Annotated in this window: 100 protein-coding genes and 12 pseudogenes (2 of these 112 running past the window's edge); 58 read left to right on the top strand and 54 right to left on the bottom strand. The window is 70.1% G+C overall.

Features of this window, described 5'->3' with window-relative positions; translation table 11 throughout:
* Positions 1-199, bottom strand: partial view of an N-acetylglucosamine kinase gene (locus tag OG747_RS02330; RefSeq protein WP_405877284.1) — the start only. It extends 701 nt beyond the left edge of the window; 199 of the gene's 900 nt are visible here — the first part of the coding sequence; it begins with the start codon at positions 197-199; its stop codon lies off the left edge, out of view.
* A 234-nt stretch (positions 200-433) separates the two neighbouring features.
* Between OG747_RS02330 and OG747_RS02325 the strand changes: the two genes are divergently transcribed.
* The 5 genes from OG747_RS02325 to OG747_RS02305 all read left to right on the top strand — a co-directional run bounded on the left by OG747_RS02325 (position 434) and on the right by OG747_RS02305 (position 6,979).
* Positions 434-1,582: an ROK family transcriptional regulator gene (locus OG747_RS02325; protein ID WP_405877282.1), complete on the top strand. Its 1,149-nt coding sequence runs from the start codon at positions 434-436 to the stop codon at positions 1,580-1,582.
* A 274-nt stretch (positions 1,583-1,856) separates the two neighbouring features.
* Positions 1,857-3,188, top strand: coding sequence for an ABC transporter substrate-binding protein (locus tag OG747_RS02320; RefSeq protein WP_405877280.1), 1,332 nt, complete (start codon positions 1,857-1,859; stop codon positions 3,186-3,188).
* 70 nt (positions 3,189-3,258) lie between these two features.
* Entirely contained in the window at positions 3,259-4,236 is a 978-nt protein-coding gene (locus OG747_RS02315) for a carbohydrate ABC transporter permease (RefSeq protein ID WP_405877278.1), read from the top strand.
* A 25-nt stretch (positions 4,237-4,261) separates the two neighbouring features.
* Positions 4,262-5,140, top strand: coding sequence for a carbohydrate ABC transporter permease (locus OG747_RS02310; RefSeq protein WP_405877276.1), 879 nt, complete (start codon positions 4,262-4,264; stop codon positions 5,138-5,140).
* A 6-nt stretch (positions 5,141-5,146) separates the two neighbouring features.
* Positions 5,147-6,979, top strand: a complete 1,833-nt coding sequence (locus OG747_RS02305; RefSeq protein WP_405877274.1) for a hypothetical protein — start codon at positions 5,147-5,149, stop codon at positions 6,977-6,979.
* Here the strand turns inward: OG747_RS02305 and OG747_RS02300 are convergent.
* On the bottom strand, positions 6,909-7,610 hold the full coding sequence (locus tag OG747_RS02300) for a nucleoside/nucleotide kinase family protein (protein WP_405877272.1): 702 nt from the start codon (positions 7,608-7,610) through the stop codon (positions 6,909-6,911). The two genes, OG747_RS02305 and OG747_RS02300, sit on opposite strands and share 71 nt — an antisense overlap.
* A 263-nt stretch (positions 7,611-7,873) precedes the next feature.
* Between OG747_RS02300 and OG747_RS02295 the strand changes: the two genes are divergently transcribed.
* Positions 7,874-8,023, top strand: a complete 150-nt coding sequence (locus OG747_RS02295) for a hypothetical protein (RefSeq protein WP_405877270.1) — start codon at positions 7,874-7,876, stop codon at positions 8,021-8,023.
* A 67-nt stretch (positions 8,024-8,090) separates the two neighbouring features.
* Here OG747_RS02295 and OG747_RS02290 read toward each other — a convergent pair whose 3' ends face one another.
* The 7 genes from OG747_RS02290 to OG747_RS02260 form a co-directional block, all read right to left on the bottom strand.
* Positions 8,091-9,314, bottom strand: coding sequence for a serine hydrolase domain-containing protein (locus OG747_RS02290; RefSeq protein WP_405877268.1), 1,224 nt, complete (start codon positions 9,312-9,314; stop codon positions 8,091-8,093).
* A 121-nt stretch (positions 9,315-9,435) separates the two neighbouring features.
* Positions 9,436-10,728 carry a CAP domain-containing protein gene (locus tag OG747_RS02285; protein ID WP_405877266.1) on the bottom strand — a complete coding sequence of 431 codons (1,293 nt, stop codon included), beginning with the start codon at positions 10,726-10,728 and terminating at the stop codon, positions 9,436-9,438.
* Between the two features lie 80 nt (positions 10,729-10,808).
* The gene (locus OG747_RS02280; RefSeq protein ID WP_405877264.1) at positions 10,809-11,129 is read right to left on the bottom strand and encodes a DUF1232 domain-containing protein; all 321 of its coding nucleotides are present in this window, start codon (positions 11,127-11,129) and stop codon (positions 10,809-10,811) included.
* Between the two features lie 87 nt (positions 11,130-11,216).
* Complete coding sequence (locus OG747_RS02275; RefSeq protein ID WP_405877262.1) at positions 11,217-11,651, bottom strand: VOC family protein; 435 nt, start codon at positions 11,649-11,651, stop codon at positions 11,217-11,219.
* 69 nt (positions 11,652-11,720) lie between these two features.
* The gene (locus OG747_RS02270) at positions 11,721-12,623 is read right to left on the bottom strand and encodes an MBL fold metallo-hydrolase (protein WP_405877260.1); all 903 of its coding nucleotides are present in this window, start codon (positions 12,621-12,623) and stop codon (positions 11,721-11,723) included.
* Positions 12,624-12,674: 51 nt separating this feature from the next.
* Positions 12,675-13,055 carry a hypothetical protein gene (locus OG747_RS02265; protein ID WP_405885418.1) on the bottom strand — a complete coding sequence of 127 codons (381 nt, stop codon included), beginning with the start codon at positions 13,053-13,055 and terminating at the stop codon, positions 12,675-12,677.
* Positions 13,056-13,361: 306 nt separating this feature from the next.
* A complete protein-coding gene (locus OG747_RS02260) occupies positions 13,362-14,285 on the bottom strand; it encodes a MurR/RpiR family transcriptional regulator (RefSeq protein ID WP_405877258.1) in 924 nt (307 codons plus the stop codon).
* 289 nt (positions 14,286-14,574) lie between these two features.
* Between OG747_RS02260 and OG747_RS02255 the strand changes: the two genes are divergently transcribed.
* The gene (locus OG747_RS02255) at positions 14,575-15,735 is read left to right on the top strand and encodes a glycoside hydrolase family 88 protein (protein ID WP_405877256.1); all 1,161 of its coding nucleotides are present in this window, start codon (positions 14,575-14,577) and stop codon (positions 15,733-15,735) included.
* A 53-nt stretch (positions 15,736-15,788) separates the two neighbouring features.
* Here the strand turns inward: OG747_RS02255 and OG747_RS02250 are convergent, their stop codons facing one another.
* The 5 genes and pseudogenes from OG747_RS02250 to OG747_RS02230 all read right to left on the bottom strand — a co-directional run.
* A complete protein-coding gene (locus OG747_RS02250) occupies positions 15,789-17,081 on the bottom strand; it encodes a ThuA domain-containing protein (RefSeq protein WP_405877254.1) in 1,293 nt (430 codons plus the stop codon).
* 26 nt (positions 17,082-17,107) lie between these two features.
* Complete coding sequence (locus tag OG747_RS02245; RefSeq protein ID WP_405885417.1) at positions 17,108-19,330, bottom strand: RICIN domain-containing protein; 2,223 nt, start codon at positions 19,328-19,330, stop codon at positions 17,108-17,110.
* Between the two features lie 58 nt (positions 19,331-19,388).
* Positions 19,389-20,777 carry a ricin-type beta-trefoil lectin domain protein gene (locus OG747_RS02240; RefSeq protein WP_405877252.1) on the bottom strand — a complete coding sequence of 463 codons (1,389 nt, stop codon included), beginning with the start codon at positions 20,775-20,777 and terminating at the stop codon, positions 19,389-19,391.
* Between the two features lie 271 nt (positions 20,778-21,048).
* Positions 21,049-21,567: a DUF2231 domain-containing protein gene (locus OG747_RS02235; RefSeq protein WP_405877250.1), complete on the bottom strand. Its 519-nt coding sequence runs from the start codon at positions 21,565-21,567 to the stop codon at positions 21,049-21,051.
* Between the two features lie 248 nt (positions 21,568-21,815).
* Positions 21,816-22,687 (bottom strand): annotated as a pseudogene (locus OG747_RS02230) (FAD-binding protein); the annotation flags it as partial.
* Between the two features lie 215 nt (positions 22,688-22,902).
* On the opposite strand from OG747_RS02230, the gene OG747_RS02225 reads away from it, so the two are divergent.
* Both OG747_RS02225 and OG747_RS02220 read left to right on the top strand, forming a co-directional pair.
* Positions 22,903-23,886 carry an aldo/keto reductase gene (locus tag OG747_RS02225; RefSeq protein WP_405877248.1) on the top strand — a complete coding sequence of 328 codons (984 nt, stop codon included), beginning with the start codon at positions 22,903-22,905 and terminating at the stop codon, positions 23,884-23,886.
* A 79-nt stretch (positions 23,887-23,965) separates the two neighbouring features.
* A pseudogene (locus tag OG747_RS02220) lies at positions 23,966-24,571 on the top strand (glycoside hydrolase domain-containing protein); the annotation flags it as partial.
* 52 nt (positions 24,572-24,623) lie between these two features.
* Here OG747_RS02220 and OG747_RS02215 read toward each other — a convergent pair.
* Positions 24,624-25,652, bottom strand: a complete 1,029-nt coding sequence (locus OG747_RS02215) for a hypothetical protein (RefSeq protein WP_405877246.1) — start codon at positions 25,650-25,652, stop codon at positions 24,624-24,626.
* A 237-nt stretch (positions 25,653-25,889) separates the two neighbouring features.
* Here OG747_RS02215 and tgmA point away from each other — a divergent pair, with 237 nt between their 5' ends.
* From tgmA to OG747_RS02200, 3 genes are all read left to right on the top strand, one after another.
* Entirely contained in the window at positions 25,890-26,081 is a 192-nt protein-coding gene (gene tgmA, locus OG747_RS02210; protein ID WP_060896220.1) for a putative ATP-grasp-modified RiPP, read from the top strand.
* A 15-nt stretch (positions 26,082-26,096) separates the two neighbouring features.
* A complete protein-coding gene (gene tgmB / locus OG747_RS02205) occupies positions 26,097-27,038 on the top strand; it encodes an ATP-grasp ribosomal peptide maturase (RefSeq protein ID WP_405877244.1) in 942 nt (313 codons plus the stop codon).
* A 173-nt stretch (positions 27,039-27,211) separates the two neighbouring features.
* Positions 27,212-27,475 carry a twin-arginine translocation signal domain-containing protein gene (locus OG747_RS02200; protein ID WP_405877242.1) on the top strand — a complete coding sequence of 88 codons (264 nt, stop codon included), beginning with the start codon at positions 27,212-27,214 and terminating at the stop codon, positions 27,473-27,475.
* A gap of 114 nt (positions 27,476-27,589) precedes the next feature.
* Here the strand turns inward: OG747_RS02200 and OG747_RS02195 are convergent, their stop codons facing one another.
* Together OG747_RS02195 and OG747_RS02190 are read right to left on the bottom strand one after the other, a co-directional pair.
* A complete protein-coding gene (locus OG747_RS02195) occupies positions 27,590-29,245 on the bottom strand; it encodes a protein kinase domain-containing protein (RefSeq protein WP_405877240.1) in 1,656 nt (551 codons plus the stop codon).
* Between the two features lie 181 nt (positions 29,246-29,426).
* On the bottom strand, positions 29,427-30,584 hold the full coding sequence (locus OG747_RS02190; RefSeq protein ID WP_405877238.1) for an RNA-guided endonuclease InsQ/TnpB family protein: 1,158 nt from the start codon (positions 30,582-30,584) through the stop codon (positions 29,427-29,429).
* Positions 30,585-30,610: 26 nt separating this feature from the next.
* Here OG747_RS02190 and tnpA point away from each other — a divergent pair.
* The 5 genes and pseudogenes from tnpA (at position 30,611) to OG747_RS02165 (ending at position 34,095) form a co-directional block, all read left to right on the top strand.
* Positions 30,611-31,038, top strand: a pseudogene (gene tnpA, locus OG747_RS02185) (IS200/IS605 family transposase).
* Positions 31,039-31,144: 106 nt separating this feature from the next.
* Positions 31,145-31,909 (top strand): hypothetical protein, encoded by a 765-nt coding sequence (locus tag OG747_RS02180; protein WP_405877236.1) that lies wholly within the window; start codon positions 31,145-31,147, stop codon positions 31,907-31,909.
* A gap of 208 nt (positions 31,910-32,117) precedes the next feature.
* Complete coding sequence (locus OG747_RS02175; protein ID WP_405877234.1) at positions 32,118-33,143, top strand: alcohol dehydrogenase; 1,026 nt, start codon at positions 32,118-32,120, stop codon at positions 33,141-33,143.
* Between the two features lie 118 nt (positions 33,144-33,261).
* Positions 33,262-33,555, top strand: a complete 294-nt coding sequence (locus OG747_RS02170; RefSeq protein ID WP_405877232.1) for a hypothetical protein — start codon at positions 33,262-33,264, stop codon at positions 33,553-33,555.
* A gap of 39 nt (positions 33,556-33,594) precedes the next feature.
* Entirely contained in the window at positions 33,595-34,095 is a 501-nt protein-coding gene (locus OG747_RS02165; RefSeq protein WP_405877230.1) for a VOC family protein, read from the top strand.
* 17 nt (positions 34,096-34,112) lie between these two features.
* On the opposite strand, the gene OG747_RS02160 is transcribed toward OG747_RS02165, so the two are convergent.
* The 7 genes from OG747_RS02160 to OG747_RS02130 all read right to left on the bottom strand — a co-directional run bounded on the left by OG747_RS02160 (position 34,113) and on the right by OG747_RS02130 (position 43,429).
* On the bottom strand, positions 34,113-34,463 hold the full coding sequence (locus OG747_RS02160) for a UBP-type zinc finger domain-containing protein (RefSeq protein WP_405877228.1): 351 nt from the start codon (positions 34,461-34,463) through the stop codon (positions 34,113-34,115).
* Entirely contained in the window at positions 34,460-35,920 is a 1,461-nt protein-coding gene (locus OG747_RS02155; RefSeq protein ID WP_405877226.1) for an ATP-binding protein, read from the bottom strand. The genes OG747_RS02160 and OG747_RS02155 overlap by 4 nt, the downstream gene beginning before the upstream one ends.
* Positions 35,917-37,593, bottom strand: a complete 1,677-nt coding sequence (locus tag OG747_RS02150; RefSeq protein ID WP_405877224.1) for an FAD-dependent oxidoreductase — start codon at positions 37,591-37,593, stop codon at positions 35,917-35,919. The genes OG747_RS02155 and OG747_RS02150 overlap by 4 nt, the downstream gene beginning before the upstream one ends.
* Before the next feature lie 100 nt (positions 37,594-37,693).
* A complete protein-coding gene (locus OG747_RS02145; RefSeq protein ID WP_405877222.1) occupies positions 37,694-38,944 on the bottom strand; it encodes a DUF4032 domain-containing protein in 1,251 nt (416 codons plus the stop codon).
* A 234-nt stretch (positions 38,945-39,178) separates the two neighbouring features.
* Positions 39,179-40,003 (bottom strand): N-formylglutamate amidohydrolase, encoded by an 825-nt coding sequence (locus OG747_RS02140; protein WP_405877220.1) that lies wholly within the window; start codon positions 40,001-40,003, stop codon positions 39,179-39,181.
* A gap of 38 nt (positions 40,004-40,041) precedes the next feature.
* Positions 40,042-40,500: a cyclic nucleotide-binding domain-containing protein gene (locus OG747_RS02135; protein WP_405877218.1), complete on the bottom strand. Its 459-nt coding sequence runs from the start codon at positions 40,498-40,500 to the stop codon at positions 40,042-40,044.
* A gap of 223 nt (positions 40,501-40,723) precedes the next feature.
* The gene (locus OG747_RS02130; protein WP_405877216.1) at positions 40,724-43,429 is read right to left on the bottom strand and encodes a SpoIIE family protein phosphatase; all 2,706 of its coding nucleotides are present in this window, start codon (positions 43,427-43,429) and stop codon (positions 40,724-40,726) included.
* Positions 43,430-43,637: 208 nt separating this feature from the next.
* Between OG747_RS02130 and OG747_RS02125 the strand changes: the two genes are divergently transcribed.
* Positions 43,638-43,874, top strand: a complete 237-nt coding sequence (locus OG747_RS02125) for a DUF6296 family protein (protein WP_405877214.1) — start codon at positions 43,638-43,640, stop codon at positions 43,872-43,874.
* 122 nt (positions 43,875-43,996) lie between these two features.
* Positions 43,997-44,179 (top strand): annotated as a pseudogene (locus OG747_RS02120) (ArsR/SmtB family transcription factor); the annotation flags it as partial.
* Position 44,180: 1 nt separating this feature from the next.
* Here OG747_RS02120 and OG747_RS02115 read toward each other — a convergent pair.
* The 3 genes and pseudogenes from OG747_RS02115 to OG747_RS02105 all read right to left on the bottom strand — a co-directional run.
* Complete coding sequence (locus OG747_RS02115; RefSeq protein WP_405877212.1) at positions 44,181-44,978, bottom strand: VOC family protein; 798 nt, start codon at positions 44,976-44,978, stop codon at positions 44,181-44,183.
* Between the two features lie 234 nt (positions 44,979-45,212).
* Positions 45,213-45,428 (bottom strand): DUF4177 domain-containing protein, encoded by a 216-nt coding sequence (locus OG747_RS02110; RefSeq protein WP_363297899.1) that lies wholly within the window; start codon positions 45,426-45,428, stop codon positions 45,213-45,215.
* Between the two features lie 386 nt (positions 45,429-45,814).
* Positions 45,815-46,018 (bottom strand): annotated as a pseudogene (locus tag OG747_RS02105) (acyltransferase); the annotation flags it as partial.
* Positions 46,019-46,095: 77 nt separating this feature from the next.
* Here OG747_RS02105 and OG747_RS02100 point away from each other — a divergent pair.
* Positions 46,096-46,746: a DUF6629 family protein gene (locus OG747_RS02100; protein WP_405877210.1), complete on the top strand. Its 651-nt coding sequence runs from the start codon at positions 46,096-46,098 to the stop codon at positions 46,744-46,746.
* 315 nt (positions 46,747-47,061) lie between these two features.
* Here the strand turns inward: OG747_RS02100 and OG747_RS02095 are convergent, their stop codons facing one another.
* From OG747_RS02095 to OG747_RS02080, 4 genes are all read right to left on the bottom strand, one after another.
* On the bottom strand, positions 47,062-49,122 hold the full coding sequence (locus tag OG747_RS02095; protein ID WP_405885416.1) for a beta-galactosidase: 2,061 nt from the start codon (positions 49,120-49,122) through the stop codon (positions 47,062-47,064).
* Positions 49,123-49,277: 155 nt separating this feature from the next.
* On the bottom strand, positions 49,278-50,615 hold the full coding sequence (locus tag OG747_RS02090) for an ABC transporter substrate-binding protein (protein ID WP_405877208.1): 1,338 nt from the start codon (positions 50,613-50,615) through the stop codon (positions 49,278-49,280).
* 97 nt (positions 50,616-50,712) lie between these two features.
* The gene (locus tag OG747_RS02085; protein WP_405877206.1) at positions 50,713-51,669 is read right to left on the bottom strand and encodes a carbohydrate ABC transporter permease; all 957 of its coding nucleotides are present in this window, start codon (positions 51,667-51,669) and stop codon (positions 50,713-50,715) included.
* Positions 51,670-51,673: 4 nt separating this feature from the next.
* Positions 51,674-52,600, bottom strand: a complete 927-nt coding sequence (locus OG747_RS02080) for a carbohydrate ABC transporter permease (RefSeq protein WP_405877204.1) — start codon at positions 52,598-52,600, stop codon at positions 51,674-51,676.
* A 193-nt stretch (positions 52,601-52,793) separates the two neighbouring features.
* Between OG747_RS02080 and OG747_RS02075 the strand changes: the two genes are divergently transcribed.
* From OG747_RS02075 to OG747_RS02065, 3 genes are all read left to right on the top strand, one after another.
* Entirely contained in the window at positions 52,794-53,882 is a 1,089-nt protein-coding gene (locus tag OG747_RS02075) for a LacI family DNA-binding transcriptional regulator (RefSeq protein ID WP_405877202.1), read from the top strand.
* A 143-nt stretch (positions 53,883-54,025) separates the two neighbouring features.
* On the top strand, positions 54,026-54,307 hold the full coding sequence (locus OG747_RS02070; protein ID WP_405877200.1) for a hypothetical protein: 282 nt from the start codon (positions 54,026-54,028) through the stop codon (positions 54,305-54,307).
* A 641-nt stretch (positions 54,308-54,948) separates the two neighbouring features.
* The gene (locus OG747_RS02065; RefSeq protein ID WP_405886071.1) at positions 54,949-55,350 is read left to right on the top strand and encodes a hypothetical protein; all 402 of its coding nucleotides are present in this window, start codon (positions 54,949-54,951) and stop codon (positions 55,348-55,350) included.
* 14 nt (positions 55,351-55,364) lie between these two features.
* Here OG747_RS02065 and OG747_RS02060 read toward each other — a convergent pair whose 3' ends face one another.
* The gene (locus OG747_RS02060) at positions 55,365-57,755 is read right to left on the bottom strand and encodes an ATP-binding cassette domain-containing protein (RefSeq protein ID WP_405877198.1); all 2,391 of its coding nucleotides are present in this window, start codon (positions 57,753-57,755) and stop codon (positions 55,365-55,367) included.
* Between the two features lie 503 nt (positions 57,756-58,258).
* Here OG747_RS02060 and OG747_RS02055 point away from each other — a divergent pair.
* Together OG747_RS02055 and OG747_RS02050 are read left to right on the top strand one after the other, a co-directional pair.
* The gene (locus tag OG747_RS02055) at positions 58,259-58,951 is read left to right on the top strand and encodes a response regulator (RefSeq protein ID WP_405877196.1); all 693 of its coding nucleotides are present in this window, start codon (positions 58,259-58,261) and stop codon (positions 58,949-58,951) included.
* Positions 58,948-60,816 (top strand): sensor histidine kinase, encoded by a 1,869-nt coding sequence (locus tag OG747_RS02050; protein WP_405877194.1) that lies wholly within the window; start codon positions 58,948-58,950, stop codon positions 60,814-60,816. Before OG747_RS02055 ends, OG747_RS02050 begins: the two co-directional genes overlap by 4 nt.
* Before the next feature lie 212 nt (positions 60,817-61,028).
* On the opposite strand, the pseudogene OG747_RS02045 reads toward OG747_RS02050, so the two are convergent.
* The 3 genes and pseudogenes from OG747_RS02045 to OG747_RS02035 form a co-directional block, all read right to left on the bottom strand.
* Positions 61,029-61,333: pseudogene (locus tag OG747_RS02045) on the bottom strand (hypothetical protein); the annotation flags it as partial.
* A gap of 76 nt (positions 61,334-61,409) precedes the next feature.
* The gene (locus tag OG747_RS02040) at positions 61,410-63,311 is read right to left on the bottom strand and encodes an AMP-dependent synthetase/ligase (RefSeq protein ID WP_405877192.1); all 1,902 of its coding nucleotides are present in this window, start codon (positions 63,309-63,311) and stop codon (positions 61,410-61,412) included.
* A gap of 269 nt (positions 63,312-63,580) precedes the next feature.
* Positions 63,581-64,456: a carbohydrate kinase family protein gene (locus OG747_RS02035; protein WP_405885415.1), complete on the bottom strand. Its 876-nt coding sequence runs from the start codon at positions 64,454-64,456 to the stop codon at positions 63,581-63,583.
* Between the two features lie 288 nt (positions 64,457-64,744).
* Here OG747_RS02035 and OG747_RS02030 point away from each other — a divergent pair.
* The 9 genes and pseudogenes from OG747_RS02030 to OG747_RS01990 all read left to right on the top strand — a co-directional run.
* A pseudogene (locus tag OG747_RS02030) lies at positions 64,745-65,039 on the top strand (FAD-dependent oxidoreductase); the annotation flags it as partial.
* Positions 64,990-65,103 (top strand): annotated as a pseudogene (locus tag OG747_RS02025) (FAD-binding protein); the annotation flags it as partial. The pseudogenes OG747_RS02030 and OG747_RS02025, both read left to right, overlap by 50 nt.
* Before the next feature lie 488 nt (positions 65,104-65,591).
* On the top strand, positions 65,592-66,203 hold the full coding sequence (locus OG747_RS02020) for a hypothetical protein (RefSeq protein ID WP_405877190.1): 612 nt from the start codon (positions 65,592-65,594) through the stop codon (positions 66,201-66,203).
* Positions 66,200-66,808: a toxin gene (locus OG747_RS02015; protein ID WP_405877188.1), complete on the top strand. Its 609-nt coding sequence runs from the start codon at positions 66,200-66,202 to the stop codon at positions 66,806-66,808. Before OG747_RS02020 ends, OG747_RS02015 begins: the two co-directional genes overlap by 4 nt.
* Positions 66,805-67,998, top strand: coding sequence for an MAB_1171c family putative transporter (locus OG747_RS02010; RefSeq protein WP_405877186.1), 1,194 nt, complete (start codon positions 66,805-66,807; stop codon positions 67,996-67,998). The genes OG747_RS02015 and OG747_RS02010 overlap by 4 nt, the downstream gene beginning before the upstream one ends.
* On the top strand, positions 67,991-69,391 hold the full coding sequence (locus OG747_RS02005) for an FAD-dependent monooxygenase (RefSeq protein WP_405877184.1): 1,401 nt from the start codon (positions 67,991-67,993) through the stop codon (positions 69,389-69,391). The genes OG747_RS02010 and OG747_RS02005 overlap by 8 nt, the downstream gene beginning before the upstream one ends.
* Positions 69,388-69,525, top strand: coding sequence for a hypothetical protein (locus OG747_RS02000; protein WP_405877182.1), 138 nt, complete (start codon positions 69,388-69,390; stop codon positions 69,523-69,525). The genes OG747_RS02005 and OG747_RS02000 overlap by 4 nt, the downstream gene beginning before the upstream one ends.
* Before the next feature lie 246 nt (positions 69,526-69,771).
* Positions 69,772-70,671: a DMT family transporter gene (locus OG747_RS01995; RefSeq protein WP_405877180.1), complete on the top strand. Its 900-nt coding sequence runs from the start codon at positions 69,772-69,774 to the stop codon at positions 70,669-70,671.
* Between the two features lie 222 nt (positions 70,672-70,893).
* Complete coding sequence (locus tag OG747_RS01990; RefSeq protein WP_405885414.1) at positions 70,894-72,750, top strand: glycoside hydrolase family 15 protein; 1,857 nt, start codon at positions 70,894-70,896, stop codon at positions 72,748-72,750.
* Positions 72,751-72,787: 37 nt separating this feature from the next.
* Here the strand turns inward: OG747_RS01990 and OG747_RS01985 are convergent, their stop codons facing one another.
* A complete protein-coding gene (locus OG747_RS01985) occupies positions 72,788-73,609 on the bottom strand; it encodes a maleylpyruvate isomerase family mycothiol-dependent enzyme (RefSeq protein ID WP_405877178.1) in 822 nt (273 codons plus the stop codon).
* Positions 73,610-73,729: 120 nt separating this feature from the next.
* Entirely contained in the window at positions 73,730-74,197 is a 468-nt protein-coding gene (locus OG747_RS01980) for a hypothetical protein (RefSeq protein ID WP_405877176.1), read from the bottom strand.
* Between OG747_RS01980 and OG747_RS01975 the strand changes: the two are divergent.
* Positions 74,198-74,899, top strand: a pseudogene (locus tag OG747_RS01975) (response regulator transcription factor); the annotation flags it as partial. It abuts the gene before it with no gap.
* An 81-nt stretch (positions 74,900-74,980) separates the two neighbouring features.
* Here the strand turns inward: OG747_RS01975 and OG747_RS01970 are convergent.
* The gene (locus tag OG747_RS01970; RefSeq protein WP_405877174.1) at positions 74,981-75,628 is read right to left on the bottom strand and encodes a TetR/AcrR family transcriptional regulator; all 648 of its coding nucleotides are present in this window, start codon (positions 75,626-75,628) and stop codon (positions 74,981-74,983) included.
* A 151-nt stretch (positions 75,629-75,779) separates the two neighbouring features.
* On the opposite strand from OG747_RS01970, the gene OG747_RS01965 reads away from it, so the two are divergent.
* Both OG747_RS01965 and OG747_RS01960 read left to right on the top strand, forming a co-directional pair.
* Entirely contained in the window at positions 75,780-76,811 is a 1,032-nt protein-coding gene (locus tag OG747_RS01965) for a medium chain dehydrogenase/reductase family protein (protein WP_405877172.1), read from the top strand.
* A gap of 94 nt (positions 76,812-76,905) precedes the next feature.
* Positions 76,906-77,484 (top strand): ester cyclase, encoded by a 579-nt coding sequence (locus OG747_RS01960; protein WP_405877170.1) that lies wholly within the window; start codon positions 76,906-76,908, stop codon positions 77,482-77,484.
* A 199-nt stretch (positions 77,485-77,683) separates the two neighbouring features.
* Here OG747_RS01960 and OG747_RS01955 read toward each other — a convergent pair whose 3' ends face one another.
* Positions 77,684-78,100, bottom strand: a complete 417-nt coding sequence (locus OG747_RS01955; RefSeq protein WP_405877168.1) for a Fur family transcriptional regulator — start codon at positions 78,098-78,100, stop codon at positions 77,684-77,686.
* Between the two features lie 157 nt (positions 78,101-78,257).
* Between OG747_RS01955 and OG747_RS01950 the strand changes: the two are divergent.
* Together OG747_RS01950 and katG are read left to right on the top strand one after the other, a co-directional pair.
* Positions 78,258-78,350: pseudogene (locus OG747_RS01950) on the top strand (catalase); the annotation flags it as partial.
* Positions 78,351-78,563: 213 nt separating this feature from the next.
* Entirely contained in the window at positions 78,564-80,792 is a 2,229-nt protein-coding gene (gene katG / locus OG747_RS01945; protein ID WP_405877166.1) for a catalase/peroxidase HPI, read from the top strand.
* Positions 80,793-81,007: 215 nt separating this feature from the next.
* Here katG and paaE read toward each other — a convergent pair whose 3' ends face one another.
* The 6 genes from paaE to OG747_RS01915 form a co-directional block, all read right to left on the bottom strand.
* Entirely contained in the window at positions 81,008-82,126 is a 1,119-nt protein-coding gene (paaE, locus tag OG747_RS01940; protein WP_405877164.1) for a 1,2-phenylacetyl-CoA epoxidase subunit PaaE, read from the bottom strand.
* Complete coding sequence (gene paaD, locus OG747_RS01935; RefSeq protein WP_405877162.1) at positions 82,126-82,701, bottom strand: 1,2-phenylacetyl-CoA epoxidase subunit PaaD; 576 nt, start codon at positions 82,699-82,701, stop codon at positions 82,126-82,128. Before paaD ends, paaE begins: the two co-directional genes overlap by 1 nt.
* The gene (gene paaC, locus OG747_RS01930; protein WP_405877160.1) at positions 82,695-83,522 is read right to left on the bottom strand and encodes a 1,2-phenylacetyl-CoA epoxidase subunit PaaC; all 828 of its coding nucleotides are present in this window, start codon (positions 83,520-83,522) and stop codon (positions 82,695-82,697) included. Before paaC ends, paaD begins: the two co-directional genes overlap by 7 nt.
* A gap of 10 nt (positions 83,523-83,532) precedes the next feature.
* Positions 83,533-83,835, bottom strand: a complete 303-nt coding sequence (gene paaB, locus OG747_RS01925) for a 1,2-phenylacetyl-CoA epoxidase subunit PaaB (RefSeq protein ID WP_405877158.1) — start codon at positions 83,833-83,835, stop codon at positions 83,533-83,535.
* Positions 83,832-84,830 (bottom strand): 1,2-phenylacetyl-CoA epoxidase subunit PaaA, encoded by a 999-nt coding sequence (paaA, locus tag OG747_RS01920; RefSeq protein ID WP_405877156.1) that lies wholly within the window; start codon positions 84,828-84,830, stop codon positions 83,832-83,834. The genes paaB and paaA overlap by 4 nt, the downstream gene beginning before the upstream one ends.
* A 117-nt stretch (positions 84,831-84,947) precedes the next feature.
* Complete coding sequence (locus tag OG747_RS01915; protein ID WP_405877154.1) at positions 84,948-85,301, bottom strand: 3-hydroxyacyl-CoA dehydrogenase family protein; 354 nt, start codon at positions 85,299-85,301, stop codon at positions 84,948-84,950.
* A 147-nt stretch (positions 85,302-85,448) separates the two neighbouring features.
* On the opposite strand from OG747_RS01915, the gene paaI reads away from it, so the two are divergent.
* Together paaI and paaK are read left to right on the top strand one after the other, a co-directional pair.
* Positions 85,449-85,838, top strand: a complete 390-nt coding sequence (paaI, locus tag OG747_RS01910) for a hydroxyphenylacetyl-CoA thioesterase PaaI (RefSeq protein WP_405885413.1) — start codon at positions 85,449-85,451, stop codon at positions 85,836-85,838.
* Positions 85,835-87,181: a phenylacetate--CoA ligase PaaK gene (paaK, locus tag OG747_RS01905; protein WP_405877152.1), complete on the top strand. Its 1,347-nt coding sequence runs from the start codon at positions 85,835-85,837 to the stop codon at positions 87,179-87,181. Before paaI ends, paaK begins: the two co-directional genes overlap by 4 nt.
* Positions 87,182-87,264: 83 nt before the next feature.
* Here paaK and OG747_RS01900 read toward each other — a convergent pair whose 3' ends face one another.
* Complete coding sequence (locus OG747_RS01900; protein WP_405877150.1) at positions 87,265-87,444, bottom strand: hypothetical protein; 180 nt, start codon at positions 87,442-87,444, stop codon at positions 87,265-87,267.
* Between the two features lie 272 nt (positions 87,445-87,716).
* Here OG747_RS01900 and OG747_RS01895 point away from each other — a divergent pair, with 272 nt between their 5' ends.
* From OG747_RS01895 to OG747_RS01865, 7 genes and pseudogenes are all read left to right on the top strand, one after another.
* Complete coding sequence (locus tag OG747_RS01895) at positions 87,717-88,058, top strand: ArsR/SmtB family transcription factor (RefSeq protein WP_405877148.1); 342 nt, start codon at positions 87,717-87,719, stop codon at positions 88,056-88,058.
* 68 nt (positions 88,059-88,126) lie between these two features.
* Complete coding sequence (locus OG747_RS01890) at positions 88,127-89,767, top strand: SulP family inorganic anion transporter (protein ID WP_405885412.1); 1,641 nt, start codon at positions 88,127-88,129, stop codon at positions 89,765-89,767.
* Positions 89,764-90,177, top strand: coding sequence for a pyridoxamine 5'-phosphate oxidase family protein (locus tag OG747_RS01885; RefSeq protein WP_405877146.1), 414 nt, complete (start codon positions 89,764-89,766; stop codon positions 90,175-90,177). Before OG747_RS01890 ends, OG747_RS01885 begins: the two co-directional genes overlap by 4 nt.
* Positions 90,177-90,602 (top strand): ATP-binding protein, encoded by a 426-nt coding sequence (locus OG747_RS01880; protein ID WP_405877144.1) that lies wholly within the window; start codon positions 90,177-90,179, stop codon positions 90,600-90,602. Before OG747_RS01885 ends, OG747_RS01880 begins: the two co-directional genes overlap by 1 nt.
* Positions 90,603-90,788: 186 nt before the next feature.
* The gene (locus OG747_RS01875; RefSeq protein WP_405877142.1) at positions 90,789-91,010 is read left to right on the top strand and encodes an alkylphosphonate utilization protein; all 222 of its coding nucleotides are present in this window, start codon (positions 90,789-90,791) and stop codon (positions 91,008-91,010) included.
* Between the two features lie 269 nt (positions 91,011-91,279).
* Positions 91,280-92,038 carry an IclR family transcriptional regulator gene (locus tag OG747_RS01870; RefSeq protein WP_405877140.1) on the top strand — a complete coding sequence of 253 codons (759 nt, stop codon included), beginning with the start codon at positions 91,280-91,282 and terminating at the stop codon, positions 92,036-92,038.
* Between the two features lie 99 nt (positions 92,039-92,137).
* Positions 92,138-92,707: pseudogene (locus OG747_RS01865) on the top strand (serine/threonine-protein phosphatase); the annotation flags it as partial.
* Positions 92,708-92,820: 113 nt separating this feature from the next.
* Here the strand turns inward: OG747_RS01865 and OG747_RS01860 are convergent.
* The gene (locus OG747_RS01860) at positions 92,821-93,246 is read right to left on the bottom strand and encodes an ATP-binding protein (protein ID WP_405877138.1); all 426 of its coding nucleotides are present in this window, start codon (positions 93,244-93,246) and stop codon (positions 92,821-92,823) included.
* Between the two features lie 197 nt (positions 93,247-93,443).
* Between OG747_RS01860 and OG747_RS01855 the strand changes: the two genes are divergently transcribed.
* Positions 93,444-94,211: an IclR family transcriptional regulator gene (locus OG747_RS01855; RefSeq protein ID WP_405877136.1), complete on the top strand. Its 768-nt coding sequence runs from the start codon at positions 93,444-93,446 to the stop codon at positions 94,209-94,211.
* 39 nt (positions 94,212-94,250) lie between these two features.
* Positions 94,251-95,762 carry a glycerol kinase GlpK gene (gene glpK / locus OG747_RS01850; protein WP_405877134.1) on the top strand — a complete coding sequence of 504 codons (1,512 nt, stop codon included), beginning with the start codon at positions 94,251-94,253 and terminating at the stop codon, positions 95,760-95,762.
* 185 nt (positions 95,763-95,947) lie between these two features.
* Here glpK and OG747_RS01845 read toward each other — a convergent pair whose 3' ends face one another.
* The 4 genes and pseudogenes from OG747_RS01845 to OG747_RS01830 form a co-directional block, all read right to left on the bottom strand.
* Positions 95,948-97,276 (bottom strand): MFS transporter, encoded by a 1,329-nt coding sequence (locus OG747_RS01845; RefSeq protein WP_405877132.1) that lies wholly within the window; start codon positions 97,274-97,276, stop codon positions 95,948-95,950.
* Positions 97,273-98,466, bottom strand: coding sequence for a type III PLP-dependent enzyme (locus OG747_RS01840; protein WP_405877130.1), 1,194 nt, complete (start codon positions 98,464-98,466; stop codon positions 97,273-97,275). The genes OG747_RS01845 and OG747_RS01840 overlap by 4 nt, the downstream gene beginning before the upstream one ends.
* A pseudogene (locus OG747_RS01835) lies at positions 98,463-100,136 on the bottom strand (IucA/IucC family protein). The gene OG747_RS01840 and the pseudogene OG747_RS01835 overlap by 4 nt, the downstream one beginning before the upstream one ends.
* 57 nt (positions 100,137-100,193) lie before the next feature.
* Positions 100,194-101,777, bottom strand: coding sequence for an IucA/IucC family protein (locus OG747_RS01830; RefSeq protein ID WP_405877128.1), 1,584 nt, complete (start codon positions 101,775-101,777; stop codon positions 100,194-100,196).
* A 462-nt stretch (positions 101,778-102,239) separates the two neighbouring features.
* On the opposite strand from OG747_RS01830, the gene OG747_RS01825 reads away from it, so the two are divergent.
* The 3 genes from OG747_RS01825 (at position 102,240) to OG747_RS01815 (ending at position 105,864) form a co-directional block, all read left to right on the top strand.
* Positions 102,240-102,983, top strand: coding sequence for a response regulator transcription factor (locus tag OG747_RS01825; protein WP_405877126.1), 744 nt, complete (start codon positions 102,240-102,242; stop codon positions 102,981-102,983).
* A complete protein-coding gene (locus OG747_RS01820) occupies positions 102,980-104,374 on the top strand; it encodes a sensor histidine kinase (protein ID WP_405877124.1) in 1,395 nt (464 codons plus the stop codon). Before OG747_RS01825 ends, OG747_RS01820 begins: the two co-directional genes overlap by 4 nt.
* 263 nt (positions 104,375-104,637) lie before the next feature.
* Entirely contained in the window at positions 104,638-105,864 is a 1,227-nt protein-coding gene (locus OG747_RS01815) for an FAD-dependent oxidoreductase (RefSeq protein ID WP_405877122.1), read from the top strand.
* Between the two features lie 191 nt (positions 105,865-106,055).
* On the opposite strand, the gene OG747_RS01810 is transcribed toward OG747_RS01815, so the two are convergent.
* Positions 106,056-106,466: a DUF302 domain-containing protein gene (locus OG747_RS01810; RefSeq protein WP_405877120.1), complete on the bottom strand. Its 411-nt coding sequence runs from the start codon at positions 106,464-106,466 to the stop codon at positions 106,056-106,058.
* 175 nt (positions 106,467-106,641) lie between these two features.
* Between OG747_RS01810 and OG747_RS01805 the strand changes: the two genes are divergently transcribed.
* The 3 genes from OG747_RS01805 to OG747_RS01795 all read left to right on the top strand — a co-directional run bounded on the left by OG747_RS01805 (position 106,642) and on the right by OG747_RS01795 (position 109,273).
* Positions 106,642-108,024, top strand: a complete 1,383-nt coding sequence (locus OG747_RS01805; RefSeq protein WP_405877118.1) for a rhodanese-like domain-containing protein — start codon at positions 106,642-106,644, stop codon at positions 108,022-108,024.
* Positions 108,025-108,146: 122 nt separating this feature from the next.
* Positions 108,147-108,533: a rhodanese-like domain-containing protein gene (locus OG747_RS01800; protein WP_405877116.1), complete on the top strand. Its 387-nt coding sequence runs from the start codon at positions 108,147-108,149 to the stop codon at positions 108,531-108,533.
* On the top strand, positions 108,530-109,273 hold the full coding sequence (locus tag OG747_RS01795; RefSeq protein ID WP_405877114.1) for a sulfite exporter TauE/SafE family protein: 744 nt from the start codon (positions 108,530-108,532) through the stop codon (positions 109,271-109,273). The genes OG747_RS01800 and OG747_RS01795 overlap by 4 nt, the downstream gene beginning before the upstream one ends.
* Before the next feature lie 133 nt (positions 109,274-109,406).
* Here the strand turns inward: OG747_RS01795 and OG747_RS01790 are convergent, their stop codons facing one another.
* A complete protein-coding gene (locus OG747_RS01790) occupies positions 109,407-109,694 on the bottom strand; it encodes a metal-sensitive transcriptional regulator (RefSeq protein WP_405877112.1) in 288 nt (95 codons plus the stop codon).
* Between the two features lie 81 nt (positions 109,695-109,775).
* On the opposite strand from OG747_RS01790, the gene OG747_RS01785 reads away from it, so the two are divergent.
* On the top strand, positions 109,776-110,366 hold the full coding sequence (locus OG747_RS01785; protein WP_405877110.1) for a rhodanese-like domain-containing protein: 591 nt from the start codon (positions 109,776-109,778) through the stop codon (positions 110,364-110,366).
* 203 nt (positions 110,367-110,569) lie between these two features.
* Positions 110,570-111,073 carry a CGNR zinc finger domain-containing protein gene (locus OG747_RS01780; RefSeq protein WP_405877108.1) on the top strand — a complete coding sequence of 168 codons (504 nt, stop codon included), beginning with the start codon at positions 110,570-110,572 and terminating at the stop codon, positions 111,071-111,073.
* A 260-nt stretch (positions 111,074-111,333) separates the two neighbouring features.
* On the opposite strand, the gene OG747_RS01775 is transcribed toward OG747_RS01780, so the two are convergent.
* Positions 111,334-112,897: the 3' portion of an MOSC domain-containing protein gene (locus OG747_RS01775; protein WP_405877106.1), read on the bottom strand. It continues 167 nt past the right edge of the window; 1,564 of the gene's 1,731 nt are visible here — the last part of the coding sequence; its start codon lies beyond the right edge, outside the window; the stop codon is at positions 111,334-111,336.

The following is a 112,897-nucleotide window of genomic DNA, read 5'->3' as shown; positions in this document are numbered from 1 at the left end:
CGGCCGCGGCCGTGTCGGGCGGGAGCGCTTCGCGCAGCAGCGCGGCGAGCCACGCGGCGGCGGCCGCAGGTTCGTGCGGCCGCCAACCACTGCTCGTACGGACATGATCGGCGACGGAACTCCGTCCCGCGCGGGCACGGAGATGGGTCTTGGTGCCGCCCACGTCGATACCGACCACGAGGGGCGTGGAGTCCTGCACGGAACCTCTTTCGTCGCTGTACTGAGATCGCTGTACGGAGATGCGAAGTACTGAGCTGCGAACGGTGGGCGAACCGTGCCTGGATCAAAGGGAGTTGAAGAAATCGGGAAGCCCCGGGACGGGCCTCTGACGGACCACGGCAGGCGAGTACCGTGAAGTTCGTTAGGAAATTAACTAACGAAGTAGGGTGCGTCAAGAGGCATGGACGCGGTCCGTCGAACCAATGGGGGAGCTGTGGCACACGACCAGGAGGACGGCCCGCGGCTGAGCGAGAGCGCGGGCGCCGTGTTCGCCGTGCTGGCCGCGGCGGGCAGCGCCACGCGGCCCCAGCTCGCCGCCCTCGCGGGCCTGTCCAAGCCGACGGTGTCCGCCGCCGTCGCCGAACTGGAGACGGCCTCGCTCGCCGCGCGCTCCGGCACCGCCCACGGCACCACCGGCCGTTCGGCCGCCGTCTACCGCCTCGGCCCCGCCGCCGGCTGTGTCCTCGCCGTCGACCTCGGCTCCACCCACACCGAGGTCCGCGGCTGCGCCCTGGACGGCACCGTCCTCACCGCCCGCACCACCGACGCCCGTACGAGACCCGCAGACGCCCTGCGCCACGTACTCGACGCACTCGACGGGCTGCCTGCGGGCTCGCCGCGAGCCGTCGTGATCGCCGTCCCCGACGTGGCGACCGATCACGACGGCTCCGGTCCCCGCCCGGCAACTCCCGCCATAGCGGCGGAAGTCGACGCCCTCTCCCTCCCGCCCCGCATCCCCGTCCACATCGAGAACAACGTCAACTGCGCCGCCCTCGCCGAACTCCACGAGGGCGCCGCCCGGGGCCGCCACACCTTCGGCTACCTCCAGGTCGGCTACGGCATCGGCCTCGGCATCGTGGTCGGCGGCCAGGTGCTGCGTGGCAGCAACGGCGCGGCCGGCGAGATAGCGCGGCTGCCCTACCCCTGGGCCGAGGACGAGGAGTCCGTGCACGAAGGCATGGAGCGGTACGCCGGCGCGGGCGCCCTGCTGCGCCGGGTCGCCGCGGCCTGGCGCGCGCCGCAGGACGGCCCCGAGCCGTACGACGCGGCCCGGCTCTTCGCCCTCGCCGCCGAAGGGCACCCCAAGGCCCGCCACTTCGTCGACGGACACGCCCGCGAGGTGGGCCGGCTCGCCGCCGCGGCCACCGCGGTCCTCGACCCCGGCCTGATCGTCCTGGGCGGCGGCATCGGCGCGAACCCGCAGCTCCTGCCCGGGGTGCGGGCCGAACTCGCCCGGCTCAGCTGGCCCACCGAGGTGGTCAGCAGCGAGGTCGGCGACAGCGGCACGGTCGCGGGCGCGGCCCGGCTGGCCGTAGCGCGCGGAATTCAAACCGTGACCGACGGTGTCCCGGCCAAGCATTGACGGACTCCGTCCGCTTCTGCCAATGTCCGGACAAGCGCTTTCTAGGTCGGCGGGAACCCGACTCCGGAGGGGGCGTCCCGCCGTACGCGATCCGTACGGCAGCCGTACGAGGGCGTGCTCGTAAGGTCGCGGCCGGAGCAACGGCCGGGGACTCCCACCCGACAGGGCGGTGCGGCCGGGCGAGGCCGCACGCCGGGAGCGCGACTCCAGGGAAGAGACCCTCGCCGCCTTGACCGGCCGGGGGATCCGTCACGCATATCCAGGGGAGGACCCGGTGGGTCACCAGATCTCGCGCAGAACCCTGTTCCGCACCGCGAGCGGTATCGCCGCGGCGGCCGCGACAGGCGGTTCGCTGAGCGCCTGCGGCGGAGGCACCGGCGCAGGCACCACCAGCGGCAAGATCACCATGACGTGGTGGGGCAGCGACGACCGCCACAACGCCTACAAGAAAGCGCTCGCGACCTTCCAGAAGAGCAACCCGAAGATCAAGATCGAAGAGCGTTACTCGGGCTACGACGGCTACTTCGACAAGTTCAACACCCAGGTCGCCGGCGGCAGCGCCCCCGACCTGTTGCAGATGGACACCGCGCTGGTCGCCCAGTACGCCCGCAAGGGTGTCATCGCCCCGATCGACGAGTACGTCGGCAAGTCCCTGGACCTGACCGGCTTCTCGAAGACGCTGCTCGCGGCCGGCACGGTCGACGGCAAGCTGTACGGCGTCCCGTCCGGCATCGGCGTCAACATCCTCACGGTCAATGTCACCGGCCTGAAGAAGCTGGGCCTGGAGCTGCCGGACCGCGAGTGGACCTGGGCCGACCTGAAGAAGATCGCGGTCGAGGTCAACAAGAAGAGCGGCGGCAAGCAGTTCGGCGTCGACGACGGCGGCGGCGGCACCCTCCAGGCCTTCGAGGTGTTCGCCCGCGAGAAGGGCCAGACCTTCTTCGCCACGGACGGCAAGAAGCTCGGCTTCACCGCGGACACCCTCCAGGAGTGGTGGGAGTTCTGGGCCGAGATGCGCAAGGACAAGGCGTCCCCGGCCGCCGCGATCACCTCCGCCGCGCACAACGACCTCACCAAGAACGGCGTGGTCATCGGCAAGACGCTGTTCACCTTCGACTCCGGCGTCTACGGCGCGGGCGGCGCGATCACCGACGCGGTGCTGGACTTCCTGCCCACCCCGCAGGGCCAGTGGTCGGGCGCCCACGAGGGCAACTTCGTCAACGGCGGCGTCCTGCTCAGCGCCACCAAGGCGAGCAAGCACATCGCCGACTCGGTGAAGATCATGAGCTTCTTCGCCCAGGACGCGACGGCGATCAAGGACATGCAGCTGCTGCGCGGCATCCCGCCGACCGAGAAGGCCCGCTCCCTCATCTCCGCCGGCCTGTCGGACACCGACAAGAAGTCCATGGACATCGCCGACTACATCTCCAAGCGGGTCGGCAAGGCGACCAACGCGCTGCCCGCCCCCCAGCCGCCGCCGAACGGCGCCGACCAGATCTGGGACCTGCTGTTCCAGTCCAACCTCGCCGTCGCCTTCGGCAAGAAGACGATCAAGGCGCAGCTCAGCGAGTTCTTCGACCAGGCGCAGTCGATCCTCTCGCAGTAGACACCCGCGCGGGCCGCGGGCCGCGGGCCGCAGTGCACGGCAGGACCGGGAAAGGGCCAGGGAGATGAGCATGACCACCACCGAGACCGACGAGGTCGTCAAGGAGCCGACGGCTCCCGCGACCCCGGCCGACCAGCGCGAGCGTGAACGCATGCGTCGCCGCGCCGCCAGACGGCGCGGTGGAGGCTGGTGGCCGTACCTCTTCCTGGCCCCCTGGTTCGTCGGCCTGTTCGGGCTGACGATCTACCCGATGCTCGACTCGCTCTACCTCTCCTTCACCGACTTCGACCTGCTGACGCCCGCCAAGTGGGTCGGCGCGGACAACTACACCCGGATGTTCACCGACGACCCCAACTTCTGGGACTCGGTGCACGCCACCCTCGTCTACGTGGCGGTCTCGGTGCCGCTCAAGCTCGCCCTCGCACTGTCCGTCGCGATGCTCCTCAACCGCCCGCTGCGCGGCATCGGCTTCTACCGCGCCGCCTTCTACCTGCCCTCGCTGCTCGGCGGGGCGGTGGCCATCGCCATCATGTGGCGGCAGATCTTCGGCGGCGACGGCCTGTTCAACGACTTCCTCGGCTGGTTCGGCATCAAGGGCCAGGACTGGATCTCCAGCCCCGACACCTCGATCTACACGCTGGTCCTGCTGGCCGTCTGGCAGTTCGGCACCCCGATGGTCATCTTCCTCGCCGGACTGAAGCAACTGCCCAAGGACGTGTACGAGGCGGCGGCGATCGACGGCGCGGGAGCCGTGACCCGGTTCTTCAGGATCACCCTGCCGCTGCTCACCCCGATCGTCTTCTTCAACGTGGTCCTGCAGATCATCGACGCGTTCAAGAGCTTCACGCCCGCCTACGTGGTCAGCAACGGCACCGGCGGACCGCTCAACTCGACCATGCTGTACTCGCTCTACCTCTACAAGAAGGGCTTCACCGACCTCCAGATGGGGTACGCCTCGGCGCTGGCCTGGGTGCTGTTCCTGGTCATCGCCGGCTTCACGGCGGTCAACTTCATCGCCAGCCGTTACTGGGTCCACTACGACGACTGAGCGTCGGTGAGGAGAGTACGTACCCATGTCTGCCATCACCCCGGCCGTGTCACCGCTCAAGCGGCTGCGCGACCTCACCGGCTCCCGCCGGATCCTGGTCCACACCCTGCTCATCGGCGTGGCGCTGGTCATGCTGTATCCGCTGCTGTGGATGCTGAGCAGCTCGGTGAAGCCCGACACCGAGATCTTCACCCACCCAGGGCTGATCCCGAACAAGTTGCACACCCAGAACTACTCCGAGGGCTGGAGCGGTTCGGGCAACTCCTTCTCGCTCTACATCACCAACTCGCTGATCGTCACCATCGGCGCGGTGATCGGGAACGTGGTCTCCTGCTCGCTGGCGGCCTACGCCTTCGCCCGCTTCGAGTTCCGCGGCAAGAAGATCTGGTTCGGCCTGATGCTCGGCACGCTGATGCTGCCGATGCAGGCCACGCTGATCCCGCAGTACACGCTGTTCTACAACCTGACCTGGATCAACACCTTCCTGCCGCTGATCGTGCCGAAGTTCCTCGCGGTGGACGCCTTCTTCATCTTCCTGATGGTCCAGTTCATCCGCTCCATCCCGCGCGAACTCGACCAGGCCGCCATGATGGACGGCGCCAACCCCTTCCAGATCTACTGGAAGATCATCCTGCCGCTGATGCGTCCGGCCCTGGTCACCACCACCATCTTCACCTTCATCTGGACCTACGACGACTTCTTCAGCCAGCTCGTCTACCTCCAGCAGAACGACCGCTTCACCGTCCCCCTCGGCCTGACCCTGTTCCTGGACAAGACCAGCGGCTCCTCGTACGGCGCGATGTTCGCCATGTCGACACTCGCCCTCCTGCCCACGCTCATCTGCTTCCTCATCTTCCAGAAGAGGCTGGTGGAGGGACTGGCGACCTCCGGCATGAAGGGCTGACCTCCGGTGCACCTGCCTCACCAGCGCGGCCACTTGCACGACCTCCCGGACGACCCGGCCGCGTACGACGCCGTCCTCGCCGCCGTCACCGAGGCCGCCCTCGCGCGCATGACCGCCGAGGGCAACCTCGAACACCCCGCCACGATCGACGACATCGGCGACACCTCCCTCGGCATCACCTCTCTGCTGGCACTCGCCCGACAGCGCACGAAGGACCCGCGACTGGGCCAGGCCGTGCGCCGCAGCCTGGCCTTCCATCTGCGCGAGCGGGTCTACTCGCAGGACAACCCCGGTTACCCGAACCTGAGGACACGCGGCTCCGGACTGCCGTACGCCCGTTACGTGCTGGAGGCGGGCGCGCACCCCGTCGGCGACTGGCCGAGCACGGTGTGGGCGCTGCTCCAGGCGGTCAATGTGCTGGAGACGGCCGACTCGATCATCCCGGACGAAGAGCGACACGAACTGATCGAGTTGGCGCACGGCTACTGGCGTTGGCTGACCGAGGCGACCTTCTTCAACCCGCAGGAGGCCGGCAACCAGGCCATCGGCTGCGTCGTCGGCGGACTGATGCTCGCCCGCCACCTCCCCGTGGAGGAAGGGGAGTCGGTCCGTTCGCGCGCGATGAGTCTGTACGTCGACGAAATCCGCGCCCGCCGTGTCCGCGACCGGGGTGCCCTGCTGCCCCCGGAGCACGGCGGCGCGTACGACAACAACTACGGGCCGATCTCCCTCTCCTTCCTCGCCCAGGCCCACAAGGTCAGCGGCGATCCGGTCTTCGCCGAGGACGGCGACGCGCTCGCCCGCTACCTCGACGCACGGCTGACCGTCGGCGGCTTCGACCTCGGCGGCCCGCGCTACAGCGAACAGCACTCCGGCTTCGAGGCCGTGCTCGGCCTGCGCTACTTCGGCCACCGGATCGGCGCCGACCTCGGCCGCTACCGGGGCGACACCCGCTGGGGCCGGCACGCCGTCGGGCCGGACGGCGGGATCGACGGCCACTTCGCGTTCATGCTCGTCTGGCAGATCCAGGACGCCACGCGCTGGTACCGCACCCCGTCGAAGGACCCCGTACGGCATCAACTGCGCGCGGGCACGGTCTCGGTGGCCTTCGACGACCGGATGACGCCTGCGCTCGTCGAGGCGGCGGGTACGTACTACCTGCCCGCCGCGGTCAACCGCCAGCACGGCTTCGGCCCGGTCGTCGACGGCTTCCTGCTGAGCCGCCCCATGGGCGATGTGCGGGTACGCGACCTCGCGAGCGACGGCCTGACGGCCAAGCTCGTCACCAAGCCGGTCGTCGGCCGCGACCACGTCCTGCGCCATGTCCGGTCGTTGTACGTCACGGACGGCACGAGCCTGTGGACGACGGTGGCCGTCGAACGGCTCGACGGGACGCCGTATCTGCTCGCCGGACTGCCGTACGCCACCGACGACGGCGACCGGGTACGCAGGACCGCGGAGGCCGCTGTGACGTCGGCGGGCCCGCTGCGGCTGACGCACCCGCAGGCGGAGGGGATGGCCTTCTTCGACGCCCGTGCGAAGGCGACCCAGGAGCAGGCGGCCTTCGCCCTGGCCGCCGATCCGCGCGGCTACGGCAACCCGGACGAGGGCTGGCGCCACCTCGTGGCCTCCACCGCCCTCGAGGCGGACCCGGCGCCCGGCGCCCCCGAGGGCCTGAACGTCTTCGCGGTCCGCTACGGCGCTTTTGGTCCCTTCGCCCCGGCTTTCGACCAGGGACCGGCAGGCCTGACGATCCGCACCGAGGCGTTCACCGCGCTGATCGGGACTCCCGCGGGCGATGCGCGAGGGGAACCCGAGCTGGAGCTCCGCAGGCGGTGATCGCCGCGCCGACGACCAGGTCGGCACGGTCCCGCGTCGCGGCCACGAGCTCGGCGTTGCGCTGGTCCGTGCCGAGCACCCAGGCCACCGCCGTGTCGTGGTCCTTGCCGAACTCCTCGTGGCGGGCGACCAGACGACGTACGCGCTCGGCCTCGTCGAGTTCGCAGAACCACACCTCGTCCAGCTGCGAACGTACGCGCGCCCACGCCCCCTCCCGCAGCAGGAGGTAGTTGCCCTCGGTGATGATCAGACGGGCGGCGCGGGAAACCGGGACGGCGCCCGCGATCGGCTGCTCCAGGGTCCGTTCGAAGCCCGGCGCGTAGACGATGTCGTCGTCCTCTCCTTCGTCGCGCAGTCGGCGCAGCAGCGCCGCGTAACCCGCCGCGTCGAAGGTGTCGGGGGCGCCCTTGCGGTCGCGGCGGCCCAGGCGGTCCAACTCGACGTCCGCGAGATGGAACCCGTCCATCGGCACCTGCGTGACCCAGTCGGGCCCGTCGCCGTTCAGCCCCCGGACCAGACGCTCGGCCAGGGTCGTCTTGCCCGCCCCGGGGCTGCCGGTGATGCCGAGGACCGCGCGCCGCCCGGGACGCACGAGTGCCGCGGCCCGCTCCAGGAGATCGTCGAAGGTCATGCGCGAGGCCCACGGACGACCGCCGTACCGGCGCGTAGCGGGAACCGGTCGGTGAAGGCCGCTAGGGTCAGCAGGATGACCAGTCCCGGCAGGGTCATGAAGACGGCGAATCCCATGCCACCAGTATCGGGGTGGAAGAGTGGAATTCGGTCGGCCTCTGACGACCTCGGGTCTGGGGCGGGTCATTCCGCCTATGCTCATCAGGCTGTTGAATATTGGTCAATAACTGGCCCGGCAGCCGCCGTCGACGGGGGAGAACGTTCATGTCGCAGCAGAGCCCTACGCGTGCGCCGCACAGCTACCGGGCGTACTTCGATCACCTGCTCGCCTGCCAGAAGTGCAGCGCGCCCCCGAGGCGATGCGACGACGGTACGGTCCTCTACCGGACCTACCGGGCCGACTTGAAGAAGTGACGAGCCGGGACCGGTGTGACGTCGATGAGTGCGGCCGGGCTCTTGGGCCCGGCCGCAGCTCGGTGCGTCAGTGGCGTGCGATGCCCGGTGCGATGTCCTCGTAGCGCTCCACGGAGGCGCTGGAGGAGGCCGTGCTGCGCAGGGCGGCCTTCGTCGTCGGCTTGCCGCAGAACGCGGATTCCAGGGTGTTGGCCATCGTCGTCAGCACGCTCGCGTTGTTCGAGGTGTTGGCGAGCGCGGTGACGCTGCGCTTGCCGTCCTTCGAGGTGAAGGCGTACGTGTAGTAGCCCTGCACGGTGCCCGTGTGCCCGTACACGGACACACCGCAGGACAGGTCACGGCGGCGCAGGCCGAGACCGTACCCCTGGGTGCTGTTGACCGTCGTCCACTGCTGCATCTGCGCGAGCTGTGCGGCGGACATGAGCTGCCCGCTCATCAGCGCGGAGAAGAACGTGTTCAGGTCCTGCGTGCTGGAGATGATCGCACCCGCGCTCTGCGCCCAGGACACCGTCTGCTCGGTGGAGTCGACCAGGGCCCCACCGGCCTCGTCGGGCGTGAGGTAGCCGTTGGCGTGGGTGCCCGGGATGGCGGTGTCGGGGTGGACGTAGAAGGTGTCGGTCAGATTCAGCGGCTTGAAGATGCGGTTCTGGTACTCCGTGGCCACGGGGTTCCCGGTGAGCTTCTCGATGAGCATGCCGGCGACGACGAAGTTGGTGTTGGAGTACGAATAGGCCGCGCCCGGGGCGTTGGTGAGCGCGTGCTTCAGAGACAGGTTCACCAGATCCTGGTAGCTGAAGACCTTGTTGCGGACGGACTCGAAGCCCGGGACCGTCTGCGCGAACATGTCGTTGGTGTAGTCGTACAGCCCGCTGCGGTGGCTCAGCACATGGCGCACGGTGATCCGGTCGTCGGGCAGCAGCCCGGGCAGATAGGTGTTCACCGAGGTGTCGAGGTTCAGCTTGCCCTCGTCGACCAGTTGCAGCAGAACCACGGCGGAGAAGCTCTTGCTGACGCTGCCGACGCGGAACCGGTCGGTCGTGCTGATGGCCCGCCCGGTGGCCCGGTCGGCGACCCCCTCGGACAACTGGTGGACCGTGCCGTTGTCGTCGACCCGCACCATCGCGCCGGGGGCTCCCTGGGACAGGGCCGTGTGCAGTACCGCCTGCAGCCCGGCGTCGTCCGGCGCCGCCAGATCCGCGGCCGCGGCGGTGCCGGCCTGGGCGGGGACTGCGAGGAGGGCCAACAGCACCGCGCCCAGCGCCGTACCCTTGCCCAGCGTTCCTGAGACCATCTGATTTTTCTCCCGAGTTCCTTCTGGGTACCGCGCCACGGATACGGGCGTCGGCACCATCTCTACGCGCTGGAGAGGCCGTTGGGTTGCAGGGCCCGCGAAGAAGATCGGAAAATATTCGTCAGTGGCCGAAAAGCTGCGTCCAATACGTGCCCGCTTTGCCGCCGCCCGCGAGGCCGATGCCTATGTGGGTGAAGTCGGGCTTGAGGATGTTGGCACGGTGGCCGGGGCTGTTCATCCAGCCGCGGACGACTTCGGCGGGAGAGCGCTGGCCGCACGCGATGTTCTCGCCGATGGTCCGGCGCCGGGAGCCCGCCGCGGCGGCCCGGTCCCAGGGCCGGCTGCCGTCGGGGGAGGTGTGGGAGTAGAAGGCGCGGGCCACCATGTCGTCGCTGTGCGCCTGGGCCGCGGCGGTGAGCAGGGCGTCGACGGCCAGCGGCGGCAGACCCTCCGCGGCTCGCTCGACATTGGTCAGCGCGACGACCTCACTCGCCGTCTGTCGCAGGGCCCCGGGGGTGAAGGGCCGCGCCCACAGAGCCGTCCAGTACATGTCGCCGGAGCGGGGGGCGGCGACGTACGCCAGACCTGCCTGGCTGTACGCAGCGTCGTACAGCGTGCTGCGGGACTGCTCGGTGGTGAGGCAGTACTCCACGAACTCCCCCGGTGTGCGCGGGCCGGAGACCAGATGCTCGCCGACGGTGAGATACGCGTAACCGGTGGAGGTGATGCGCTGGTGGACGGAGATCCCGTTCGCGCTCTCGGAGCTGAGGAGGCCGCGCGCGGCCATGTCGGAGGCGTGGGCGTGCGCCGCGGTCGCGAGCCGCGCGTCGAGGGAGACGGGAGGGGAACCGGCCACGGTACGGACGGAGTTGACCAGGTCGAGGAAACCGTCCGGGTCGGGAGCCGCGACGGACGGCGCGGGGGCCTCGGAGACATCCTCGGCGACCTCGACCCCGAAGTCCCGCGCTATGCCGGCCAGCCCGTCCGCGTACCCCTGGCCAAGGGCGCGCAGCTTCCACGCGGTGCCGCGCCGGTAGATCTCGGCGAGCAGCAGCACGGTCTCCCGCTGCGGGCGTGGGGGAGTGAACCGGGCGAGGGTGTGGCCGCCCGGACCGGTGACGTGCAGGGTGGGAGCGGGCAGCCGGCCCAGCGGCGTACCGGGATCGGCAGGGCTGATGACCACGGTGACGCGGCTCGCTCCGGACCGCAGGCCCGGCGGGTCGATCGTGAGGTTCTCCCCGGCGAGTCGGGCCCCGGGCACGGTCGGCTGGTTGTAGAACACGAAGTCGGCGTCGCCGCGCACCTTGCCGCTGTCGTCGGTGATGAGCGCGGACACGTCGAAGGGGCCCGGCACCCGGATCGTCAGGGTGCCGCCCGGCAGAGGCACATTGCCCCCGGGGACCAGGTCGCTCATCGTGCCGCCCGTCGAAGTGATGAACCCCGCGGGCCACCGAATCGGGCGCACCCGCTCCCGGTTCCTGCCCGCTCACCCCGTCAACGTCCCGTTCGCTCCCGAGGGTTCCCGCGCCCTTCGGGGGTTTGTGCGTCGATCGCCTCCGGAGGGCGCAACGACCGCAGCGCGAACAGGAGTACGCCGATGTCGTCCAGGTAGATCGGGTCGGGCAGCAGGTCGGTCGGCAGCAGGAGATAGACGACGGCACCCCAGAAGACCCAGCGGGATCCCGTCGGAAGCCCGGCGCGCCGCAGATCGCGGCGGGTACGCACGAGCCGTACCAGCACCGCGATCGCCACCCCGAGTGCGGCGGCGCACAGGACCGCGACGATGAGGACCACCGTCCATGCCGTGGAGTCCATGAGTTCCGTCCAGAGCTCTCGTAGGGCAGTTCCTCCCCTCCGTGTTCCCACTCACCGGGTTCGTATCGCCCCGAACGACCGGCCGTCTCAGGCCGAGGCGGCGGCGACGCAGAACTCGTTGCCCTCCGGGTCCGCCATCAGCACGTGGTGCCCCTCGAACTCCTCCAGGACGGTGCCGCCCGCCCCCACGAGCCGCGCGGACTCCGCTTTGATCCGCGCCCACCGCTCGTCGGGACCGCCGTGTCCCGGCACGCGGACGTCGATGTGAAGGCGGTTCTTCGCCGTCTTCGGCTCGGGGACCCTGAGGATGGACAGCCGGGGGCCGACGCCGTCGGGATCGCAGAGCCACGCGCCGTCGTCCGCGGAGTCGTCCTCCGGCAGGTCGAACTGCGCGAGCCACTCCTCACGGGTGGTGAAGGGTGCGGGTGGAGGCTCGTCGATGTACCCCAGTGCCGACTTCCAGAACTCGGCGAGGAGCTTCGCGTCCGTGCAGTCAAGGGTCAGATCGATTCTGGCTGCCATGCCATGACCGTACTGCGCACCTCTGACAGTCCGGCCGAACCGCCCCCGGGCAGTCCGGTCGTACGGCGTCTAGTCGCTCCCGTGCATGTCAAGGCGGCAGAGGACGAAGTCATCGAAGACGTGCCGTCCGGGCCGGTCGCCGACGGTTCCGATCGCCGTGCGTATGTCGCGCAGTTGATCCGTCGTCATCTGCAGGGGCGGCTCGTCGGGCTGGTAGGTGGTGCGTACGGGATAGTCCTGGCCCGGTTGCCGGGTCATTTCGATGTGACAGCCGAGCACATGGGTGACCGGTCGGCCGGCGCAGAAGTCGAGCAGGCGATCGACAGTGCGGGTGAAGGCGGCCCAGTCCTCGACGTACAGGCGGCCGGGGTAGACCGTGTCGCCGGTGAGGAGGAAGCCGGTCCAGGGGTCGAAGTACGTCACCGCCGCCTCGTGGTGCCCCGGCGTGGCCAGGCACTCCAGGATTCGGCCGCCGAGGTCGACATGGGCGACGCCGTCCGGGTCGTCGTCGAAGCCGAAGAACGGCCAGGCGGTGTCGAGGGCCGCGTCCACGACCCTCGTACCGGGGCGGTCGGCGAACTGGCCGTCCCCCGCGATGTGGTCGCCGTGGGGGTGGGTGTGCAGCACCAACAGCTCGTAACCGTCCCGGGGATGGGCGGCCAGCCAGGTCGCCATCACTTCGTCCACCACGCGCCGCAGCGGGAAGTACGCGGCCGAGGCCGTGGCACCGGTGTCGATCAGTACGGCCCGGTCCTCGCCGAACAGCAGGAACAGGAAGGGCGCCTCGTAGTCGATCGCCATGTTCTGCCGCAGGATCACCGTGTGCGCGTCGTACGCGTGGACCTGGATGTCGGGATCGGTGTTGTGCTTTGCCGACGGTGATCCGTGGATCCACCGCACATCCAGGGGCCGTACGCCCGCGGACTCCTCTCCTCCACCGGCGTTCTCGGTCCGCGGCCTCTGCGTGTCCACGATGTCTCCTCGGTGATGATCCCGCCGGGACCACCACCTGGACCCGGGACCTCAGTTTCGCGCGGCGTGGTGGTCGACGAGCGCCTGGGTGACCGCCCGCACGCTGCGGGCGATGTGGTTGAGCTGCAGCACTTCGGCGGCGTACATCTTGATGGTGTGCTCGATGACCGATTCGTGCAGGCCGAGTGCGGGCAGTTCGGCCCGGGCGGTCTGCAGGGCGGTCCGGGCCACCCGGATCTCGTGCTGCACCTGGATCTGGGCGTGGCGGCCGAGCAGTACGGGGTGCTTCATGAGCGTCGGGTAGCTCGCGTAGCGGGCCGGCACCAGTTCGCGCAGCCACTTGGTGGCGGAACGCTCCCAGTCGAAGCTGCCGGGGGTCTTGACCTGGCACGGCCAGTCCGAGGTGATCGGTGAGTACGTCGTCAGGGCCATGTTCATCGCTTCCGGGTTACGTCGGCGGCAAGGGGGGTCAGCAGGTCTGGGGCGGCCCCGGTCTAGGGGATGGCCGAGGCCGCCACCGCAGGCGTCCGCTCACGCGGGGCCCGTCCGAACACCCGGGGCCCCATGCGGGTAGGAGCGGACGGCTCCGGGTGGTCGTAGGACGCGACCCGGAGGCCTCCTGGTCACGATCCGCGAGAAGTATTTATATATACCGCCGGATGCGCAAGAACATGAAAAAATTCATGCGGGATATGGGGTGAATGATCCCGTGATGCCGTGGTGACGGGCGGTGCGGCGTCAGTCCTTGAGGAAGAACTGGTGCTGTTCGGCGATCTGCTCGTACTCCTCCAAGCGCGCCTGCGTCCGCTCCGGATCGGCGTCGGACATGGCCTGGAGCAGCGCCGCCGACATCATGACGGGGGCGGCGTAGGAGTCGAAGACCAGGCGTGCCCCGGTGCCGACGGTGAAGGTGGCGTCGGCCTCGTCGGCCAGCGGTCCGAGCGCCAGGTCGGTGATCAGGGCCACTTTCAGCCCCGCGCTGCGCGCCACCCGCACCGCGGTCAGCGTCTCCTGGGCGTGCCGGGGCATCCCGAAGGCCAGCAGCCAGGTGCCGCCCGCCTCGCGCGACTGGAGCAGCGCGTCGTACGCGACGCTGCCGCCGCGCGTCAGCAGCCGTACGTCGGGGTGGATGCGGCGGGCGGCGTACGCGAAGTACTCGGCCAGCGACACGGAGATGCGCAGCCCGAGGACGGTGAGCGGGGTCGACTGCGACAGCGCGCGGCCGACGGTGATCACCTGGTCCGGATCGGCGAAGTCGCGGCGCAGGTTCTCCAGGTTCTCGATCTCGGCGTCCACCGCCGCCTGCAGCTCGTTGCCGCGGTCCTCGGTGGGCGGGCCCGGCGTGCTGGAGAGCGTGCTCAGCGCGATGGCCTGGAGTTTCTCCCGCAGCGCGGGGTAGCCGCTGAAGCCGACCGCCGCGGCGAAGCGGGTCACCGACGGCTGGCTCACCCCGACGCGCTCCGCGAGATCGGTGATCGACAGGAACGCCGCCTCGGTGATGTGCTCGATCAGGTACTGGGCGATACGACGCTGCCCCGGGGAGAGATGGGGCCCGTCGAACAACTCCCTCAGCTGGGACGTGGGCGCCGCGCCCGCCTCCGGAGCCGTCTTTCCGGAGGTGATCGCGGACGCCTGCGCGCGTGCCTGCTGCGGCGATGGCACTGATGTGCCTCCTTCGTGTCCCACGAGGATTCAACATAGCTCACGGACCGTGCTGACCAGGGCATGGTCGAGCACAGGCAGTAGCCCGGCGGGCGTGCACCGTGACGTCGGGAGTCCGGTGGGTGACATGGCCCGGCGTGACCGGGTAACCATACGGCCGGGTTCCACTCCATGAAGATCGCACGAGGACATGAACTCGGTTCGGTTCGCGACAAGTTGACGACCGGTCATGGACACGACGGGAGGCGCACGTTGAGGATGAGAATCCCCATCCGTAGGAGTTGTTCATATGCGTAGACGACACCTGCTGGCCGGTGGAGCCGCCCTCGCGGCCGCCGCCTCTCTCCAGCCCGTACTGACGGGAACCGCACAGGCCGCTCCACTTCCGGGGCGGCTGCCGTCGAGAAGCGCGGTCGTCGCCGTCCTGCGGCGCGTGGCCGACCAGTGGATCGCCACCCACACGGACCCCGGCGACAACGGCTGGGCCAACGCCACCTTCTTCAGCGGACTGCTCGCCCTGCAGCGCCTGACCGGCAGCCCCCGCTACCTCGCCTACGCCCGGAGCTGGGCGGAGCAGCACGCCTACGGCCTCAAGGGCGGCGTGACCACGCGCCACGCCGACAACCACTGCGCCGGGCAGGCCTACCTCGATCTCTACGAGATCGAACCGGAGGAACAGAAGATCACCGCGATCGAGACCTCCCTGCACCGCATGATCTACACCGACCAGCCGGAAAAGAACGACGACTGGTGGTGGGACGACGCCCTCCACATGGCCATGCCGCCCTTCGCCCGCCTCGGCGCCCTCCGCAAGGACCCGCAGTACTGGCAGAAGCTGTACTCCCTCTACGACCACACCAAGCGCGTCGAGGGCGGCACGGGGCTGTACGACGCCACCACCGGCCTCTGGTACCGCGACAAGCGATTCCTCCCCGGGGTCCCCGGCGGGATCGTCTCGCCCGCGGGCAAGCCCGTGGTCTGGTCGCGCGGCAACGGCTGGGTGGCGGGCGGACACACCAAGACCCTCAAGGCGCTGCCGCCCACCCAGCGGCACACCGCCGAACACCTCGAATACCGGGACACCCTGATACGCCTGGTGACCGCCGTCGCCCGGGTGCAGCGCACCGACGGCTTCTGGAACGTCAACCTCGCCGACCCCGCCCATCTGCCCGGCCCCGAGACCAGCGGCACGTCCTTCTTCCTCTACGGCACCTCCTACGCGATCGGCGCAGGCCTCGTCGACCGGCGCACCTGCCTTCCCGTGGCGGCCCGCGCCTGGAACGGCCTCGTCACCACGGCCGTACACCCCGACGGCTTCCTCGGCTACGTCCAGAACGTCGGCGACCGCCCCGATTCCAGCCAGCCCGTCACCTACGACAGCACCGCGGACTTCGGCGTGGGCGCCTTCCTGCTCGCCGGCACCGAACTCGCCCGCCTGGCCGGACCCTGACGCGACGCACCGGTGCCCCCGCCGCATACGGCGGGGGCACCGGTGCGTCGCTGTCAGGGCTGCGCGGTGAGCGTGAAGCTCTGTGCCGCGGAGCCGTCGCAGGTGCGCTGGGTGAGCTGGACGCTGTTCGTCGAGGCACTCGCCGAGGTCAGGCACTTGCCGCTGTGGCGAGCCGTGAAGTGGTAGCGCCCGGTGCTCTCCTTCACCGGCAGCCACTGCTGGTTCTGCCCACCCGAGTAACTCCACAGCTGGAGCGGCGCGTTGTCGGCCGTCGAGACATCGGTCACGTCGATGACCTGCTGTGGATTGGCACGGATGGCGGCTTGCCGGTACCCGCTGTCGGTCGAGCGGAACTGGAACTGCTGGGCCTGGGTGCCGTTGCAGGCGTACTGCTGGATCACGGTCCCGTTCGCCGTGGCGGCCGAACGGGCGTCCACACAGGTGCCGTTGCCGGCATTTGTCAGCGAGTACCAGGCGGTCTCGGAGGGGGAGTCAGCCGGGGGAGTGCCGGTGCCGGCCCCTCCCAGCCACTTCAGGCCGTCCAGCAGGAACTGATTCTGTGTCGCGCTCGCGAACGTCGACGACAGACGCGTGTTGGTCGTGTAGTTCATCGCGTTGTGGCCGAAGTTCGCGTACAGCATCTTGTACTGCGTGTTGGTCCACAGGATCGGGTAATAGCCGCTGTACCAGGACTGGTTGGGATCGGTGCCGACCGGGAAGCTGCTCGGGTCGATCGAGGCCAGGATCTTGATGTCCGGGTTCTGCCGCAGGTCGTTGGACCAGCTGTACCACTCGCTGACCGACGAGGTGAACGTGGCCGGCAGGTTCTTGGTGGCCGCGTGCGTACGGTCCTCGACCTTCAGGGTCACCGACGTCGGACCCCAGGTGTTCGACACGAAGTTCCCGGAGCCGAGGAACTGGTTGTGGTACCAGGACCAGCTCGCGGCGTCGGTCGTGAAGGCGGAGACGTGGAAGCCCATGAAGGCGCCGCCACCCCTCATGTACGTCTCGAAACCGGTGCGTTGGGCGGAGGTCTGCGGCAAGTCGTCGAGGAACAGCACGACTTGGTACGCGTTGACACCGCCGTTGCTGAGCAGGTCCCAGTTGGTGCTGGCCGTGTAGGTGAAGCCGTTCGCCGCGGCCTGCTGCGGAAACCAGACGTTGGCCTCTTTGTCGAAGTCGATGTGCGCCGCGTCGTAGGTGCCGCTGTAGAGCGCGAGCACCTTGAACGGGGTCGCCGCGGTGCTCGCGTGGGCGGCGGGCGGTACTGCGAGACCGAGCAGCGCGGCCAGCAGGACGAGGATTCTCAGGGCCGCGCGGGTGGAACCGGATCTGATGGTGTGCATCTGCTGATCGATCCTTTCCGTGCGGTTTACGGGTAGTTGGTGAGGTAGGCGACGTTGGTGCTGGAGTTGGAGGGTCCTCCGGTGCTGTTGATGATGTGGCTGATGGTGCCGACACCGCCCAGCGAGACGGTCACCATGTCGTGGAACTTGACCCCTGACGCGCTCGGCACCTCGAAGGCGTGATCGGCGACCACGCTCGAGTTGGCGCTGAAGTAGCAGTAGCTGCCCAGACCCCATGCCTCGTGGGAGGTGACGGAGGAGGCGACCTTGTAGGCGGGATAGCCCTTTCCGGTGCCGTTCATCCAGGAAGCCTGGTTCGGCGGGTCGTAGGGCATCTCGTTCTGGAAGAAGTACGTTCTGCCGCCGTTTCCGTTCCAGGTGACCTGGGTCTTCTGATAGTGCTCGACGAACAGGCCGTACGCGGTCACGTTGTCGCCGTTGACGGTCAGGCCGTTGTCCGCCGTGTTGGTCGTCCAGCCGACCGTGCCGGAGTTGCCGTGGTCGGCCCGCCAGATCCAGGTGTGGTCGATGATCGTGTTGGCGCTGTTGATCACCAGCGAGTTGGTCGCCTTGCCGACGGTGGCGCCGCCGATCCGGATGAAGACGTCGGACAGCTGCGTCGGGTCGGCCGCGTGGGCGGCGGACGAACCGGACGAGCCGATCTGCATCAGCGTCGGGGAGTTGGTGGTACCCGCGTCGATCAGCAGGCCCGCCAGCTGGATGCCGTCCACGTCGGCGGTGGTGACGGCGGTGATCCCGCCGTCCGGCACGAAGGTGGCCATGCCCATGCCCAGCACCACCGTGTCGGGGCGCGTGATGTTGATCGTCTGGTCGAGGTGGTAGACGCCCGGGGTGACCAGCAGGTTCTTGCCCGCCGCGAGGGCCGAGTTCATGTCGGCCGCGGTGGCGCCGGGCTTGACGATGTAGAACTGGTCGATCGGCAGGGACTTGCCCGCCGGGGTCTTCCCGCTCCACGTGGTGCCGACGGCGTTGGACTGCAGCCCGGGCACGAACACCTGGTAGGCGCCCGCGCTGTCGACGTACAGGAAGGGCTTCTCGCGGATCGTCGGCGAGCTGGCGACGTTGGTGTACGTCGGGAAGGACTGGGCCGGCGCGCCCTGGTCGCCGACGAAGACCATGTTCCAGTTGGAGCCGGACCAGCTGCCCATCTGTGAGTTCCGGGTGAGGAACTGCTGCTGGGTGCCGGACTGGATCTGTCCGTCGACCTTGGTGTCGGAGATGAAGCCGCCGCTGGACCAGCCGCCGTCGTCGAGCGCGAGGTTGCCGCGCACGTGCATGCGCCGGTACGGGGCGGCCTGGGAGACGGCCCAGCGGTCGGTGCCGCTCGTGGGGTTGACCGACAGGTTCTCGGCGTCGCGCCAGAAGTTCTGGGTGGCGTTGCCCTGGAACCAGTCGGCCTCCGCGTGCACGGCACCGTTGATGGTCACGTCGTCCGGCGAGAAGCCGAGGCCGGCGACCTGCGTGTAGAAGCCGACGTTGGCGTCGGCGCTGTAGGTGCCGGGCTTGAACAGCAGGGCCTGGCGGGCCGAGCCGAACTGGTTTGTCTCCTGCTGGGAGAAGACCGAGTCCAGCTTGGACTGGATGCTGGACGCCGACATCGACGGGTCGAACACCGTCACATTGGGGCCGAAGTCCGGAGTGCCCGGCGGGTTCGTCGTGCCGCCGCCCAGAGTGAAGGACTGCGCGGCGGTGCCGTTGCAGGTGTACTGCGCCAGCTGCACGCTGTCCGCGGTGGAAGCACTGGGGACGTCCAGACACTTCCCGCTGTTGAGGTTGACGAAGTGGTAGGCGCCGTCGGCCTCGGCGACGGGCAGCCACTGCTGGTTGTTGCCGCTGGAGTACGTCCACAGCTGGACGGGCGCGGAGTCGGCGGTCGAGACATCGGTGACGTCCCAGGCCTTTGTGGCGTCCAGGTTGCTGTTCACGCGGTAGTAGCCGCCGCTGGTGGCCACCAACTGCCAGTTCTGGGCGGTGCTGCCGTTGCACGCGTACTGCTGGACGGCGGTGCCGTCGGCACTCGCGGCCGAGCGGGCGTCGACGCACTTGCCGCTGCCCTTGTTGACCACGGTGGTATAGCCGGTCGGTATGGCGGCGGCCGCCGCGGTCTGCGCGCTCGCCGAGTCCTGCGCGGCGAACTCGATGCCGGACACGGTGCTCGCCACGAGCGCGGCCACGGTCAGAACCTTCGGTATCCGGTGGCGGCCGGACAGTCTCTTCTGTCTGAGCACGGATCTGGGCACGGATCTCTCCTGTGGTGGTGGGGGGTGGAAGGGCGGAGCGCGTCCGTCAGCCGGTGTACTTGGCGAAGATGCTGGTGAACTGCCAGGCGTTCTGGGCCACGCCCGAGCAGGTGTCGTCGTTCGGGTAGCTTCCCGGGCAGGGACGGTCACGGTTGGCCGACCAGAACGTCAGCCGCGCCAGATGGTGCTGCTGGGCGTAACCGAGGATGGTCTGGAAGTCGGCGGTGGTGACGGTCTCGTTGTTGTCGGTGATGCCGTTCATGGAGGAGATGCCCATGTCCCGGTACGCCTGGTCGTCGCTGTAGCCGTACGCGTTCTTGAGGGCCGTCTTCAGGCCCTCCGCGGCATTCTGGGTCAGCGTGCCCATGTTCTGGCCGGCGCCGCCGAAGTCGAACGGCATGATCGTCCAGGCGTCCACCGTCAGTCCGGACGCCGCGGCCCGGTTGATCAGGCCGGTGTCGGGGCCGCTCTGCCCGGTGCCGATGGTGACGTACACCTTGAGGCCCGGGTTGTTGGCCTTGACGGTCTTGAGCGCGTCCACGGTGCGCTGCTGGACCGTCGTGTTGCTGTAGGCGTCGGCCTCGATGTCGATGTCGATCGCCTTGAGCCCGTAGGCGCTGATGACCTTCTGGTACGCGGCGGCCAGCTCCCCGGCGCTGGAGCAGGAGCTCTCCAGCTTGTTGCCGCTGTAACCACCGAAGGAGGGGACGACGTCGCCGCCGGCCGAGCGCACGGTGTTGATGGTCTGCTGGTCGACGCCGCCCGTCAGCGCGCGGCCGCCGTCCCACTGCGGGTTGCAGTAGCCGTTGCTGAGGACGAAGGCCAGCGTGAACCACTTGACGCCGGTGGCGTTCATGACGGTGGTGGGGCTCGGCGGGTTGCCCCAGCCGTTGTAGAGGTACGGGGCGACGGCCATCGGCGCGGAGGGGGGCGTGCCGCCGCCGTCGGCGGCGGGCGCGGTCCACTTCTGGTTGGCGGCGCCGGTGCAGGTCCAGATCTGGATCGGCGTGGCGTTGGCCGAGGTGTTGCCGGTGACGTCGGCACACTTGTCGGCCTGCGGATTGACGAGGTCGTGGGCGGCGGAGACCGTCCACTGCTGGTTGGCGCCGCCCGTGCAGTCCCACAGCTGGAGCTTGGCGCCGTCGGCGGTCGAGTTGCCGGTGACGTCAAGGCACTTGCCGAGGGCCCGTACGGTCCCGTCGGAGCCGACGGTCCACTGCTGGGCGGTGGTGCCGTTGCAGTCGTAGAGCTGAACGGCCGTGCCGTTCGCGGAGCTCGCGCCGGCCACGTCGAGGCACTTGCCCGCGAGTCCGGTGATCGTCCCGGTGGCCGCCGAGGCGGGGGAGACGCTCAGGGCGCCGGCGGAGAGAGCGAACACCGCCGTGGTCACAGTGGCGCGCAGTGCGGTGGAGCGCGTGAGGGATTGTCTGGGCATCAGGGGGTCACAGCCCTTCGGGGAGGCTGAAAGTGGGGGGTATTCATATCCGTGAATGACGAGTGCATCCATGGAGCTGTAGTGATCGGTGAACCTAAAGGTCCGCACCAGGCTCGTCAAGAGATGAAGTAAAGCAGACCCCGAATTGATGTGTGTTCACAAGGAGTTGAACGTACCGACCGTCCCGGGGACGGCAAACAGCCGAGGATCCGACGTGCGGAACCTCGGCTGCGGCAAGCGGTTGTGTGCGGCCCGCTGGTGGGGGCCTCAGTCAGTTACCCTGACTCTGCGCGGTCTTCGAGAAGCCGTCGTGCCAGGCGGCCTTGGCGCCGGAGTCGCCGATGCGGTAGACGTCCACCACGGCGCCCGTCGCCACGACGAGGGACAGCACGACCGCGGCGATACGGACCGGCGCGGACGTCAGACGGACCGCCGGACCCGAGGTGTCTCCCTTGTCGGGGGCGGTACGGCGGCCCGCCCACCAGAGCGCCGAGGACAGCACGAACAGGCCGAGGGCCCACGGCAGCAGACCGTCACCGAGCTCGGCGTGTCGCTCTATCAGGGACGAGTTGTCGACGTGCTTCTCCAGCCACTCTCCCGCCTGCGTGGTGAGGGGCACGCTCACCAGCGTCACGAGCGCGAGCACCGGCGGCAGGACGCCGAGCCGCCGCGCGAGGTGCGGCCAGATCGCGCAGACGACGAGCGCCAGCGCGGTCAGCGGTACGAGGACGACGACGAAGTGCACGAACAGGACGTGAGCGGGCAGGCCGTTGACAGTGCTGGGGCTCATCTGGCTTGTCTCCTGGAAACGCTGGGTCGCGAAGTGGGGGGTTCTCAGGGGCGGGCGGTGATGATCGCCCGGCGCCCGGTGGCTCGCAGCCTGGCACAGGAACTTCTCAGGTTCTTCTGAGGCGGGAGTGCACGGGAGTGGTCGGCGACGCGGTGTTCGCGATCGCCATCGCGCTGCTCGCGCTCGGCATCACCGATCCCGAGGGGCCGGCCGACGCCGAGGTCGGAGCGGTGCCCAGTACCTCCTCGTCGGCCCAGGCGGCCTCGTCCGCTCGCGAGGGTGCGTTCGCCCGTGGGGTCGCCCGGCGCCGCGAAGGGCTCGGCGGCGGGGATGTCGGTACGGCTGACGCAGCGCAGGTTGGTGTTCGCGCCCACGCGCAGCGTCACCTCGGTGACCAGGGCGCGGCCGAGATGTGCGAGGAGCGCCGCACCGTCGGGGTCGTCCCTTTCGTACGTCCGCAGAACGTAGGCGTCGCTGCCCGCGTCCCGCACCACCGCCGTGAGGGACCGGACGGGATTGCTGAGCGAGCCGTAGGTGGGCCCGGGCGGTCTGCTCTCGTCGTGGGCCGGAACGGCCGTGCCGTGCGCGTCGATGGCCAGGGCGCCACCGAGCGTCAGGTCGCCGGGCGCGGGCGCCGCCGTGAGGCCGAGGCCGTGGTCCTCCAGATGACCGAGCAGCGCTTCCAGCGTGACGCCGGCACCGGCTCGCACGGCGGCGGGGCCGGTGGACTCCACGGACAGACCGGTGAGATGCGTGGCCGTGTCGACGAGCAGCACGGGGGCGCCCGCCTCGGTCTCCGAGGGGATCGTCAACGGCGACCAGCCGTGGGAACTGCCCCGGGCGCGCACCGTCCAGCCCTGTTTCCAGGCCCAGTTGACCACGGCGACCACCTGGCCCGGGTCGGCCGGCGCGCAGGCCCACAGGCCCGTGGCGGTGATCTCGCCGACCCAGTTGCGGTACGCGGAGGGTAGACGTCGACGCCCTCGGGGAACCCGGGAAGCTCCGCCGACGCGGCGGCGCGGTCCGGCAGCGCGGGTGGAGGCAGCGCGGCGAGCGAGGCCGCGCTCAGCAGGAACCCCCGACGCGACCACGACCCCGGCGGGACCGGGACGCCGACCAGGGGGTGCGCCCTTCACTTCCTAAATGGTCGCTCACGTTCCCAAATGGTCGCTCACGCGGTTCACGGTAGGTGACGGTTGACACGCATCACCCGTCCGTCTGAACGATGTGCCCATGTGAGTGAATGACGCACTGTTGCGCCCGCATGGGGGGCGCGAGCGGGCGCGGCCAGGGAGGGCGTCCTGCGCGGGCGACCGGAGATGTCAGACTGACCGCATGGACGAGCGCGAATTCGGCAGGTCAGGTCAGAAGGCATCGGTCATCGGTCTCGGCACGTGGCAGCTCGGCGCCGACTGGGGGGACGTGAGTGACGCGGACGCCAAGGCGGTGCTGGAAACGGCGGCGGAGTCCGGGGTGACGTTCTTCGACACCGCGGACGTGTACGGCGACGGGCGCAGCGAGCAGACGATCGCGTCCTTCCTCACCGGCCGCCCCGACCTGCACGTGATGGTGGCGACGAAGATGGGCCGCCGGGTCGAGCAGATCCCGCAGAACTACGTCCTCGACAACTTCCGTGCGTGGAACGACCGCTCCCGGCGCAACCTGGGCGTCGACCGCGTCGACCTGGTGCAACTGCACTGTCCGCCGACCCCCGTCTACTCGTCGGACGAGGTGTTCGACGCGCTGGACACGCTGGTCGAGGAAGAGCGGATCGCCGCGTACGGCGTGAGCGTGGAGACGTGCGACGAGGCGCTGACGGCGATCGCCCGGCCGAACGTGGCGAGCGTTCAGATCATCCTCAACCCGTTCCGCATGAAGCCCCTGCGGCGGGTGCTCCCGGCGGCCCAGGAGGCGGGCGTCGCGATCATCGCCCGGGTTCCGCTGGCCTCCGGTCTGCTCTCCGGCAAGTACACGAAGGACACGGTGTTCGCGGCGGACGACCACCGGACGTACAACCGCCACGGCGAGTCCTTCGACCAGGGCGAGACCTTCTCCGGCGTCGACTTCGTGACCGGTGTGGAGGCGGCGGCCGAGTTCGCCGCCCTCGCACCGGAGGGCTTCACCCCGGCCCAGCTGGCGCTGCGCTGGATCATCCAGCAGCCCGGCGTCACCACGGTGATCCCGGGTGCCCGCTCGCCCGAACAGGCCCGCGCCAACGCGACCGCCGCGAAGCTCCCGGCGCTGCCGCGGCAGACCCTGGACGCCATCGACGAACTCTACGACCGACGGATCAAGGAGCAGGTGGAGGGCCGCTGGTAGCCGACCTCGGCCCCCGGGATCGGACTGTTCCACGGACTGGGACGATTGCGCGGACCGCAGCAGAAAGGCGGACCGGAACGACCAGGTGGCCGCGGTGTTGGCCGAGCGGGGAGCCTACTGGCGCAATGTGTTCAACCCCGCCGCCACGGCCGACGCCGGCTACATCCAGGCCCGCAACCTCGACGGCTCCTGGTCGGTGCGCGGCGGCGATCCGTTGCGCTACGACCCCACCAACGAACCCGGCATTCACGCGCCGTGGCTCTACAACGCCCTCGGACAGCCCTGGAAAACCCAGGCGACGGTGCGTCAGATCCTCAACACCGTGTACGGGACCGGACCTTCGGGACTGCCCGGCAACGACGACCTCGGCACCATGTCCGCCTGGTACGTCTTCTCCGCCCTCGGCCTGTATCCCCGAACCCCAGGAAGCGCCTCGATGTTGCTCGGCGCCCCGCTCTTCCCGACCGCGGTCGTGGACCGTCCGGGCGGCGCCGACCTCACCGTCAGCGCACCCGACGCCGACGCCGCCCACCCGTACATCGACGCCGTACGGGTGGGCGGGCGCACCGCGCAACGCTCCTGGACGGATGCCGACCTGACGACGAAGGGCGGCAGGATCGCCTTCCGGCTCGCCGAACAGCCCAACACCCGGTGGGCGACCGACCCGGCCGGCCTGCCCCGCTGAACCCGGTGGCCTCCCGGGAGGCGGACCGTTCCCGGGAGGCCACCGGCGTGGCTCACTGCCGGGGAGCCGCGCTCCGAAGTGCCGTGATGCAGGAGCCGATCGCCTGCTGGAGCTCCTCCAGGCGCTGCACCATGTCGTCCTCGTAGATGTCGTCGGCGTCGTCGAAGGTCAGCTCCTCGAAGACCTTCGTGGCCCTCTGCAGGCTGTTGTAGAACTTCGTCCGGCGTTCCTGGACGCGCAGTTCAGGGTCGGCCTCGACGGTCTCCACGACGAGGTTCTTCATGGTGTCGTACGCCTCGGTCGCCCACTCGCCGGTGTCCTCGCCCTCGTCCAGCTCGTCGAGGAGGGAGAGGTGGCGCTCGGCCTCGGAGCGCAGTTCGGCCGGGGCGTCGAGGGTCTGCCCGGCCGGGGTCCTGATCTGGCCCTTCTCCACGATCTGACGGACATAGCCGATTCGGTCGGCCGCCCTGGTCTCGGTGGCGACCGCCTTCTTCAGCTCGTCGGTGCGCGCGATGTCACGGGCCAACTCGGCCTGCAGCGCCGGGTCTTCCTTCACCCGGTCGAGGAGCGCGGCCCGGGCCGCCTGGGCCGTGGAGGGGTCGGCGAGGATCGCGGCCCGCAGCGCGGTGGGGTTCTCGGCGACCTCCAGGGCCTTGGTGGGGCGGATGCCCTCGGCCTCCGCGGCCTGAGAGATGGCGGTGCCGCGCTCGGAGGAGGCGCTGGAGCGGGAGAGGAAGTACGTCTGCCACACCTCCGCGTCCGGCAGCTCGATGTCCTCGCCCGGGACGAGGACTTCGAAATGCGGGACGAGCCCGTCGTCGGCCGCCCTGTCCCACGCCTTGTAGTAGCGCATCACCCGTTCGGGGGAGCATCCGGCCCGCTCGGCGAACTCCTTCGCGGACACCTTCGGCGTCTCGCCGGCGGACTGCCCACCGGGGCGCACACTGCGCGCCACCTTCAGGGCGAAGGCCCAGCCGCCGGTCCGGGCGTAGGCCCCGAAGTCGCGTGCGTCACACGAGATGGGGTCCAACACGCCCTGAAACGGGGCGGATTCGGCGGTCGGGTCGAGAACTGCGGTCACCGGGAACTCTCCTGGGTAGGAACGGCGTCTAGATTACGGAGAATGAAGCCTTGGCCGAAGCTTTGGCTTGGGTCAGCAGACAATCAAGCACGCACACGTGCAATACGGAAACTAGTAAGCCTGAAACGACGCGATGTGATGCCCTTCACCCCGATGTGGCGGAAAGTGATGAATTCCTTACGGTCGTGACACGTAGGGGAGGGGGTAGAGCATCGTGAGATGGCGGGAGGATCTTTCGTGCGACCGTTCACCCTCAACTACGCCTTGCCCACAGGGCATTCGGCCGCAATACCCCCGTACCACTTCGACGTGTCCCTGCAACTGAACGTGCTGCCGGACGGCCGCCCGGCCGTCAGTGACCACGCCCTTCTGATGGCCACCGGCACGACCACCTCCACCGCCGGTTCCCAGACGCACTTCGACGACTGACGGTCACTCACGCACATGACGGTACTCATTCTCACGGCGGAGCAGGACGTCACCGCCGACATGGTCGTGGCCAGGCTGCACGAACAGGGCGTGCCCATGGTGCGCCTGGACCCGGCCGACCTGCCGGGCAAGGCGGTGCTGTCCGCGGACTACGCGCACGGCGACTTCGACGGCTACCTCTCGGTCAACGGCCATGTGCTCAGCATGGGTGGCCTGCGCTCCGTGTGGGTGCGCCGGCCGGGTGAACCCGCGGCGCACGCGGCGGAGCCCTCGCCGTGGCTCACCGCGGAGACCAAGCAGGCCCTGTTCGGCATGCTCTACTCCGCCTCCACCCGCTGGATGAACCACCCGCGCCGGGCCGAGCAGGCCCGGCACAAACCCTGGCAGTTGAGGGTGGCCCACAGCAGCGGCTTCGCGGTCCCGCCGACCGTGATCACCACTGCTCCTCGGGTGGCTCAGCAGTTCGTGGAGGAGTACCGGCAGGTGGTGGTGAAGTCCGCCTCCGGGCCGCCGCCCGGCGAACCCCCGGTGGCCCTGCCGACCACACTGATCGGCCCCGGCGCGGACTTCTCCGGCGTCGCGGCCGGTCCCGCGCTGCTCCAGCAGTACATTCCCAAGCGGGCCGACATCCGGCTCACCTGCATCGGCAACCGGCTGTTCGCGGCCCGGAAGGCCGCTGTGCCCGGGCAGGTCGACGGACGCTTCGGCGACACCGGACACAATTGGCAGCCGAGCACGGTGCCGGGCCGCATCGCGCGCTCGGTCCAGGAGTACACGGCCTTCACCGGACTCGCGTACGCCGCCTTCGACTTCGCCGAGGACGAGGACGGCGTCTGGTGGTTTCTGGAGGGCAACCAGGGCGGGCAGTTCGGCTTCATCGAACTGGAGACGGGCCAGCCCATCTCGGAGGCGGTCGCCCTGTGGCTGGCACAGCGAAGACCCATGGAGGGCCGTTGACGCGCGTAGGTCTTCGATCCAGGACCGCCACACCGCGGCCGCCACCCCGTGACCGCTGGAGACGGGGACCGGAGGAGGCCGGGACTGGAGGGCCGGGACCGGCCGGACCGTACCTGTCTGGCGTGAAGGGCGCTGTTGCTCACGGGTTTTGAGACGCGTGAGCGTTCTCTGTCATGGAACGCGACCGGGGCCCCCTCACCGCCCTTGCCCTCTCCCGTCGTCAACTCCTCGCCGCGGCAGGCGTCGCGGGTGTCGCAGGTGCCACCACCGCCCTCGGCACCGCACCGCCCTCGGCACCGCACCGGCCGCGGCGCACACCCGCGCCGCGGCGGACTGCGGAGCGAGAGCCGAGCACGCACTGCCGCTGTCCGAACGTATCTACACCTGCACCGTGTGCGGAGTGTCCCGCCCCAGGGACAAGAACTCCGCCCGCGTGATGCTCGTCCGGGCTGGTCTCGACCCGGCTGGTGCCGATCGCGTAAGACTCGATCGCTTGCTGAGCGACCGAGCAGCGTGAGCCAGGAATCCCCCTCGTTCACGAGGGGGACGATTCAATGTGAGGTGCCCTTGAAGGTGCGCAGGAAGGTGGCCAGGGCCGCCCGGTTGGCGGCGGTGTCCCAGTCGGCGGCCGGGGTCGTCCACCTGAGCGAGTAGCCGCGGTGGTCCCCGATGAGATAGCCACGCCCGAACGTGCGCTCACGGACCCCGTCGGACGTGGAGAGCCACTCCATGTCCGCGCCCTTGTACCCCTGATACTCCACGGCGCGGATGTCACCCAACCGCTGGTAGTCGATGGAGGCGTTCCGCAGGGACGCGTCCACCTCGCGCCAGACCGCGACGGGGTCCGAGCCGAGCTGGGTGCTGTAGGTGACGGTCAGGGTGCGCGGGTCACCGCTCGCGCCGAGGAGGATGCGGTAGGAGCCGTCGGCGGAATTCTGGGTCTGCAGGGGTTTCCACCCCTTGGGCAGTTCGATGGAGAAACCCTGGGGCGCGGTGTAGCGGAAGAAGCCTGCGGGCGGATCCTCGGTGAGCGTGCGGGACGGCGAAGGCGAAGGCGAAGCGGACGGGGACGAGGAAGAGGGAGAGGGAGAGGAAGGGGATGTCGAGGCCGACGGTGCCTGCTGGGAGACGGCACCGCTGGGCGGGGCGCTCGGCGCGGGGGACGGTTTGGCGGAAACCATGGGCGAAGGCGCGGCGCCGGACGCGGACGTGTTGCGCTGGGACAGTCCGCCCGCCGCGGTGAGCACGGCGAAGCAGACGACGGTCACGGCCAGTGCCCCGCCCAGCAACACCGGTCGGCTGACGGGCAGTTTGCCCCGAACCCGCCCCGCTGGCGGGGTTTCGAGGTCCGTCTCCCGGAAGAGCGGCAGGGTCTCGGTGGGCATCTCATCTTCGAGTTCCGCCCTGAGGATGCGGGTGAGCGCTTCCCGTACCACCTGCTCGGGGACCCGCTCCACGCGATCGCGGCGCAGGAGTCCCTGAATGGCCGGACCGAGCGGCCCCGCGCTCAACGGGGCCCGGATGGGCAGCCGTTCCACGGCGCGGAAGGTGGCTTCGAGCCCGCCCCGGTCGCGGATGGCCGGACGGCCCTCGACCATCTCGTACATGATCGCGCCCAGTGCCCACAGGTCCGTGGCCGGTCCGCCGCCCTCGCCGCGGGCCTGCTCGGGGGAGGCGTACGAGGGTGCCGTGACGCGTGGGGACGCGGCGGCTCCCATCAGTCCGAATCCACCGACCGTGACCCCGCCCTGCTCCTCCACCCACACCTGCCCGGGGCTGAGGTCGCCGTGCGTGATCCCTTCCTGATGGGCGGCTCCCAGGACGTCGAGGACGCCGAGCCCGATCCGGGCCGCCCGGACGTAGTTCACGGGGCCGTGCCCGAGGAGCGCACTCAGGGGAACGCCCGCGGGCCGTGCGGTGACCGTCCAGAGGAAATCGTTGTCCTCGACGACGTCGATGACGACGGCCACCCGGCCGGGGCAGACCAGCCCCAGGGCCTCGGACTCCCGGGTGATCCGGACCGCGGTGCGCAGCTCCGCCTCCTCGCGCAGATGGTCCGGCAGCCGTGAGCGGGTCAGGGTGACCGGCCGCTCGGACTCGACGTCCTGGCCGTGCCAGCCGTCGCGCCCCTCCTCGTGCTGGAGGACCTCCATCAGTCGGTATCTTCCGGCGACCAACTCATCCGTGGAGACTTGCACCTTGACCATGGTCATCCCTCGCTGCGCACCGGACTCTCACCTTTCCCGGTTGTACGGCGGGCGTGACGTTGTGTGTTCAAAGGCGGGCGATTCCCGGGTCCTGTTTTTCGTCAACTTGACCTGGCCGTGAACGACCGGGTTTGGAGGTAGGGCACCACTGGCTGTGGTGTGGCCTCCTCCGTCCAGACACCTAGGAAGGTGCTGGGACGCGTGACTCACGCCCCGCAATCCACACAGCCTCACCGCGAGCGGCGATGTTGTGGGAAGCATTCCGGTCGGCGTGGGCAACGACCCCGCACTTCCGGCAGATGAAGAGGGCCTGGTCGACCCGGTTCTTCTTCTCGATGTGATGGCACTCGGCGCATTCCTGGCTGGTGTACGCCGGATCGACGTACACCAGCGGGACGCCTGCCCGGCGCGCCTTGTACTCAACGAACTGCCCGAGCTGGTGGAAGGCCCAGGAGTGGAGCGTGACCCGTTGGGGCTTGCGGAGCCGTACCCTCTGCCGGATTCCGCCCAGGTCTTCCAGGGCGATGCCGGACGAGGTGCGTTCAGCCTCGGTCACGATCTGTTTCGCGATGATGTGGTTGACGTTCGCGGCGTGCCGCGCTTCCTTGCGGCGCCGGTTCTTGAGCCGTCGCCGGGCGGACTTGGTGCCCTTGGCCTGCAGCTTCTTCCGCAGGTCGAGCTGCCGCTTACGGTGCCGGTTCAGGCCGCGGCCGGCCGCCCGGTATCCGGTGGACGTGGTGGCGATGTTGGCGATGCCGAGGTCCACGCCGATGAACTGGTCGGGCTCGTACTGCTCGGCCTCGGGAACCTCGCACACGGCGATCAGGTAGAAGACGCCGTCACGTTCGATCAGGTCCGATTCGCCCTTGCGGTACTCCCGCAACGTTTTGAGCGCGTCCGGGGAGCAGGCGAAGCGGACGTTCTTGAGTCGTCCGGCGGTGGTCCAGATGGAGACGGTCTGCGCGTCGTACTGCCAGGACAAGCACCGGTCGTCAAACGGGTGCGCGGCCTCGGGGCGGAAGGCGACCGGCTTGGACTCGGCCTTCTTCCGGCGCTTCGAGCCCAGCTTGCCGAGGTTCCCCGCCCGCAGGTTCGCCCGCAGCGTGGTGTAGGCGTCCACGACTTTCTTGATCGTGTGCTGCGCGGCCTGCGCTCCGAGGCCGGCCGCTTTCAGCTCGGCGTAGGTGTGCTTGCGCAGCTCGTACTCGCGCGGCACACCACGGGTGAAAGCCACCTCGGACACCCAGTTGGCCCGGTCGTTGACCGTGTGCAAGGTCGCGCCGACAGCGGATGCCTGCGCGGCATCCGGCACCAGTTTGACTTGCACGACGATCTTCACGTGGATCACCGTACTACAGTTGACCTATGTCACCACGCTGGGAACCAAACCCCAATATTCGCAGGGGCCGCACGGTCGTCCATGCCCTCCACGCCCACTTGGTCTTCACTCCGAGTACCGGCGCGGGCCGTTCACCGACGAGATCCTGCGACGCTGCGAGGAAGTCATGCGAGCCGTCTGCGCCGACTTCGAAACCGAACTGGTCGAGTTCAACGGCGAGAAGGATCACGTCCACCTCCTCGTGCACTACCCGCCCAAGGTCTCGGTCTCCAAGCTGGTCGGTTCCCTCAAAGGCGTCTCCGCCCGCAGACTCCGCCAGGAGTACCCCGACCACATCCGCAAGTACCTGTGGGGCGCGCACTTCTGGTCACCCTCGTACTTCGCGGCGAGCTGCGGCGGCGCCCCGCTCAGCATCATCAAGGAGTACATCGAGAACCAGAAGCGCCCGCAGTAGACGGCTGAGGCCAACAACAGTGCAGACCCCTGCACGCGCGCGGGTCAGAGCAGTCCAGAGAAGCGATTCCTCCCGAGCGTGAACGCCCGGGGCTCCGCGCTAGATCATGCTGAACGCTCTGCGCGAGCCGCCCCGGGCGAGGGCCACCCTCGGCCATGTGCTGCGAGGCATCCCGGTGACCGTCGCGGACGGACTGCGGCTGGGCGGCCGCGACGCGCTGGTCCGTCGGTTGCTCCTGAGCGCGGGAGCCGCCGGTAGCGCCCTGGCCGCGATCGAACTGCTCACACCGGGCCGTGCCGCAGCCCTCACGGGCGCATCGGAGTCGGGCGCCGTACTCGTCGCCGCCATCGCCTGCGCCGGTTTCATCTGCTCCGGTGTCGGAAGCCACCTCGCCCCGCTCACCCCCCGGCTCGCCGGCGGCGGCGAGCGTGCGGTCATGGTGAGCCTCGGCATCAGCGCGAGCGGCCTGCTGCTGCTCGGCGCCACGGCGGCAGCCACGGGCACGATCCCCTTGGTCCTCGCGGCCACCGGATACGGCCTGGTCTACCTCGGGTTCGGCGCCGCGGGGCCGAGCGAGAACGAGCTCCTGCACCGCCGTGTCACCCGTGCGGGCCGCACCACGGCGCTGTCCGTCCAGTCTCTCGCGCTGCAACTGGTGGCAGCTCTCACCGGCTTGATCGTGGGTGTCCTTCCGCCGGGCCCGCTGCCCTGGCTCCTGGGCGGCACCGCGCTGCTGGCAGGAGCCCTCCTGTGGATCCACCGCAGCGAGCCCACGCCCACATCGCCGCCGCCAAGCCCTCAGCCACACACGGTGTCGCCGTCCCCGACGACCGTCGGCTCCGATCTCCATCACTCAGACACGGATCAGTAGCACCGGCAGCAGCACCGGGAGCTTGCACCAGCGCGGCACGTTCACCGCGCGTCGGCGCACGGCTCGCCGAGCGCTGTGACCTGCAGTAGCGTGAGGTTATCCGTGCCCCGTCCGTCGGCGGCGTACCGATGCTCGGCAGCGAGATCCGGTTCGACCGCCCGCGGGCAGAGCTTCGAGATCAGACCGACTCTCCAAGGCAGGGATCCGGATGGCTACCTATCGAGTCGCGCAGGTGACCGCCGCCGGCGGTTCGTTCGAGATCGTCGAGCGTGAGGTCCCACAGCCGGGCCCCGGACATGTACGTGTCGCCGTCGAGGCCTGCGGGGTGTGCCACAGCGACACCATGTTCGTGAACGCCGCCGTCCCGGGCGTGACGTTTCCGGTGGTCCCCGGGCATGAGGTCGCCGGGCGGGTCGACGAGCTCGGCGAGGGGACGCAGGACCGCGGCTGGCAGGTGGGCGACCGGGTGGCGGTGGGCTGGTTCGGCGGCGCGTGCGGCCACTGCACGCCCTGTCGGCAGGGCGACTTCGTCGTGTGCGTGAACCTGAAGGTCCCCGGATGGTCCTACGACGGGGGCTACGCCCAGACGGTGGTCGTGCCCGTGGATGCGCTGGCCCGGATCCCCGACGCGCTGGCGGCGACCGATGCGGCGCCCCTGGCCTGCGCGGGCGTGACCGTGTACAACGGCATGCGGCGCAGCTCGGCGCGGCCGGGTGACCTGGTTGCCGTGCTCGGCATCGGCGGTCTGGGACACCTGGGGGTGAAGTACGCGGCCGCGATGGGTTTTGAGACCGTGGCCATTGCCCGCGGTGCCGACAAGGCCGACTTCGCCAAGCAGCTCGGCGCGCACCACTACATCGACAGCACGGCCGGCACCCCGGTCGCCGAGGAGTTGCAGTCCCTCGGGGGCGCCCAGGTCGTCCTGGCCACCGCCGCCAACTCCGCCGCCATCACCGCGACCGTGGACGGACTGGGCCACCGCGGTGAGCTGGTGGTCGTCGGCGCGGACATGGAGCCGCTAGGAATCAGCCCGATCCAGTTGCTCATGGCCGGCAAGGTCGTCCGCGGCCACCCCAGCGGCACTTCGCAGGACATCCAGGACACCATGGAATTCAGCGCCCTGCACGGCATCCGCCCGATGGCGGAGGTCGTGACGCTGGAAGAGGCCGACGCGGCGTACCGGAAGATGCTCTCCGGTGCCGCCCGCTTCCGGATGGTGCTCAACACGAGCTGACGCGGCATCCACCCGCGGTGCTTCCCGAGGACGGGTCGGGGACTCGTACACCGGTGGCCGCCGCCACCGCGCGACCGACCTGCGCGGGGCCGATGAGCAGGTCGTCGCATTCGACAACATGGGTGTCCTCGACCGCAGCGCCCCCCTGCCCACCGGCAGCCACCTCGACCAGGCGGACGGCACCGCCTGGATGGCGCCGTACTGCCAGAACCTGCTGCTCGTCAGGGCCCAGTTCCGGACGGACCCGCACTGGCAGGATCTGCCGCTGCTCTACGAGTACTTCCACGGCGACAACGGTGCCGGTCTCGGCGCGAGCCACGAGACGGGCTGGAGCGGACTGGTCGCGGTCAGCGCCAGCCCGTTGCACGTGGTCGACCCCGAGCAGTGGCCGACGCGCAGCCTGGAGGTCTAGAGTGGCGGCAAATTGGTTGAATGGCGGACGGAGTTTCCCATGAGCGCCCTGGAACCCCTGGACCTCGCGGCGATCGAGGCGGAGCGCGCACGCATCCGCGACACGCATCTGGCCTCGGACCGGCCGGCGAGCTCCGCACGCGGAATGCACCACGTGGCGCTGCTCTCCTCGGACGTCGAGCGGACCGTGCGGTTCTACCAGGGCGTGCTGGAGTTCCCGCTCACCGAGGTGATCGAGAACCGCGACTACAAGGGCTCCACGCACTTCTTCTTCGACCTCGGCAACGGCAATCTGCTGGCGTTCTTCGACTTCCCCGGTCTCGACCTCGGCCCCTACGCGGAGGTCCTCGGCGGACTGCACCACCTGGCCATCTCGGTCGACCCCACCACCTGGCAGCGGCTGCGCGAAAAGCTCGGCGCCGCCGGGGTCGAGTACCAGGAGGAGAGCGGCACCTCGCTCTACCTCCGCGACCCCGACGGCGTCCGCGTCGAACTCCTCGCCGAACCGCTGGGGGAGATGTACGGCACGTCCGTGCTCTGAGAGCACGGACGCGCAGGTCAGCGCAGCATCTCGGCCCAGTTCGCGGGCACCCGCCCCGCGGGGCCCGGCGTGGGCTGGTCCACGGGGTGACTCACCGGGGGAGCGAGCTCCGGGCCCGACTCGTACAGCTCGGACGTGTCGAAGTTCCAGAACCAGTCCTCGCCGGGCTCGAAACTGCGGATGATGGGATGGCCGGTGCTCTGTGCGTGCGCGGTGGCGTGCTTGGCCGGCGAGTCGTCGCAACAGCCGATGTGACCGCACTGCGCACAGCGCCGCAGATGGAACCACCAGCCGCCGGCCGCGTCGCACTCGACGCACCCCGTCCCACTCGGCGGGACGCTCGGGTCGATTCCGGCGGGCAGGGTCATGAGGACTCCTCGGGAGTGTCGGTGTCGGTGTCGGTGTCGGCGGCGGTCAGCGGAAGACGGACCTGGAAACGGGTGTCGCCCGGGACGGACTGCACCTGGAGGCTCCCGTGGTGCTTGTTGATGACGATCCGCCAGGAGATGTCCAGTCCGAGCCCGGTGCCCTCACCCACCGGCTTGGTGGTGAAGAACGGGTCGAAGATGCGGTCGCGGATCTCGGCCGGCACGCCGGGGCCGGTGTCACGGAACTCGACCAGCAGTTGGTCGCGGTCGTGCGCGGTGTGCACGGTCAGTGTCCCCTCGCCGCCCATCGCCGATACGGCGTTGTCGATGAGGTTCGTCCACACCTGGTTCAACTCGCCCGGGTAGGCGGGGATCTTCGGCAGTGTACGGTCGTAGTCCTTCACGACCGTGATCCCGGAGCCGATCTTCCCGGCAAGCATCATCAGCGTGCTGTCGAGCAGTTCGTGGACATCGACGACCTGGAAGGGCGCGCGGTCGAGCTGCGAGTACTGCTTGGCCGCGTCCACGAGGTGCGAGATCCGGGTCGTGGAGTCCTCGATCTCGTTCATGAGGAGCTCGGTCTCCACGGTGTAGTTCAGCCAGTGGACGGCGCCTTGGAGCGTGTCCTCGTCCACGGCCGCCGCGACCTGGTCCAGCCAGTCCGTGTCGAGCCCCGCCTGCACGAACGTCGGCGCGAGCTGCCAGCCGCCCGCGATGTCGTGGTCGTCGAGCCAGTCGGCCAGCGCGTCCTCCCGGTCGGAGGCCTCCAGCGGGCTCAGCGGCGTGGCTTTGGCGACCTGTTCGGCGGTGCGCTCCTGGATCTCGACGAGGGTCTCCAGGGCGTCGCGCGCATACGGGCCCGCCGCGATCAAGCCGAGCTTGTGCCGCATCCCGGCCACCCGCTCACGCAGCGACGAGGTGGCCCGGACCGCCGCCGCGGCCGGATTGTTGAGCTCGTGCGTCAGCCCGGCCGACAGTGAGCCGAGCGCCAGCAGCCGCTCGCGCTGCCCTATGGTCCGCTGGGTGTTCTGGCCGCCGAAGAACATCCCCTCCAGCAGATGCACGGCCATCGGGAACCAGTCCCGCATGACCGAGGCGAACGTCTCCGCGGGCAGCACGAAGAACCGCGAGGGCTCGGTGACCCGCATCGACCCCTTGTACCGCGCCTGATCCGGTCCGGACAGATAGGCCTGCATGGCGCCGGCGTACACCCCGCGCTGCGAGGTGCGGCTGATCTCCACCTCGTCGGAGGCGACCCGCCGCGACATCACGACGGTGCCGCCCAGCAGCACGAAGAAGCAAGTGGCGGGATCACCTTCGGTGTAGACGGGCCCGGGCTCGAACTCCTCCACCCTGCCTTCCCGGCACAGCCGCTCCAACTGGTCGGCGTCCAGCTTCTCGAACAGGAACAGCGTGCTGAGCTCCGCGATGTCGCACGGCACCGGCCGCCCGCTCACGACTGCTCCAGATAACGGTGGACGAGCATGACGGCCATGGCTCCCTCTCCCACCGCGGAAGCGACCCGCTTCGCGGACTCGGCACGTGCGTCCCCGGCCACGAACACGCCGGGAATGTTGGTCTCCAGGTGGTACGGCGGCCGGTCCAGCTCCCAGCCCTTGGGCGGCTGCCCGTCGGCGGTCATGTCGGGCCCCGCCGGGATGAATCCGCGCTCGTCCCGCAACACCGTTCCCTCAAGCCAGTCGGTGAGCGGGGCCGCGCCGATGAACACGAACATCCACTGCGCGTCGACGAGTTCGGTGTGCCCGCTCGTCACGTCCCGCAGGGTGAGCTGCTCCAGATGGTCCGAGCCGTGCGCGGACTCCACGACCGTGCCGGTGCGCACCGTGATGTTGGGCGCCTTCTCGATCTGCTGGATCAGATAGTGCGACATCGAGGCGGACAACGACGTTCCCCGTACGAGGAGGGTGACCGACTTGGCGCCCCGCGCCAGGTACATGGCGGCCTGCCCGGCCGAGTTCGCCCCGCCCACGATGTACACGTCCTGGCCCTGGCAGGCGGTCGCCTCGGTCAGCGCCGAACCGTAGAAGACCCCGCATCCCGTCAGATCCGCCAGGCCGGGTGCCTCCAGCTGCCGGTACGACACACCGGTCGCCAGGATCACCGCGTGCGCGGAGATCGCCGAGCCGTCCGAGAAACGGATGGTGCGGGACGCTCCGGTGACCTCGAGGCCGGTCACCTCCCGCGCGGTGATGATCTCGGCGCCGAACTTCGCCGCCTGCCGTCGCGCCCGGTCGGTGAGCTGTCCCCCGGACACCCCGTCCGGGAAGCCGAGGTAGTTCTCGATGCGGGAACTCTGCCCGGCCTGCCCACCCGTCGCCGACCGTTCGACGAGCACGGTCCTGAGCCCCTCGGACGCCCCGTACACGGCCGCTCCGAGTCCGGCCGGACCGCCGCCGATGACGACGAGGTCGTAGAACTCCGCCGTCGGCGTGGTGGCGAGCCCCACCTTCGCCGCGAGATCCGGGTCCTCCGGCTCGACCAGTGGCGTACCGTCCGGCGTGATCACCAGCGGCAGCCGCTCCCCGTCCTGACCTGCCGCGGACAGCAGCCGCCGGCCCTCCGCCGTGTCGGACGAGTACCAGCGGTACGGCACCTGGTTGCGGGCCAGGAACTCCCGTACGTCCGAGGAGCGCGCCGACCACCGGTGCCCGACCACCTTGCAGGTCGGCACGGGCCGGTAGTCGCTGTGCCGCCACGCGTCCAGCAGATCGTCGAGGACCGGATAGAGCTTCTCCTCCGGCGGATCCCACGGTTTGAGCAGATAGTGGTCCAGATCGATCACGTTGATCGCGTCGATCGCCGCGTTCGTGTCCGCGTACGCGGTCAGCAGCACCCGGCGCGCGCCCGGGTACACGTCGAGCGCCTGCTCCAGGAACTCGATGCCGTTCATCTGCGGCATCCGGTAGTCGGCAAGGATCACCGCGACCTGGTCACCGCGCAGCTTCAGCTCTCTGAGCGCGTCCAGCGCCGTCTCCCCGGACTCCGCGCGCACGATCCGGTGCGACTCGCCGTAGCGGCGCCTGAGGTCGCGCGCCACGGCGCGCGACACCCCGGGATCGTCATCCACGGTCAGAATGACGGTCCGCGCTGAACTGGCGGCCTGTGCCATACGTCTCCCACCCAGATCAGGACAGTGTCGTCCTCAATCGTATGTATGAACGGTCACCTTTGCTCAGGAACCGCTCGGCAACCGCTCCGGAGCCGCGCTCTCACGCGGGTCCGGGCGGGGCCTCGGCCGCCGGCAGCAGGGTTTCCCGCATCTTGGGGAGGATGTTCGCGACGTAGTCCGCCACGGCCGTGTCCAGGCCGATGTCGTGCTGAGCGTGCTCGGACAGATACCAGCGGTGTTCGAGCAGCTCGTGGTAGATCTCGGCCGGGTCCATGGAGCCACGGAGGTCCAGTGGCACGGCCCGGACGGTCGGCCGGAACACGTCCCGCACCCAGCGGTGGGCGAGGACCTCGGGGCGGGCGGCGAGGGGGTCGCCGGGCGCGTAGTCGTCCTGGGTGGCCATCCAGCTCTCCAGGTCGTTCAGGAGGCGCCGCGCCTGGTTCTCCTCGGCGTCGAGCCCGGTCAGCCGCAGCAGCTGGCGCTGGTGGTGGCCCGCGTCGACGACCTTGGGGACGAAGGTCACCGTGTCCCCGTTCGGCGAGTGCGCTATCTGCATCTCGGCGACATCGAAACCGAGGTCGTTGAGGCGGCGGATACGGCGGTCGATGTAGTGGTGCCTGCCCGCCGGGTACACGGACGTACGGGTCAGCTCCTCCCACAGGCTCCGGTAGCGCGCGCAGATCTCCACACCGAACTCGATGGGGTCGACCGAGGGGTGCAGCGCCCCTGCCGCCTCCAGGTCCAGCAGCTCCCCGCTGATGTTGACGCGCGCGAGATCGACGTCGTACTCCCGCTGTCCCTTGCTCAGTTGGGGGTGCAGATCGCCGGTCTCGGCGTCCACGAGGTACGCCGCGTACGCACCCGCGTCGCGCCGGAACAGCGTGTTGGACAGCGAGCAGTCGCCCCACGCGAACCCCGCCAGATGCAGCCGCACCAGCAGCACCGCCAGCGCGTCCATCAGCCGGTGCATGGTGGCCGGCCGCATGGTCGTCTCGAACATCGACCGGTACGGCATCGAGCCGCCCAGATGCCGGGTGATGAGGACGGGCTCCAGCGGCCCGCCGTCCCCGTCGGTGCGCCCGGTGACCACCGCGAGCGGGTCCACGGCCGGGATGGAGAGCCGGTCCAGGCTGCGCAGCAGCTCGTACTCGCGCAGGGCGGGCCGCTCGGCGAGCTCCTTGACCGCCACGACCTCGGCCCCGGCGCGCGCGTAGCGCACCACGTGCCGCGAGATGCCACGCGGCAGCGGGACCAGGTAGTGCTCCGGCCACTCCTCCAGCGGGAGGTGCCAGGGAAGTTCGAGCAGGAGCGCGGGGTGCTCCGGGTTGGTGGCGCTGATCTGCAAAGCCATCGACGGGTCGCCCTCACCTCGGGGTCGAACGTGTACCTGGCCCCAGCATCTACGAATGATCCCCGAGGCGGAAGGCGCGGCGGGGGTTGCCCGACAGGAACAACTCGGTGGTCTCCTCGTCGAGACGCAGGTCAGGAAGGTGCTCCAGCGCTTGAGCCGGCGTGAGCATGGGGTGGTTGGTGGTGGAAGATGTACGGGATGGGCCGACCCGTGACGGGGCGATGCGTGGCACGGCTACCGCGATACGGCGTCGACCAGGGCCGCGAGGGCGTGGGCGACGCGGGCGAGCCCCGGACCCGCCGGGCCGCCCGGCTCGCTCATGTAGGTGTCGCGCCGGATCTCCACCATCAGGGCCGTGACCAGCGGCTCCTTGCCGTAGTAGCGCAGTGGCACGTACGCCCCGGAGAACGGGCTGTCGATTCCGGCGTCACCGAACGCCTTCTCCGCGAGGGCGACGAGCTCCGGCGGCGTGTGGAAGGCATCGGTTCCGAGGCAGATCGGCGGTCGCGGACCGTCGCCGTGCAGCTCGTAGGGCAGCCGGGCCGTCGGATACGAATGGACGTCGACGACAATGGCCCGCCCGGCGACGGCGAGCCGGTCGGCCACGGCCGTCGTCATCGCCTCCGCGTACGGATGGAAGTAGCGGTCGATCAGTGGCCGCGGGTCGACGTCGGCGGCCCGGAGAGGTGCGCGGTGCGTCGTACGTGTGTAGACCGCGCCCATCCCGACGGACAGCATCTCCTCCCGCTCGTCGGGGAAGCGCTCGGGATCGATCACGAGCCGGGACAGGCGGTTGACGAACCGCCATGGAGTGACCCCGGCCACCCGCGCCGCGGCCGCGGCCAGCTCCGCGGTGTGCGCGTCCGTGATGTGGTCCAACTCGCGCTCCAGCGCGGCGTCGTCGAGCGCGATACCGGCGCGCACGGGCGCCGGTACGCGCCGTGAGGAGTGCGGGACGTGCAGGATGACGGGAGAGGCGGCGGCGCCGGGGAGCAGCTCGAAGGAGCCGGGCGTCCCCGTGGAGTGCGCAATCTCGTGGGCGTCAGGAGTCTGGTTCACGCGAGATTCCTATCGCAGCCCGGCTCCCGGCCCAAGGGTCAGCGCACGCTGCCGCCGCCGTGGCGTGCGTAGTGCTCGATCAGGGCCGCGCGGGTCGTTTCCAGCCGGTGCGCGAGGATCGCCGCGATCGTCCGCGTCAGCGACAGCTCCAGCGTCGGATCCTGGTCGCAGAGCCTGCGTACCTCCGCGGCATCGAATTCGTAGGCGCGTACGGGGCTGAAGGCCTCGGCGCCGAAGTCCCACCGGTGCGGCGGGAACAGCCACGACCAGCCGAGCAGATCGCCGGGCCCCAGCGTCGCGACGGAAATGCGTCTCTCGCCGACGACCTGCTGGTAGAGGGAGACCGTTCCCGAGCGGACCACCCAGAAGCGGTCCGCGGTTCCCCCTGCTTCGAAGATCTTTCCGTCGGCCGGGAAGGAGACCTCCCGGGCCACGGTCATCAGCCGTCCACGATGGTCGGGGGAGAGCGCGGGCAGCAGCCGGAGAGCAGTGGACATCGCGGACCTCCATCGCACCGCCGCGAGGCCCCGTGGGGCGCGGCGCCGCAGGTCGTGCGGGTGGTATCCCGTCACCCTCCATTGGACCGGGAACCACGGAGTTCGTCGCGCCGGGGGACGGGATTCGGCGCGCGACAGGTGGTCCCACTCGTGCGCGCCCACCTCCGCCCCGGGCATGTCGAGCACGTTCGTCTCGAGCACGTTCGTCGCCGCCGCCCGGCCCTCACGGCAGGGGCTGCTCGGCCCAGATGACCTTGCCCGCGAGGGTGTAGCGGGTGCCCCAGCGTTCGGCGAGCTGGGCGACGAGAAACAGGCCCCGTCCGCCCTCGTCCATGGTGGTCGCGTACCGCAGATGGGGTGAGGTGCTGCTGCTGTCGGAGACCTCGCAGATCAGGCTGCGGTCGCGCAGTACACGGACGTGGAGGGGACCACTGCCGTAGCGGATCGCGTTGGTGACCAGCTCGCTGAGGATCAGCTCGGTGGTGAACGCCATCTCGTCGAGTCCCCACTCCGCCAGCTGCCGGGTGACCGAGGCGCGCACCTCCCCGACGGCGGCCGGTTCGGACGGCACCTGCCATTCGGCGATGTGCTCGGCGGCGAGTGCGCGGGTGTCCGCGACGATCAGGGCGATGTCGTCGCCCTGCCGGGCCGGGAGGAGGGCGTCGAGCACGGCCCGGCAGGTGTCCTCCGGTGACCCGTCGGCACCGGCCAGGGCGGCGCGCAACAGCTCGAGGCCTTCGTCGATGTCCCGTTCCCGGCCCTCCACCAGCCCGTCCGTGTAGAGGACCAGACGGCTGCCCTCCTCCAACTTGAGCTCGGCCGTCTCGAACGGCAGGCCCCCGAGCCCCAGCGGGGGACCGGCAGGCACCTCGGGGAACTCGACGCTGCCCCCGGGGCGGACCAGCGCCGGTGGCGGATGGCCGGCCCGGGCGACGGTGCACAGCTGGGAGGTCGGGTCGTAGACGGCGTACAGGCAGGTGGCGCCCGTGATCGCGACGTCGCTGTCCGCCGCCGCCTCGTCCAGGTCGATGCGGGCGACCAGCTCGTCGAGGAGCCCGAGGATCTCGTCGGGCGGCAGGTCCAGAGAGGAGAAGTTGTGGACGGCCGTCCGCAGCCGCCCCATCGTGGCCGCCGCGTGCAGCCCGTGCCCGACGACATCGCCCACGACGACGGCGACCCGGAGGCCGGACAGCGGCAGGACGTCGAACCAGTCCCCGCCGACCCCCGCCTGCGCAGGGAGGTAGCGGTAGGCGATGTCCAGGGCGCTCTGCTCGGGCAGGTTGCGCGGCAGCAGACTGCGCTGCAGCGTGACGGCCATGGTGTGCTCGCGCGTGTAGCGGCGCGCGTTGTCGATGGAGACGGCGGCCCGGGCGACGAGTTCCTCGGCGAGGGCCATCTCCTCCTCGTCGAAGGGCTGGGGCTTCTCGGAGCGCCAGAAGTTGACCACGCCCATCACCAGCGAGCCCACCCGCAGCGGCACGGTGATCATCGAGTGGATGCCGTACTCCACGACCTGCGCCGTGCGTTCGAGATCCTGAGCCAGCCACCCGGGAGCCTCTTCGAGCTCGGGCTCGACGACCGCCTCGCCCGTGCGCAGACTGCGGGCCTGCGGCGAGGAGGGAACGAACCGGATCTTCTCGCCCACCGGGTAGAGGGGCGCGTCCTTGCGGATGCCGCTGAAGGCCGTGCGGCGCAGCTCGGTGACCGCTTCCGGGTCCTCCCCGTTCAGCACGGCCTCGGCCAGGTCGACGGCGGCGAAGTCCGCGAAGCGCGGGACGGCCACCTCCGCCAGTGTCTCGGCGGTGCGGGTCACGTCCAGGCTCGTGCCGATGCCCACCCCGGCGTCGTACAGCAGTTTCAGGCGCTCCCGTGCCACCTCGGCCCGGCCGGAGAGCGCGCGCAGCTCGGTCGAGTCACGGAGCGTCGCGACGCTGCCGGGCGGGCCGCCCTGGAGGTCCGTGGGCCGTTGGTTGATGGCCAGCAGCCGGTCCCCGACCAGGTGTACCTCATCCGTGACGACGCGTCCCGAGGCCAGCAGGTCGGCGGTGTCCGTGTCGAGGCCCAGATCGAGGACGTGCCGCCCCTCGGCGTCGGCGGGCAGACCGAGCAGGCGGTGCGCCTCGTCGTTGGCGAGGAGCAGCCGTCCCTCGCCGCCGGCGATGATCACTCCCTCCCGGACGGAGTGCAGCACCGCGTCGTGGTGCTCGTACATGCGGGTCATCTCGTACGGGCCCAGGCCATGGGTCTGGCGCAGCAGCCGTCGGCTCACGAGCGCCGTACCCGCCGTGGCCAGGGCGAGCGCCGCGGCCGCGGCGGCGAGCAGGATGGGCAGCTGCCGGTTCGCGACACCGCCCACGTCGGCGGTGGTGATACCGGCCGACACCATGCCCACGACCTTGCCGTCGGGCGCCTTGATGGGAACGGTGGCCTGCACCAGCGGCCCGATGGTTCCGTTGATCTGCTCGGTGATGGAATGACCGGCCAGCACGGGGGCGGTGTTCCCGACGAACTTCTTTCCGATCCGGTCCGGCTTCGGGTGCGTGTAGCGGATCCCGTCGGTGTTCATCACGACGATGAAGTCCACCTCGGTCTGCTTGCGGGCGGCCTCGGCCTGCGGCTGCAGCACGGCCGTGGGGTTGGCCGCGCGCAGTGCCTCGCGGGTGCCGGGTGCGTTGGCGAACGTCTCGGCCACGGCGAGCGAACGGTTGCGGGCCTCCTGCGTGCTGTCGTGCCGCACTTGCAGCACCAGCGCCACCACCGCGGAGACGACCAGCAGCAGCACGATCACCACCTGCAGCATGAACACCTGGCCCGCCACGCTGCGCCCGCTCAGCGCCGACCGCAGTCCCGCGGCGCGTCCGCGCCGGTCGCGCGGACCGTTGGGGCGAGGGGTCGACCGAGCCCGCGATCGACCCAGGACTCGGACCATGTGCCTATGTCTACACTGCCCGGCGCCCTGAGGCGAGGGGCGTCGTGTGGTGTGACCGGGGCGGTTTTGGCCCGGTGTCCCGGACCACTCGGCGCGCTGCTGTCCGGCTGATCTGGTCGCATCATGGAGGAGGGCTCATTTGCCCGCATTTGCAATCTCTGGTTCATCTCGGCTGTATCTCTGGCTCATTTCGGCGCGGGAGGTTGTCATGCAGACTGCGGACCGTTATCGGCTGACCTTCACCCATCAGGAATCCGGCATCGGCGTCATCACCGACGAGGTGGTCGTCGAACGGACCGATGCCCTCGGGCCGGGCGGAAACCCGGTGTACTCCGACCCCACCGGCATCCTCCGCGCCGAGATCAGCCCGGCGGGTGAGGTACGGATGCTGGCCAGCGGCGGTTATCAGTCTCCACAGGTGCCGACCGCCGAGCCACTGCCCTGACCCTTCGCCCGGGACCTCGACGGACCGGGGGCGGGCCAGGCCAGAACCGTCAGGGCGGAGAGCGTGAGCACGCCGCCGACCAGGAACGTGCCGCGCACTCCGACGACCGGGAGCAGCGCGCCGGCCTCGACATCCCCGCCTCGACCACGACCCTGGCGGACCGCCACGGTCTGGCCCCCTCGTCGGTCTCGGCCCATCTGTCGGTGCTGCGCGCGGCGGGACTGCTGGTGTCGCACCGACGGGGCCACCGCGTCCGCTACGAGCGCACGGCGCTGGGGGAGGCGCCGGCAGCCGGGGCCCGATGAGCTACCAGGCGCCCTTGGAGGTGACGGTGAAGTGCGCCCCGTAGGGATCGGTCAGGATCGCCTCCGTCGAGCCGACCCCCTGCTGGTGGGCTGTGCCACCGTGAGCGCGCGCGGCCCGCGCGCAGGCCTCCACGTCGGCGACGGCGAAGTGGATCTGCCAGTGCGGTCTGATCGTCGGGTCGGGTGCCGCCTCCACCGCGCCCGAGTGGATGCGGGCCACCACCTCGCCCTGGCTGCGCAGCACGACCTCGTTGTCCTCGTAGCGGACCTCGCAGGACCCGGGGGTCTTGGTCGCCCACTCCAGAACCTCGGCGTAGAAGATGGCGGCGTCGAAGGCGTCGCGGGTGTGCAGCCGTACGAAGACCGGTGCCGCGCGGCGCCACTCCTCCCAGTCGGCCACCAGCTCGCCCTCCCAGATGCCGAAGACCGCTCCGTCCCGGTCGGCCAGCAGCGCGGCCCGCCCCGGCGGGAACGAGAGCGGTCCCACCGCGGTCGTTCCGCCGCGCTCCTGGCTGCGGGCCACGGTCTCGTCCGCGCTGGGCACGGCGAAATAGGGGGTCCACGTGGCCCTCTTCGGGCCGGTGGCCATCGCCGAGACACCCGCGACCGGTACCCCGTTGACCCGCGCGAACATGTAGTGCTCGCCCAACCTGCCCCTGCGCCACTCCCAGCCCAGTACGGCGTGGTAGAAATCCTGCGCGCCCTGCAGATCGCGTGTGGTCAGGCTGACCCAGCAGGGCGCGCCGAATACCGAGTGACTGGAGAGAACCGCACGGTCGAGTGTTCCGTCGCTCTTCATCGCTGTACCGTCCTGACCTCACTGGCCGGCAGCGGTTGGACACCGGTGCCCCGGGACGTCGGTGGCGTGCGGTACGCCTCCGCCCAGCCGACAGAGGCCTTCCGCTCCGGAAGGCCTCCGACGACGTCAGGAGCACCTGCGGATCCGCTGTCCCATCAGGTCCAGCATCCCCCGCCTCGGCGTCCCACGCACCATACGAGGGCGTATGCGGGTAAACGCGGGCAAAAACTGGAGCTATCCGCGGGGCCGCTCGAAGGTCAGGAGCAGCCCCTCGACCGCGCCGGGGCCTATGCGGCCCTTGACGTCGGCGGAGGTGATGGCCTTGAGCGCCCAGCCGTCCTCGGCGTGCTTGTTCAGGACCTTCTCCAGCTTGTCGCTGTCCAGCGCGTCGCCGATCAGCGACTCCCGGAAGGTGACGACCTTGTACTCGTACGTGTAAGGGCTGCTCATGGCTGCGGGGTTCTCCTGCGGGTCGGTCGGCATGGCCGGGGCCCACCCAATCACTGTTCTTCGCCGTGGCACAGGGGAGGGTCCGGTTCGTACGGATACCGTAGTTCGAAGCTTCATGAAGGATCGGTCCGGGACACGGGACACGGGAAACGGACCGGCCGGGCGGAGGTGGCTCATGGAAAAGCCACGGACCGGCGCCCACATACGCGCCACCGGAGACATCTCCGGCAGGAACGCGGCCGACGGCTTCGCGCAGCTGCGGACGTGCGACTTCGGCTACCTCGACGAGGGCGGCCACGCCTACCTCGACCACGTGGCTTCGGTGGCTTCAGCGGACGAGCGTGGCTGCACGCCCGCAGCATGCCAGGGGCGCCGCACCGCGTGGTCTACCAGGGCGCCGCGAACCCCGGCGACCGGGCCGGTTCCGGGCGGTGGACGCCACGCGGCCGGTACTCCAGCCGGTCCGCCACCCCCACCAGATCCGCCGGCAGCCATACGATCGCGAGCCACATCTCGGTGCCCTGCAGCCCCGGCTTTTGCCCCGGACCCGAGCCGCCCTCGCCCGCCGGGCCGAACCCGAATCCGGCGCCGGGCGTCGGTCGAGGTGCGTCGTAGCGTGGTGCGCGGTAAAGGTGCAATCACATGACGGCCGACCCCTGGTGAGGCGATGTGTTGGAGTGCGACGGCCGACCTGGCAGCCGGTGCCGGGATCGCCGCGGTCGGAGTGGCCTGTGTGACCCGGGCTCGACGGGTCCGCGATCTCCCGCTGGCGGCGCTGCCGTTGTTCCTCGGGGCTCATCAGATCGTCGAGTCCATGGTCTGGGGCTCCGGCGGGGGCACGGGCCCCGTCACCGTCACCTGGGCCGTCATCGCACTGCCGCTCCTGGTGGTGTGGGTGCCCGCCGGTGTGCTGTGCGCGGCACCCGGGCATGCCCGGCGTCGGCTCACGGTCCCGTCGGCGATCGGCGTCGCGACCGCCGTGACCCTCGCGTACGCGCTCGCGACCCGTCCCGTGCGGGCCGAGATCCGCGGCCACACCCTTGGCTACGCCGTCCATCTGGCCCACCCGGAACTGCTCGTCGCGGGCTATCTCCTGGCCACTCTCGGTTCCCTCCTGCTCTCCGGCGACCGCGGACTCGTGCTGCTCGGTGTGCTGATGGGCGCGGGCGCGGTGATCTGCTGGGCGCTGTGGGAGCTGAAGTTCGTGTCGACCTGGTGCGCCTTCGCCGCGGTGTGTTCGGTGGCGCTGTTCGGCTGGGTGCACCGACGACCGGAGGTGCCGGCGCGGGAGGGTGACTGCACCCCGCTCGAAGGCTGAGACCACCGACGGCGTTCACCCGATCGATTGAACGCGGGTTCCACCGCCTGCGCGTCGTCCGCTCGGTACGGACGACGCGGTGGGCCTGCGGGCGGCGCCGGAATCGCCACTGACCATGGCGCCGAGGCCCTTCGGACGGACGTACGGTCCGGACGGGGACCGGCAACCCTTCGGCGATGGCCTGGCCGCCCACTTCAAGGAGTCGGCGTCGGCGGGGCGGTGACCAGGGCTGCCCCGGTGGACCGGCGTGCCCCCGCACGGGGGGCACGCCGGCTAACCCTCGAACGGGGGGCCGTGCTCGCTGTTCGAGGGCTGTCAGAGGGCGGGCTGCCGCAGCACGGCGACGTCCCGGGGGGAGAGGACGACGGTGCCGTCGTCGTCCGCCCGGCCGACCAGAAGATCCCCGGCGAGTCCGGTCAGTGGCACCGTCCCGTCGGTCCGGTTGACCAGGAACAGGTAGCGGCTGTCGGCGTCCCGGCGCACGATCAGCTCGACGCTTCCCCGCGCGCCGTCCGGCAGTTCACTGTCGACACCGGCCGGGGCGAGCAGCTTCGGCAGCAGCGCGGTGAGACCGTCCGAGCCGAGCCGGGTGGAGACGTACGCGGCCGAGCCCTGGCCCGACGGGCGACGGGTGACGGCGGGGCGGTCGGCGTACGTACCGGCACGGTAGTGGGCCAGCACCTCCACCGCCGGGTCGGTGACGCTGATCCGGTCGGTCCACAGGCTGCCCGTGGAGAGCCCGTCCACGCCGTCCACGTCGACGTCGACCGTGTGGCCGTCGAGCAGCGGGCCGAACTCCTCGATGCGGATGCCGAGCAGGTCGCGCAGGGCTCCCGGGTAGCCGCCGAGCCAGATGTGGTCGTTCTCGTCGACGACACCGGAGAAGTACGTGGTGACCAGGTGGCCGCCGTTCTCGGCGTACCGGGTGAGCTCCTTGGCCAGCGCGGCCGGCATGACGTGGAGGACCGGGGTGATCAGGACCTGGTAGCGGTCGAGTTCGGTCTGCGTGGTGACGACATCGGCCCGGATGCCGAGGGCGAGGAGCGCGGAGTACCAGTCCAGTGCCTCCTGCCGGTAGCTGAGCTGGGCGGTGGGGTGGGAGTCCTGCTCGCTCGCCCACCACGAGTCCCAGTCGAAGACGATGCCGACCCGGGCCGGCTCACGCTCGGTGCCGGCGACCGGAGCGAGCGTCTTGAGGGTCTGTCCGAGGCCGGTCACCGCGCGGAAGACCTCGCTGTCGGCTCCGGCGTGCGGCACCATCGCCGAGTGGTACTTCTCGGCGCCGGCCGCCGACTGGCGCCACTGGAAGAAGCACACGGCGTCGGCGCCGTGCGCGACGTGCACCAGCGAGTCACGGGCGAGGTCGCCCGGCCGCTTGGCCACGTTGATCGGCTGCCAGTTCACGGCGCTGGTGGAGTGCTCCATGAGGAACCAGGGACGTCCCTGCGCGATGCCGCTGACGAGGTTGGCGGAGAAGGACAGCTCGTCGCGGTCCTGCGGGCCGGGCACCACGTAGTGGTCGTTGGAGACGAAGTCGATCTCGGCGGCCCAGTCGGCGTAGTTCATGCCCTTGGTGTTGCCCATCACCATGAAGTTGGTGGTGACCGGAACGTCGGGCGTGAGCTCGCGCAGCACGTCCCGCTCCGCGCGCAGATAGTCCTTCAGCACGTCGGAGGAGAAGCGCTTGAAGTCCAGCTGCTGGGTGGGGTTCGGGTGGGAGGCGGCCAGCCGGGGCGGCAGGATCTGCTCCCAGTCGCTGTAGCGCTGGGACCAGAACGCCGTGCCCCAGGCATGGTTGAGGGCGTCGAGCGTCGTGTAGCGGGCGCGCAGCCAGTCGCGGAAGGCGCGGGCGGCGTCGTCGGAGTAGTCGTAGACGTTGTGGCAGCCCAGCTCGTTGGAGACGTGCCAGGCCACCAGCGCGGGATGGTTCGCGTACCGCTCGGCCATCTTCCGCACCAGGCGCAGCGCGTACTCGCGGAAGACGGGCGAGGTGGGACGCCAGTGCTGGCGCGCCCCGGGCCACAGCGTCTCACCGGAGGCGGTCACCGGAAGGATCTCCGGATGCGCCGTGCTGAGCCAGGGCGGCGGGGAGGCGGTGGCGGTGGCCAGGTCGACCCCGATGCCTCCCGCGTGCAGCAGGTCCATGACCTCGTCGAGCCAGCCGAAGTCCCACTCGTTCTCGGCGGGCTGGATACGGGCCCAGGAGAAGATCGCCACGGAGACGATGTTGACGCCCGCCTCCCGCATGAGCCGGATGTCCTCCTCCCACACCTCGCGCGGCCACTGCTCCGGGTTGTAGTCGGCGCCGTAGGCGAGGCGGGGGGTGGGATCACCGTCCGGCCCGTGCCGCAACTGGGACAGGAGGGTGGAGATCATGGTGGTCCTTCCGGTGCGCTGCACGGGGTGGTGCGAGGTGCGTGGTGGGGCGGTGGTGATGTTCGAGTGGCGGCTCCGAGTGGCCACTCCTGAGCGTCTGCTCCTGAGTGGCCACTCGTGGGCTGTTACTCGTAGGCGTTACTCGTGAGCGGTGACTACTTGACGGTGAAGCCCTGCTCGTTGCCGTACTTGACGGAGGCGTCCTGCCAGGACTTCAGGCCGGCGGCCAGCTTGGTGCTCGAGACGTACGCCTTGCCGACGGTGTCGTTGAAGATCGAGTTGGCGTACTGCTGGAAGGGCAGGTACGACCAGTCGGAGGCGACGTTGGCCGCGGACTCGGCGAAGATCTGGTTGGCCTTCTGCCCGCCGAAGTACTTGAACTCCTTGTTCTGGAACGAGGAGGACTGGAGCTCCGCCTTGGTCGCCGGGAAGGCGCCCTGGTCGATGCGGGTCTGGACACCGGCGCCGGAGTTGGCGTACTCGACGAACGCGTAGGCGAGTTCCTTGTTCTTGCCCAGCGTGGGCAGCGCCAGGGAGCTGCCGCCGTTCTCCGCGCTCGCCTTCTCGCCCGTGGCCCACTGCGGCATCGGAGCCGCCCGCCAGTCACCGGAGGCGCTCGGCACGCCGGTGACGAAGTTGGCGGGCATCCAGGCGCCGGTGGTCAGGGTGGCGATGGTGCCGTCGCCGAGCCCCTTGTACCAGTCGTCGGTCCAGCCGTTGATGGGCGCGAGGAGCTTCTCGTCGATGAGCTTCTGCCAGGTGTCGGTGTACTTCTTGGCGCCCGCGTCCTCGAAGTTGACCGTCACCTTGGTGCCGTCGACCTTGTAGGGGCGCGAACCGGCCTGCCACAGCATGCTGGTGGTGAAGCCCGCGTCGCCGGCGTCGTTGGCGATGTAGACCTTGGGGTCGGCCTTGTGCAGCTTGCTGGCCGCCTGGACGTACTCGTCCCAGGTGGTCGGGACCGCGATCTTGTACTTGTCGAAGACCTTCTTGTTGTAGAACATCGCCATGGGGCCGGAGTCCATCGGCAGGCCGTAGACCTTGGCACCGTCGCTCACGGCGTTCCACGGACCCGGGGTGTACTTGGCGGCGAGCTTGTCGGCGCCGAACGGGGCCAGGTCGGAGAGGCCCTTGGTGAGGGAGTACTGCCCCAGCGCGAAGTACTCGACCTGCGCGACGTCGGGGACGCCCTTCCCGGCCGAGATGGCGTTCGACAGGGCGGTGTAGTGCTTGTCGCCGGACCGCTCGCTGACGAGGTTGATCTTGACCTTGGGGTACTTCTTCTCGAAGTCCGCGGCGACCGTCTTGAGCGTGGGCTCCCAGGCCCAGACCGTGACCGTGCCGCCCTTCTTGAGGGCCGCCTGGACGTCCCCGGCGGAGACCGCCTTCTGGCTGGAGCTGTCGTTGCCGGAGCCGCCGCAGGCGGTCGCCCCCAGGGCGAGGGTGGAGAGGAGAGCGAGGCCGCGCAGCAGGCGGCCGGTGGTTCTGCGCATGGAGGTGCTTCCACTTCTTTGTGGGCGGGACAGGGCGAGGGTGAAAGAGGTGACGCTGAGGGGGGTGGGGCTGAGGGGGGTGGGGCCAGGGGTGGAGTTACTCCTTGACGCTTCCGGCGGCGAGCCCGGACTGCCAGTACTTCTGCAGCAGCAGGAACGCGGCGATCAGCGGCACGATGGTGAGCAGCGAACCGGTGATCACCAGGTTGAAGATCACGTCGCCACCGATCGTCTGGGCCTGGGAGTTCCAGGCGTCCAGGCCCAGGGTCAGGGGGTACCAGTTCGGGTCCTTGAGCATGATCAGCGGCAGGAAGTAGTTGTTCCAGGTCGCGACCGTGGTGAACAGCAGAACGGTCACGGTGCCGGGGGCGAGCAGCGGCAGGGCGACCTGGAAGAAGGTGCGCAGCTCGCTCGCTCCGTCGATGCGGGCGGCCTCCATCAGTTCGGTGGGGATGGCCTCGGTGGCGAAGACCCACATCAGATACAGACCGAAGGGCGACACGAGTGAGGGGATGATCACCGCCCACGGTGTGTCCGTCAGCCCCATCTTGCTGAACATCAGGAAGGTGGGCACCGCCAGGGCGGTGCCCGGGACGGCGACGGCACCGATGACCACGGCGAAGACGGCGCGCTTTCCGGGGAAGGTGAACTTCGCCAGCGCGTAGCCGCCCAGGATCGCCAGGAGGGTCGCGCCGCCGGCGCCGAGCACGACGTACAGCAGGGTGTTCAGCAGCCAGCGGACGAAGATGCCGTCGTGGTACGTGAACGTCTGGCTGATGTTGTCCCAGAGGGCGAAGTCGTGGCTGAACCACAGTCCGGACGAGTCGGCGAGCCCTTTCTGGGTCTTGGTGGCGCTGATGACCAGCCACACCAGGGGCACCACGGCGTAGAGCATGATCAGGCCGGTGAGCACGGTCAGCAGAACGCTGCGCTTGGGGCGCCCGGGAACATGCTTGCGGCGGGTGCGCAGTCGGGGTGCGCTCTTGGTACCGCCGCCGGCCTGAGCGGGTGCGGACTGGGAGGCGGTGGTGACGGGACTGCTCGTGCTGCTCATCGGGTCACGCTCCCTTGCGCATGCCGCGGAGCTGCACGACATAGGCGATGACCATGGTGATCAGCCCCATGATGATGGCGACCGCCGCGGAGTAGTTGTGCTGCTGGCCGTTGAAGGACAGCGAGTATGTGTAGTAGTTCGGGGTGTAGTCCGTCGTGATGGCGTTGCGCGCCAGCGGCCGCAGGATGCTCGGCTCGTTGAAGAGCTGGAAACTGCCGATGATCGAGAAGATCGTCGCGATGACGAGGGCGCCGCGGATGGCGGGGAGCTTGATGGCCGTGATGATGCGGAGCTGCCCGGCGCCGTCGATCTCCGCGGCCTCGTACAGCGAGCTCGGGACGACCCGCAGCGCGGAGTAGAAGATCAGCATGTTGTAGCCGACGAACTCCCAGGTGACGATGTTGCCGATCGACGCCAGGACCAGGTTGGTGGAGAGCGGGTCGGGCAGGGTGACGTTGAAGGCATCGTTGATGTCGCCCACCAGGCCGAACCGGGTGCCGTACATGAAGCCCCACATGAGGGTGGCGACCACGGCGGGCACCGCGTACGGCAGGAAGATCGAGATCCGGAAGAAGTCCCTGCCGTACAGCCGTCCGCTGTCCAGCACGAGGGCCACCAGCAGGGCGATGCCCAGCATGATCGGCACCTGCACCAGCAGGAAGAGCGACACTCGTTCCAGCGAGGACCAGAACTGGTCGTCCTGCAGGGCCTGCGTGTAGTTGTCCAGGCCGACGAAGGACGTGCCGCCGATGAGCTTGTCGCGGAAGAGGCTGAGATAGATCGAATACGCGATCGGAGCCAGGAAGACGAAGGCGAAGACCACCGCGAAGGGGCCGATGAACCCCCACCCTGTCCAGGAGCGGCGGTCCCGCTTGGCCGGAGGCCTCTCCGGGCGCCGTGCCACGGCCGCAGGGGGTTGAAGCGTCGTCATGTCGTTCCTCGCTCGTCCATCTCGGAACCGGCGTTTCGCGCCGTCGCGATGTTTACGTAAACATGTCGTCCCCGGAACTGTCGAGGGCTGTTATGTTTACGTAAACATCTGATGGCGGCATGTCTACACTGCGCCAATGTCGGTGGTCAAGGGTCGTCTGACGAAACTACGACCTGGGTAACAAAGGAGACGGGTGGACACTGCGGACAGCGCTTCGACGGGCACGGAACGGGCCCGCGCGCGCAAGGGAAAACGGGCGGTGCGTCGCACGCAGACCGCGTCCATGGCGGATGTCGCACGCCTGGCGGGCGTCTCCTCGCAGACCGTCTCCCGCGTGTCCAACGGTTACGCGGGTGTGAACGAGGAGACCCGGCAGCAGGTGCTCGCGGCCATGAAGGAGCTGGGCTACCGGCCCAACAGTGCCGCCCGGGCTCTGAAGCGCGGTGAGTTCCGCACCATCGGCGTCATCACCTTCAACCTCTCCACCACGGGCAACATGCGCACCCTGGAGGCGATCGCCACTTCCGCCGCGCAGGAGGGGTACGCCGTCACGCTGCTGCCGGTCGCCGTCCCCACCCAGGACGAGGTGCGCGGCGCCTTCTCCCGGCTCGGGGAGCTCGCCGTCGACGCCGTCATCGCCATCATGGAGGTGCACCTGCTCGACGCGGCGACCATCTCCCTGCCCCCGCACGTCCAGGTCGTCGTCGCCGACTCGGACGCGGGCGACCGTTATGCCGTGGTCGACACCGACCAGGCCGGCGGAGCCCGCGCCGTCGTACGGCACCTGCTGGACCTCGGCCATCGCACGGTCTGGCATCTGGCCGGTCCCGAGGAGTCCTTCGCGGCACAGCGCCGCGCCGACGCCTGGCGCGACGCACTGACCGAGGCGGGCCGCGTCGTGCCGCCCGTCGTGCGCGGCGACTGGTCGGCGGAGTCCGGTTACCGCGCGGGCCTGCGACTCGCCGAGGAGCGCGACTGTACGGCGGTGTTCGCCGCCAACGACCAGATGGCGCTGGGGCTCATGAGGGCCCTGCACGAGCGCGGCCGGAAGATCCCCGACGACGTCAGCGTCATCGGCTTCGACGACATCCCCGAGGCCGGCTCCTTCCTGCCGCCGCTGACCACGGTTCACCAGGACTTCGCCGAGGTGGGGCGCCTCTGCGTCGATGGCGTCCTGCGGCGGATGCGCCACGGCGGCCCGGAACACGGCACCACGCTCGTCCCCACCAAACTCGTGGTGCGCGACAGCACCGCACCGCCCCCGGCCCCCGTGGACGCGTAGCTCCGCCGAGGCCGTGCTCGCCGGTGGCCGAGACGGCCAGGAACCGGATGGGCAGGTCCAGCAGGTCCAGCAGTTCCCGCGGACCGTGGGCGCCTTCGCCGTCGAGGTGGAGGGTGCCGCTGGGGCACGTTATGCGCCTCGCCGTGGCAGTGGACCAGGGTGCCTTCGAGCATGTACAGCGGCTCGGTACCGGGGTGCTGGAAGAGCGGGAAGGCTTCGCTGGACTCGGTGAGGGGGCCCAGGGCCGCCTCGATGCGCTTGCGCGCGGCGTCGAGGAGGCTCGTACGCGGGGCGTCGAGGAGCTCGTAGAGGTGGCCTACGCGGCTGCCCCGCCGCACGATCCGCGCTCCGTGCCCGCCGAGGCGTTCCCGGTCTCCGCCGGGGTGCCGGGGACCGGATCGGAGGTCGGATCGGGTATCGGGTGATCGAGGACCTGGGTGACCGCCGCGTGATCGTCTCGCGGCGGTTCGGCTCCCCATCGCGCGAGGCCCGCTCTCCTCCGCCGTCGTCACCGTTGTGCGGCGGGGACGCCTGGACGCGGTGCCCGCCACCGTCAACGTGATGTCTCCGCTCGGCCCGCACCGCGCACTTCGCCGCGGTCGACCATGCCGAGGCCGGACGCCGTCCCCGAGCGGGACGTACGGCACGACATGAGCGGCGGCCCGCTGGAGGGCGAGCCGTGGGGTGTCGCCTTCGGCCGCGACCCCGGATGTTTCGGGCCACAAGGATGGGTAAAGCAGTCGATGTGGAGCGAATCGGTCATATCGTAAATCAGCTATATGATGATGATCGGGCAGGTTGGTTTCGACTTCTCCGTCACGTCCTCCTTCCACTTCCTCTGGCTGGAGCCACAGGGCCACCACCTGTGCACGGAGCGTGCTCGGCGCGGGCGAGAACCTCAACGAGCATGTAGTGGGCGGCGGTTGGGGCCTCCGCGCGCGGCGCCAAGGTCGCCCGCGCTGTGCGGACTCCGACCGACGACACGTCGTCCGTTCCCGCCCCGAGACCGGGCCCGACCGGGAAAGGCGAGGAACAGCGAGGAACAGCAAGGAAAGGCGAGGACACCATGAACGACACTCCGTCATCCGTCGGCTCGACTGCTGGACAGGTCTCGTCATCGGACCTGGTGCAGGTCGTCCTGGACGCTTGCTCCGCCGCGGACGCGGACACCGTGTTCCGCGCACTGGACACCCGCTTCATGTCGGAAGGCGGCGGCGACGCGCCACGACAGGACACGACTGCCCACCCCGACACCTGGACCGGAGCCTTCCTCGTCTCGCGCAGCGCCGCGCTCCCGCCGGACCTTTCCCTGGCCGGTTCCGTCACCGCTGACCTCCAGGGCGGTCCCGTGGCAGTGAATCGGCTGCGGGAGACCCTCGCGTCGGCGTTCGCCGTCCAGGTGTCCGGATCGACCTCCGGTGACCAGGAGGTCGACATACAACTCAGGCTCACAAGCGCGGCCGCCTGACGCGAGGGCCTCGGTCAGGTGCCGACGTACGCCGCGAGGTGTTCGCCGGTGAGGGTGGAACGGGCGGCTACGAGGTCGGCGGGTGTGCCCTCGAAGACGAGCCGGCCGCCGTCGTGTCCGGCGCCCGGGCCGAGGTCGATGATCCAGTCGGCGTGCGCCATGACCGCCTGGTGGTGCTCGACGACGATGACCGACTTGCCGGAGTCGACGAGCCGGTCGAGCAGGCCGAGCAGCTGCGCGACGTCGGCGAGGTGGAGGCCGGCGGTCGGCTCGTCGAGGACGTAGATGCCGCCCTTCTCGGCCATATGGGTGGCCAGCTTGAGCCGCTGCCGCTCGCCGCCGGAGAGCGTGGTGAGCGGCTGGCCGAGGCTGAGGTAGCCGAGCCCGACGTCGGCGAGCCGGTCGAGGACGGCGTGCGCGGCCGGCGTGCGCGCCTCGCCGGCGCCGAAGAACTCCTCGGCCTCGGTCACCGACATCGCGAGCACCTCGCTGATGTCGCGGCCCCCGAGGTGGTATTCCAGCACCGATGCCTGGAACCGCTTCCCCTCGCACTCCTCGCAGGTGGTGGCGACGCCGGCCATCATCGCCAGGTCGGTGTAGATGACGCCGGCGCCGTTGCAGGTGGGGCAGGCGCCCTCGGAGTTGGCGCTGAACAGCGCCGGCTTCACGCCATTGGCCTTGGCGAACGCCTTGCGGATCGGCTCCAGCAGTCCGGTGTACGTCGCCGGGTTGCTCCGCCGCGAACCGCGGATCGCGCCCTGGCCGATCGACACCACATCCGCGCCGGCGGGGATCGACCCGTGCACGAGCGAGCTCTTGCCGGAGCCGGCGACGCCGGTGACGACGACAAGCACCCCGAGCGGGATGTCGACGTCGACGCCCTGCAGGTTGTGCGCCGTCGCGCCGCGGATCTCCAGCGTGCCGGTCGGCTTGCGCACCGTCGCCTTGAGCGTGGCCCGGTCGTCGAAGTGGCGGCCGGTGATGGTGCCGCCGACCCGCAGCCCCTCGACGGTGCCCTCGAAGCAGACGGTGCCGCCCGCCGTACCGGCGCCGGGGCCGAGGTCGACAACGTGGTCGGCGATCGCGATCGTCTCCGGCTTGTGCTCCACGACGAGCACCGTGTTGCCCTTGTCCCGCAGCCGCAGCAGCAGGTTGTTCATCCGCTGGATGTCGTGCGGGTGCAGGCCGATGGTGGGCTCGTCGAAGACGTAGGTGACGTCGGTGAGCGAGGAGCCGAGGTGGCGGATCATCTTCACGCGCTGCGCCTCGCCGCCCGACAGCGTGCCCGACGACCGGTCGAGCGCGAGGTAGCCGAGCCCGATCTCCACGAACGACTCAAGAGTGTGTCGCAGCGCGGCGAGCAGCGGCGCCACCGACGGCTCGTCGACACCCCGGACCCATTCGGCCAGGTCGCTGATCTGCATCGCGCAGGCGTCGGCGATGCTGATCCCGTTGATCTTCGACGACCGGGCCCCCTCGCTGAGCCGGGTGCCGTCGCACTCGGGGCAGGTGGTGAAGGTGACCGCCCGCTCCACGAACGCCCGGATGTGCGGCTGCATGCCCTCCCGGTCCTTGGCGAGCATCGACTTCTGGATCCGCGGGATCAGCCCCTCGTAGGTCATGTTGATGCCCGCGATCTTCATCCTGGTCGGCTCGCGGTGGAGGAAGTCGTGCAGCTCCTTCTTGGTGAACCTGCGGATCGGCTTCTCCGGGTCGAAGAAGCCCGACTCGCTGTAGAGCCGAGAGTTCCAGCCGCTCCCCGTGTAGCCGGGGACAGTGATCGCGCCCTCGGCGAGCGACTTGGAGTCGTCGTAGAGCTGGGTGAGGTCGATGTCGGAGATCGTGCTGCGGCCTTCGCAGCGCGGACACATGCCGCCGGTGATGCTGAAGCTGCGCCGCTCCTTCACGGTCTGCCCGCCGCGCTCCATGGTGACCGCACCCGCTCCGCTGATCGAGGCGACGTTGAAGGAGAACGCCTTGGGCGAGCCGATGTACGGCTGCCCGAGCCGGCTGAAGAGGATGCGCAGCATCGCGTTGGCGTCGGTGGCGGTGCCGACCGTGGAGCGGGGGTCGGCACCCATCCGCTGCTGGTCGACGATGATCGCGGTCGTCAGCCCTTCGAGGACGTCGACCTCGGGCCGCGCCAGCGTCGGCATGAAGCCCTGCACGAAGGCGCTGTAGGTCTCGTTGATCAGCCGCTGCGACTCCGCGGCGATCGTGTCGAACACCAGCGAGCTCTTGCCCGAGCCGGACACGCCGGTGAACACCGTCAGCCGGCGCTTCGGGATCTCGACGCTGACGTCCTTGAGGTTGTTCTCGCGCGCGCCGTGCACGCGGATCAAGTCGTGGCTGTTGGCACCGTGCTGCGCAGGCGACTGTGTGTCCGTCCTCGTGGTCATGCTCATCGTGTCTCCATGTGTGAGTGAGGGGCCGCCTTCGCGGTCTCCGTCGGCGTCGCCTCGCTCGATCTAACCAGCTTGCGCAGTACGTCTGGTTCGGCTTCGTCGGCTTCGTCGGCGCGGTCGCGGCAACGGTCCGCTGCCTACCTGATCCGCGGTGCCGGCCGGCTCGCGCGGTCTCACCGTCGATCCGACCATCGGTCCCAGCCGGCCCGCGGCGGTCCCCGGCATCACCACCTTGGCGCCGGGAGCGGTCCACTCCGGTCCCGTGCCGCCCCCACTCCACGCCGCCGACTTTGAATCGTTTGAATCCCTGGGGAAGCCAAGGCGCTCGATCGAGGAGCGTCAAGATCTGTGCAGCAGTACGCCACACCTCTTCGGGGAAGGCGCCGTTGGAGCCGACGGGGTGTCCCCGCGAGCCTCGCAGGCGGATATGAGGAAGTTGTCAGCGTGTGGGAAGCCCCTCTCGCCTGCCCTTTTAACGGCCGAGGGCGCTTACCATCGGCCACGTGTGCGCATATGTGCTGGTCGCGGAGGACGACGAGAAACAAGCGGAGCTGATACGCCGCTCACTTCTGCAGGAGGGACACACCGCGACCGTGGTCCACGACGGCGGAGCCGCGCTCGACGAGGTACGGCGACACAAGCCGGACCTGGTCGTCCTGGACCTCATGCTGCCGGTGATCGACGGCTTCGGGGTGTGCCGGGTGCTGCGCCGGGACGACGACATCCCCGTCCTCATGCTCACCGCCCGCTCCGCGGAGGACGACGTCCTGCTCGGCCTGGAGCTCGGCGCGGACGACTACATGACCAAGCCCTACAGCCCACGCGAGCTGATGGCCCGTATCCGTACCGTCCTGCGGCGCAGCGGACGCCCGGCCGCCGAACAGGACCGGCTCATCCGGACCGCCGGAATCACCATCGACCCGGTACGGCACGAGGTGCACTGCGACGGCTCACGCGTGGAGTGCACGCCGGGCGAGTACGAAATCCTGTGCGCGATGGCCGCCGAGCCCGAGCGGGTCTTCTCCCGGCGGCAGTTGCTCGAGTGCACCCGCGGCATCGACCGGGCCTCCACCGAACGGGCCATCGACGTGCACATCATGAACCTGCGGAAGAAGACCGAGCCCGATCCACGCAGACCGGTGCGGCTGCTCACCGTGTTCGGCGTCGGGTACAAGCTCAGCGGTGGGCGCGGGTGAGCTCCGGCATACCGCTGCGCAAGAGCCTCCTCGTACGGCTGATCACCACCTCGGTACTGATCGCCCTCTGCTCGGTGGCGGCGACGGCCTGGCTCGCGGTGCAGACGACGACCCGCGCCATCCAGGAGGAGCAAGGGCAGGCCCTCGCCGACGACACGGACATCCTCCGGCAGCTCAGCGGATACGGCGCCACTCACGCGAGCTGGTCCGGCGTCCAGGACACCCTGCGCCGGTTGTCCGCCTCCACAGGGCGGCGGATCGCGCTGACGACGGCGGACCGTACGCCGATCGCCGACTCCGCGAAGCCCCGCACCGCCCTGCCGCCGGGGGCCGCCGCCACGGTCGACCCCCTGCACACCGACACCTACTCGGAACCCGGGGCTCAGCTCAGCGGAATCGACCCGCGCGCGGTGGGACCGTACCGGCTGACGTCCAAGGAGCACGCACGCCTCGACGTGCTGGCGAAGAAACGGCAGGCGTGCTACCGCCGCGACGATTTCGAGACCACTCTCGGCTGGACGCCGAGCGGCCGGCCCGTTCTGACGGACACGGGCAGAACCGTCAAGAACGACAACGCGGTCCACGAGTGCGAGGACGGACAGGTCAACATCCTCATGCCCACCGAGCAGAAGGCCCAGGACGAGCTGACCCGCATCGCCCAGGAGTGCCTCCGGCGCAAGCACGTGGCCCAGGCCTCGTCCCAGGTCGTCTACCTTCACTTCTCGATCCAGACCCCGCAGCCGCAGTTCGACCTCGTGAAAAAGACGGCCAGGGGGTTGCCCACGGCGATCGAGACGAAGAGCGACGAGTGCCTCACCGACGCGCGCCGCGAGCAGCTCGACCCCGATGTCGCGCCGGTCGCCGAGCTGTTCCTCGGCACGGGGGACAGCACCGTTCCGCCCTTCGACATGTCGACGGCCAACAAGGCCAAGATCGTCGCGGTCACCGGTCTCGTCCTCGCCCTCACCGTGGCCGTGACCGCACTGGTCGCCACCAGACTCGTACGCCCGCTGCGCGCGCTGACGCAGGCCGCGCAGCAGCCGCCGGAGCAGCACGTACGGGTTCCCGTCACCACCCAGGACGAGACGGGCATCCTGGCGGTGGCGTTCAACGAGCTGACCGAGCGCCGGGAACGGATGGAGGCGCAACGCAAGGCGATGGTCAGCGACATCGCCCACGAACTGCGCACCCCGCTCACCAACATCCGCGGCTGGCTGGAGGTGACCCGGGACGGCATCGTCGACCCCGACCCGGAACTGCTCGCCTCCCTGCACGAGGAGGCGGTGCTCCTTCAGCGGGTCATCGACGACCTCCAGGACCTCGCGGCGGCCGACGCGGGCACCCTCGCGCTGCACCGCGAGGCGGTCCGTGCGGACGAACTGCTCGAACAGGTCGCCGCGGCACACCGGGTCGGGGCGGAGGCGGCGGGCATCGGTCTGCGGACGAGGGTGGACGGGACGTCCTCGTCGGCGGGGAGCGGGACGTCGTGGCTCGACGCGGATCCGGTCCGGCTGCGGCAGGCGCTCGGCAATCTGGTGTCCAACGCCATCCGGTACACGCCGGCCGACGGCACGATCACCCTGTCCGTTCGGGAGGAGGACGGGCAGGTCGTCCTTGAGGTGGCCGACACCGGCAGTGGTATCGCCCCGGAGGATCTGCCCAGTGTCTTCGACCGGTTCTGGCGGGCCGAGAAGTCCCGCAGCCGGCGCACCGGCGGCAGTGGGCTCGGCCTGTCCATCGTCCGCCAACTCGTCGCGGCCCACGGCGGTACTGTCGCGGTGACGAGTGAACTCGGTGCCGGTTCGGTCTTCACCCTGAGGCTTCCCGGCACCGTCCCTCCGGTTGAGGCGGACGAGGACCGCTGACCTGCGCAGGGTGGTGGTGCCGGTACCAGGATCCGCGTTCCTCCTCACGAGAGGGTTCTGGTTGCCCGACACCCTGGGAGCACTGTGGTCACATGAACACCACCAGGATGCCGGAGGCCAGAATCCGTGTCACGCCCCTGCGGTCGCTCGCGGGACGCACGTATGTCCCGCGCCGTGGAAGAAGTGGAAGAGGTCGACTGGGCGGAGAAGGTTCAGAAGCTCAGGCTCCAGCTGTCGAGGTAGCCGGGGTCGACAGTGAAGATGCCGGGAGTGTTGTCCCTGACGCGTAGTCTCCAGGTGCTGTCGGCTGGGAGCGCCGAGGTTTCCCGGGCGAGCGCGGGCCTGCCGGTGCCGGAGGCCCAGACGACCAGCCGGGGCGTGCCCTCGGGAGCGACCTCGTCGGCCTTGCTCTTCTCCGCGGCGACCAGGGCCGCGTATGTGCGCTCGTAGCGGGTGTGGACGGTGCCGTCGGCGTCCTTGATGACGTCCTTGGGATCAGCTTCTCCCGATTGCCCAACTCACGCGGCGGCAACACGGCCCGCATATGCCAATTGGCCACTTCCCGACCCTGGGAAGTGGCCGACGCCGTGCCCTCACCGGAATACGTTGTCCGAGTCGTCCCAGATCGACGGTTCGCTCGACGTGTACTCCCGCGGGACCCTCGACGACGTCTGGTACATCGCGTCGATCTCGGCGGCGAAACGCCGCGAGATGGCGTCCCGGCGGAGCTTCATCGACGGGGTCAGCAGGCCGTTGGCCAGGTCGAAGGGTTCGGGGAGAACGCGGAACACCCGGATGGACTCCGAGCGGGACACGGTGCTGTTGGCCGCGGCGACGGCCCGTCTGACCTCCTCCCGCAGCTCGTTCTCCTCCCGCGCGTCCCGGGCCGGCGTGCTACCCCTGTGCAAGGCCCCGCGCCAGTGCGTGAGGAAGTCCGGATCCAGGGTGATCAGAGCGCCCACACAGGGCCGGTCGTCGCCCACGACCACCGCTTGGTGGATCAGGGGATGGACGCGCAGGCGCTCTTCGAGGGCCGCGGGAGCCACGCTCTTGCCGCCGCTCGTGATGATGATGTCCTTCTTGCGGCCGGTGATGGTCAGATACCCCTCGGCGTCGAAGCGGCCGATGTCGCCCGTCGCAAGCCAGCCGTCCTGGAACGAGGCGTAGGTGGCCGGGGCGTCGTTGACGTACCCCTGGAACACCGAGGGCCCCCACACCAGGATCTCCCCGTCGTCGGCCACCTGGATGTCCGTGCCGGGCAGGGCACGGCCCACGGTTCCGAACTTCTCACGCCCCACGGGGTGGGCCGTGATGCCGCCGCTGGTCTCGGTGAGCCCGTACCCGTCATGGACGAAGATCCCGATGCCCGCGTAGAAGAGGGCGAGTTCCCGGTTGAGCGGGGAGCCGCCCGACACCGCGCCGCACACCCGTCCCCCCAGGGCGGCCCGCAGCTTCCGGTAGACGGTCTTCTCGTAGAGGGCGTGCTGCAGGCGCAGGTCGAAGCCGGGGCCGGAGCCGGTGCCCAGTCGCTGGCGTTCGGCGGCCGCGGCGAAGTCCTTGGCCGTCTGGACGGCGCGCTCGAACAGGGCGCCGCGGCCCGTCTGTTGCGCCGTACGCAGGAAATTCTTGTAGATCTTCTCGAAGACGAACGGAACGGCGTAGAGGTAGGTGGGCCGGAAGGAGCGGAGGGCCGCGGAGAGCGCCTCCTCACTGAGATCGGGCTCGTGTCCCAGCAGGATGCCGCCGCGCAGACAGAGCCCCTGGATCATCAGGCCGTACACATGGGAGAAGGGCAGGAAGGCGAGGATGGCGGGCTGCTCGCCGGGGGGAGCGGTCGTGTGTCTCCAGCCCGCGAGGAGGGTGTCGCAGGGGCTGGCGAGGTTGCGGTGGGTGAGGGCGCAGCCCTTGGGGTGCCCTGTGGTGCCGGAGGTGTAGGCGATGACCGCGGTCGAGTCGGGCAGCACGATGCGGCGCAGCGAGTCGACCGCCGTCATCGGGATCGCCCGGCCCCGCTCGGTCAACTGGGACAGGGCCCCGGTGTCCAACTGCCATACGTGGCGCAGCGACGGGACCGACGCGCACGCCGAGCCCACCGTCATGATGCCCTGCTCGTCCTCGACGGCCACGGCGACGCATCGGGCGTCCTGGAGGATCCACGCGACCTGCTCGTGCGACGAGGCCGGGTAGATCGGTACGACCTCGGCGCCCACCGTCCACAGCGCGTAGCTGAGCACGGTCCACTCGTAGCGTGTACGCGCCATGACGGCCACCCGGTTCCCCGGGCGTATGCCGGACGCGACCAATCCCCTGGCCAGGCCCGTCACTTCGTCCCACAGCTCGGCCGCGGTCACTGTGGTCCAGATGTCGTCCGAGCCCTCGAGACGGCGCGCGACCTGCGGAAGGTCCGGCTCGCGGCGCGCCGTTTCGAAGAGGCTGTCGGCGAGTCCCCCCTGCATCACTGTCGTAGCCGGTGGAGGAAGTTCGAACGCGTGCATCGCCGCTCCAGAATTCTCCTCGACGTGGCCTCACCGAGAGGCGCCGGTGTCGAGGATTCACGAATCTAGCCCAGACCGGCCTCGACCGTGCCGGTATCGGGCGGCAGTTCGTCTACCGATGAGGTTACGGTTGGCGCAGGGACCCCCTCCGCCCGGGACCCGGTCACCCATCGGTCTTTCGCACGGTCGCGCCGGTTCGTTGCGCGATCACGCCGGGTTCACGAAGTCCCGCGCGGGGGCGGTGGTCATCGAGTGAGGAGAGCCTCCGGTCAGGAGCGGGACAGGAGAGCTTCCCGGGTGATCAGGGCGGTCGAGCCCGGGGCCGTACAGGCGTGGGCACCCGCGATCGCACCGAGCCGGGCGCACTCCCGTACGTCCCGGCCGGCGAGCCTGCCGTACAGGAAGCCGCAGACGTACGCGTCGCCCGCGCCGTTGGAGTCCACCACCGGCGCGGGCGGGACCGCCACCGGAATGTGCTGCGGGTCAAAGCCGTCGCCCCGGGTGAGAACGTAGGACCCGTCCGCGCCCGCCGTGGCGACCACCGTCCGTGCCCGCCCCGCACGCAGGATCTCCCGCATCAGTTCGGGCGTGTCCTCACCCGCGCCCGCCGCGCTGAGGAAGACGAGATCGGAACGGAGGGCGAACTCCCGGTGGTGGTCGGCCAGTCCGTCCCAGTCGTGCAGATCGGTGGAGACGGGGACCCCGAGATCCTCGATGTCGTCGTAGAGGAAACGGCCGAAGTTCATGATGGAGAGGTGGATGTGGCGGGCGCGCCGCAACCGCGGCAGGTAGAAGTCCCGGGGCATCCGCAGATCCGCCGGGTCGCGGCCGTCGTAGAAGGACATCCGACGGCCGGACGCGTCCACCAGGTTCACCGCGCGGCGCGTTCCCGCGGGCGAGATCAGGGGGACGAACTCCACACCCTCCTTGGCCATCCGCTCGCGCACCTGTGCGCCGATCCAGTCGTCACCGATGCAGTCGAGCAGCGCGACCCTGAGGCCCAGTGCCCGGGCGCCGAGAGCGACGTTCCCGCCGGTGTGACCGGGCCACTCCTCGATCGGGCCCACGTGCACCGAGTCGGCGAGCGGGACCGGCACGGAGTCGACGCGAACGACGGTGTCCACGCCACTGCCGCCGACCACCAGGACGTCGTATTCCGCGTGTTGGTCCGATTCCGTGTGCTGATGGATCACAGGTTCATCTGCCTCTCCTTCCCCGCCGACCTCAGTATGGCGGGCAACCCCACGGTGCGTCGGGAAGTCGACGGTCGGACGCCGACCATCGGGGCCACGCGGCAGGAGGACCGGAAGGACGGTGACACGGTCTGTGCGCAGGGCCGCATCCGCGGCACCGTCGGCTGCCCGCAGGCCTGGTCACCGGAGCGACGGCGGGAACAGGGGCGGCGTTCGCCGGGCGAAGGGCCGCAGACGGCTTTGAGCCGGTCCTGCTCGCCCGCGACGCCACGCGCCTCGCGCGGGCCGCCGAGGGGTACGGCTGATCGCGGCGGAGCAACCGGCAGGACGAGGTGCCCGCGCGGCACATACGACGTCGTGGTGATCGGTTCCGGAGCGGCGGGGACGACCGCCGCGCTGACGGCCGCGAAACGGGGGCTGAGCTGCGTCGTCGTCGAGAAGGCGGCCACGTTCGGGGGCTCGGCGGCGCGCTCCGGCGCGGGTGTCTGGATTCCGAACAACCCGGTGATCCTCGCGGCGGGGGTTCCGGCGGCCTGCGCACGGACGCCCGGGCACGCGTACTACGGCCGGACGGATCCGTCATCCCCGGCCTGTACGCCGCCGGAAACGCCGGCGCGGCCGTCATGGGCCACAGCTACGCGGGCGCGGGTTCGACGATCGGCCCGGCGATGGCCTTCGGCTACATCGCGGCGTTGGACATCGCGGCCGGTGCGGGCGCCTGACGGGGCGCGGTGTCGTCCGCGATCACCGGAACTCCGGTGCCGGGCCGGTCCCAGCCGCCCGGGTGCCTCCCCGGAACGGCGGGCTTCGGACACGCCGAAGCCCGCCGCGTCCACGGCCTCGGCCAAAACCCCGCCAGGTGCGAGACAGCGCCGGCGACAGCAGCCGGCGGGCCGAGCAACTGCGGTGTGATCAGGGCGATCACGCATAGCCGCGCCCCGCCGCCGTGCCCGGATCCCGCTCTGCGCCCACACCTGCGTCAACGATAGTTTTTGGCCGGTAAACGATCGTTGAGTGCCGCATGTTTTCCGCATAGGGTGCCAGGCGCACCGCAGTAATCGATCCTCCACACCCCGGGAGCACCTTGGTGGAGCCACCCACTCAACTCCCCGAGAGTCTTCGGCGCCTCAACGCGCTCATCGAGGAACAGGGCCTGAACCGGTCGGAACTGCTCGACCCGAAGGAAATGGCTGACCGGACGGCGCTGCCCGAAAGCACGGTCCGCACCCTGCTGAGCGGCGGCACGGTGCCGGCCGACACGGTCAACGACCGGGTCTGCGCACGCATCAACACCCTCGCCAACGCCCACCTGGACCGCACGGGCAGGCGCATGTCGGATCTCGCCGCGGACATCCGTGAACGCCTGGGCGTCTCCGACTACTGGGCACGTCAGGTGTGCGACGGCAAGAAGGTGCCCAGCGTCGAGTTTCTGCACGGCCTGGTGGAGTACTTCGCCGTCGAAGGGGGAGAGGCGTTCTTCACCATGCCGGCCGCCGACGTCCTCGACCGCGTTCTGCGGCCCGTCCTGCAGAAACTGGAGAACCCCGAGTCGGATCCCGTACAGGCGCTGATGGCGAAGTACGGCGTGCGGGACATGGACCTGCGGCAGCACGGTTCCATGACACCCGAGCAGCTGGACCGGCTCCTCGAAGGGGTCATCCGGTCCGTGGTTCCCCCACAGGAGGACCCCGCCCGATGACCACCAAAGCGATGAAGACCCTGCTCGCCGTGCTGGGCGAGGAGGCATCGAAAACGATCCAGCGGCCGGCGGAGCCGAAGACCGTCATGCGGGAGTTCTGCCGGGCGATGAGCGTCCGCGTGGGCAGACCGATCCAACTCGTGTTCCGGGCCTTCCCCCCGGACATCCCCGTGTCGGGGCTGCGCCTGGACATGGGGGACCACTCCATCATCGTCGTCGAGGAAGGCACCGTACCCGACGCACAACTGGTCATCCTCGGGCACGAGTTATGGCACGAGGAGCAGGGAGACTGCGGCCACCACGTCGCCGGACTGCCGGCCGCCGCCCGCGCGCTCAACCTCGACCGGGCACCGGAGGCGCTTCAACGGGCCGCGGCACAGATCCTCGACGCGCAGGACATCCCGCGCGAAGCCTTCCTGGCAGCGGACGCCCGGGCCGACTCCACCGACGACCACGAGGGGGACGCCGAGACGTTCGGCCTGCTGTTCGGCCGTGAAGTCCGCACGTGGATGCGGGGGCGGTACGCGGAAGGCCCCGTCAATTCGGCCACCGTGGAAGGACGCATCAACCTCTCCCTGAGCAACCGCGCCGGACGCATCCTGTGACGAACCTTCAGTTCCACATCCCCTACGCGATCCCGACCGCCCTGCTCGCCTCAGCCCTCGCCTTCAAGCTGCCGACCTTCGCACGCGCTTGGCGCGACCCCGAGGTACGGGCCACGACGCTGCTGCTGACCTGGGCCACCGCCGTCCTCGTCGTCATCACGCCCGTCAACATCCGGCGGCTCAACACTCTGACGGGCGTACCGAATATCGCGGCACCATGGGCCTACTCCTTCCTGACCGCGTTCTGCGCCACCGGCCTGACCATGATCATGCGGTGGAGGGAGGCCCCCTCCCCGGAACGTCAGCGCAGAATCCGCCGCATCTACCTGATCTACGCCGGCATCGTCGCCGCCCTCTGGGGGACCTTCCTCCTGGCACATGTGCCCGAGGTGCGGATCTACGACCTCGACACCTACTACGCCGGCACCCCGTGGATGCGTGAGCACATTCTGCTCTACCTGGTCGCCCACATGGTGTCGTGCCTGGTCGCGGCCTACATGCTCTGGAAATGGTTCCCGGAGATCGAGAACCGCTGGCTCAAGACGGGGACCGTCTGCCTCCAGCTCGGATACGCGTCGGGCCTCTTCTTCGACGCGGCGAAGATGACCGCGATCAGCGCCCGCTGGTCCGGCACCGACTGGGACTTCCTCAGCACCCGGGCGGCGCCGCCGTTCGCCCTCGTGGAGGCCATCCTGGTGGCCGCCGGGTTCATCGTCCCGCAAATGGGACCCTTCCTGCACCAGCGGGTGCGCGACCAACGCGAGTACTGGCAACTGCGCCCCCTGTGGCGCGCGGTCCGAGCTGTCGCACCGGCCGCGGCAAAGGCCCGCTTCGGCTTCTGGGCGCCGCTGGACCTGCGCCTGATGCAGCGCCAGCAGCGCATCCATGACGCCCTGCGCCTGCTCGCCCCCTACTTCGACTACGGCCTCCACCGCCGGGCCCACCAGGCGGCGCGGGCCGGCTACAGCGAGGCGAAGGCCCCGGGCCTCGCCGGTGCCGTCGCCCTGCGCGCCGCCATCGACGCCTACCGGAGACGGGCGCCGCTCCACACCGGCGATCAGCCTCCGCAGATCGGCACCGATGTCAGCGACCACATCGACGCCATCTCACGGGCGCTGTACCGCCCCCGCACCGTCGATACCATCCGCCAGCGGGTGACCAGCACAGAAAGCGTGAACGCACATGCCTGACCGAGCCACCCCCCGCCCGCTCACCGCGATCGTCATAGGCGCCAGCGCCGCAGGCCTCTTCGCCGCGGCCGCGCTCACCGAGTTCGCCGACGTCACGCTCATCGAACGCGACACCCTCCCCGAAGGACCCGAACCCCGCCGCGGCGTCCCCCAGGCCCGCCACGCCCACCTGGTGTGGAGCGGCGGCGTGCGCGCGTTCAACGAACTGCTGCCCGGTATCGTCGACGACATCACGGCCCGCGGCGGCCGGCTCGTCCACATCATGGGTGACATGGTCTCCCGGGCACCCAACGAGATCTGGTTCCGCCGCTTTACGACCACCCATCACCGCAACCTGGTGTGCTCCCGCGATCTGCTCGACTTCGAACTGCGTGACCACGTCCTCGCCGACGAACGCATCACACTCCGTCAGAACACCTCCGCGCTCGGCCTGGAGGGCGACGCCAACCGTGTCACCGGCGTCCGTGTCCGCACCGGCGAGGAAGAACTCACCCTGACCGCCGACCTGGTCGTCGACGCCTCGGGCCGTGGCTCCCGCGCACCCCAGTGGCTCCACGACCTCGGCCTGCCCGAGGTCACCGAACGCGAAGTCGACGCGGGCGTCACCTACGCCACCCGCCTCTTCCGGGCCCCCGGCAGCACCGCGGCCATCGACTTCCCCCTCGTCAATGTGCAGGCCAACCCGGCCAAGGCCCCCGGCCGGGGCGGCATCATCCTGCCGATCGAGGGAGACCGCTGGATCGTCACCCTCTCCGGCACCCGCGGCGGCGAACCCACCAGCGACCCGGACGCCTTCGTGGACTTCGCACTCCGCCTCGGCGACCCCGTCATCGGCGAGTTCCTCAAGGACGCCGAGCCGATCGGCGACATCGCCATCTCGCGCAGCACCGCCAACCAGCGCCGCTACTACGAGAAGATGAAGGCCTGGCCCGACGGCTTCGCCGTCCTCGGCGACGCCGTCGCCGGATACAACCCCGTGTACGGGCACGGCCTCAGCGTCGCCGCCCAGTGCGCCATCGCGATCAGGGACGTGCTGCGCTCCATCAGCCTCACCGCCCCCGGCACCGCACGCCGCCTCCAGCGCGCGGCGGCCCGCCCCGTCGCCGGCGCGTGGGACCTGGCCGTCGGGCAGGACGCCTTCTATCCCGGCGCCACGGATACGCCGCCCACCGTCACGGAAAAGCTCCTCGCCCGGTTCGTCGACCGGGCCGTCGCCACCGGCGCACGCAACCCACGAGCCCTCGGCGCCCTGCTGGACGTCATGAGCCTTGAAAAGCCCGCGACCCGCCTGTTCTCACCCGACATGCTCGTTCCCATGCTGCTCGGCCCGAAGAAACCGCTCCTGCAAGGGCCGCCGGTGACCGAGGCGGAGCGCAAGACCGCCATCTCGTGACAGCTGCTCTCCACGTCCTGGTGCACGGTGGTCAGCGGCGGCAGCGGCTCCGTCGCCTCGGCGTCGGGCGCCGGGTCGGGACACCGGTCGAGGAACTCGGCCATGCCGGGCAACGGGTCGTCGGCGCGCCGTGAGAACAGCAGCGCGCCATCGACATGTCCGCCGCCGAGGAAGTCACCCACGCGCGCCCACTGGCACATGCTCGTCGGGGAACTCTGCCCCGAGCGGGTCCGCCCAGCCATCGCCGCCTGCTCAAGGGGCACAGCGGTGCGGACACCGACACGACATGGCGCCCGAGCGGGCGGACACCACGGCGTCGCGGGAGCATGGGCGTGGCGTGCACCCCGGCCGGCCGGGCGTGCCCGCGGGAGACGCGGGAGATGAGGAGGGACAAGCCGGTGGGGTTGGTGTTCTCCGTCGTCTTCGCGTTGCTGGCCGCGGCCAGCAACGCGACCGCCACCGTTCTCCAGCGCCGCGCGGCGCAGGACGTCCCGCTGTCGGAGGGCTTCCGCGCCCGGCTGCTGGTCGATCTGCTGCACCGGCCGGTGTGGCTCGGCGGTATGGCCGCGGTCATGGCGGCGGCGTGCTTCCAGGCGCTGGCGCTGGTCGACGGGGCGCTGTCCGTCGTACAGCCGATCTTCGTCCTGGAGCTGCCGTTCGCGCTGTTGATCGGCGGCCTGGTACTGCGCCGCCGGGTGACCCGGCACGGATGGACCGCTGTGGCGTGCATCGCCGCCGGGCTGGGCATGGCACTGGCCGCGGCCGCACCCTCGGCCGGCACCGACCGGCCCACCACCGGCGGCTGGGTCCTGGCCCTCGCCTGCTGCATCGCCGCCATCGTGGTCGCCGTCCGTATCGCGCTGCGGCGCCCCGCCGGACGCGCACGCGCAGCCTGCTTCGGCGCCGCGGCAGCCATCGGCTACGCGCTCACCGCAGCCCTGATCAAGGACGCCACACATGCCTGGCAGACGAGCGGCGCCACCGGTTTCTTCCTCACCTGGCAGACCTACGCCTTCGCCGCCACCGGTGTCTGCGCACTCTTCCTGCTGCAGAACGCCGTTCAGTCCGGCCCCCTGGTCGCCTCCCAACCGGCCCTCACCCTCGGCGACGCCCTGGTCAGCCTCGCCCTGGGCGTCACTCTCTACGCGGAGAAGGTACGCACCGGCTGGTGGCTGATCCCCGAGAACGCCGGGGCCGTCCTGATCCTGTACGGAGCGGTCCTCCTGGCCCGCATCCCACTCGCCCAGGCACTGGTCGCACCGGACCGTAGCAGGGCCTGAACCCCGCCGCCCGAGCCGGAACGGGCACGGCGACACCCCTGACCGGTGATGAGTCTGCCGGCCAGCGGGGAACCAAGCCGGCCCCGGGCCGTTGCCCTGCCGCCGCGGCGGAGCCGCTCCCGGAGGTCCAAGGGCCGATGAGTCGCTAGCCTGGAGAGCAGACGGCGGCTCGAGCGACAGCCCAGGGAGGCTGACGTGGCTGAAGCGACTACTGAGGCCGGAGTGAAGGGCGGGACAGGCAGCGGTCCTGCCGGACCCTGGGGTGTCCAGGCGCCCCGGTACCTGCCGATCGCCGAGCACGGCCTGATCGGCGATCTGCGCAGCGCGGCCCTGGTCGGCACGAACGGCACCATCGACTGGTACTGCTGTTCACGCTTCGATGCACCCAGCGTCTTCGCCTCGATCCTGGACGCCGACCGAGGCGGATGCTTCGAGCTCGCCGCCGACGTCCCCGCGCGCACGAAACAGTTCTACTTCCCCGACACCAATGTGCTGATCACCCGCTTCTTCGCGGACGACGGGGTCGGCGAGATCCAGGACTTCATGCCGGTCGTCGACGACTCGCGCGAGGCCGGCCGGCACCGCCTGATCCGCCGTGTGATGTGTGTCCGCGGAGCGCTGCCTTTCCGCGCGCGCGTCGCCCCGCGCTTCGAGTACGGCAGCGCGCCGCACACCGTGCGCGTGGGGGCCGGCCAGGCGATCTTCGAATCGTCCTCGCTCAGGCTCGCGCTGACCTCCACGGTGCCCTTCGAGGTCGCCGGCCAGGACGTATGGTCGCTGTTCAAGCTGCACGAGGGCGAGTCCGCCGTCTTCACCATCGACCAGGTCGGCGGTGACGTGGCGCCACGCTTCTGTGCCGTGGCCGAGGCGGAAAGGGAATTCAACGCGACCGTGCGTTACTGGCGGCGATGGCTGTCCCAGTCGCGCTACCGCGGCCGCTGGCGGGAGATGGTGCACCGCTCCGCCCTCACCCTGAAACTGCTCACCTACGCCCCGACCGGCGCCATCATCGCCGCGCCGACCACAAGCCTGCCCGAACAGATCGGCGGCGAGCGCAACTGGGACTACCGCTATGTGTGGGTGCGCGACGCCGCGTTCTGCGTGTACGCGTTGCTCAGGCTCGGGTTCACCGATGAGGCCGAAGCCTTCATGGGCTTCCTCTCCGAGCGCCTCCGGCTCGACGCGACTCAGTCGCCCGGCCCCACCGGCCCACTGCAGATCATGTACGGCATCGACGGACGCTGTGACCTGCCCGAGCGTGAACTGCCCCATCTCGAGGGCTACCGGAGCTCGGCGCCCGTACGCGTGGGCAACGCCGCCGCCGACCAGCTCCAGCTGGACATCTACGGGGCGCTGGTCGACTCGCTCTACCTGTACGACAAGTGGGGCAAGCCCATCTCCAGCGCGCACTGGGACAGCATCAGCGAGCTCGTCGACTGGGTGTGCGACCACTGGGACCAGCCCGACGAGGGGGTCTGGGAGACCCGCGGAGGGCGAAAGCCGTTCCTCTACTCACGGCTGATGTGCTGGGTGGCGATCGAGCGCGCGATGCGGCTGGCCCGGCATCGCGGCCTCCCCGCCGACATGGTGCGCTGGGGCACGGCCCGGGACACGATCTACCGGCGGATCATGCGTCAAGGCTGGTCCGCCGAGCGGCGCACCTTCGTCCAGTACGAGGGCAGCGAGATCCTCGACGCGTCCCTGCTGATGATGCCGCTGGCGAAGTTCATCGCCCCGACCGACCCGAAGTGGCTCGCCACGCTGGACGCACTGGGCGAGGACCTGGTGTCCGACTCGCTGGTCTACCGCTATGACCCGCAGGCCAGCCCCGACGGCCTCCAAGGTGAGGAAGGCACGTTCTCGATCTGCTCGTTCTGGTACGTCGAGGCGCTGACCCGCGCGGGCCGACTGGACGAAGCCCGGCTCGCCTTCGAGAAGATGCTCACCTACGCCAACCACCTCGGCCTGTACGCGGAGGAGATCGGCCACACTGGCGAACAGAACGGAAACTTCCCCCAGGCCTTCACCCACCTCGCCCTGATCAGCGCGGCCTTCAACCTCGACCGCATGCTCGGCTAGGGGTAGGGCTAGGGGTAGGGGCAACTGCCGGCTGTGTTCAGGGCGCCTTGAAGAGAGCCGGGAAGCGGGGAGCGAGCCAGGGCTTGCGGCCCCAGACGACGATACGGCCCTGGGCGATGGCGCTCCACTGGTCGCGGCGGCCGAGTGCCATCAGGAGAAAGGTGACCGGCTCGATGAGGATGGTGCAGTCCGGACGGGCCGGCGGTCGCGAGCCGACCGACACCACACCGTCGGTCAGTGTCACACCGAACCGGGGACCACCCCACAAACGGATCGCGTAGCGGGCGGTGAGCCCGGCTGCCCGGGCGGCGTCGGTCACCCGCGGCATGGCCGTGATCAGGAACGGCAGGGTCAGCTCGACCCGGGCACGGTCGATCATGTGCGGACGCCCCAGCGCACGGGCGAGATCGTAACCGTGGCCGAGCATGTGCGTGAGTAGATAAGACCCCAGTACGTCCCGGCCCATCGGGCCCAGCGGGCTGACGACAGTTCCTTCCGCGGCGCTCTCGTCCCACGCTTTCAGGTAGGCATCAGCCTGCGCCACGATCAGCGCGGCCAGCGGCTCGGCCCCACGCTCGTGGAACGCGGCGAGTGCTTGTTCATTGGCCGCGGCGAGACTCTGCGGTGTGCCGTCCCCGTAGCTGCGTACGTGTCCTGCCGCAAGAGCGGCCATCAGTTCGTTGGCCTGCGCCAGATGCGCTGCCGCCTCCCCGACGTTCCACTCCGATCCGGGTACCGGAAGCCCCATGTCGGCGCCACGGCGCAGCAGCGCGGCGATCTCCTCGGCGGTATCGCGTATGGCCACACCAAGCCCCTCGGGCAGAATGCCCCGTACGTCCTGCCCAGCCGCTGATTCCACGCCGCTCCCCTCCTCGGTCCCGATTCCCGTGCGGAACAGAAGAGCAGGTAACGGAGGCTGCGACAAGACTCGCTCACTCGTCCTCGTCACTGTGAGGATGCTGCCGGGCCCTCGACGGGATCAGTTCCACAGCGGATAGTCGACCACTTGCCCGAATCCGTCCGGCCGGTTGTGGGCGTAGAGGAGGCGTATCCGGGTGTAGTGCGACAGCTGCGGGTGCTTCTTCCAGGGCCCTGGGTGGTCGAGCCGTATGGTGACAGGGTAGGGATGGAATGTGCCCGCGGCGCAGTACGGCTTGCAGTCGTTCACCACGTTGATGCCCGTAGCCACCGCGGAGTTCGGGTCCCAGCGCGACCATTGGAGCGAGTAGAGACGGCTGTTGCCGTCACCGCAGGCGAGCAGGAAATCGGCGGGGCGTACCTGAGGGTGCCAGAAGCAGTCGACGATCACGGGCTGCCTGGGCTGCTGTTTCACGGCGTGCGCGGACAGCGGCGAGGCCGCGGGGGCCGCGGAGGCCGTTCCCATGACCGCTGCCAGCGATGCAGCGGCACAGAACCTGACCGCTGCCCTGACTGTGTGCCTTGGCATATGTGCTCCCAGCCGCAATCTCTTTGGACCCGCGGGCCCCCCGGGCCCCCGCGCCTGGCCTGTCGCCGACCCCCGCCCGCACCGCGGGCATGGACCGGCGCTGCCTTCCTCGGGCGGCGGTTGTCTCTTGTACTGACGCTACGACTTTGCCCGGGTATCCACCACTCGCACGGAGTAACGCGCGTCCGGAGCAGGGGTTGCGGTCCCTGCCGGGCGGCGTACCGACGGCGGCGCATCTCGCAACGCCTCCGCCCAGAACGGCGAGCCGACCTCCACCAAACGGTCCTGAAATTCCCTGCTGCCGCCTCACCCACCGACAACTCGGCTCATTGTGGGGGCCGTTGGCGTGCCGGGGCCCAGGGCGCTGCCTCGGTCCCCGGTCGCCCCGCGACGCCGGTTCTGACGCTGACCGCGATGGACGAGGACCTCGACCACGCGGAGGGCCTGGACAGCGGCGCCGACGACTACTTGGCCAAGCCGTTCCCCTGCCGCCGACGGCCTGGCCCAGACCCCGCCGCCCGCACCGCCGCCCGCACCGTCACCCGCGACGGCGTGCCGCTGGACCTGACCAGCCGTGAGATCGCGGTGCTGGAACATCTGATCCGCCACCAGGGCCGGGTGGTGTCCAAGTCCGAACTGCTCGAACGCTGCTGGGACGTGGCTTTCGACGGCGGCCCGGCGGTGGTCGAGGTCCATGTGCACCGGCTGCGCTCCGGACGAGACGGCGTGACCGGCAGAGGCAGGAAGAACGATCAGCTTCTCCAGCTCGGCCCGCCCGCTCGGTCAGTGCGCCGACAGTTTGTCCAGTTCGGCCGCGAACATCAGGGCGGGGTCGAAGCCCATCCCGGTGAAGTGGCCGGCGAGTTCCAGGGACAGGACGCCGTGCAGCCGGGTCCAGAAGGCCAGGGCCCGGTGGAGGACCTCGGGCGGCGCAGGGTGGCCGTCCGCCCATTGCCGATGGCCTTCGAGGTGAGCGTCGAACGGCGTCGCGGGGCTGTCCGGGGGCAGCGCGGCGCAGGCGTCGAGCAAGGTCGCCAGGATCTCGGACGCGATCCCGGTGACGTCGTCGGGCGCGTGATAGCCGGGGACCGGTGTGCCGTAGACGAGGAAGTACCGCTGGGGGTCGTCCATGGCCCATCCGCGCAGGGCATGCGCCAACGCGGCCACGTCGGCACCGGACTCGGAGGCCGCGCGGAAGGTGTCGGCAAGGCTTCGGTAGGCGTCCCTGATGAGCTCGGTGATCAGCTCGTCGCGGCTGGCGCAGTAGCGGTAGAGCGCGGGTCCGCTCATGCTCATCTGTTTGGCGATCGCGTTCAGGGAGAGCGCGGAGGCCCCCGCCGTGGCGATCTGTTCCCACGCGCGCTCCTTGATCTCTGCTCGTACCCGGGCGCGGTAGCGCTCGCGCGGGGTCTTCGCGCCGGGTTCCGCCATGGCCTGCCGCCTTTCCGCGCCGGGAGGGTACACCTTCAAGATTTAGTTAGAGAGTATCACGAAACCTCTTGACTCTCCCCTCTGTGGGGCGTTACAACTTCTAACGAACGCGAAAGCGAGTAACCCAAAGCGGAGCGCAGTGGAGGTCGTCATGAACGCCGAAGGACTTGTCGAGGTCGTCCTGCCGGGCAAGGTGGAGCCGGAAGGGCTGGAGATCCGGCACGGAGCCGTCCCCGCCGCGGGCCCCGGCCAGGTCGTGATCCGGATGGAGGCGACCGGAGTCTCCTTCGCGGAACAGCAGATGCGCCGCGGCCGGTACTACGACCAGCCGCCGTTCCCCTTCGTGCCCGGTTACGACCTGGTCGGCACCGTCCTCACGACGGGTGACGGTGTCGAGCCGGGCCTGGCCGGCACCCGGGTGGCCGCGCTGGTCAAGGTCGGCGGCTGGGCCAGCCACGTACTCGTCGACGCGGCGGACGCGGTGCCGGTGCCCGACGGGATCGGTGCGGCGGAGGCCGAGACCGTGGTGGTCAACGGCATCACCGCCTGGCAGATGCTGCACCGCAAGGCACGCATCCGCGCGGGGCAGACCATCCTGGTGCACGGCGCCAACGGCGGCGTCGGCTCGGTCCTGGTCCAACTCGCCCACGCCGCGGGCGTGAAGGTGATCGGCACGGCGTCCGCGCGCCACCACGACGCTCTGTGGGAACGGGGTGTCACTCCTGTCGACTACCGCACCGAGGACGTCGCCGTACGGGTCCGCGAACTGGCCCCCGCCGGGGTGGACGCCGTCTTCGACCACGTCGGCGGGCGCAGCGCGATCGACTCCTGGCACCTCCTCGCGCCCGGCGGCACGCTCGTCTCGTACGGCAGCGCCTCCACCCGGGACGACGAGGGGTCGAAGCAGTGGCCCGTGCTCAAGCTGCTCGGCCGGGTGTGGCTGTGGAACGCGCTGCCCAACCGCCGCCACGCCTACTTCTTCAACGTCTGGGCCGGGCGGGCCCTGTCCAAGAACCGCTTCCGGGCCCGGCTGCGCGCTGACCTCACCCAGGTCTTCGGGGCCCTCCAGCGCGGTGACGTCACCGCCCAGATCGCCGCCCAACTGCCGCTCACCCGCGTCGCCGACGCGCTGCGGCTGGCCGAATCCGGCACCGTCGCCGGAAAGGTCGTACTGAACCCGTAGTGCGTCCTTCCGCAGCCGCTGATCGCACGCGGCTCTTGCTCCCACCGTCTGAAACGACTGCCTGAAACGACTGCCTGAAACGCGAGGAACCACCATGACCGTCACCCACACCACTCCGACGCGCCACCGGGCGCGGCTGCTCATCCCCGCGGCGATCGCCGCCCTGGCCTGCACCGCCACGACCGCCGCCGCGGACACCTCACCGACCACCGCGGCCGAGCGGACGGTCACCGCCCAAGACGGCCGGGGGGCCGCGAAGAAGCCGAAGGCGATGCTGGACGCATGGCTCCGGCTCTGGAACGGTGATCTCGGCCAGGCGTCGGGCATCATCTCTCCCGACTTCCGGGTCCACGCCGCCCTCCTCGACGGCGGTGACGGCAGCTCCATCCGAGGCGCCGACGGCCTGGTGGCGTGGATCGGCCAGACACGCGCGGCGTTCCCGGACCTGCGCTTCGCCATCCAGGTCCCCCCTCTGGTCGACGGCCGCTACGCATCCGTGCGCTGGACGGCCACCGGCACCTACGCCGGCGGCTTCCCCGGCGCCAGAGCCGAACCCGGGACCGTGGTCACCTTCACCGGCACCGACACACTTCGCATGCGAGACGGCAAGTTCGCGGAGTACTGGCTCAACACCGACACCCTGCAATGGCTCACCCGGCTCCAGGCCCTCTGAACCAGAACCGCGACCGCGCTGTTCAGAAGACGCTGGCTCAGTCAGGAGGGGGCGGTCGGCGGGCAGTGGCTGGAACTCGTCCTATGGGCGGCGGCGGACATGGCGCCCGAGGCCGGACGGGGAGAGTCGCTGGAGCGGTCGGCGCGTGCGGCGCGGCTGCCCCGGGCGGAGCGGGACGGGACCGGGCGCACGGGCCGGTTCACGCGCGGGCGCAGTCGGGGCACAGTCCCCGGTAGGTCACCTCGGCCTCGGAGACGGTGAAGCCGAACCGCTCGGAGGCGGGCAGATCGGCCAGTGGGTCGCCGCCGGGGTGGACGTCCCGAATGGCGCCGCAGCCCGAGCACACCAGGTGCTGGTGGGGGCGGTGGGCGTTCGGGTCGTAGCGCTTGGCGCGGCCGTCGGTGGCCACCTCGATCACCTCGCCGAGCGAGACGAGTTCGCCGAGGGTGTTGTAGACGGTCGCGCGAGAGATCTCCGGCAGCCGGTCGGTGGCGCGCGCGAGCACCTCGTCCGCCGTGAGGTGAACGTGCTCGCCATCGAGTACCTCGGCGACCACCCGGCGCTGGGCGGTCATCCGCCAGCCACGTCCGCGAAGCCGTTCCAGCAGGTCACTCATGCCCACCAGCCTAACTGTGCATCGTCTGACGAATGAATCCGTACGGGTCTGGTTGTCGTATTGACTTGGACTGAGTCCATCGTAGGATCAGTTCCGGCGACAGCCAAGGGACAGGACAACAGCAGGGAAAGGCACGTGACGGTTCAGGAGACGGGTGCAGCTCGCCCACTTCAACCGCGAGCGCATCCCCGAGCACATCGTCCACGCGAGCGGTGCCGACGCCCGGACGGTGACCACCTCGAGGTCGAGGCGTTCGCCTCTGGAGTGCGCGATCGCGTACGCCAGGTCTCCCGTCGAGCCGCGTCCGAGGCATTCCACGCGCTCACCGCGCCCGACGATCACGGCTTCTCGACCGACGAGGCCGAGGTCGTCCACCGGGGGCTGTGCCCCGGTTGCTCCCACCGACTGTTCCACCGCCCTCAGTTCCTGAGCACCGTGATCCACCTAGTTCGGAAGGATTCCCATGTCCGAGAGCCATGACGCAATCGTCGGAGACGCGAAGACGGAGGGCGGGGGTGGCTGCCCCGTCGCGCACGGGCGTGCCCCGCACCCGACTCAAGGCGGCGGAAACCGCCAGTGGTGGCCGGAGCGGCTCAACCTGAAGATCCTTGCCAAGAACCCCGCCGTGGCGAACCCCCTCGGCGAGGAGTTCGACTACGCCGAGGCGTTCAAGACCCTCGACCTTCCGGCCGTGAAGCAGGACATCGCGGAGGTGCTGACGACCTCGCAGGACTGGTGGCCGGCCGACTTCGGCCACTACGGCCCCTTCATGATCCGGATGGCGTGGCACAGCGCGGGCACCTACCGGATCAGCGACGGCCGCGGCGGCGGCGGGGCCGGCCAGCAGCGCTTCGCCCCCCTCAACAGCTGGCCGGACAACGGCAACCTCGACAAGGCCCGCCGCCTGCTGTGGCCGGTCAAGAAGAAGTACGGCCAGAGCCTCTCGTGGGCCGACCTCATGATCCTCGCCGGCAACGTCGCCCTGGAGTCGATGGGCTTCGAGACCTTCGGCTTCGGCGGCGGTCGCGCGGACGTCTGGGAGCCCGACGAGGACGTGTACTGGGGTCCCGAGACCACCTGGCTCGACGACCAGCGCTACACCGGCGACCGCGACCTGGAGAACCCCCTCGGCGCGGTCCAGATGGGCCTCATCTACGTCAACCCGGAGGGCCCCAACGGCAACCCGGACCCGATCGCCGCGGCCCGCGACATCCGCGAGACGTTCCGCCGTATGGCGATGAACGACGAGGAGACCGTCGCCCTGATCGCGGGCGGCCACACCTTCGGCAAGACCCACGGCGCCGGCCCGGCGGACCACGTAGGACCCGAACCCGAGGCCGCCCCGATCGAGGACCAGGGCCTCGGCTGGAAGAGCACCTACGGCACCGGCAAGGGCGGCGACGCGATCACCAGTGGCCTCGAGGTCACCTGGACGAGCACGCCGACCCAGTGGAGCAACGGCTTCTTCGAGAACCTGTTCGGCTACGAGTGGGAGCTGACCACGAGCCCCGCCGGCGCCAACCAGTGGGTGGCGAAGGACGGTGCCGGTGCGGGCACCATCCCCGACGCCCACGACGCGTCGAAGACCAAGCCCCCGACGATGCTGACGACCGACCTCTCGCTCCGGTTCGACCCTGCCTACGAGCAGATCTCGCGGCGCTTCCTGGAGAACCCCGCCGAGTTCGCGGACGCCTTCGCCCGCGCGTGGTTCAAGCTGACCCACCGCGACATGGGCCCGATCGTGCGCTACCTCGGCCCGGAGGTCCCGACCGAGACGCTGCTGTGGCAGGACCCGCTCCCCGCGGTGACGCACGAGCTGGTCGACGCGGCCGACATCGCCTCCCTCAAGGAGCAGGTCCTCGCCTCGGGCCTGTCGGTGTCCCAGCTCGTGTCCGCCGCGTGGGCGTCGGCCTCCTCCTTCCGTGGCAGCGACAAGCGCGGCGGCGCCAACGGTGCGCGCGTGCGCCTGCAGCCGCAGAGCGGCTGGGAGGTCAACAACCCGGACGAGCTCGCCACGGTGCTGCGCACCCTGGAGGGCGTCCAGGAGTCCTTCAACGCCGCCCAGAGCGGCGGCAAGCAGCTCTCGCTCGCCGACCTGATCGTGCTCGCGGGTGCCGCGGGCGTCGAGAAGGCGGCCAAGGCCGCCGGCCTCGACGTCGAGGTCCCCTTCACGCCGGGCCGCGCGGACGCGACGCAGGAGCAGACGGACGTGGAGTCGTTCGCCGCCCTGGAGCCGACCGCCGACGGGTTCCGCAACTACCTCGGCAAGGGCAACCGGCTCCCGGCCGAGTACCTGCTGCTCGACAAGGCGAACCTGCTGAACCTGAGCGCGCCCGAGCTGACGGTCCTCGTCGGCGGCCTCCGCGTCCTCGGCGCGAACTACCAGGGTTCGTCGCTCGGCGTCCTCACCTCGACCCCCGGCCTGCTGACGAACGACTTCTTCGTCAACCTGCTCGAACTGGGCACGACGTGGACGGCGACGTCCGAGGACGCGACCACGTTCGAGGGCCGCGACGCCACGGGCAAGGTCAAGTGGACCGGCAGCCGTGCCGACCTCGTCTTCGGCTCGAACTCCGAGCTGCGTGCGCTCGCGGAGGTCTACGCGAGCGATGACGCGAAGGCGAAGTTCGTGAACGACTTCGTCGCGGCGTGGGACAAGGTCATGAACCTCGACCGGTTCGACCTCGTCTGATCATTCCGATCATGACGTCCAGTTCGGCCCACACCGGCCGACCTGGACGTCCTCGGTCCGAAGGATCTCCGCATCCCCGGAACGTGACGTCGGGCATCTCCCGTCGGGAGGGGTCGACCATGTCGACGCGCGAAGCCGCACGCGTGTGGCTTTGACCGGACCCTCGGCCGGGCCGACCCTCGGCCGAGGAACTCGCCGCCCGCTGTGCGACCGCGTCAGCTGTCGTAGTCCACGCTCAGTGCCTCGGAGACGGGGAAGGACTGGCAGGTGAGGACGTAACCCGCGTCGACCTCGGAGGGTTCGAGGGCGAAGTTGCGGCGCATGTGGGCCTTGCCGTCGGTGACCAGGGCCCGGCAGGTGCCGCACACGCCGCCCTTGCAGGCGAAGGGCAGGTCGGGCCGGGTCTTCTGGGCGCCGTCGAGGATGCTCCGATCGCGGGGCAGGGCGGAGGTCGTGGAGCGGCCGTCGAGTGTGATGGTGACCTCGCTGACCGGGCCCTCGGTGGTCGCGTCCTGGTGGTGCACCTCCCGTACGGGCTCGTCGTCGGCGTAGAACAGCTCCTGGTGGACCCGGTCGGCCGGCACGCCGAGCCCGGCCAGCACCTGCTGGGCGTCACGGACCATGCCGTGCGGGCCGCACAGCCACCAGTGGTCGGCGCCCGGCACGTCGACCAGCGAGTCGACGAGCGCGGACAGCCGTTCGGCGTCCAGTCGGCCGGAGAGCACCTCGGCCTCGCGCGGCTCGCGGGAGAGGACATGGGCGAGCTCGAACCGGGCCGGGTAGAGGTCCTTCAGGTCGGCCAGTTCGTCGGCGAACATCACGGTGTCGGTGCGCCGGTTGCCGTAGAAGAGGGTGACGGTCGAGCGGGAGTCCGCGGCCAGGACCGACTCGGCGATGGACACCATGGGGGTGATGCCGGAGCCCGCCGCGATCAGCACGTGGTGGCCGGGGGCGGTGAGGTCGGGCGTGAAGGCGCCGGTCGGGGCCATGACCTCGACCGTGTCACCGGGGCGCACCTCCTGCACGAGCCATGCGGAGAACAGCCCGCCCGGCACCACCCGCAGCCCGATGCGCGGCAGCGATCCGGCAGGGGAGCAGATGGAGTAAGAGCGGCGCTCGTCGCGGCCGTCGATCTCGCGCCGCAGGGTGAGCGACTGCCCGGGGGCGAAGGTGAACTCCTCGGCCAGCTCCGCGGGGATGTCGAAGCTGACCGCGGCCGCGTCCTCGCACAGGGGCTGCACGGCGGCGACCCGCAGGGAGTGGAAGGCCGGCCGGCGGCGGGTACGCGGGCGTACCGCCGGGGCGGGGGCGGCCGACTCCATCAGGTCGTCCATCAGATCTCCTTGACGTACTCGAACGGTTCCAGGCAGGTCCGGCAGCGCCAGAGCGCCTTGCAGGACGTGGCGGCGAAGCGGGACGTCTCCTCCGTGTCCGCCGAGCCGCAGCGCGGGCAGGGCACGGCGGTCCGCCGGGATGGGGGTCCCCCCGCGCGAGCGAAGCCGAGCGTGGGGGAGGTCAGTACGAGCGGCACCGGACCGGCCGTGTGACGAGGCGCGGCGCCGGGCGGGGCGATCCCGTGTTCGGCGAGCTTGCGGCGGCCCGCCGGGGTGATCCAGTCGCTGGTCCACGGCGGGTCGAGGACGGTACGGATCTCCACGCGCGCGTACCCGGCGGCCTTCAGCCGCGCGGCCACACCCGCACGCATCTCCGCCATCGCCGGACAGCCCGAGTAGGTCGGCGTCAGGCTCGCCACGACCGTGCCGTCGGGGTCGAGCGACACCTCGCGCAGCACGCCCAGGTCGGCCAGGGTCAGCATGGGCAGCTCGGGGTCCGGCACCTGCTCGGCGATGTGCCGAGCCCGCCGCGCGGCCGGCGTGTCCAGTGCGCTACTCCGTTCCGTCGTCACCATGTCGCCTCCGGGTGGGCGCGGGCCACGCTCTGCAACTCGGCGAGCAGCGGCGTGAGATGCTCGGTGTGGTGGCCGGCGCGGCCGGCGCCGGCCAGCGGACGCCATGCGGGCAGGGTCAGTCCCGCCGCCTCGGTGACCTGGCTCAGCACGGCGACGACCTCGTCACGTACGTCGTACGCCGTGAACAACTCGCCGAGGTACGGGGTGACTTGCTCCAGGGCCGCGCGCGTCCGGCGGTGAGACTCCGCCGTACCGTCGCCCAGCCGCACCACCCACTCGGCCGCGTACTGCCGGTGGTACGTCAGTTCCTTGACGCCCTTCGCGGCGATCGCCGCCAGGACGGGGTCGGGGGATGCCGTGAGCCGCTCGAAGTGCGCGAGCCGCCAGCTGGACAGCACCAGGAGCCGCACGACGGAGAACGCGAAGTCACCGTTCGGGAGTTCGGCCAGGCGTATGTTGCGGAAGTCGTCGGCGTCGCGGAAGTAGGCGTACGCGTCCTCGTCGCGGCCCGTGCCGTCGACCTGGCCGGCGCGCGCGTAGAGCAGGCGGGCCTGGCCGAGCAGGTCGAGGCCGATATTGGCGAGCGCCACCTCCTCCTCCAGCTCGGGGGCGCGGGTGGTCCACTCGGCCAGTCGCTGGGCGCAGACGAGCGCGTCGTCGGCGAGCGCGACGCAGGAGGCCGCCAGCTCTCCGTCGTCGATGCCGTCGGGGACGGTGGTGTCGATCCCGTACAGGGGGTCCTCGAAGCCGGTGCCGTAGGCCCAGCGGGTGTCGTCCTCGTGTCCCTCGGCGAGGGTCAGGTAGACGTGGTCGTCACTCATGCCCTGCTCCTCAGATGTGCGGGACGTCGTCGGGGATGTCGTAGAAGGTCGGGTGGCGGTAGACCTTGTCGGCGCTCGGCGCGAAGAACGGGTCCTTCTCGTCGCGGGTGGAGGCGGCGATGTGCTGCGAGCGCACCACCCAGATGCTGACGCCCTCGTTGCGCCGGGTGTACAGGTCGCGGGCGTGGGTCAGGGCCATCGCGTCGTCGGCGGCGTGCAGCGAGCCGACGTGTACGTGGTTCAGTCCGCGCTTGCTCCGTACGAACACCTCGTACAGCGGCCAGCCGTCCTTCTTGCCGTCGGTGTCGCTCATGCCGCCGTTTCCTTCCGGGCTCGCTCGCTCTGCTTGGTCGCGTGGGCGGTGGCCGCCTCACGGACCCAGGCGCCCTCCTCGTGGGCCGTCCGCCGCCGGGAGATCCGCTCGGCGTTGCACGGTCCGTCGCCCTTGATGACCCGCATCAGCTCGTCCCAGTCCGGGGTGCCGAAGTCGTGGTGTCCGCGCTCCTCGTTCCAGCGCAGCTCGGGGTCGGGCAGGGTGACGCCGAGCTTCCCGGCCTGCGGGATGGTCATGTCCACGAAGCGCTGGCGCAGTTCGTCGTTGCTGTGCCGCTTGATCTTCCAGGCCATGGACCGGGCCGAGTTGGGCGAGTTGTCGTCGGGCGGGCCGAACATCATCAGCGACGGCCACCACCAGCGGTCCACCGCGTCCTGGACCATCGTGCGCTGGGCATCGGTGCCGCGCATCATCGTCAGCAGCAGCTCGTACCCCTGGCGCTGGTGGAACGATTCCTCCTTGCAGATCCGCACCATGGCGCGCGCGTACGGTCCGTACGAACTCCTGCACAGCGGCACCTGGTTGCAGATCGCCGCGCCGTCGACGAACCAGCCGATCACGCCGACGTCGGCGAAGCTCAGGGTGGGGTAGTTGAAGATCGACGAGTACTTCTGGCGGCCCTCGATCAGCCGCTCGGTGAGGTCGGCGCGGTCGGCGCCGAGGGTCTCGGCCGCCGAGTACAGGTACAACCCGTGCCCGGCCTCGTCCTGGACCTTGGCGAACAGGATGGCTTTGCGGCGAAGCGACGGCGCGCGGGTGATCCACTCGCCTTCCGGCTGCATGCCGATGATCTCCGAGTGCGCGTGCTGCGCGATCTGCCGGATCAGCGTCTTGCGGTAGCCGTCCGGCATCCAGTCGCGCGGCTCGACCCGCTGGTCACGCGCGACGGTCGCGTCGAAGTGCTCCTGGAGCTGCTCCTCGGCCGCCGGCTCGACGCCGTCGGCGCCCGCGGCGGCGGAGTGTGTCGTGGTCATCGATACCAGCTTCCCTACCGACCATTCGTTCGGTTCCAGTGTGACGGTTTTCTTCCGGCCGGGCAAGACTTTCGTCCGGCCGGGCGGGACCCGGGACCAGGGCGCGGCCGGGACCGCTCAGGGCCAGGCGCGGAAACCCTGTCCCGTCTTGCGCCCCGGCTCGCCGCGCGCGACCTTGTCACGCAGCAGCCGCGGCGGCGGCGCGAAGCGCTCCCCGAGCGTGGCGTGCAGGTGGTCGGCGATGGCGAGGCGTATGTCGAGTCCGGCCAGGTCCGTCAGGCGCAGCGGCCCGAGCTGCACACCGAAGGCAGCTTCACCGGCCTTCGCCGCGTCCTCGCCGTACACCGACTTGCTGGGCGACTCCGGGTGCGGGGTCCGGTGGCCGCGGCTCGCGGTGGCGGCCACCGCCTGCTCCAGTAGGGCCTGGTGGCGGGCGAAGAAGTCCGGCCGCTCGGAGAGGTTCTGGGGCATGCGTTCCATCTCTTGACAGGCAGTGGTGATGCTGGATTACTTGGCCGTGCCGCACGCTAACCGAATGTTCGGTTGGGACACGAGATTGTGAAAAAAGTGACGCAGGCCACGGATGCGAGATCGGCGGGGGCGACGCCCGCCGAGGCGATGTTCGCCGCGGACGGGGCATCCCGGGCGCTGGGCATCGACATCCTTGAGCATGGCGAAGGGACCGCCACGCTTCGGATGACCGTGACGCCGGCGATGGTCGACGGACACGAGATCGCCCACGGCGGCTGTCTGTTCCTGCTCGCCGACACCGCCTTCGCCTGCGCCTGCAACAGCCATGGCCCCGTGACCGTCGCGGCCGGAGCCGACATCGACTTCGTCGCCTCGGCGTACGAGGGCGATGTGCTGGTGGCCACGGCCCGGGAGTGCACCCGGTTCGGCCGCAGCGGCATCTGCGACGTGAGCGTTCTGCGTGGCGACGAGGTGATCGCGGAGTTCCGCGGGCGCAGCCGCAGCGTCCGAAGCACGACGACGAAGGAGTCGCGATGAGCACCCCAGCGACGGCCGGCGGGGCCACGGGACCCCGCCTGGGTCAGCCGCTTCCCCAGGAGCTGCTGGACGAGGGCGAGCGCCTCACCCGCGAGCAGCTGAGGGAGCTTCAGCTGGACCGCCTGCGGGCGACGTTGCGGCACGCGTACGACAACGTGGAGCTGTACCGCAAGAAGTTCGACGAGGCCGGGGTCGAGCCGGACGACTGCCGTTCGCTGGAGGACCTGTCCCGGTTCCCCTTCACCACCAAGGCGGACCTGCGGGAGACGTACCCCTTCGGCATGTTCGCCGTCCCGATGGCGGACGTTCGGCGCATCCATGCCTCCAGCGGCACCACGGGCCGCCCCACGGTCGTCGGGTACACCGAGAACGACCTCTCCATGTGGGCCGACATGGTCGCCCGCTCGATCCGCGCGGCCGGTGGCCGCGCGGGTCACAAGGCGCACATCTCCTACGGGTACGGTCTGTTCACCGGTGGCCTGGGCGCGCACTACGGCGCCGAGCGCGCCGGCTGCACGGTGATACCGGCCTCCGGAGGTATGACGGCCCGCCAGGTGCAGATCATCCAGGACTTCCAGCCCGAGATCATCATGGTCACCCCGTCCTACATGCTCACCCTGCTCGACGAGTTCGAGAGGCAGGGTGTCGACCCGCGTACGACCTCCCTTCAGGTGGGCATCTTCGGGGCCGAGCCGTGGACCGAGGCGATGCGCCGCGAGATCGAGGAGCGCATGGACATCCACGCGGTCGACATATACGGCCTGTCCGAGGTGATCGGCCCGGGGGTCGCCCAGGAGTGCGTCGAAACCAAGGATGGGCTGCACGTATGGGAGGACCACTTCTACCCCGAGGTGGTCGATCCGTTCACGGACGCCGTGCTGGCCGAGGGCGAGGAGGGCGAAGTGGTCTTCACGTCCCTCACCAAGGAGGCCCTGCCGATCATCCGCTACCGGACCCGCGACCTGTCCCGGCTGCTGCCCGGCACCGCCCGGCCCGCGTTCCGCCGCATCGAGAAGATCACCGGTCGCACCGACGACATGATCATCCTGCGTGGTGTGAACGTCTTCCCCAGCCAGATCGAGGAGATCGTGCTGACGACGCCCGGCGTCGCGCCGCACTTCCAGGTGCAGCTCACCCGGCGTGGCCGGATGGACCACATGACTGTCCGCGTCGAGGCACGCCCCGGGGCCGGGACCGAGCATCGGGAGGCTGCCGCGAAGGCGATCGCCCAGGGCGTCAAGGACGGGGTGGGTGTCACCGTCGAGGTGGCGATCGTCGACCCCGAGACCCTGGAGCGCTCCCTGGGCAAGCTCCGCCGGGTGAAGGATCTCCGTCAGTGGTGACCGGCTGTCAGTAGTAACTGACTGTCAGTAGTGACCGCGACTCCCTGTCGGAGGTCGCCCGCCGCACTCTTCGGTGAGGGCGGTTACGACGGCACGGGCTGCACGTCGTGCGGCGCAGCGGCGAAGTCCTCGCCGCCGAGCTGCCGTAGGCGCCCTGGCCGTCGTCCGCGGTCGACGGTCATCCGGGCCGAGGGCATGAGGTCGATGCCGCGGTCGAGGACGCCTTGCGCGAGCACGCGGGCGGCCTTCGTGTCGGCCGACAAGGGGCCCGCGGCCGAGCCGAAGTCGCCGACGGCGTTCTCGACGGCTCTCCTCGCTGTTCCGGCGCGGAGGGATGGATGACGAGCTTTCCGGTCAGCCGCCGTGACCCGTGTCGGCACGTCAGGGGCGAGCCGCGTGGAGGTGCCGGACGAGGAGCTGCAGGATTGATGAATTGCAAAGTTCTGCAATTGCCTACATGATGGATGCATGGTCGCCCCCTCCGCGAAGGGGCGCGGCCCCCGGGTGCCGTCGACGACGAGGAGGAGACAGGGCGATGCCGGTTCCGCTGTACCAGGCGAAGGCGGAGTTTTTCCGGATGCTGGGGCATCCGGTCCGCATCCGTGTGCTGGAGTTGCTGCAGGACGGCCCGAAGGCCGTGCGCGACCTGCTCACCGAGATCGAAGTCGAGCCCGCGGCGCTCTCCCAGCAGCTGGCGGTCCTGCGCCGCTCGGGGATCGTGAGCTCCACTCGGGACGGCTCCACCGTCATCTACCAGCTGGCCGGCGGGGACGTGGCCGATCTGATGCGGGCCGCCCGGCGGATCCTGACCGAGATGCTCGCGGGGCAGAACGAGCTGCTGGCCGAGCTGCGGGAAGCCGAGGTCTCGGCTCAGTGAGTTCGTTCTTGGCGCGGGGCGTTGCCCGGGTGCGCTCCCTGCTGCCTTCCCACGCCGACCTGGCCGAGATGGGCCGCAACCCGCGCCGTGACCTGCTGTCCGGGCTGACCGTTGCGATCGTCGCGCTGCCGCTCGCACTCGGCTTCGGCGTCTCCTCCGGACTGGGCGCTGAGGCGGGCCTGGCCACCGCCGTGGTTGCGGGCGCCCTGGCCGCTGTCTTCGGTGGCTCCAACCTCCAGGTCTCCGGTCCGACCGGGGCGATGACCGTCGTCCTGGTGCCGATCGTCGCCCAGTACGGCACCGGCGGCGTATTGACCGTGGGCCTGATCGCCGGACTGATGCTGGTCGCCCTGGCAGTTGCGCGGGCCGGCCGCTACATGGCCTACATCCCCGCATCCGTGGTGGAGGGTTTCACCCTCGGCATCGCGTGTGTGATCGGTTTGCAGCAGATCCCCCATGCGCTTGGCGTGGCCAAGCCGGAGGGCGACAAGGTCCTCGTGGTGGCCTGGCACGCCTTTGAGGCGTTCGCGAAGGCGCCGAACTGGACCGCCGTGGCACTCGCGGCCGCGGTGGCGCTCACGATGCTGGCGGGGGCCCGCTGGCGGCCCACCATCCCGTTCTCGATCGTCGCGGTCGTCGCCGCCACGATCGTCGCGCAGGTCTTCCAACTGGACGCGGCCGCCCCGATCGGCACCCTGCCGGCGGGGTTGCCCGCCCCCTCCCTGCGCTTCGTCGAGGTGTCCTCGCTCGGCTCCCTGCTCGCCCCGGCAGTCGCGGTGGCGGCGCTCGCCGCGCTGGAGTCGCTGCTGTCCGCGCAAGTCGCCGACGGCATGACGGTCGGGCAGAAGCACGATCCGGACAAGGAGTTGTTCGGGCAGGGCCTTGCGAACATCGCCGCCCCGCTGTTCGGCGGTGTCCCCGCGACCGGAGCCATAGCCCGCACCGCGGTCAACGTCCGCACCGGCGCCTCCTCCCGGCTTGCCGCCCTGGCCCACGCGGGCGTGCTGGCGGTGATCGTGTTCGCCGCTGCCCCGCTCGTCTCCAAGATCCCACTCGCGGCGCTGGCCGGGGTGCTGATCGCCACCGCGGTCCGCATGGTGGAGGTCGGCTCCCTACGGGCGATGGCGAAGGCCACCCGCGCGGACGCCGTGGTCCTGATCCTGACCGCGGCGGCAACCCTCGCCCTGGACCTGGTCTATGCGGTCATCATCGGTCTCGCCGTCGCCGGCGCCCTCGCCCTGCGGGCGGTGGCCCGCCAGGCCCGCATGGACCAGGTCGACTTCCGCCCCGATCTGCCCGGCGAGCACAGCGATGAGGAACACGCCCTGCTGGCCGAGCACATCGTCGCCTACCGCATCGACGGCCCGCTGTTCTTCGCCGGCGCCCACCGCTTCCTGCTGGAGCTGTCCGAGGTCGCCGACGTACGGGTGGTGATCTTGCGGATGTCCCGGGTCACCACGATGGACGCCACCGGCGCCCTCGTCCTCAAGGACGCGGTCGAAAGGCTCAACCGGCGAGGCATCGCGGTGATGGCCACCGGCATCCGCCCCGGACAGCGCCAGGCGCTGGACTCCGTCGGCGCGCTCGACCTGCTGCGCTACGAGGGCCGGGAGTACGCCACCACCCCAGAGGCCATCGCCGGAGCCCGCGAGTACCTCGAACACGCCGGGCTCCTGGGCCCGCGCCACACCCGGAAGGCAACACGATGACCGTCCCCGCCGACCATCTCATGACCGAGGTGTCCGGGACCGAGGCGCTGTGGCTCCTGGAAGGCACCACTTGCGGCCGGGTGGCGTACCTGCAGCGTGAGGCCCCGGTCATCCGCCCCGCCGTCCATGTCCTGCAGTACGGGCGCCTGGTCGTCCGCACTCCCGTCCAGGCCGCCGCCCTGAACGGGCGCGGCCTGCTGACCTACCACGCCGATGAGATCCGCATGCCCTCCGGCAACGGCTGGAGCGTGTCCGCGACCGGACCGGCCGAGATGATCACCGACCCGGACGAGGCCGCCCACTACCGGCGCACCCTGCCCGGCTGGGCCCACGGACCACACGACACCCTGTTGCGGGTGAACCCCCGGACGGTGGCCGGCTTCCGCCTCGGCACCGGACAGGCGCGCTGATGGCCGCCCGCCTGGAGACGCTGCCGCTGCGGCACGTGCTGACCGTGCCCACCATGGGCTCGGCCGTACGCATCGCCCGCGAGACCACCGAACAGATCCTGATGGAGTGGGGCATCTCCCCCCGTCACCCCAGCGTGGACCCGGCCCTGCTGATCCTCTCGGAACTGGTCACCAACAGCGTTCGCCACGCCGCTTCACTCTCCCCGAACGTGACCGTCATCTACGCGGCCGGCCAGGACACGTTCGCCTTCGCCGTCCACGACCGCCACCCCTACCAGCCGCCCCTGTACGCGGCGGTCACCGGCACTGGCGGTACCGGCCTGGGCACCGTCGTCGAGCTCACTCTCGCCCTGGGCGGCACCGCGGTCGTCCGTGGTGACGCCGACGGCCGTGGCAAGAGCATCTGGATCACCCTTCCCCTGTAGAAGCCGAGTCACTGATGACCATCGAGTGGCGCTGTACCGGTTGCGACCGGCTGGTTGCGGGCCCGCGGCAGCGGGCCGGCGGTGGTGCAGCGACCAGTGGCCCGACGAGCGGACCGCGCCGCCCTCACGCCTGATGTAAGAGCACAGGAACCATCGAGATCAGCAACCGATCAGCAAGGAAAGACCATGACCGACATTGTGGTGAAGGACAGCAACGGCATCGTCCTGGAGGACGGCGACTCCGTCACCCTGACCAAGGACCTGAAGGTCAAAGGCACCTCCGAGACCCTCAAGCGCGGCACCCTCGTCAAGAACATCCGACTCACCTCCCGGCCCGGTGAGATCGAGTGCAACACCAAGAAGGTCAAGGGTCTGGTCCTCAAGACCGAGTTCCTGAAGAAGGCCTGACCCGGCGCGGTCCGTGCCGCGCAACCAGCGGCCCCGCCTCCGACGAGGACGGGGCCGCCCGCATTTCCGTCCGGACGCGAGCTACGGCACGACCACGTCGTGCAGAGCACCAGCGCGTCGGTACGGCAGGGATGACGCTCCTGTTGCGCCGGCATCGGCACGCGGCCGACGGAGCCGAGCGCCAGAGCTACGTTCATCGGCTCGCGTCCGCGCAGTGGCGAGGAGCCGCGCGCCTTGCCTGCGCCGTGCGCTCGGCGCACGCTGGTGTCATGGGTGGTCACGACGGCCCTACGCTCATTACGTCCGTGCGGCGGGCCTTCCGCTTGCTGGAGGCGGTGAGCGCGCACGAGAACGGCGTGCCGGCGAAGCAGCTGGCACGTGAGACGGGCCTGCCTCTGGCCACCGCCTATCACCTGCTGCGGACGATGGTCCACGACGGATACGTACGGAAGCTGGACGACGGCGGGTTCGTCCTGGGCGACAAGCTGCAGACGCTGCACACCACGGGCCGCGGGCAGGCGCTGCTCAGCCGTGTCCGTCCCACGCTCGCGGCGCTGCGGGACGAGTTCGCGGTCGCCGCCTACCTCACTTTCTACGAGGAGGGCGAGATCCGGGTCGCCGAGATCGTCGACGGCCCGCAGGCGCCCCGTGCTGATCTCTGGGTGGGATTCGAGGACGCGGGGCACGCCACCGCGCTGGGCAAGTGCGTGCTGCGAGAGCTGGACGACGACTCCCGCAAGGACTACCTCTCCCGGCACTCCCTCGCCGACCTCACACCACGGACGATCACCAGCCCTCCGGAACTGCTCCGGCGCATCGATTCCTCACCCGTGGCGCCGGCCGTGACGGACCTGGAGGAGTACGCCCTCGGCACGGTCTGCGTCGCTGTGCCCGTCTTCAGCGGGGACACGCTCGGCGCACTCGGCGTCTCACTGCCGGCGAACCGGCGTTCGCGACTTGAGGAGATCCGGGCGCGGCTGATTCCGACCGCCAGTCGTGTGACCAGGGGCCTTTCGCTCACTATCTGAAAATCCTGTTCTTGTGGTACCCGAGCAGAACCCGTTTCCTGGATGAAACGGACATTTCTGGAGTGCGGCCGGCGCACAGGTGAGGACTGCGGACGAAATATGAGTCGGGCCCGAGACCATGGTGGCGACCACTGGGCGATGCGGCCGTTCAGGGACCGAATGGCCCGTTCCGGGGCGTCGGCCCCGAGGGGCGCCGCGGCACGGTTGACCGCCTGTACGCCCGTACTGCCCGTGCTGATCGTCTTCACCATCGTGTTCGTCGTCCACCTCTTGGGCGGAGCAGGGACGATCTGGCTGCCGCTGCTCGCGGCCGGGCCCGCGCTGGCCGCGACCACCAGCGGGCCGCGCGGAGTCCTCGGTGTCGGTCTCCTCGCCGCGGTGCTGGGGGTGACGCTCGGAACCCGGGACGCTGTTCCGGGCTGCGAGCTGTCGGCCGTGCTGTCCACGCTCATTGCCGTCACTCTGGCGAGTGGCCTGGCCAGCGCGCTGCGGTGTCGTGAACGGGTGCTCGCGGCCGTCCGCTCGGTCGCCGAGGCCGCCCAGCATGCGCTGCTCAAGCCTGTACCGGTGACTGTCGGCCCGTTTCAGGTGGCTGTCCGTCACAGCGTCGCGGCGGCGGAGGCCCGTATCGGTGGGGATCTCTACGCACTCGTACCGACGATCGAGGGGAAAAAGCCGTCAGCGTGCCCTGCCGGACCGGGCCTGACCGGCCGGGCCGCGATTCTCATGCTGCGCGTCACGGATTCTCGGGAGCGAGCCGTGCATTCTCATGTCGTGCATTCTCATGCTGCGACGAGATCGGCCCACCGGGTGATCCCGCCGGAGTGGACACGCAGGCCGTGCCGAGCCGCCAGTGCGTGGACGATCTGCTCGCCCCGGCCGTGCTCGTCCGGGTCGATTCCCGCGGGCGACTGGCCGGCTGGAAGCGCAGGTCCCGCGTCGGTGACTTCGACGCGCAGGGTACTGAGCCCGTCGCCCCGTACCCAGGACAGCCGCAGCTCCGCCGGGGGCAGGGCGTGGACGATCGCGTTGGTGAGCAGCTCCGACACCACCAGGAGTGTGTCCTCGACGATCTCGGGGGACACACTCCAGTCGGCGAGGAGTACCCCCACACGTCGGCGTACGGCCGAGACGGCCCCGGCGACGTGCGGCAGCGGACCGACGTGTTCGACCGCCTCCCGCACCATCGTATTGAGCTGTACCGTCATCTGTTCTCCTCCGGTGAGGCTGCCGGCCGGTAGCCGGGCCTCAGCGCGCGTTGCCGGGCCTCAGTGAACGGTAGGAAGCGAAGCGAGGCCGGTCAATGAACGCAGGTCGCCATTACCGAACGCGAAACGCTCATCCCGGTGGTAACCGACGGCCTGCACGTGAAGCGAACCCTCCGTGGCGGTACTAGGCTCGCCTCATGGCCGGCCCAGTCCAGTCGATCGAACGGGCGGCGGCGATCTTGCGTCTGCTCGCCGGTGGCCCCCGTCGACTCGGGCTCGGCGAGGTGGCGGCCTCGCTCGGGCTGGCGAAGGGCACTGCCCACGGCATTCTGCGCACCCTCCAGCATGTGGATTTCGTGGAGCAGGACACGGCGACGGGTAAATACCAGCTCGGGGCTGCCCTGCTGCACCTCGGCACCAGCTACCTCGACGTCAATGAGCTGCGGTCGCGCTCCATCAACTGGGCCGATGCCCTGGCCGCCCGTAGTGGGGAAGCGGTCCGCCTGGGCACCCCCTTGGAGGGCGAGGTTCTCGTCATCCACCACGTGTTCCGGCCGGACGACACCTTCCAGACCCTGGACGTGGGTTCGCTGCTGCCGCTGCACGCCTCCTCGCTCGGCAAGGTTCTGCTGGCCTTCGGGACCGCGCCCCTCGAGCCGGTCCTGGAAGCCGGGCTGGAGGCATACACCCGGCACACCCTGGTCGTCCCGGAGCAACTGACCCGGGCGCTTGCCGAGATCCGGGAACTCGGATGGGCCGCCGAGATCCAGGAAATGAGCATGGGCGAAGCAGGCGTCGCCTCGTCGATCCGAGGGCGCGGCGGCCTCGTGGTGGGCGCCATCGGCCTCTCCGGCCCGGTCGAGAGGATCTGCGACAGCCAAGGTCGTCCCCGGCCGAACCTGATCACCCTGCTCCGCGAGGCTGCACGGGCGATCTCCAGAGACCTGGGAGCGGCTCGCTCGTAAATCCCCGCCTCCTCGGCACATCGGAAGGCAGACCCGATCATGGTTGAACGGTATGTGATGTCCATCGATCAGGGCACCAACTCCACCCGATGCATTCTGTTCGACCACCATGGGCGGCTGGTGTCGGTCGCCCAGCGGGAGCATCAGCAGCACTTCCCCAGGCCCGGCTGGGTCGAGCACGACGCCGTCGAGATCTGGCGCAATCTGCAGCGCATCGTGCCCGAGGCTCTGCCCGATGCCGGTGTCGGCGCGGGAGTGGTCGCCGCCATCGGTATCGCCAACCAGCGGGAGACGACGGTGCTCTGGGACCGGCGGACGGGTGCCCCGCTGGGCAGGGCGATCGTCTGGCAGGACACCCGCACAGCACCGCTCGTCGAGGACCTGAGAAACCGACCCGGAGATGAATTCTTCCTCGAGCGGTGCGGCCTGCCCCCCTCGACCTACTTCTCGGCGCCGCGGATCCGCTGGCTGCTCGACCATGTAAAGGGACTGGATCAGCGCGCCAAGGACGGCGAGGTGCTGTTCGGCACGATGGAGAGCTGGCTGATCTGGAACCTCACCGGGGGCACGGACGGCGGCCTGCACATCACCGACGCCACCAACGCCAGCCGCACCATGCTGATGAACATCCGTTCGCTCACCTGGGACGAGGAGCTTCTGGCGTTCTTCGGGGTTCCCCGCCCCATGCTGCCCGAGATCCGGTCTTCGGCCGAGGGCTACGGCGAGGCCCGCTCGGTGCTCCCGGGCGTCCGCATCACGGCCGCCCTCGGTGACCAGCAGGCCGCCCTGTTCGGCCAGACCTGTTTCTCCCCGGGTGAGGCGAAGTGCACGTACGGAACTGGCAGCTTCCTGCTGCTCAACACCGGTACCGATGTCGTGCGGTCCCGGCACGGACTCCTCACGACCGTCGCCTACAAGATCGGGGACCAGCCCACGGTCTACGCCCTGGAAGGTTCGATAGCCGTCACAGGCTCGCTGGTCCAGTGGTTCCGTGACCGTCTGGGACTGATCAGCAGCGCGCCGGAGATCGAGACACTCGCGCTGACGGTCGAGGACAACGGCGGTTGCTACATCGTCCCCGCGTTCTCTGGTCTGTTCGCACCCCGCTGGCGCAGCGACGCACGCGGTGTCATCGTCGGCCTCACCTCGTACATCACCAAGGGACACCTGGCCCGAGCCGTCCTGGAGGCCACCGGCTGGCAGACGCGAGAGGTCGTCGACGCCATGAACGCCGACTTCTCGGTCGCCCTGAAGGAGCTCAAGGTGGACGGTGGCATGACAGCGGACAACCTGCTCATGCAGTTCGTGGCTGACGTGCTCGACGTGCCTGTGGTGCGGCCCATGGTCGCCGAGACGGTTTCCCTCGGCGCCGCCTACGCCGCAGGCCTCGCCGCCGGCTACTGGCCGGACCTGGAAGTCCTGCGCCGCAACTGGCACCGGGCCGCCCAATGGCTGCCGGCCATGGACCCCAAGGGGCGGGAGTCGGAATACGACAACTGGCAGCGAGCCGTCGAGCGGTCGCTGGGGTGGATCAAACCGCCAGGCCACTGATTCCGCAGGAGCGGGCGAGGCCGCGGGGCGGCGGAATCCAGAACACGCCTGATGAGACGCGATGGGGCCGACGCCGATGGGTGATCCGTCGGCGCGCCTGACGTGCGTGGCCCGGCGTCGCGCTGTCGTTGGTGTGCGGCGTCCCGGAGTTCGGTTTCCTGACCTGCGACAGCGAAATGGGATGTCTAGTCCCGGGACTCGGCATGAGGGCCGGTCAGCCGCCTCAGCAGCGCCGGGGCGTCAGCGAGTGTCTCCTCGGCGGCGGTCGGCGGCCTGGACCGAGGTGCCCGACGGGCGTGGATAGTGATCAGGGCAAGGAGCGCGGGCGCTGCGGCGGCTGAGATCAGGCCGCCGAGGATCAGGCTGCAGCGGGCACCGAGGGTGTCGGAGACAAGGCCGACCAGGGGGGCGCCGAGAGGCGTTCCGCCGAGGAGGACGAGGAAGTAGACGGACATGACGCGGCCTCGTAGAGGGGGGTCGGCGTTGAGCTGGGTGAGGGCGTTGGCGGTGGTCGTCACGGTTGCCGCGGCCAGGCCGGTGGGAATGAGCAGGGCCAGAAAGGTGACGTAGCCGGGCTGGAGCCCGACGGCGGCTTCCAGGACCCCGAAGGTGACTGCCGAGACGGTCAGGCGCCGTGCGGTGGGCGGCTGTCGGCGAGTGGCGCCCCGCAAGGCGCCGATCAGGCCGCCCGCGGCGTACGCGGCTGACAGGTAGCCGAAGGTGGCGGGGCCGGTGTGGAAGACGGTGACGGATACCAGGGCGATGGTGACTTGGAAGTTGAGTCCGAAGGTGCCGACGAAACCGATGACGGCGATGGGCAGGAGCAGCTCTGGAGTGCCTAAGACATGGCGGAGGGCGTCGGCCAACCGGGTGTCGCTGGGCCGGAGTTCGCGAGGGGTGTGGGGTTCCTCGGTGCGGATGGTGAGAAGCCCGTACAGGACGGCCAGGTACGAGGCGGTGTTGGCCAGAAAGACCGGGCCGGGTCCCGCGCCCGCGACGGCCAGGCCGGCGAGGGCCGGGCCGATGATGCGGGCGAGGTTGAACTGGGCGGCGTTCAGACTGACGGCCCCCGGGATGCGGTCCCGTTCGACGAGTTCGCAGAGGTAGGCACTGCGGGCGGGTTGGTCCAGGGCGGTGGTGGTGCCCAGGGCGACGGCCAGTGCGCACAGGGAGGGGAAGGTGATCGTGCCGACGAGGGTCAGCAGGCCCAGGAACAGCGACTGTATGGCCATGGCGGTCTGGGTGATGAGCAGGAGCCGTCGTTTGGGGAAGCGGTCTGCGATGACGCCGCCGGACAGGCCGAACAGGGTCTGGGGAAGGAACTGCAGGGCGGTCAGCAGGCCGACCGCGCTGCCGCTGTTGGCGGTGAGATGCAGGGCGAGCAGGTCCTGGGCGGCGCGCTGCATCCAGGTGCCGGTGTTGGAGATCAGCTGCCCGATCAGGTAGCGGCGGAGGTTACGGGCTCCGAGTGCGGCCGGTGCCGTGTTCGCGATCGTAGGGCCGTGGGCGCTCATCGCACGCCGGCGGGGGCCGGTGCCTCGTCCAGGTGGTGGAATGCCGGAGCGGGGTGCATGAGGAAGTCGTGGTGGGAGATGTTCCAGGCGTAGGCGCCTGCCATGGCGAACGCGATCCGGTCGCCGGAGCGCAGTTGCCGTACGGGGACGCGGCGGGCGAGCACGTCCTTGGGTGTGCACAGCTGACCGACCAGGGTCACTGGCTCCCGCCGCGCTTCGGGGCGCGGCCAAGGACGGCGCCAGGTATCCACGGGGACGATCTTGAAGGGCTGGTCGTGCTGTTTGGCGGCGGGGGTGCGCAGATGGTGGGTGCCGCCGCGCAGCACGGCGAACGCCTCGCCGTGGCTGCGCTTCACATCCAGGACCTCGGTGACGTACCAGCCGCAGTAGGCGGTGACCGAGCGACCGGGCTCGATCCGCGCTGTCAGGCCCTGGTACCGGGCCAGCAGCCGGTGGAGTCCGGCGCCGAAGGCCGCCCAGTCGAAGAGTTGGTCAGGGTGGGCGTAGTCGACCCCCATTCCGCCGCCGATGTTGACCTCCGTCAGGTTGATGTGGCGGGCTTCGGCCCAGCCGCGAGCCCACCTCAGGACGTCTTCGGCCAGGTCGAGGTGGCCGGGGGCCTGGATGCCGCTCGCGAGGTGAACGTGCAGGCCGCGCAGCCTCAGGCGCCGGTCGCCGGCGATGACGGCCAGACAGCCGTCGAGCTGGGCCGGTTCCAGTCCGAAGGGCCCGGGGCGACCACCCATGGCCAGAGCCACTGGCCCGGGGGTCAGCGGCAGGTTGACGCGCAGCAGGATGTCGATGGTGCGGTCGCCCAGCACGGTCGTCAGCACGCGCAGTTCGTGTTCGCTCTCGACGTGCAGTCGGAACACGCCTGCGTCGGCGGCCTGAGCGAGTTCGGCGGGTGTCTTGCCGGGGCCGCCGAAGGCGATCGGCATCTCCGGGAACAGGTCCCGCACGTAGGTCAGTTCGCCGCCGGAGGCGACCTCGAAGCCGTCGACGTGGTCGGCGAGTACGCGCAGCAGCCGGGGGTCGGAGTTGGCCTTGACCGCGTACAGCATTTCGACCTGCCTGGGCAGTGCGGCACGGATGGTACGGACGTGCTCGCGCAGGCCGCCCAGGTCGTAGATGTAGGCGGGCAGGTCGGCGATGGCCAGTTCGCTGATGCGGTCCAGCACTTCGGGGTTCACTGGAGCACCTCGCGCGGGAAGTCTTCACCCAGCGGGCTGGGCAGCGGGACGTAAGTGGCGTGACGGTCGGCCTGGCGGGACCAGCGCAGCATCAAGTTGGCCTTGGCGGGCAGCGGTACGCCGGACAGCAGGGCGCGCAGCCGCGGCGGGTCGCCGAGGCTGCGGGAGCAGGCGGCGAGGTGGTCGCGGACCAGGCCCCACAGTGCGGGCTCCAGCCCGCAGTCCGTGTCGGCCAGGGCGGCGAGCATCTCGGCGGTGTGATTGACCAGCAGGCAGTATGCGACCCGGTTCCAGCCGCGCGCGGCGTCGTACGTGAGCGGGCCCCTCACGTCCTCGGGGAGTGCGGCGAGTGCCTCGCCGTGCTGTCCGGCGAGGAGCTTGGTGCCTTCCAGGTCGCGGAAGAACAGCTGCACCGGGGTACCGTCCTGGCGCACCCCGACGACGACGTTCTGCAGGTGCGGCTCCAGGACGACGCCATACTCGAAATACGCCGTCAGCACCGGCGGCAGCAGCAGCCCCAGATAGGCGTCCCACCACGCCAGTGCGTTCCCGGCCCCACGCGCGAGCAGATGTGAGACCTGGGCCGGACTGGTGGGGTGTTCGTCCGCCACCGCCGCGCACAGCAGCGGCGTCACCCCGGGCCGCAGGTGTGGGCGCAGACCGGACCGTACGATGACGCCGAACCCCTCCAGAAGGGCCGTGTCGCCGCCGATGTCCAGGGTGCGGTAGCCCGGTTCGGCCAGCAGCGCACAGTTCGGGAACCGGTCGGTGAGGCGGGAGGAAACCGGCTGGAGAAGGTGGTTGAGGGCGACGGCGCCGGACAGTTCGTAGGCGGCGTTCTTGCGGACGCAGTTGGTGATCCGGACGTTCAGGCTGAACTTGAGGAACAGGTCGGCGTCCGGCTGGTAGAGCGTGCGCACCGACGCCGTCGGCGCGAAGTCGGGTCCAGCGACTCCGGTGTCGGTGATGGTCCCGGTGGCGATCGCCTCGCGCAGCTCGCGGTGGTCGCGCAGCAGCTCGTACTGCCAGGGGTGCACCGGCAGTGTCACGAAACCCGGGCCGGCGGGTGGCAGCAGCGGCTCCAGCGCGCTCAGGTCACCCTCCTCCCGGACGAGCTCACGGCGCACCGCCAGGTGACGCAGGGGGAAACGGGTGCCGGTCTCAGGCCCGTACGTCAGTCAGCCGTCGGGGCCTCCGCTGCGGGCTTTGGGGGCGGGGTGGAAGCGGTGGCCGAAGATCAGGGACTGCTCCGAGTCCAGGTAGCTCGGTACCGTAGGCCGGTTGTCGGCGCGGCCCTCCAGGATGGTGCGGATGGTCTCGTGGCTGTCGGTGACCTGGGGCAGGAACTCCTCGTTGGTGACGCCGGAGCGCAGCTCCAGCTCGTCCTGGACGTACCCTGCCAGCTCTTGCCAGCCGACGGTGGCCCAGTCGGCGCCGTCTTGGCGCTCGACGAGGCCGGTGAAGCGATGGGCTCCGATGAGGGAGACGCGGCGCAGGGCGACACGCAGCAGGAGATCGCGGCGGGGCAGGCGCAGCAGCAGGTGGTCGCGGTCGGCGGTGACCTGGTGCTCGGGCGCGGAGACCTCGCGGATGAGGCAGTTGAGCAGGGTATGGGTGGTGACCGCGTCGGCTGTCACTGCGGGACTGCTCGTCAGTGTGGGGGTGGTCATGGGGGGCGGCTCCGTCGGGTTCGTACGGGGGACGTACGCAAGCTGGTGGCGAGGTCGTCAGCGATGGCGGGCCAGGGGGTTGGGGACGGGGATCCACTGGGCCTTGCCGGGGGAGTGGGCCAGGCGCATGGCGATGGTCGCCTTCAGCGGCAGTGCGTCGCCGAAGAAGACGGCAGCGTCTCCCGTGTTCGGCAGATCGGCGTACACGCGGCGACCAACCGCGCCCACGGCCGCCCACAGCGCCGTGGGGTCGGCGTCCCGGGCGCGGGACAGGACGTCGACCAGCTCGCTGAAAACGCCGCTGAGTAGTCCGCCGAACAGCTTGGTGCGCAGCGCCCACTCGTCGTCACCGGCTCGGTTGCCCGTCAGGGGCGGCAGCGTGAAGCCGTGGGCTGCCAGGCGGCGGGGGTGGATGCGCACGCCGTCCAGGTCGCGGTACAGCACCCGTACGGGCCGACCGTCGCGCAGCACGACCAGGGTGTTCTGCCCATGGGCCTCCAGCGCGATGCCCATGGACAGCAGGGTCAGCGCGGGCGGCAGGACGAGTTCGGTGAAGTCCGTCAGCCAGCGCACCGGGTCACCGGAGGTCACCGCGGCGCCGGTCGCGTGGACGGCGGTGAGGGGCACCGCGATCTCTCCCGGGTCGAGGTGCCGTTCACAGCTCTCGCGGATCATCGCGGACAGGCTCGCTGACGCCACCCCGCCCACGCGCACCGAGCCGCCGCCCAGTTCGCGCAGCACGCGCAGGCTGTCACCGTGTCCGGCCTTGTCGGTGACCGCGCAGACCAGGTCGGACAGGGGTGGCCCGTCGGCGACCTCGGCCGGGGAGATGGTGCGCCGGTAGTTGGTGACCTGCACGTCCAGCGCCGTCTTGATGTGACAGCCGGTCAGGACGTCCAGCGGCGCGAGGGTGCGCAGCGACAGCAGCGGCCGGGCGGGGACGGTCCGCTCGGTCAGCACGAGGTCGGGGTGGTGGACGAGGACATGGTCGCGCTGCCAGGGGTGCACCGGCATCAGGATCGTGTCGCCGTCGCGCAGCGCCCGTGGCCAGTCGCCGCTGGGTTGCCATCGGTCCGACGGGACGGCGACCAGCGTCAGGTCGACGACGGGACGGTGCTCGGGGGAGTAGGCGAGAACCTCGGCGACGGACAGGCCGGTGCGGGTGCGGCAGCACGGGTGCTGGGGGTGGCCGTCCACGACGGCCTGCTCGGCGTCCGCCGAATCGCCGACCGCAGCGGAACCGGTGGTGTGGGCGGCGCGGGCCAGGGCGAGGTTGACCACGCTGTTGTCCAACTCGGACGCCAGCCGCTGCGAGGCTGGTATGCGCCCCCCGAGGGCCGCCAGCAATTGTGCTGGTTCACTGATCGCGCCGTCGGGCCCAGCCACGATGAACTCCGCGGGGATCCGGGCGAACCGCCGCGCGCAGGCGGCGGAACCGGTCAGCGAGCCGCCGCGTTCGAGGACGACGGTCAGGGTGTCGCCCTTATGCCGGCGGCCGGTGATGCCGGGGAGCGGTTCGCGGGCGAAGGCGCCCCACAGCCTGCCGAGCACCTCCGCCCGCGCTCCGGGGAGCGCGGCCGCGAAGGGCCGGGCCAGAGCCGGGCGCACCCGGTGCAATTCGTCGATCGTTGCCTGTGACATGTTCACCGTCCAGTTCGGGAAGAGCCAAGGCCACCGCCCCTGCAGAGGAGTTCGCATGGCCGGGCATTGCACAGGGGCTCCGACACCAGTTGGCCGGCCGCCCGGAATCGAATTTACGGGACCCCGGGTAAGGCTGCTGCCAGCGCAAATGCAGCTTTCGCACAAGACGGATCCAGAATTTGGGACGCGTTCCTCCCGTCGAATCGGAGAGGAGGGAGAGCATGCCGTGACATGCCGTTCCTTGCCTGGCACACTGAATTTCGATGTTGCGGGTTTTGGTAAAAAGCATGCCCACCCGTATTCGGATTTCTTGTCGATTTCCTTGCTTTGCCTTATCGATGCGCTGAAGGTCCGCTGTCGTCGGGCTGACGGCCGAAGGCGACCGGGCTGCTGTCGCTGGCGTGGGTGATCTTCCGGCGAGTGCGCCGGGTGGAACGCACCGGCAGTGGTGAAGCTGTGGGAATGCGTGTCTTGCTGATCGAGGACGACGACCGGGTGGCCGGCCCCCTGACGGAGGGCCTGAGCCGCTTTGGCTTCACCGTGGAACGTGCCCGCTCCGGCGCGGAGGGCCTGTCCGCCCCCGAACCGGAGATGGTGCTGCTGGACCTGGGTCTGCCCGACATGGACGGCATCGACGTCTGCCGTGACCTGCGCGGACGCTCGGATGTGCCCATCATCATGATCACCGCGAGGAACGACGAGGTGGACCGGGTCCTGGGACTGGAGTTGGGCGCGGACGACTATCTCTCCAAACCCTTCGGCGTACGGGAACTGGTGGCACGCATCCGCGCCGTCACCCGGCGCACCCGCCACGGCGTCGTCTTTGCAGGGGGATCGGAACGGCGGCACCCGGATTCCCCCTCGGACGTCCTGGCCCCTGCCGCGCCGTCTGAGGCCCAACGCATCGGTCCGCTGTCCATCGACCGACGCACCCGCAAGGTGCACCTGCACCAAGCCCCGGTCGCTCTGGCCCCCAAGGAGTTCGACCTGCTGGTCTGCCTCGCCGAGGACCCCGGGGCGGTCTGCTCCCGAAAGCAGCTCCTGGACACCGTGTGGGAGGCCAACTACTTCGGCCCCACCAAGACCTTGGACGTGCACGTCGCCGCCCTGCGCCGCAAACTCGGCGACTCCTCCTGGATCGAGAACATCCGCGGCATCGGATTCCGACTGGTCCCGCGGGTACACCCCGGCGGCGCGGAGCGGTGACCCGCCGCCTGCTGCTCAGCTACCTGAGCCTGATGCTCTTCGTGCTGCTCGCTCTGGAAGTGCCATTCGGCTATGTCTATGCCCGCGGGGAACTGTCCCGTTTCTCCCACACCGTCGGTCAGGGCGCCGCGGTGCTGTCCGAGGTGTGCGAGGACAGGATCGAACACCGCCGGACCGCGGACATTCCCGCGCTCGCCCGCAGCTATGCCCGGAGCACCGGCAGCCGGGTGGTCATCACCAACCGCGACGGCATCGTCCTTACGGACACTCGGACCACCGCGACCACCATCGGTCGGAACTGGTCCGCCCAGCCCGACATCGCCAGTGCTCTGCGCAGTCGGCCCGCCTCCGGCACCATCCACGACTCGGAGACCCGCGCCGAGGTCTCCACGCCCGGAACCTCCGGAGGCACTCTGCGCTGCGTTGTTCGCGTCATCTGTCCGCTGACCGCGCTGAACGAGAGAGTTCGCGACGCGTGGCTGGCCCTGGCCGGGGCCGGCCTCGGCGTGCTGGTCGCCGTCATCGTGATCGGCTTCTCCCTCGCTCGTTGGGTCGCCCGCCCGATCCGCGCTCTGGAAGAGGCCACCGCCCAACTCGCCGACGGTCGCCTCACCGATCCTCCCGACACCGGCCGGGGACCGCCCGAACTGCGCCGCCTGGCAGCCTCGTTCACCCGCACCGCCGCCCGACTCCAGCACTTGCTGCGCGCCCAGGAGGCGTTCGCCTCCGAGGCGTCTCACCAGCTCAAGACCCCACTGACCGCACTGCGCCTGAGGCTGGAGAACTTCGAACCCCACCTCCACCCCCGGGCCCGGCCCAGCCTGGACGCGGCGGTCGGCGAGGTCGAACGGCTCGGCCGCATGGTCCAGGGCTTGCTCGCGCTCGCCCGGCTGGAGAACTCCGCCATCACGCCCGAATCCGCCGACCTCGACGCCGTCGTCGCCGACCGTGCCGCGATGTGGACGGCCTTCGCCGCCGAACAGAGCGTCGACATCACCGTGACTGGACCCGACGTCGGGCACGTCTGGGCGGTCCCCGGCGGGCTGGAACAGATCATCGACAACCTTCTCTCCAACGCGCTGCGCGTCTCCTCGCCGGGAAGCGTCATCACCCTCACCCGCGCGCATGGATCGGACGGACCCGAACTACACGTCGTCGACCAGGGCCCCGGCATGCCCGAAACCTCGCGGCACCGTGCCTTCGACCGGTTCTGGCGCGCCTGCGACACCAACGACGACGGCACCGGCCTCGGCCTGCCCATGGTCCAGCAGCTCACCCTCGCCGCCGGTGGCGAGGCCGCTCTGCACCCCGCGCCGGGCGGCGGCCTCGACGCCGTCGTCCACTTCAGACCGTCATCCATGGCGCGGCATCGTCCCAGAACCGCCCGGTGACCACTCTGTCGCCGGGGGTGTCCTGAACGGCAGGTCGTGCCTGAAGCAGCGATCCCCCACGGGCGGGCGGACGGAGACAGGACCCCCTTCCCGCGCGGGCCGGCTGTAGCCGGTCAGCCGTACGTGAGCCGTCCCATCCGTCAACTCCCTTTGCCTCAGGGGCAATTGTCCGACCAGGCATTAGCCTCGGCGTCGGGCATGGCCTAGCATCAGGCCGTCACATACCCATGGGGGTGTAAAGCGGAACCGCAAGGGAGACCTTCATGCCATCCATGCCCTCCGCCTCGAGTCCCGCCCGGGACCACTACCAGGTGCTGATCATCGGAGGCGGAACCGCCGGGATCACGGCCGCCGCCCGGTTTCGCCGCGCCGGCCTCACCGATGTCGCGGTGGTCGAACCGGCCCGCACCCACTGGTATCAGCCGTTGTGGACCCTGGTCGGCGGCGGCCGGGCCCCGCTCGGCATCACCCGCCGCCCCGAAGCCTCCGTGATGCCCAGGAACGTACGCTGGATCCGCGAGGCCGCCACCGCAGTCGGCCCCGAGACGCAGACCGTCACCACCACCGACCGCACCATCGGCTACGACTTCCTGGTGATGGCCCCGGGCCTTCAACTGGACTGGGACAAGATCCCGGGCCTGGACGCAGCTGTCGGGCACGGTGCCGTCTCCAGCAACTACTCCTTCGAGCACGCTCCCTACACCTGGGAGCTGATCCGAGGCCTGCGCTCGGGCACCGCGGTCTTCACCCAGCCCACCGGCCCGGTCAAATGCGGTGGCGCCCCGCAGAAGATCGCCTACCTGGCCGCTGATTACTGGCGCAGGCAAGGGGTCCTGCACCGTATCCGGGTGGTCCTCGTGCTGCCCTCCGACTCCCTGTTCGGGGTACCGGTCTGGCGGCGGGCCCTGGAACAGGTCGCCGACCGCTACGGCATCGAGGTCCGGCTGAACTCCGAGATGACCGCCGTCGACGGCACGGCCCGCCGGCTGACCGTGGCCGACCACTCCGCCGGCGCCGAGGAGAGAATCGCGTTCGACCTGCTCCACGCCGTACCGCCGCAAAGCGCCCCCGACTGGGTCAAGCGCAGCCCGCTGGCAGACCCCGCAAGCCCCTACGGCTATGTCGAAGCGGACAAGTACACCCTTCAACACCCACGCCACCGCAACGTCTTCGCCCTCGGCGATGTCGCCAACCTGCCCACCTCCAAGACCGGCGCCGCCGTCCGTAAACAAGCCCCTGTCGTGGTCGCCAACCTGCTCGCCGAGATCAAGGGCGAGCACCGTGAACGGCGCCGCTACGACGGCTACACCTCCTGCCCGTTGGTCACCGCCCGCGACCGGATGCTGCTCGCCGAGTTCGACTACGACCAGCGACCCGCCCCCAGCATCCCCTTGGTCGACACCACCAAGGAACGCCGCGACATGTGGCTGCTCAAGCGCTACGGCCTGCCGGCCCTGTACTGGCACGGCATGCTCAAGGGCCTCGCGTAGCAGACCGTGGAGGACCGGGGTCCGGCCGGCGGGTGAGGTCTGCGACGGCTCGGCCCGACGGGCGGACAGGCGACTGGGCCACTTGATCACGGGTCGGCCGACGGCCCGGCACATGGCGCCCGCTCGGCGGCCGCGCGAACACGGCCGCCGTTACGAACGTGTCCTCAGGCGGCGCGTCGCGCCCCGTGGCGTCAGGCGTCCTTGGCGGGCGCGGTCGCGGTGAGGGAGGCGAGGGCCGCGTCGAGCCGACGGGTCGCCTCCTCGGCGACCGGGCGCAGGGCGTCGAGTTCGGTGAGCGCGACCATCGTGCCGGGGTCGAGGACGTGGACCGCGGTGCGGTCGCCGTCGGTGCGGACGACGACGTTGCAGGGCAGCAGCAGGCCGACGGTCCGGTCGGTCTCCAGTGCCCGGTGGGCCAGCGACGGATCGCAGGCGCCGAGGATCACGTAGTCCTCCATGTCCTGGTCGAGCTTGGCCTTGAGGGTGGCGGCGACGTCGATCTCGGTGAGGATGCCGAAGCCCTGCTCGGCGAGCGCGTCACGGACGTGGCTCACGGTGGTGGCGAAGTCGGTGTCGAGGTGCGCGGTGCGGTCGTAGCGCATGGTGGCGGCCTTTCTGCTCGGGTGCGGCGGGACGGGCGGGTGTCCCGGAGCGCGGCCGGTACTCCTGGCGTCTCCGGAAGGGGCACCCTCTCTCAAGAAATACCCCCGGGGGTACCTATGCTACTGTCGAATGCATACCCCTGGGGGTAATTATTCACTGAAGGGAGTCATCGACGTGTTCTTCGTTGACGTCATTGAGCTGGCAGGCCTCGGCAACCGCGGTTACCTCGCGGGCGCTGAGCGCACCGCGGTGGCGGTCGACCCGCCGCGCGACATCGACCAGGTCCTGGCCGCGGCGGTACGGCGCGGGGTGCGGATATCCCACGTCGTCGAGACGCACATCCACAACGACTACGTCACCGGCGGGCTGGAGCTGGCTCGGATCACCGGCGCCAGCTACCTGGTCCCCGCCGATGCCAGGGTCTCGTTCGCGCGGACACCGGTGGCTGACGGGGACCGCGTGGACATCGACAGCGCCGCCGGCCTGACCCTGCGGGCCATGGCCACCCCCGGGCACACCCCGCACCACACGTCGTACGTGCTGGAGGAGGGCGGGGTGGCGGTCGCGGTGTTCACCGGTGGCTCGCTGCTCATCGGTACGGTCGGCCGCCCCGACCTCGTCGAGCCGCGCCTGACCGAGCGCCTCGCCCGTGCCCAACACGCCTCGGTGCAGCGCCTGGCGGCCGAACTTCCGGACGAGGCCGCCGTGTTGCCCACCCACGGCTTCGGCAGTTTCTGCTCCTCGAGCCAGGCCGACGGCACTGCGACGACCATCGGCAAGGAGAAGGCCGGCAACGAGGCGCTCATCCGGGACGTCGACACCTTCGTCGCCGACCTGCTCGCCGGACTGGACGACATCCCCGCGTACTACGCGCACATGGGCCCGGCCAACGCCAAGGGACCCGCGCCGGTCGACCTCACGCCGCCCGCACCGGCCGACGCCGACGAGATCGCCGCCCGGCTCGCCGCGGGGGAGTGGGTGGTGGACCTGCGCAACCGCGTCGCCTTCGCCGCCGGACATGTCTCGGGTTCGTTCAACTTCGAGGCCGAAGGCCAACTCGCCACGTATCTCGCCTGGTTGATCCCATGGGGCAAGCCCGTGACGCTGCTCGCGGAATCGGCCGGGCAACTGGCCGCCGCCCAGCGCGAACTCGTCCGGGTCGGCATCGATCGCCCCGCCGCCGCGGCCACCGGTGAGCCGTCGGGCTGGGTGCGCGAAGACGAGGCCCTGGGGTCCTTCCGGCGCGCCACCTTCGCCGACCTCGCCGACCTCGCCGAGCGGCGCGGGAACGAGGACGTCGTGGTCCTGGACGTGCGGCGCGCATCCGAACAGGCCGGTGGCTTCATCGAGGGCTCGGTCCACATTCCCCTGCACACCCTGCACCGTCGGCTCGACGAGATCCCTCCGGGCGAGGTGTGGGTGCACTGTGCCGGCGGGATGCGCGCCGCCATAGCCGCCTCGCTGCTGGACGCGGCGGGCCGCACCGTCGTCGCCGTGGACGAGGCCTACGACAACGCCGAAAGGGCGGGGCTCGCCGTCCGAGACGCCTCACGGTGACGGCTGCCATATCAGCCCGACGGCTGCCGTGCCAGGCGGACGGCTGCCGTACCAGTCAGACGGGTGCCTCACCCGTCGGTCGCGCGAGTCCCTGTCGAAGTAATGAGGAGCGGAGAGTTTCGATGAGTGTGTTCCGACGTGGCCGGGGCGGCCCGGGCCGGGTCACCGTGCGGCTGGCGGTCGCCCGCACCGGCCACGGCGACGCCGCCACGGCGGGCGACGCCGTACTGCTGGACGTCCGTGAACCGGACGAGTGGCAGGCGGGGCACGCTTCGCGGGCCGTGCACCTGCCCCTGTCGGCACTGATGGCCGGGGCCGGACTGCCCGCCGCGGCTCAAGGGCGGCCCCTGGTCGTCATCTGCCACTCCGGCAACCGCTCCCGGCAGGCCGCCGAACTACTGACCGCCCGAGGCGCAGAGGCCGTCGACGTGATCGGCGGGATGCGGGACTGGGAGCGATCCGGACTGCCCGTGGTCAACGCACTGGGCAAGGACGGCACCGTCGCGTGAGCGCTCTGATACTCGCCCTGGCCGCCGGAGCCGTCATCGGCCTGGCGCTGGGGGCCCTGGGGGGCGGCGGCAGTGTCCTGGCCGTCCCCGCCCTGATCTATCTGCTCGGCTTCACCCCGGTCGCGGCCACCACCGCCAGTTTGGTCATCGTCACCGTCACCTCGGCCACCGCACTGTCCGCACACGCCCGCGACGGCAACGTCCGCTGGCGCACCGGCCTGCTGTTCGCGGCGGCGGGCGTCGGTCCGGCCATCCTCGGCGGAGTCGTCGCCGGGCGCCTGTCGGAGGCCGCGCTGACCTGTGCGTTCGCCGCCGTCGCGGCGTTGGCCGCGATGCGCATGCTGCGCCCTGGTCGCCCAGCGGTCTCCGGGCACGTGCGGCCGGTCCGCGCGGCCGGCGCCGGTGCGGGTCTGGGCGGTGTCACGGGGGTACTGGGCGTGGGCGGCGGCTTCCTGGCCGTACCGGCCCTGGTCGGGGTGCTGGGGCTGCGGATGCGGGAGGCGGTGGGCACCAGCCTGCTGGTCATCTCCGTCAACTCGCTGGCCGCGCTCGCCACGCGCGCCGGTACGGCCGACGGGCTGGACTGGGCCGTCATCGCCCCGTTCGCCGGGGCGGCCGTCCTTGGCGCGTGGGACGGCAAGCGCCTGGCCTCGAAGGTCTCCGGGGGCACGCTCCAGCGGATCTTCGCGCTGGTGCTGCTGGCGGTAGCCGCCTTCATGCTGATCGACGTGGTGGTGTGATGTCGCGGTGTTCGCGTGATGCGCCCAGACCACCCGGTGATGCGTGGCACCGTCCGGTGACGCGTGGCGACCGCCCGGTGCTGCGCGCCGGCCACCCCGGTTCTACATGGCGGGCGGCCGACACCCGAGTGTCTCAGGCCAATGACAGGAAGAGCTTCTCCAGCCGGGCACGCATCTGCTCCGTCGTCTCGCCGTTCCGCTGCGCCTTCTCGGTATCGGTCAGGCACTGCTGCAGGCCGGTGGCGATGATCGCGAATCCCGCCCGGTCCAAGGCCCGGGAGGCGGCGGCGAGTTGCGTGACGACTTCCTCGCAGTCCCGGCCCTCCTCGATCATCCGGATCACACCGGAGATCTGCCCCTGCGCCCGGCGCAGCCGGTTCAGCACGGACTTGAGTTCCGCACCTGCGAGATCCAGTTCCACGATCACTCCTCCAAAAATACCCCTAGGGGTACTGTACGCCCCGGTACGCGGTACCGTCGAACACTAAGGATCGCACCAGCCATGACCGTTCCCCTCACGCCCGTCGCCCTCGGAACCGACCAGGCCCGCAGCCGGCTGCACGAGCTGACCGTCATCGACGTTCGGACACCGGGCGAGTACGCCTCGGGCCACCTGCCCGGCGCCCTCAACATCCCCCTGGACCACCTCCGGCGTGCGTTGCCCGAGATCCGGCAGGCCGCCGAGAACGGCGACGTCCTCGTCGTGTGCGCTTCCGGCGCCCGCTCCGAGAACGCCTGCAAGCTCCTGGCCGAGCGCGGGATCCCCACGGCCACCCTGGCCGGTGGCACCGGCGCCTGGGCCGCCGAAGGCCACGACCTGCACCAGCCCGCGGTCTGCGACATCCCCCGGGCCACCTGGAGCATGGAACGCCAGGTGCGCTTCACCGCCGGCACTGTCGTGCTCGCCGGCCTCGGCCTCGGCCTGCTCGTACACCCGGCCTTCCAGCTCCTCTCGGCGGGCATCGCGGGCGGCCTCGTCTTCTCCGCCCTCACCAACACCTGCGGAATGGCGGCCATGCTCGCCAAGCTGCCGCACAACCGGCCCCGCGTGGCCGACTTGGACGCCACCCTCGCGGCCCTGCGCAGTCGCTGAATCCTCACGTCGGGGGCGCGCGCAGGAGGGTGTACGGGCGTACGTCGTCGTGGTCCGCCGCGTTTCCCGGCGCCTGTTCGCCGGGCGCGCGGCGGTCTGGCGTGTACGCCAACCCTGCCGACGGCGCGGACTGCGGTGATCGCCCGAGCTCTGTCTCGGCGCGGCGGCGCCGCCGGGCAGCGGGGGCTCCTCGCGTGCCGGCCATGCCGTACCGGGTGCATGCCGATCCTGGACAGGGTGCTGAGAATGCTGTGGTCGAGGGCTCGACACGCGACGCTCTCGGCACGCCCTCGGCAGGCCGCGCATGGGCGCGCCGGCACGGGGGGAGCGGGTCGAGCGACGAACTCAGCTGCCTCATCGCCGCACGCGACGCCCTTCAGTACGTCGTGAGAGGCGAGCGCGAACCGGCGTGCCTGGGTGAATTCCTCCAGGGGGTCAGCAGCATTCCCGACGTCTCGGGCGGGAAGCTCGAATGGTCCCTTCAGGTACCCGCCGCGCGCCGCATGGCGGCTGAGTCGGTACTGACCTGGGCCGGCCTGCAGGAGACCAGGCCGGGACGGCTCAGGCCCTGCGCAAACCCGCAGTGCCAACGCTTCCTTCTCGACCGAAGCAAGCCCAACAGCGCCCGATGGTGCTCCATGGCCGAGTGCGGCAACCGGATGAAGGCCCGACGCCACTATCAGCGCACCAAGGAAGCCCAGAGCTAGCTGAAGTTTCATACGAGGCCGGATCTCGGCGGCAAGGATCTGCCCGCCCCCGCCCCCGCGCAGGCCGGCTTCGTCGCCGTCATCGAGTGTCGGCGAATCGCGGGGTGGGGCCCGCGACGTCGATGGTGGCAAGCGACCGGCGATGCCGGGTCACGGGGGCTGCCCCCGATCGGGGGCAGCCCCGTCCAGGAGGCGCTGGGCCGGAACCTCAACGAGCCCTTGTGCCATGCGGAGGGAGCGCCGTCCTCGGTCCGGTCGCATCACAGATCCAGAAGGACATCGGTGGTGGGGATGCTGCAGCATGGCAGAGCTTCGCCCGAGGCGGGATCTTCCAGGGGCAGCGTCGTGTACTGGACCTGCCCGGTGAGCAGGGGAGTGGTGCAGGTGTGGCACACCCCTGTACGGCAGGACCAGCGGGTGGGGATCTCGCATGCCTCCGCCAGCTCCAGCAGTGTTGAGTACCGGTCCGACCAGCGGGTGGACAGCCCGCTGCGGGCGAAGGTGACGGCAGGCCCTGTGCCCTGGGGGCCGGGCGGCTGGTGAGGCTGTCCGGAACCTGGGTGGGTGATGCCGGGATTGATGGCCGCCAGTGCCCCGAAGACTTCGGTGTGGATGTTCGAACTGCTCAGCCCCGCCAGTTGGAGCGCGGATGTCACTGCCGACATGAAGCCCTCAGGGCCGCACAGGTAGGCGTGCGCATCGGCGGGGATGCCCAGCTCTTGGATGCCTCCGCCGGTCATACGTCCGTGCGTGATGCCCGGCCCTCCGGTGATCTCAAGATCCGGGGCCGTGTAGTAGACGAAGGCGCGGGCGTGGGGCAGCCGGGCGAGGAGCTGCCGGGCCTCTTCCGCGAAGGGGTGCTGCCCGGGATCGCGCGCGGTGTGCACCCACCACACGGCGCGGGAGCTGTGGTCGCGGGCCAGTTGGTGCAGCATCGCCAGAACGGGAGTGACGCCGATGCCCGCCGAGAACAGTGCCACGGGCGTGTGGTCATCGGACAGCACGAACGTCCCGCGGGGGGCGGCTGCTTCGATGACGTCGCCTCTGTTCAGATGGGTGTGGAGGTAGGTGCTGACCGCACCGCGCTCTTCGCGTTTGACGCTGATCCGGTACTCGGCGGCACCGGGGGCGGAGGACAGCGAATAGGAACGCACCAGGCCGGGCCGGCCCTCTCTGGGGATCCGCACGGTCAGGTACTGGCCGGGCGTGGCCGGGGGCAGCGGCTGGGAGTCCGCGGCCTGCAGGTAGAAGGAGGACACCGAGGGTGTCTCGGGTACGACCTGGGTCACGAGCAGCTGTTTGAAGCCACTCCAGCCCGGTGCGGTGGGTGCGGGGCCGGGCGGCTGGTCGAGCCGACGGCTCATGTCCTGGAAGGACTGCTGCCATCCGGGGCTGAGCGCCTCGATGCTCAAAGCGGCACGCAGTTTGGCCGGATCGGGGTCCGGGAGGTAGAGCAGGGCATCGGTATCGGCGACGGTGAGCGACCCCTTGCCGGTGCGGGTCCGTGTGATCTGGTCTCCCGCCCGGACCCGGCCCTCGGTGATGACGCGGAGGTAGAAGCCGGGGCGGTGGTGGGCGACCAGCAGAGAGGCCATGCGCGGTTCGTTCAGCCGCATGCCGACGCGGTAACAGGTCACGCGTGGCTGGGTGACCTCGAATTCGGCTTCGCCGATGCGGTACCGGTCGCCGATGCAGACCTCGTCGTCCGCCAGCCCGTCGACGGTGAAGTTCTCCCCGAACTGGCCGAACTCGAGATCGTCGCGCTCGAGAACCTTGCGCCAGTACGCGTAGGACTGCGTCTGGTAGACGAGGACTGCCCTCTGC

It is taken from the genome of Streptomyces sp. NBC_01384, assembly GCF_045040035.1.
Lineage (GTDB): Bacteria > Actinomycetota > Actinomycetes > Streptomycetales > Streptomycetaceae > Streptomyces.
The sequence above is the reverse complement of the archived record's forward strand: the minus strand, read 5'-3'. Positions and strand labels throughout refer to the sequence as shown.

What these genes read in the sequence shown, in the direction of transcription:
- OG747_RS02100 (WP_405877210.1), top strand. Translation starts at nt 46,096, where the DNA reads ATGTGTTGGAGTGCGACGGCCGACCTGGCAGCCGGTGCCGGGATCGCC.
- OG747_RS01995 (WP_405877180.1), top strand. Translation starts at nt 69,772, where the DNA reads ATGAGGAGGGACAAGCCGGTGGGGTTGGTGTTCTCCGTCGTCTTCGCG.
- OG747_RS02250 (WP_405877254.1), bottom strand. Translation starts at nt 17,081, where the DNA reads ATGCACACCATCAGATCCGGTTCCACCCGCGCGGCCCTGAGAATCCTC.
- OG747_RS01830 (WP_405877128.1), bottom strand. Translation starts at nt 101,777, where the DNA reads ATGTCACAGGCAACGATCGACGAATTGCACCGGGTGCGCCCGGCTCTG.
- OG747_RS01885 (WP_405877146.1), top strand. Translation starts at nt 89,764, where the DNA reads ATGACCGTCCCCGCCGACCATCTCATGACCGAGGTGTCCGGGACCGAG.
- OG747_RS01970 (WP_405877174.1), bottom strand. Translation starts at nt 75,628, where the DNA reads ATGGCGGAACCCGGCGCGAAGACCCCGCGCGAGCGCTACCGCGCCCGG.
- paaC (WP_405877160.1), bottom strand. Translation starts at nt 83,522, where the DNA reads ATGAGTGACGACCACGTCTACCTGACCCTCGCCGAGGGACACGAGGAC.
- OG747_RS01875 (WP_405877142.1), top strand. Translation starts at nt 90,789, where the DNA reads ATGACCGACATTGTGGTGAAGGACAGCAACGGCATCGTCCTGGAGGAC.
- OG747_RS01855 (WP_405877136.1), top strand. Translation starts at nt 93,444, where the DNA reads ATGGCCGGCCCAGTCCAGTCGATCGAACGGGCGGCGGCGATCTTGCGT.
- OG747_RS02290 (WP_405877268.1), bottom strand. Translation starts at nt 9,314, where the DNA reads ATGGTCTCAGGAACGCTGGGCAAGGGTACGGCGCTGGGCGCGGTGCTG.
- OG747_RS01845 (WP_405877132.1), bottom strand. Translation starts at nt 97,276, where the DNA reads ATGAGCGCCCACGGCCCTACGATCGCGAACACGGCACCGGCCGCACTC.
- paaD (WP_405877162.1), bottom strand. Translation starts at nt 82,701, where the DNA reads ATGGTGACGACGGAACGGAGTAGCGCACTGGACACGCCGGCCGCGCGG.
- OG747_RS02165 (WP_405877230.1), top strand. Translation starts at nt 33,595, where the DNA reads ATGAGCGCCCTGGAACCCCTGGACCTCGCGGCGATCGAGGCGGAGCGC.
- OG747_RS02095 (WP_405885416.1), bottom strand. Translation starts at nt 49,122, where the DNA reads ATGATCTCCACCCTCCTGTCCCAGTTGCGGCACGGGCCGGACGGTGAT.
- paaB (WP_405877158.1), bottom strand. Translation starts at nt 83,835, where the DNA reads ATGAGCGACACCGACGGCAAGAAGGACGGCTGGCCGCTGTACGAGGTG.
- OG747_RS02085 (WP_405877206.1), bottom strand. Translation starts at nt 51,669, where the DNA reads ATGAGCAGCACGAGCAGTCCCGTCACCACCGCCTCCCAGTCCGCACCC.
- paaE (WP_405877164.1), bottom strand. Translation starts at nt 82,126, where the DNA reads ATGGACGACCTGATGGAGTCGGCCGCCCCCGCCCCGGCGGTACGCCCG.
- OG747_RS02300 (WP_405877272.1), bottom strand. Translation starts at nt 7,610, where the DNA reads ATGACCTTCGACGATCTCCTGGAGCGGGCCGCGGCACTCGTGCGTCCC.
- OG747_RS02170 (WP_405877232.1), top strand. Translation starts at nt 33,262, where the DNA reads ATGGGTGTCCTCGACCGCAGCGCCCCCCTGCCCACCGGCAGCCACCTC.
- OG747_RS02295 (WP_405877270.1), top strand. Translation starts at nt 7,874, where the DNA reads ATGTCGCAGCAGAGCCCTACGCGTGCGCCGCACAGCTACCGGGCGTAC.
- OG747_RS01825 (WP_405877126.1), top strand. Translation starts at nt 102,240, where the DNA reads ATGCGTGTCTTGCTGATCGAGGACGACGACCGGGTGGCCGGCCCCCTG.
- OG747_RS01980 (WP_405877176.1), bottom strand. Translation starts at nt 74,197, where the DNA reads ATGCCAAGGCACACAGTCAGGGCAGCGGTCAGGTTCTGTGCCGCTGCA.
- OG747_RS02280 (WP_405877264.1), bottom strand. Translation starts at nt 11,129, where the DNA reads ATGGACTCCACGGCATGGACGGTGGTCCTCATCGTCGCGGTCCTGTGC.
- OG747_RS01965 (WP_405877172.1), top strand. Translation starts at nt 75,780, where the DNA reads ATGAACGCCGAAGGACTTGTCGAGGTCGTCCTGCCGGGCAAGGTGGAG.
- OG747_RS01960 (WP_405877170.1), top strand. Translation starts at nt 76,906, where the DNA reads ATGACCGTCACCCACACCACTCCGACGCGCCACCGGGCGCGGCTGCTC.
- katG (WP_405877166.1), top strand. Translation starts at nt 78,564, where the DNA reads ATGTCCGAGAGCCATGACGCAATCGTCGGAGACGCGAAGACGGAGGGC.
- OG747_RS01810 (WP_405877120.1), bottom strand. Translation starts at nt 106,466, where the DNA reads ATGCGCTACGACCGCACCGCGCACCTCGACACCGACTTCGCCACCACC.
- OG747_RS02240 (WP_405877252.1), bottom strand. Translation starts at nt 20,777, where the DNA reads ATGCCCAGACAATCCCTCACGCGCTCCACCGCACTGCGCGCCACTGTG.
- OG747_RS02265 (WP_405885418.1), bottom strand. Translation starts at nt 13,055, where the DNA reads ATGGCCCTGACGACGTACTCACCGATCACCTCGGACTGGCCGTGCCAG.
- OG747_RS01890 (WP_405885412.1), top strand. Translation starts at nt 88,127, where the DNA reads ATGGGCCGCAACCCGCGCCGTGACCTGCTGTCCGGGCTGACCGTTGCG.
- OG747_RS02180 (WP_405877236.1), top strand. Translation starts at nt 31,145, where the DNA reads ATGCTGAACGCTCTGCGCGAGCCGCCCCGGGCGAGGGCCACCCTCGGC.
- paaK (WP_405877152.1), top strand. Translation starts at nt 85,835, where the DNA reads ATGAGCACCCCAGCGACGGCCGGCGGGGCCACGGGACCCCGCCTGGGT.
- OG747_RS02145 (WP_405877222.1), bottom strand. Translation starts at nt 38,944, where the DNA reads ATGGCTTTGCAGATCAGCGCCACCAACCCGGAGCACCCCGCGCTCCTG.
- tgmB (WP_405877244.1), top strand. Translation starts at nt 26,097, where the DNA reads ATGACGGTACTCATTCTCACGGCGGAGCAGGACGTCACCGCCGACATG.
- OG747_RS02310 (WP_405877276.1), top strand. Translation starts at nt 4,262, where the DNA reads ATGTCTGCCATCACCCCGGCCGTGTCACCGCTCAAGCGGCTGCGCGAC.
- OG747_RS02015 (WP_405877188.1), top strand. Translation starts at nt 66,200, where the DNA reads ATGACCACCAAAGCGATGAAGACCCTGCTCGCCGTGCTGGGCGAGGAG.
- OG747_RS02090 (WP_405877208.1), bottom strand. Translation starts at nt 50,615, where the DNA reads ATGCGCAGAACCACCGGCCGCCTGCTGCGCGGCCTCGCTCTCCTCTCC.
- OG747_RS02110 (WP_363297899.1), bottom strand. Translation starts at nt 45,428, where the DNA reads ATGAGCAGCCCTTACACGTACGAGTACAAGGTCGTCACCTTCCGGGAG.
- OG747_RS02200 (WP_405877242.1), top strand. Translation starts at nt 27,212, where the DNA reads ATGGAACGCGACCGGGGCCCCCTCACCGCCCTTGCCCTCTCCCGTCGT.
- OG747_RS01895 (WP_405877148.1), top strand. Translation starts at nt 87,717, where the DNA reads ATGCCGGTTCCGCTGTACCAGGCGAAGGCGGAGTTTTTCCGGATGCTG.
- OG747_RS02150 (WP_405877224.1), bottom strand. Translation starts at nt 37,593, where the DNA reads ATGGCACAGGCCGCCAGTTCAGCGCGGACCGTCATTCTGACCGTGGAT.
- OG747_RS01800 (WP_405877116.1), top strand. Translation starts at nt 108,147, where the DNA reads ATGAGTGTGTTCCGACGTGGCCGGGGCGGCCCGGGCCGGGTCACCGTG.
- OG747_RS01785 (WP_405877110.1), top strand. Translation starts at nt 109,776, where the DNA reads ATGACCGTTCCCCTCACGCCCGTCGCCCTCGGAACCGACCAGGCCCGC.
- OG747_RS02125 (WP_405877214.1), top strand. Translation starts at nt 43,638, where the DNA reads ATGCAGACTGCGGACCGTTATCGGCTGACCTTCACCCATCAGGAATCC.
- OG747_RS01780 (WP_405877108.1), top strand. Translation starts at nt 110,570, where the DNA reads ATGCCGTACCGGGTGCATGCCGATCCTGGACAGGGTGCTGAGAATGCT.
- OG747_RS02285 (WP_405877266.1), bottom strand. Translation starts at nt 10,728, where the DNA reads ATGAGCGACCTGGTCCCCGGGGGCAATGTGCCTCTGCCGGGCGGCACC.
- OG747_RS02060 (WP_405877198.1), bottom strand. Translation starts at nt 57,755, where the DNA reads ATGAGCATGACCACGAGGACGGACACACAGTCGCCTGCGCAGCACGGT.
- OG747_RS01870 (WP_405877140.1), top strand. Translation starts at nt 91,280, where the DNA reads ATGGGTGGTCACGACGGCCCTACGCTCATTACGTCCGTGCGGCGGGCC.
- OG747_RS02065 (WP_405886071.1), top strand. Translation starts at nt 54,949, where the DNA reads ATGAACGACACTCCGTCATCCGTCGGCTCGACTGCTGGACAGGTCTCG.
- OG747_RS02175 (WP_405877234.1), top strand. Translation starts at nt 32,118, where the DNA reads ATGGCTACCTATCGAGTCGCGCAGGTGACCGCCGCCGGCGGTTCGTTC.
- OG747_RS02225 (WP_405877248.1), top strand. Translation starts at nt 22,903, where the DNA reads ATGGACGAGCGCGAATTCGGCAGGTCAGGTCAGAAGGCATCGGTCATC.
- OG747_RS02255 (WP_405877256.1), top strand. Translation starts at nt 14,575, where the DNA reads ATGCGTAGACGACACCTGCTGGCCGGTGGAGCCGCCCTCGCGGCCGCC.
- paaA (WP_405877156.1), bottom strand. Translation starts at nt 84,830, where the DNA reads ATGACCACGACACACTCCGCCGCCGCGGGCGCCGACGGCGTCGAGCCG.
- OG747_RS02005 (WP_405877184.1), top strand. Translation starts at nt 67,991, where the DNA reads ATGCCTGACCGAGCCACCCCCCGCCCGCTCACCGCGATCGTCATAGGC.
- OG747_RS02275 (WP_405877262.1), bottom strand. Translation starts at nt 11,651, where the DNA reads ATGGCAGCCAGAATCGATCTGACCCTTGACTGCACGGACGCGAAGCTC.
- OG747_RS02130 (WP_405877216.1), bottom strand. Translation starts at nt 43,429, where the DNA reads ATGGTCCGAGTCCTGGGTCGATCGCGGGCTCGGTCGACCCCTCGCCCC.
- OG747_RS02195 (WP_405877240.1), bottom strand. Translation starts at nt 29,245, where the DNA reads ATGGTCAAGGTGCAAGTCTCCACGGATGAGTTGGTCGCCGGAAGATAC.
- OG747_RS01860 (WP_405877138.1), bottom strand. Translation starts at nt 93,246, where the DNA reads ATGACGGTACAGCTCAATACGATGGTGCGGGAGGCGGTCGAACACGTC.
- OG747_RS01815 (WP_405877122.1), top strand. Translation starts at nt 104,638, where the DNA reads ATGCCATCCATGCCCTCCGCCTCGAGTCCCGCCCGGGACCACTACCAG.
- OG747_RS02315 (WP_405877278.1), top strand. Translation starts at nt 3,259, where the DNA reads ATGACCACCACCGAGACCGACGAGGTCGTCAAGGAGCCGACGGCTCCC.
- OG747_RS02160 (WP_405877228.1), bottom strand. Translation starts at nt 34,463, where the DNA reads ATGACCCTGCCCGCCGGAATCGACCCGAGCGTCCCGCCGAGTGGGACG.
- OG747_RS02080 (WP_405877204.1), bottom strand. Translation starts at nt 52,600, where the DNA reads ATGACGACGCTTCAACCCCCTGCGGCCGTGGCACGGCGCCCGGAGAGG.
- OG747_RS02115 (WP_405877212.1), bottom strand. Translation starts at nt 44,978, where the DNA reads ATGAAGAGCGACGGAACACTCGACCGTGCGGTTCTCTCCAGTCACTCG.
- glpK (WP_405877134.1), top strand. Translation starts at nt 94,251, where the DNA reads ATGGTTGAACGGTATGTGATGTCCATCGATCAGGGCACCAACTCCACC.
- paaI (WP_405885413.1), top strand. Translation starts at nt 85,449, where the DNA reads ATGTTCGCCGCGGACGGGGCATCCCGGGCGCTGGGCATCGACATCCTT.
- OG747_RS01915 (WP_405877154.1), bottom strand. Translation starts at nt 85,301, where the DNA reads ATGCCCCAGAACCTCTCCGAGCGGCCGGACTTCTTCGCCCGCCACCAG.
- OG747_RS01880 (WP_405877144.1), top strand. Translation starts at nt 90,177, where the DNA reads ATGGCCGCCCGCCTGGAGACGCTGCCGCTGCGGCACGTGCTGACCGTG.
- OG747_RS02040 (WP_405877192.1), bottom strand. Translation starts at nt 63,311, where the DNA reads ATGCACGCGTTCGAACTTCCTCCACCGGCTACGACAGTGATGCAGGGG.
- OG747_RS01955 (WP_405877168.1), bottom strand. Translation starts at nt 78,100, where the DNA reads ATGAGTGACCTGCTGGAACGGCTTCGCGGACGTGGCTGGCGGATGACC.
- OG747_RS02235 (WP_405877250.1), bottom strand. Translation starts at nt 21,567, where the DNA reads ATGAGCCCCAGCACTGTCAACGGCCTGCCCGCTCACGTCCTGTTCGTG.
- OG747_RS02135 (WP_405877218.1), bottom strand. Translation starts at nt 40,500, where the DNA reads ATGTCCACTGCTCTCCGGCTGCTGCCCGCGCTCTCCCCCGACCATCGT.